The organism is Brevundimonas pondensis (assembly GCF_017487345.1).
GTDB classification, from domain to species: Bacteria; Pseudomonadota; Alphaproteobacteria; order Caulobacterales; family Caulobacteraceae; genus Brevundimonas; species Brevundimonas pondensis.
This window is the reverse complement of sequence record NZ_CP062006.1, coordinates 978,860-1,093,664: the sequence shown is the minus strand read 5'-3', so window position 1 is coordinate 1,093,664 and position 114,805 is coordinate 978,860. Positions and strand designations below refer to the sequence as shown.

At 67.7% G+C, this 114,805-nt stretch carries 100 protein-coding genes and 1 pseudogene (2 of these 101 cut by a window edge); 35 read left to right on the top strand and 66 right to left on the bottom strand.

Annotated features, from left to right (window positions below):
* From IFE19_RS05440 to IFE19_RS05375, 14 genes are all read right to left on the bottom strand, one after another.
* Positions 1-11, bottom strand: the 5' portion of a protein-coding gene (locus IFE19_RS05440; RefSeq protein ID WP_115616103.1) for a hypothetical protein. The gene continues 271 nt to the left of window position 1, outside the view; only the first 11 of its 282 coding nucleotides appear in the window; it begins with the start codon at positions 9-11; its stop codon lies beyond the left edge, outside the window.
* Entirely contained in the window at positions 8-508 is a 501-nt protein-coding gene (locus tag IFE19_RS05435) for a lytic transglycosylase domain-containing protein (RefSeq protein WP_225910422.1), read from the bottom strand. Before IFE19_RS05435 ends, IFE19_RS05440 begins: the two co-directional genes overlap by 4 nt.
* Before the next feature lie 92 nt (positions 509-600).
* Entirely contained in the window at positions 601-867 is a 267-nt protein-coding gene (locus IFE19_RS18075) for a S26 family signal peptidase (RefSeq protein WP_003164903.1), read from the bottom strand.
* 239 nt (positions 868-1,106) lie between these two features.
* Positions 1,107-2,267: a TrbI/VirB10 family protein gene (locus IFE19_RS05425; RefSeq protein ID WP_050796647.1), complete on the bottom strand. Its 1,161-nt coding sequence runs from the start codon at positions 2,265-2,267 to the stop codon at positions 1,107-1,109.
* Positions 2,264-3,142, bottom strand: coding sequence for a P-type conjugative transfer protein TrbG (gene trbG / locus IFE19_RS05420; protein ID WP_115616102.1), 879 nt, complete (start codon positions 3,140-3,142; stop codon positions 2,264-2,266). The genes IFE19_RS05425 and trbG overlap by 4 nt, the downstream gene beginning before the upstream one ends.
* Positions 3,121-3,804, bottom strand: a complete 684-nt coding sequence (gene trbF, locus IFE19_RS05415; RefSeq protein ID WP_050796649.1) for a conjugal transfer protein TrbF — start codon at positions 3,802-3,804, stop codon at positions 3,121-3,123. The genes trbG and trbF overlap by 22 nt, the downstream gene beginning before the upstream one ends.
* Before the next feature lie 2 nt (positions 3,805-3,806).
* The gene (trbL, locus tag IFE19_RS05410) at positions 3,807-5,180 is read right to left on the bottom strand and encodes a P-type conjugative transfer protein TrbL (protein ID WP_225910421.1); all 1,374 of its coding nucleotides are present in this window, start codon (positions 5,178-5,180) and stop codon (positions 3,807-3,809) included.
* Positions 5,181-5,184: 4 nt separating this feature from the next.
* On the bottom strand, positions 5,185-5,925 hold the full coding sequence (locus IFE19_RS05405; RefSeq protein ID WP_088491598.1) for a conjugal transfer protein TrbJ: 741 nt from the start codon (positions 5,923-5,925) through the stop codon (positions 5,185-5,187).
* Positions 5,876-8,299: a conjugal transfer protein TrbE gene (gene trbE, locus IFE19_RS05400; RefSeq protein ID WP_088491601.1), complete on the bottom strand. Its 2,424-nt coding sequence runs from the start codon at positions 8,297-8,299 to the stop codon at positions 5,876-5,878. The genes IFE19_RS05405 and trbE overlap by 50 nt, the downstream gene beginning before the upstream one ends.
* A gap of 1 nt (position 8,300) precedes the next feature.
* Positions 8,301-8,573, bottom strand: coding sequence for a VirB3 family type IV secretion system protein (locus tag IFE19_RS05395; protein WP_003164909.1), 273 nt, complete (start codon positions 8,571-8,573; stop codon positions 8,301-8,303).
* Entirely contained in the window at positions 8,573-8,893 is a 321-nt protein-coding gene (locus tag IFE19_RS05390) for a TrbC/VirB2 family protein (protein ID WP_040345376.1), read from the bottom strand. The genes IFE19_RS05395 and IFE19_RS05390 overlap by 1 nt, the downstream gene beginning before the upstream one ends.
* Before the next feature lie 405 nt (positions 8,894-9,298).
* On the bottom strand, positions 9,299-10,258 hold the full coding sequence (trbB, locus tag IFE19_RS05385; protein WP_050796653.1) for a P-type conjugative transfer ATPase TrbB: 960 nt from the start codon (positions 10,256-10,258) through the stop codon (positions 9,299-9,301).
* Positions 10,248-10,688: a hypothetical protein gene (locus IFE19_RS05380; protein ID WP_115616101.1), complete on the bottom strand. Its 441-nt coding sequence runs from the start codon at positions 10,686-10,688 to the stop codon at positions 10,248-10,250. Before IFE19_RS05380 ends, trbB begins: the two co-directional genes overlap by 11 nt.
* Positions 10,681-11,661 (bottom strand): type IV secretory system conjugative DNA transfer family protein, encoded by a 981-nt coding sequence (locus IFE19_RS05375; protein WP_207826244.1) that lies wholly within the window; start codon positions 11,659-11,661, stop codon positions 10,681-10,683. Before IFE19_RS05375 ends, IFE19_RS05380 begins: the two co-directional genes overlap by 8 nt.
* Before the next feature lie 196 nt (positions 11,662-11,857).
* Between IFE19_RS05375 and IFE19_RS05370 the strand changes: the two genes are divergently transcribed.
* The gene (locus tag IFE19_RS05370; RefSeq protein WP_225910420.1) at positions 11,858-12,313 is read left to right on the top strand and encodes a thermonuclease family protein; all 456 of its coding nucleotides are present in this window, start codon (positions 11,858-11,860) and stop codon (positions 12,311-12,313) included.
* A 548-nt stretch (positions 12,314-12,861) separates the two neighbouring features.
* A complete protein-coding gene (locus tag IFE19_RS05365) occupies positions 12,862-14,139 on the top strand; it encodes an ATP-grasp domain-containing protein (protein ID WP_040345387.1) in 1,278 nt (425 codons plus the stop codon).
* Between the two features lie 288 nt (positions 14,140-14,427).
* Here the strand turns inward: IFE19_RS05365 and IFE19_RS05360 are convergent, their stop codons facing one another.
* From IFE19_RS05360 to IFE19_RS05350, 3 genes are all read right to left on the bottom strand, one after another.
* Complete coding sequence (locus IFE19_RS05360) at positions 14,428-14,928, bottom strand: pyridoxamine 5'-phosphate oxidase family protein (RefSeq protein WP_003164943.1); 501 nt, start codon at positions 14,926-14,928, stop codon at positions 14,428-14,430.
* Between the two features lie 82 nt (positions 14,929-15,010).
* The gene (locus IFE19_RS05355) at positions 15,011-15,466 is read right to left on the bottom strand and encodes a DUF305 domain-containing protein (protein WP_198935240.1); all 456 of its coding nucleotides are present in this window, start codon (positions 15,464-15,466) and stop codon (positions 15,011-15,013) included.
* 450 nt (positions 15,467-15,916) lie between these two features.
* Positions 15,917-17,077, bottom strand: a complete 1,161-nt coding sequence (locus IFE19_RS05350) for an acetate/propionate family kinase (protein WP_088491595.1) — start codon at positions 17,075-17,077, stop codon at positions 15,917-15,919.
* 155 nt (positions 17,078-17,232) lie between these two features.
* Here IFE19_RS05350 and IFE19_RS05345 point away from each other — a divergent pair, with 155 nt between their 5' ends.
* From IFE19_RS05345 to IFE19_RS05330, 4 genes are all read left to right on the top strand, one after another.
* Positions 17,233-17,472: a DUF2933 domain-containing protein gene (locus IFE19_RS05345; RefSeq protein WP_050796666.1), complete on the top strand. Its 240-nt coding sequence runs from the start codon at positions 17,233-17,235 to the stop codon at positions 17,470-17,472.
* Positions 17,473-17,474: 2 nt separating this feature from the next.
* On the top strand, positions 17,475-18,110 hold the full coding sequence (locus tag IFE19_RS05340; RefSeq protein WP_207826242.1) for a methyltransferase family protein: 636 nt from the start codon (positions 17,475-17,477) through the stop codon (positions 18,108-18,110).
* Between the two features lie 55 nt (positions 18,111-18,165).
* Positions 18,166-20,541 carry a heavy metal translocating P-type ATPase gene (locus IFE19_RS05335; RefSeq protein ID WP_003164947.1) on the top strand — a complete coding sequence of 792 codons (2,376 nt, stop codon included), beginning with the start codon at positions 18,166-18,168 and terminating at the stop codon, positions 20,539-20,541.
* A gap of 295 nt (positions 20,542-20,836) precedes the next feature.
* Positions 20,837-21,862, top strand: a complete 1,026-nt coding sequence (locus IFE19_RS05330; protein WP_232623946.1) for a type II glyceraldehyde-3-phosphate dehydrogenase — start codon at positions 20,837-20,839, stop codon at positions 21,860-21,862.
* Between the two features lie 148 nt (positions 21,863-22,010).
* Here the strand turns inward: IFE19_RS05330 and IFE19_RS05325 are convergent, their stop codons facing one another.
* Positions 22,011-22,286: a metal-sensitive transcriptional regulator gene (locus tag IFE19_RS05325; protein WP_003164950.1), complete on the bottom strand. Its 276-nt coding sequence runs from the start codon at positions 22,284-22,286 to the stop codon at positions 22,011-22,013.
* Positions 22,287-22,387: 101 nt separating this feature from the next.
* Between IFE19_RS05325 and IFE19_RS05320 the strand changes: the two genes are divergently transcribed.
* Positions 22,388-24,754, top strand: a complete 2,367-nt coding sequence (locus IFE19_RS05320; protein ID WP_040345397.1) for a heavy metal translocating P-type ATPase — start codon at positions 22,388-22,390, stop codon at positions 24,752-24,754.
* Here the strand turns inward: IFE19_RS05320 and IFE19_RS05315 are convergent.
* The 5 genes from IFE19_RS05315 to ppsA all read right to left on the bottom strand — a co-directional run bounded on the left by IFE19_RS05315 (position 24,735) and on the right by ppsA (position 32,945).
* Positions 24,735-25,247 (bottom strand): SRPBCC family protein, encoded by a 513-nt coding sequence (locus tag IFE19_RS05315; protein WP_225910419.1) that lies wholly within the window; start codon positions 25,245-25,247, stop codon positions 24,735-24,737. The two genes, IFE19_RS05320 and IFE19_RS05315, sit on opposite strands and share 20 nt — an antisense overlap.
* Complete coding sequence (locus IFE19_RS05310; protein ID WP_207826240.1) at positions 25,244-26,287, bottom strand: hydroxyacid dehydrogenase; 1,044 nt, start codon at positions 26,285-26,287, stop codon at positions 25,244-25,246. The genes IFE19_RS05315 and IFE19_RS05310 overlap by 4 nt, the downstream gene beginning before the upstream one ends.
* Before the next feature lie 11 nt (positions 26,288-26,298).
* The gene (locus tag IFE19_RS05305) at positions 26,299-27,201 is read right to left on the bottom strand and encodes a universal stress protein (RefSeq protein WP_207826237.1); all 903 of its coding nucleotides are present in this window, start codon (positions 27,199-27,201) and stop codon (positions 26,299-26,301) included.
* On the bottom strand, positions 27,198-30,128 hold the full coding sequence (locus tag IFE19_RS05300; RefSeq protein WP_207826235.1) for a beta-phosphoglucomutase family hydrolase: 2,931 nt from the start codon (positions 30,126-30,128) through the stop codon (positions 27,198-27,200). Before IFE19_RS05300 ends, IFE19_RS05305 begins: the two co-directional genes overlap by 4 nt.
* Positions 30,129-30,533: 405 nt before the next feature.
* A complete protein-coding gene (gene ppsA / locus IFE19_RS05295; RefSeq protein WP_207826233.1) occupies positions 30,534-32,945 on the bottom strand; it encodes a phosphoenolpyruvate synthase in 2,412 nt (803 codons plus the stop codon).
* 417 nt (positions 32,946-33,362) lie between these two features.
* Here ppsA and IFE19_RS05290 point away from each other — a divergent pair, with 417 nt between their 5' ends.
* Positions 33,363-34,061, top strand: coding sequence for an RNA polymerase sigma factor (locus IFE19_RS05290; protein ID WP_076222515.1), 699 nt, complete (start codon positions 33,363-33,365; stop codon positions 34,059-34,061).
* On the opposite strand, the gene IFE19_RS05285 is transcribed toward IFE19_RS05290, so the two are convergent.
* Genes IFE19_RS05285 through IFE19_RS05275 form a run of 3 tightly spaced genes read right to left on the bottom strand, consistent with a single transcriptional unit; the run spans position 34,019 to position 39,224 of the window.
* The gene (locus IFE19_RS05285; protein WP_225910418.1) at positions 34,019-35,536 is read right to left on the bottom strand and encodes a thymidine phosphorylase family protein; all 1,518 of its coding nucleotides are present in this window, start codon (positions 35,534-35,536) and stop codon (positions 34,019-34,021) included. The two genes, IFE19_RS05290 and IFE19_RS05285, sit on opposite strands and share 43 nt — an antisense overlap.
* Before the next feature lie 2 nt (positions 35,537-35,538).
* Positions 35,539-36,897 (bottom strand): MBL fold metallo-hydrolase RNA specificity domain-containing protein, encoded by a 1,359-nt coding sequence (locus tag IFE19_RS05280; protein ID WP_207826229.1) that lies wholly within the window; start codon positions 36,895-36,897, stop codon positions 35,539-35,541.
* Complete coding sequence (locus IFE19_RS05275) at positions 36,894-39,224, bottom strand: phosphoketolase family protein (protein ID WP_225910417.1); 2,331 nt, start codon at positions 39,222-39,224, stop codon at positions 36,894-36,896. Before IFE19_RS05275 ends, IFE19_RS05280 begins: the two co-directional genes overlap by 4 nt.
* A gap of 407 nt (positions 39,225-39,631) precedes the next feature.
* On the opposite strand from IFE19_RS05275, the gene IFE19_RS05270 reads away from it, so the two are divergent.
* Positions 39,632-40,627 (top strand): ribose-phosphate pyrophosphokinase, encoded by a 996-nt coding sequence (locus IFE19_RS05270; protein WP_178828376.1) that lies wholly within the window; start codon positions 39,632-39,634, stop codon positions 40,625-40,627.
* A 68-nt stretch (positions 40,628-40,695) separates the two neighbouring features.
* On the opposite strand, the gene IFE19_RS17555 is transcribed toward IFE19_RS05270, so the two are convergent.
* The 3 genes from IFE19_RS17555 to IFE19_RS05255 form a co-directional block, all read right to left on the bottom strand.
* Entirely contained in the window at positions 40,696-41,970 is a 1,275-nt protein-coding gene (locus IFE19_RS17555; RefSeq protein ID WP_178828378.1) for a copper resistance protein B, read from the bottom strand.
* Positions 41,967-43,751 (bottom strand): copper resistance system multicopper oxidase, encoded by a 1,785-nt coding sequence (locus tag IFE19_RS05260; RefSeq protein ID WP_178828427.1) that lies wholly within the window; start codon positions 43,749-43,751, stop codon positions 41,967-41,969. The genes IFE19_RS17555 and IFE19_RS05260 overlap by 4 nt, the downstream gene beginning before the upstream one ends.
* A 244-nt stretch (positions 43,752-43,995) precedes the next feature.
* Complete coding sequence (locus IFE19_RS05255) at positions 43,996-44,442, bottom strand: DUF305 domain-containing protein (RefSeq protein WP_207826225.1); 447 nt, start codon at positions 44,440-44,442, stop codon at positions 43,996-43,998.
* A 190-nt stretch (positions 44,443-44,632) separates the two neighbouring features.
* Here IFE19_RS05255 and IFE19_RS05250 point away from each other — a divergent pair, with 190 nt between their 5' ends.
* The 4 genes from IFE19_RS05250 to IFE19_RS05235 all read left to right on the top strand — a co-directional run bounded on the left by IFE19_RS05250 (position 44,633) and on the right by IFE19_RS05235 (position 49,953).
* Positions 44,633-44,824, top strand: coding sequence for a heavy-metal-associated domain-containing protein (locus IFE19_RS05250; protein WP_225910416.1), 192 nt, complete (start codon positions 44,633-44,635; stop codon positions 44,822-44,824).
* A 2-nt stretch (positions 44,825-44,826) separates the two neighbouring features.
* Entirely contained in the window at positions 44,827-45,312 is a 486-nt protein-coding gene (locus IFE19_RS05245; protein ID WP_178828382.1) for a DUF411 domain-containing protein, read from the top strand.
* A 731-nt stretch (positions 45,313-46,043) separates the two neighbouring features.
* The gene (locus IFE19_RS05240) at positions 46,044-49,031 is read left to right on the top strand and encodes a TonB-dependent receptor domain-containing protein (protein WP_178828386.1); all 2,988 of its coding nucleotides are present in this window, start codon (positions 46,044-46,046) and stop codon (positions 49,029-49,031) included.
* Between the two features lie 115 nt (positions 49,032-49,146).
* Entirely contained in the window at positions 49,147-49,953 is an 807-nt protein-coding gene (locus IFE19_RS05235; protein WP_225910415.1) for a DUF4198 domain-containing protein, read from the top strand.
* 538 nt (positions 49,954-50,491) lie between these two features.
* On the opposite strand, the gene IFE19_RS05230 is transcribed toward IFE19_RS05235, so the two are convergent.
* From IFE19_RS05230 to IFE19_RS05175, 12 genes are all read right to left on the bottom strand, one after another.
* Positions 50,492-50,866: a copper-binding protein gene (locus tag IFE19_RS05230; RefSeq protein WP_207826221.1), complete on the bottom strand. Its 375-nt coding sequence runs from the start codon at positions 50,864-50,866 to the stop codon at positions 50,492-50,494.
* Entirely contained in the window at positions 50,863-54,012 is a 3,150-nt protein-coding gene (locus tag IFE19_RS05225; protein WP_207826219.1) for an efflux RND transporter permease subunit, read from the bottom strand. Before IFE19_RS05225 ends, IFE19_RS05230 begins: the two co-directional genes overlap by 4 nt.
* Entirely contained in the window at positions 54,009-55,295 is a 1,287-nt protein-coding gene (locus IFE19_RS05220) for an efflux RND transporter periplasmic adaptor subunit (RefSeq protein WP_178828392.1), read from the bottom strand. Before IFE19_RS05220 ends, IFE19_RS05225 begins: the two co-directional genes overlap by 4 nt.
* Positions 55,292-56,548, bottom strand: coding sequence for a TolC family protein (locus tag IFE19_RS05215; RefSeq protein ID WP_178828394.1), 1,257 nt, complete (start codon positions 56,546-56,548; stop codon positions 55,292-55,294). Before IFE19_RS05215 ends, IFE19_RS05220 begins: the two co-directional genes overlap by 4 nt.
* Positions 56,549-56,666: 118 nt before the next feature.
* Positions 56,667-57,032, bottom strand: a complete 366-nt coding sequence (locus IFE19_RS05210) for a hypothetical protein (RefSeq protein ID WP_178828396.1) — start codon at positions 57,030-57,032, stop codon at positions 56,667-56,669.
* Positions 57,033-57,139: 107 nt separating this feature from the next.
* Positions 57,140-57,535: a copper resistance protein CopC gene (locus IFE19_RS05205; protein WP_178828398.1), complete on the bottom strand. Its 396-nt coding sequence runs from the start codon at positions 57,533-57,535 to the stop codon at positions 57,140-57,142.
* 25 nt (positions 57,536-57,560) lie between these two features.
* The gene (locus tag IFE19_RS05200; RefSeq protein WP_207826217.1) at positions 57,561-57,938 is read right to left on the bottom strand and encodes a hypothetical protein; all 378 of its coding nucleotides are present in this window, start codon (positions 57,936-57,938) and stop codon (positions 57,561-57,563) included.
* A gap of 13 nt (positions 57,939-57,951) precedes the next feature.
* The gene (locus IFE19_RS05195) at positions 57,952-59,475 is read right to left on the bottom strand and encodes a copper resistance protein B (RefSeq protein ID WP_225910414.1); all 1,524 of its coding nucleotides are present in this window, start codon (positions 59,473-59,475) and stop codon (positions 57,952-57,954) included.
* The gene (locus IFE19_RS05190) at positions 59,472-61,304 is read right to left on the bottom strand and encodes a copper resistance system multicopper oxidase (protein ID WP_178828402.1); all 1,833 of its coding nucleotides are present in this window, start codon (positions 61,302-61,304) and stop codon (positions 59,472-59,474) included. The genes IFE19_RS05195 and IFE19_RS05190 overlap by 4 nt, the downstream gene beginning before the upstream one ends.
* Positions 61,305-61,443: 139 nt before the next feature.
* Positions 61,444-62,001 (bottom strand): RNA polymerase sigma factor, encoded by a 558-nt coding sequence (locus IFE19_RS05185; protein ID WP_003169544.1) that lies wholly within the window; start codon positions 61,999-62,001, stop codon positions 61,444-61,446.
* Between the two features lie 5 nt (positions 62,002-62,006).
* Positions 62,007-62,447: a periplasmic heavy metal sensor gene (locus IFE19_RS05180; RefSeq protein WP_178828404.1), complete on the bottom strand. Its 441-nt coding sequence runs from the start codon at positions 62,445-62,447 to the stop codon at positions 62,007-62,009.
* A complete protein-coding gene (locus IFE19_RS05175; protein WP_003169542.1) occupies positions 62,447-62,716 on the bottom strand; it encodes a hypothetical protein in 270 nt (89 codons plus the stop codon). The genes IFE19_RS05180 and IFE19_RS05175 overlap by 1 nt, the downstream gene beginning before the upstream one ends.
* Positions 62,717-62,961: 245 nt before the next feature.
* Here IFE19_RS05175 and IFE19_RS05170 point away from each other — a divergent pair, with 245 nt between their 5' ends.
* The 3 genes from IFE19_RS05170 (at position 62,962) to petA (ending at position 65,358) form a co-directional block, all read left to right on the top strand.
* A complete protein-coding gene (locus IFE19_RS05170; protein WP_178828406.1) occupies positions 62,962-64,119 on the top strand; it encodes an acyltransferase family protein in 1,158 nt (385 codons plus the stop codon).
* Positions 64,116-64,616: a YybH family protein gene (locus tag IFE19_RS05165; protein WP_207826215.1), complete on the top strand. Its 501-nt coding sequence runs from the start codon at positions 64,116-64,118 to the stop codon at positions 64,614-64,616. Before IFE19_RS05170 ends, IFE19_RS05165 begins: the two co-directional genes overlap by 4 nt.
* A gap of 196 nt (positions 64,617-64,812) precedes the next feature.
* The gene (gene petA / locus IFE19_RS05160) at positions 64,813-65,358 is read left to right on the top strand and encodes a ubiquinol-cytochrome c reductase iron-sulfur subunit (protein WP_207826212.1); all 546 of its coding nucleotides are present in this window, start codon (positions 64,813-64,815) and stop codon (positions 65,356-65,358) included.
* A 91-nt stretch (positions 65,359-65,449) separates the two neighbouring features.
* Here the strand turns inward: petA and copD are convergent, their stop codons facing one another.
* The 3 genes from copD to IFE19_RS05145 form a co-directional block, all read right to left on the bottom strand.
* A complete protein-coding gene (gene copD / locus IFE19_RS05155) occupies positions 65,450-66,379 on the bottom strand; it encodes a copper homeostasis membrane protein CopD (protein WP_178828408.1) in 930 nt (309 codons plus the stop codon).
* A gap of 3 nt (positions 66,380-66,382) precedes the next feature.
* Positions 66,383-66,745 (bottom strand): copper homeostasis periplasmic binding protein CopC, encoded by a 363-nt coding sequence (gene copC / locus IFE19_RS05150; protein WP_370523723.1) that lies wholly within the window; start codon positions 66,743-66,745, stop codon positions 66,383-66,385.
* Positions 66,746-66,843: 98 nt separating this feature from the next.
* Complete coding sequence (locus IFE19_RS05145; protein WP_178828412.1) at positions 66,844-69,189, bottom strand: heavy metal translocating P-type ATPase; 2,346 nt, start codon at positions 69,187-69,189, stop codon at positions 66,844-66,846.
* A 382-nt stretch (positions 69,190-69,571) separates the two neighbouring features.
* Between IFE19_RS05145 and cueR the strand changes: the two are divergent.
* Positions 69,572-69,969: pseudogene (gene cueR / locus IFE19_RS05140) on the top strand (Cu(I)-responsive transcriptional regulator).
* Positions 69,970-70,241: 272 nt separating this feature from the next.
* Here the strand turns inward: cueR and IFE19_RS05135 are convergent.
* Positions 70,242-70,619, bottom strand: coding sequence for a hypothetical protein (locus IFE19_RS05135; RefSeq protein WP_207826210.1), 378 nt, complete (start codon positions 70,617-70,619; stop codon positions 70,242-70,244).
* Here IFE19_RS05135 and IFE19_RS05130 point away from each other — a divergent pair.
* The 4 genes from IFE19_RS05130 to IFE19_RS05115 all read left to right on the top strand — a co-directional run bounded on the left by IFE19_RS05130 (position 70,618) and on the right by IFE19_RS05115 (position 73,542).
* Positions 70,618-70,824, top strand: a complete 207-nt coding sequence (locus IFE19_RS05130) for a hypothetical protein (RefSeq protein WP_207826208.1) — start codon at positions 70,618-70,620, stop codon at positions 70,822-70,824. The genes IFE19_RS05135 and IFE19_RS05130 overlap by 2 nt on opposite strands.
* Before the next feature lie 178 nt (positions 70,825-71,002).
* Complete coding sequence (locus IFE19_RS05125; protein ID WP_178828414.1) at positions 71,003-71,278, top strand: metal/formaldehyde-sensitive transcriptional repressor; 276 nt, start codon at positions 71,003-71,005, stop codon at positions 71,276-71,278.
* A gap of 9 nt (positions 71,279-71,287) precedes the next feature.
* Entirely contained in the window at positions 71,288-72,250 is a 963-nt protein-coding gene (dmeF, locus tag IFE19_RS05120; RefSeq protein WP_207826207.1) for a CDF family Co(II)/Ni(II) efflux transporter DmeF, read from the top strand.
* A gap of 194 nt (positions 72,251-72,444) precedes the next feature.
* Positions 72,445-73,542, top strand: a complete 1,098-nt coding sequence (locus tag IFE19_RS05115; protein ID WP_207826198.1) for a methyltransferase domain-containing protein — start codon at positions 72,445-72,447, stop codon at positions 73,540-73,542.
* A gap of 41 nt (positions 73,543-73,583) precedes the next feature.
* On the opposite strand, the gene IFE19_RS05110 is transcribed toward IFE19_RS05115, so the two are convergent.
* Together IFE19_RS05110 and IFE19_RS05105 are read right to left on the bottom strand one after the other, a co-directional pair.
* Positions 73,584-74,009: a MerC family mercury resistance protein gene (locus IFE19_RS05110; RefSeq protein ID WP_207826197.1), complete on the bottom strand. Its 426-nt coding sequence runs from the start codon at positions 74,007-74,009 to the stop codon at positions 73,584-73,586.
* Positions 74,010-74,016: 7 nt separating this feature from the next.
* On the bottom strand, positions 74,017-76,071 hold the full coding sequence (locus IFE19_RS05105) for a TonB-dependent receptor (protein WP_207826196.1): 2,055 nt from the start codon (positions 76,069-76,071) through the stop codon (positions 74,017-74,019).
* 176 nt (positions 76,072-76,247) lie between these two features.
* On the opposite strand from IFE19_RS05105, the gene IFE19_RS05100 reads away from it, so the two are divergent.
* From IFE19_RS05100 to IFE19_RS05070, 7 genes are all read left to right on the top strand, one after another.
* On the top strand, positions 76,248-77,375 hold the full coding sequence (locus IFE19_RS05100; protein ID WP_207826195.1) for a PepSY-associated TM helix domain-containing protein: 1,128 nt from the start codon (positions 76,248-76,250) through the stop codon (positions 77,373-77,375).
* A gap of 93 nt (positions 77,376-77,468) precedes the next feature.
* Positions 77,469-77,894: a hypothetical protein gene (locus tag IFE19_RS05095; protein ID WP_207826193.1), complete on the top strand. Its 426-nt coding sequence runs from the start codon at positions 77,469-77,471 to the stop codon at positions 77,892-77,894.
* Positions 77,895-77,954: 60 nt separating this feature from the next.
* Complete coding sequence (locus IFE19_RS05090; RefSeq protein WP_046652900.1) at positions 77,955-79,253, top strand: TolC family protein; 1,299 nt, start codon at positions 77,955-77,957, stop codon at positions 79,251-79,253.
* Entirely contained in the window at positions 79,250-80,512 is a 1,263-nt protein-coding gene (locus IFE19_RS05085) for an efflux RND transporter periplasmic adaptor subunit (protein ID WP_046652901.1), read from the top strand. The genes IFE19_RS05090 and IFE19_RS05085 overlap by 4 nt, the downstream gene beginning before the upstream one ends.
* A 14-nt stretch (positions 80,513-80,526) precedes the next feature.
* Complete coding sequence (locus IFE19_RS05080; RefSeq protein ID WP_178826551.1) at positions 80,527-83,730, top strand: efflux RND transporter permease subunit; 3,204 nt, start codon at positions 80,527-80,529, stop codon at positions 83,728-83,730.
* Between the two features lie 77 nt (positions 83,731-83,807).
* Positions 83,808-84,539, top strand: coding sequence for a HupE/UreJ family protein (locus IFE19_RS05075; protein WP_003164980.1), 732 nt, complete (start codon positions 83,808-83,810; stop codon positions 84,537-84,539).
* Positions 84,540-84,554: 15 nt separating this feature from the next.
* Positions 84,555-85,202 carry a hypothetical protein gene (locus IFE19_RS05070; protein WP_003164981.1) on the top strand — a complete coding sequence of 216 codons (648 nt, stop codon included), beginning with the start codon at positions 84,555-84,557 and terminating at the stop codon, positions 85,200-85,202.
* Positions 85,203-85,663: 461 nt separating this feature from the next.
* Here the strand turns inward: IFE19_RS05070 and IFE19_RS05065 are convergent, their stop codons facing one another.
* Positions 85,664-86,107: a MerR family transcriptional regulator gene (locus tag IFE19_RS05065; protein ID WP_003164983.1), complete on the bottom strand. Its 444-nt coding sequence runs from the start codon at positions 86,105-86,107 to the stop codon at positions 85,664-85,666.
* A gap of 74 nt (positions 86,108-86,181) precedes the next feature.
* Here IFE19_RS05065 and IFE19_RS05060 point away from each other — a divergent pair, with 74 nt between their 5' ends.
* The 3 genes from IFE19_RS05060 (at position 86,182) to merA (ending at position 88,529) form a co-directional block, all read left to right on the top strand.
* Positions 86,182-86,592 carry a mercuric transporter MerT family protein gene (locus IFE19_RS05060; protein ID WP_003164984.1) on the top strand — a complete coding sequence of 137 codons (411 nt, stop codon included), beginning with the start codon at positions 86,182-86,184 and terminating at the stop codon, positions 86,590-86,592.
* Between the two features lie 19 nt (positions 86,593-86,611).
* Positions 86,612-86,914: a heavy-metal-associated domain-containing protein gene (locus IFE19_RS05055; protein WP_223850727.1), complete on the top strand. Its 303-nt coding sequence runs from the start codon at positions 86,612-86,614 to the stop codon at positions 86,912-86,914.
* A gap of 238 nt (positions 86,915-87,152) precedes the next feature.
* Positions 87,153-88,529 (top strand): mercury(II) reductase, encoded by a 1,377-nt coding sequence (gene merA, locus IFE19_RS05050; RefSeq protein WP_280523757.1) that lies wholly within the window; start codon positions 87,153-87,155, stop codon positions 88,527-88,529.
* A gap of 54 nt (positions 88,530-88,583) precedes the next feature.
* Here the strand turns inward: merA and IFE19_RS05045 are convergent, their stop codons facing one another.
* The 6 genes from IFE19_RS05045 to IFE19_RS05020 all read right to left on the bottom strand — a co-directional run bounded on the left by IFE19_RS05045 (position 88,584) and on the right by IFE19_RS05020 (position 96,385).
* A complete protein-coding gene (locus IFE19_RS05045) occupies positions 88,584-89,810 on the bottom strand; it encodes an NAD(P)/FAD-dependent oxidoreductase (RefSeq protein WP_178826553.1) in 1,227 nt (408 codons plus the stop codon).
* A gap of 159 nt (positions 89,811-89,969) precedes the next feature.
* The gene (gene hutC, locus IFE19_RS05040) at positions 89,970-90,695 is read right to left on the bottom strand and encodes a histidine utilization repressor (RefSeq protein WP_035285203.1); all 726 of its coding nucleotides are present in this window, start codon (positions 90,693-90,695) and stop codon (positions 89,970-89,972) included.
* 111 nt (positions 90,696-90,806) lie between these two features.
* Positions 90,807-91,526, bottom strand: a complete 720-nt coding sequence (locus IFE19_RS05035; RefSeq protein ID WP_178826555.1) for a PepSY domain-containing protein — start codon at positions 91,524-91,526, stop codon at positions 90,807-90,809.
* 10 nt (positions 91,527-91,536) lie between these two features.
* Positions 91,537-92,247 (bottom strand): PepSY domain-containing protein, encoded by a 711-nt coding sequence (locus IFE19_RS05030; RefSeq protein ID WP_178826557.1) that lies wholly within the window; start codon positions 92,245-92,247, stop codon positions 91,537-91,539.
* 81 nt (positions 92,248-92,328) lie between these two features.
* Positions 92,329-94,956: a TonB-dependent receptor gene (locus IFE19_RS05025; RefSeq protein ID WP_225910413.1), complete on the bottom strand. Its 2,628-nt coding sequence runs from the start codon at positions 94,954-94,956 to the stop codon at positions 92,329-92,331.
* Positions 94,957-95,476: 520 nt separating this feature from the next.
* On the bottom strand, positions 95,477-96,385 hold the full coding sequence (locus tag IFE19_RS05020) for a cation diffusion facilitator family transporter (protein ID WP_178826559.1): 909 nt from the start codon (positions 96,383-96,385) through the stop codon (positions 95,477-95,479).
* Positions 96,386-96,718: 333 nt separating this feature from the next.
* Here IFE19_RS05020 and IFE19_RS05015 point away from each other — a divergent pair, with 333 nt between their 5' ends.
* Complete coding sequence (locus IFE19_RS05015) at positions 96,719-97,528, top strand: universal stress protein (protein ID WP_178826561.1); 810 nt, start codon at positions 96,719-96,721, stop codon at positions 97,526-97,528.
* A 118-nt stretch (positions 97,529-97,646) separates the two neighbouring features.
* Here the strand turns inward: IFE19_RS05015 and IFE19_RS05010 are convergent, their stop codons facing one another.
* From IFE19_RS05010 to IFE19_RS04965, 10 genes are all read right to left on the bottom strand, one after another.
* A complete protein-coding gene (locus tag IFE19_RS05010) occupies positions 97,647-97,952 on the bottom strand; it encodes a hypothetical protein (RefSeq protein WP_207826192.1) in 306 nt (101 codons plus the stop codon).
* A 115-nt stretch (positions 97,953-98,067) separates the two neighbouring features.
* The gene (locus tag IFE19_RS05005; protein WP_225910412.1) at positions 98,068-98,484 is read right to left on the bottom strand and encodes a DUF305 domain-containing protein; all 417 of its coding nucleotides are present in this window, start codon (positions 98,482-98,484) and stop codon (positions 98,068-98,070) included.
* Positions 98,485-98,507: 23 nt separating this feature from the next.
* Complete coding sequence (locus IFE19_RS05000) at positions 98,508-101,054, bottom strand: heavy metal translocating P-type ATPase (protein WP_207826191.1); 2,547 nt, start codon at positions 101,052-101,054, stop codon at positions 98,508-98,510.
* A 145-nt stretch (positions 101,055-101,199) separates the two neighbouring features.
* Entirely contained in the window at positions 101,200-101,982 is a 783-nt protein-coding gene (locus tag IFE19_RS04995) for a methyltransferase family protein (protein ID WP_225910411.1), read from the bottom strand.
* The gene (locus tag IFE19_RS04990) at positions 101,885-102,487 is read right to left on the bottom strand and encodes a cation transporter (protein ID WP_178826570.1); all 603 of its coding nucleotides are present in this window, start codon (positions 102,485-102,487) and stop codon (positions 101,885-101,887) included. Before IFE19_RS04990 ends, IFE19_RS04995 begins: the two co-directional genes overlap by 98 nt.
* Complete coding sequence (locus tag IFE19_RS04985) at positions 102,484-105,705, bottom strand: efflux RND transporter permease subunit (RefSeq protein WP_178826572.1); 3,222 nt, start codon at positions 105,703-105,705, stop codon at positions 102,484-102,486. The genes IFE19_RS04990 and IFE19_RS04985 overlap by 4 nt, the downstream gene beginning before the upstream one ends.
* A 12-nt stretch (positions 105,706-105,717) precedes the next feature.
* On the bottom strand, positions 105,718-106,899 hold the full coding sequence (locus tag IFE19_RS04980; RefSeq protein ID WP_225910410.1) for an efflux RND transporter periplasmic adaptor subunit: 1,182 nt from the start codon (positions 106,897-106,899) through the stop codon (positions 105,718-105,720).
* Positions 106,896-108,149, bottom strand: a complete 1,254-nt coding sequence (locus IFE19_RS04975; RefSeq protein WP_178826574.1) for a TolC family protein — start codon at positions 108,147-108,149, stop codon at positions 106,896-106,898. Before IFE19_RS04975 ends, IFE19_RS04980 begins: the two co-directional genes overlap by 4 nt.
* Before the next feature lie 53 nt (positions 108,150-108,202).
* Complete coding sequence (locus tag IFE19_RS04970) at positions 108,203-108,559, bottom strand: hypothetical protein (RefSeq protein WP_207826189.1); 357 nt, start codon at positions 108,557-108,559, stop codon at positions 108,203-108,205.
* A 111-nt stretch (positions 108,560-108,670) separates the two neighbouring features.
* Positions 108,671-110,818: a heavy metal translocating P-type ATPase gene (locus IFE19_RS04965; RefSeq protein WP_225910409.1), complete on the bottom strand. Its 2,148-nt coding sequence runs from the start codon at positions 110,816-110,818 to the stop codon at positions 108,671-108,673.
* A 69-nt stretch (positions 110,819-110,887) separates the two neighbouring features.
* Here IFE19_RS04965 and IFE19_RS04960 point away from each other — a divergent pair, with 69 nt between their 5' ends.
* Positions 110,888-111,310 carry a MerR family transcriptional regulator gene (locus IFE19_RS04960; protein ID WP_178826578.1) on the top strand — a complete coding sequence of 141 codons (423 nt, stop codon included), beginning with the start codon at positions 110,888-110,890 and terminating at the stop codon, positions 111,308-111,310.
* A 61-nt stretch (positions 111,311-111,371) separates the two neighbouring features.
* Here IFE19_RS04960 and IFE19_RS04955 read toward each other — a convergent pair whose 3' ends face one another.
* Positions 111,372-111,722, bottom strand: coding sequence for a DUF3147 family protein (locus IFE19_RS04955; protein ID WP_076222542.1), 351 nt, complete (start codon positions 111,720-111,722; stop codon positions 111,372-111,374).
* A gap of 122 nt (positions 111,723-111,844) precedes the next feature.
* Positions 111,845-112,777, bottom strand: coding sequence for a HEPN domain-containing protein (locus IFE19_RS04950; RefSeq protein WP_076222544.1), 933 nt, complete (start codon positions 112,775-112,777; stop codon positions 111,845-111,847).
* A 372-nt stretch (positions 112,778-113,149) separates the two neighbouring features.
* On the opposite strand from IFE19_RS04950, the gene IFE19_RS17550 reads away from it, so the two are divergent.
* Together IFE19_RS17550 and IFE19_RS04940 are read left to right on the top strand one after the other, a co-directional pair.
* Entirely contained in the window at positions 113,150-113,743 is a 594-nt protein-coding gene (locus IFE19_RS17550; protein WP_225910408.1) for a helix-turn-helix transcriptional regulator, read from the top strand.
* Positions 113,736-114,805: the 5' portion of a HipA domain-containing protein gene (locus tag IFE19_RS04940; RefSeq protein ID WP_076222546.1), read on the top strand. The gene runs 250 nt beyond the window's last position; the window shows 1,070 of its 1,320 coding nt (coding positions 1-1,070); it begins with the start codon at positions 113,736-113,738; the stop codon falls past the right edge of the window. Before IFE19_RS17550 ends, IFE19_RS04940 begins: the two co-directional genes overlap by 8 nt.

Here is a 114,805-nt window from a genome sequence, read left to right as displayed (position 1 = left end):
TCAGGGATCATGGCGCGCCCTCCCGCCGGCACTGGCGTGAGTTCGTGACGACCCGGCCGGCGCTCAAGGCGAGATAGCATTCAATAACAGATTCAACGTACTGTTCGGTCTCCCTTATGCGAGGGACGCGCCCGAGGGAGGCTACTCTGGCCGGCCCGGCGTTAAACGCAGCCAGAGCCAGCCTGACGTCCTGAAAACGCCTGAGCTGGCGCGCCAGGTAGTCCGCGCCGCCGCGCAGGTTCTCAACCGGGTCGAAGCGATCCTCGACGCCGAGGTCCCGCGCTGTCCCCGGCATGAGTTGCGTCAGGCCCGCCGCTCCGGCCGGGGAGACAGCGTTCGGCCGATAGGCGCTTTCTGTCAAAACGAGAGCGTGGAGCAGCTTGGCGTCCAGTCCATGGCGGGCCGCCGCCGCCGCGATCGCCTCGCGATAGGGCGGATCCAGATCGGGAATGCGGACGATCTCCTCATCGACCGTCTCAAGGATCACGACGGTCGGCGCGCCGAACATGTCGCCCCCCGCCGCACGCCAGTCCACGCTTTGCGCCTGTACGACGCCAGCGGTCCCGGCCAGCGCGAATGAAAGGGTCAGTGCGCCCAGCCTCACCATGTCGCCACCGCCGTGAAGACGCCCCTGAGTTCGCGGCGATTCACCGGGCCGAAATAGCGGCTGTCGAAACTCTCTGCAGCCTCCCCCAGCAGGAAGACCTCATCCGCCTCAAGCCGACGGCACCCTGCCCATGCCGACAGGACAGCCCCGCGCCTGTCCTGCCCAAGCACCCTCGCCTCGCCTGCCGGGGTGAACACCCGCTCGCCCTCCCGGCAGACCACGTCGCCGTCCACGGCCGCCACCCGTTTGAGCAGGAGCATGTCGGGCGGAGCGCCCAAGCTCGCCAGGTAGGCCCGTGCGCTGTCAGGCTGAACGGAGGCCGCCGTCGCGCCTCGCTGGACGTTTTCGCCGGGACGCCGGACGTAGAGCCCTCGCGGAAGGCTCCGGGTCTCATTGATAAGGACGAGTGTCGGCAGCGCTCTGGCGGCCGCCGGGAGGCCCGGGACGGCCGTCACCGCAACCAGGACAGCCGCCCAGCCGCGGGGCGTGAAGGTCCGGATCATCTGTAAGGCTCCAGGATCAGGTCGCGGGTGATCATCACCTGGACGCGCTCGCCCGCCTGCACGCGCACCACGGGCCGCACCTCCAGTTCCCGGTCGATCAGGCGGCCGCCGACCCGCGCCCCTTCGATCGCCGCGGCGTCGCCGGCATCCCCGAGGAAGGAGCCCCCGCCACGAACGCCCTCGTCGCGCGCCATCTGTCCCAGGGTGGTGACGGCCCCGGCGAACAGGGTCCCGATCACCAGGGCGCCGAGACGCCGGTCGACCCGCCCCTGCACCCCGACGGCGCCGCGCGCGTCCACGCCCGGCTCGGCCTCCAGCACCAGGCTCTTGCCATTGGGCAGGATCAGCCGCTCCCACACGATGAAGGCGCGCCGGTCGCCATAGGCGCTATCGCCTTCATGCCGCCCGATGAGCCGGGAGCCCTGGGGCGCCAGCAGGTGCCGGCCGGCCACTGTGTCGTAAAGGTTCTGGGTCATGGCGGCGATCACCGGCCCCGGCCGCGAGGTATCCACCCCCGTCAGCAAGACCGCCGGCATGAGGGTCCCGGCCTTCAGTTCGAAGGGCGAGATAGGGGCCGTCAGGCCGTGCCGGTTGTAGACGTCGCTCCCGGGCGCCCGCCCTAAATCTCCGGTGCGCGTCGAGACCGGCTGCAATGCCGCGGCGACGGGCGCAGGACGATCCGCACCGGCCGTTTCGAACATCAGGCCCGAGCGGACGGCCAGGTCCCGCGCATCGGGCCCAGCGCCCCGGCCCTGCGTCGGCGCGTTGTAGCCGCCCGCTACGGGTTCCCTCCGATCGCGCCCACGGACATGGGTCGCCACCGGCTCGGCGGCTGCTTCACCTCTCGGAGGCGGCAGACGGTCATATGTGGCCGGCTGGTCCGTCACCTGCTCGGCCGGTCGCACAGCGCGCCGGACATCGTCGTCGCGGCCTCCCGCCACGCGGGCGCGGGACGCCTCGCGCAGCTCCGGCTGCACCACGAAGGCCCAGGTCAGGGCCCCGGCGAGCACCAGGCCGGCGCTCCCGATGACCAGCTTCACCATCGACGACCGCAGCCGGACCACGGCCGGACGCGGCGCGCGGCCGTCGAGTTCCAGCGCCGGGCTCTTGGGAGCGGCTGCGGACTGGCCGACTCCGGGAGGCTGGACATCGTTCATGGCCGCGCCTCCCCGAGACGCCGAATTCGCACGATCTGCGGTCGGCGCTCCCCGATCCGCAGTTCGGCGCGATCGAACAGCCGGTCCGCGATGAAGAGGCCGCCAGACTGCCTGTAATTCACGTACTGGGCCTGTCCGTCCGGGGCGATGACGAACAGGGCCGGCGCCTCCCCGGCCTCCAGGCCCGGCCCGAAGGCGATGAAGGTGCGGCGTCCGTCGTCGAACACGGCCGTCGGCGTCCAGGCGATTCTTCGCCCCTCGATCGCGTAGCGAGCGTTCAGCGGCCCCTCGGGTCTCACCGGTCCAACTTCCGGCATGGGCGCAGGCTCGATCGGATCAGACGCAACGACCGCCGGCGGCGTGTCCCAGGCGATCGCCGGATTGAAGGCCTCGGGCGCCCCGCTCTTCAGCGCGATCAGATAGACGCGCCGGTCGGTCGTCAGGATCAAATTGGTCTCCAGCCCGCGCTGCAGCGGCTTCAGCAGGACATGGGTTCGCCGGCCAACCCCATCGCCGGAACTCGCCTCTCCCACCTGCCAGCGGACCGTGTCTCCGGCCGCCTTGGCGACCAGGGTCTCGCCTTCCGCCAGGGTGAGGGTGGTGACCCGCAGCGGCGAGGTCCAGACCTCGTAGACCCGTCCGGGCGACCAGGCGAAGACCTGGATCCCGCCCTCGAACCGGTCGGAACGCGAGGCCGCGCGCGCCTCGACATTGGCGTCGGCTATGGCGCGTCGGCCTCTTCGCACGGTCGGCCCGGGCGCCGCCTCGACATAGGGCCGCGCTGTCTCCGCCACAGGTTCGACCGGGTCCGGCAGGGGCGACCAGGCGGCGAGCAGTCCCGCGCCGAGCGGGATCATGAAGCGTCGGGGGTCCATGACACGTCCTCAATTTTCAATCCGAGAGGGTTCTTCATCAGCTCCGCCTCATTGCGCGGGGCCTGGACGCCGGTGGTGATCAGGGCCCGCCATCGTTCGCTCCCGGCCGACTGGCCGTTGATGAACCGGGTCTCGCGCCACTGCAGGTCGAAAGTCCGGCCCGATCGCCGCACGACGTTGAGGACCTCGACGTTGACGGCCTCGCGCCCGACCTCGGCGAAGGGGTCGCGAGTCTGGGCCCAGGCGTTGAGGAAGGACGCCGCCTTCGGCGTCAGCAGGTCGTAGGCCCGCAGCCAGTTCTGGCGAAGCACGATGGGATCAATGCTCTTGGAGCGCACGTCGCGGATCCATCCGGCCAGGGCGTGGCCGACCTGGGCGTCGTTCGGCTCGTAGCGTCCGCCGATGGCCGTGATCCTCTGGGTCTCGCCCCAGTCGGACACCTCCACCACAAAGGGTTTGACCACGGCCCGGTCGGCCTGGACCCACCAGCCGGCGCCGAGGAAGACGGCCAGGGCGAGGTTGGCGACGGCCATCCTGCGCCAGTTGCGGGCGTGGGCCAGGGACAGCCCCATGCGGTCGTCCCAGACCTGGCCGGCCCTCTGGTAGGGCGTGGCCTCGGGCGCCGAGGTCAAGGCCCGGCGCGGGCGGAAGAAGGGATGCATGGTCAGGGCTCCTCAGTCCGGAGATTGGGGGTAAGCACGCCGCTGGTTTCACTGGAGGGCGCCAGGCCGCGACCGGCGTTGGCGACGAAAAAGGCCTGGAGCGCCCGGGACCGCCCGCTCGCCCCTCGCGGCGCGCGGCGCTCCCCGTTCTGGACGGCCCGGTGGAAGTCCCGCCGCGCCGTCTCGGTCTCACGGGCGCGCCGCGATCCGGACGAGCCCGAAGGCGCCGTATCGGTCTCGGCGACGCCGCCGGAAGGCCCCTCCCCGCCTCGCGTCCCGGATGTCGCCGATCCCGCCCGCGCCCCGGCGTTTCGGCCTGACGGGCCGGCGCCGCCCGGTCCACGCGATGCGCCCGGGGCGCCCGGGACGCCTCCGGACGGACCAGGCGTGGATGAAGGACCCGGCCCTCCCGGCCCTCGACCGCCGCCGCTTCCCGCGCCGGCCGCTGCCCGCGACGGTCCCGCCAGACGGGCTGCGCCGCCTCCGGCCATGGCGCCAGCGCCGGCGAGGGCCGCCCCGGCCAGCAAGCCTGCGCCGCCGACCGCCAGTCCGCCGGCCATGGCGGCGCCCGCGCCCAGAGCCGGACCGCCGGTCACCAGGGCGGAGGCGAGGCTGGGAATGAAGATGGCCAGCATGGCCAGGAGGATGGAGGCCACCAGGATGCTGAGGGCCTCGTAGATGTCGGGGTTGGCCGAGGGCTGGAGCTGGTCGAAGACGGTGCGGGCGCCGGAGACGACGATGGCGAGTGCCAGGACCTTGAGGCCCGAGGACACCACATAGCCGAGCGGCCTCTCGGCCAGGAAGGCGGTCCGGCTCCAGATGCCGAAGGGCAGGAGGACGAAGCCGCCGAGGGTGACGATCTTGAACTCGAGAAGGGCCACGATGATCTGCAGGGCCAGGACCGCGAAGGCCAGCATGATGCCGATCATGGCCACACCGAGGATCAGGGCGTCGGTCAGGTTGCCGACCACGTCGAGCGGATTGGCGACCGGAGCCGGCGTGTCGCCCAGGGCCTTCACGATGGCCCAGCCCTGGGCCAGGATGGCGCCGGGATTGAGAAAGTCCTCGCGGCTCAAGTCGCCCCCGCCGGCCGTCAGGCCCAGTTCGATGAAGCCGGCGTAGATGGTCTCGGACAGGGCCTGCCAGTCGTTGATCAGCCAGGCGAAGGCCCCGACCAGGAGGATCTTGCCGAAGCCGGCCGCGAGAATCTCGCGCTGCGGCGACAGGGCCCACTGGATGCCGGTCAGGGCGACGACCAGGACGATCAGCAGGCCGAAGACGTTGTTGACCGAGCCCTCCAGGGCGGCGAACCCGGCCGTGACCGTGTTCGAGAACACGGTCATCAATTCGTTGGGGGTCTCCATGCCGACGGCCATGGGCTCAGTCCCTTGCGCGGGAGAAGGGGTCGAAGGCCGCCGGCGGAGGGACGACCGCCTCGCGCGCCCAGGCCCGACGCCGCGCGGCGTCGCCGGCCGTCTGGTCCGCCGTCTGACGGGCGGCCTGTTCGGCCAGCAGCCGGGACTGGGCCAACACGATCGAGCGCATGGCCGCCAGATCCTCAGCCAGAACGGCGAGGATCTGGTTCGAGGACTGGACGGCGGCCGTCTGTCCCCCGGCGGACTGGCTGGCGGACAGGGCGCCGCTGAGTCGCCCCTCCCGCCCCTGCCCCAGCCGCTCCAGTTCCGCGGCGTGACGCGCGAGATCGAAGGCCGTGCGTCGGGCGTTGTCGCTGCGGCCCTCGCCCTGTCGGATCAAGGCCTGCAGGTCGGCGCTGTCGAGGTCGCCCGCGTAGAGGTCCTGAAACTGTTGTTCCAGGGCCGCCGCCGTCGCCCCCAGGCCTTCCACGCTCCGGGCCAGCGCCGCCATCTCCTGCAAGGCCCGGCTGTTCTGCGCCAGGTGGCTATAGGGCGAGGCCGCCAGACTGCGGGCCTCATTGGCGAGGCTCTCCAGCTGGCGCGCCGTCTGCAGCGCATTCTCCAGATGGTTTTTCGGATCGAATACCACCTGCTGGGCGCTGGCCGTCCCTGATCCCAGGACGACCAGAATCGCCGCGGCCGTTGCGGCCAGGCGCCTATTCCGCTGCAAGCGGCGGCGCGAAGGCGTCGAAGACATCGTCGACATGCTGCACTCCCTTGGCTTTGAGGAATTCACGGGCGAACCGCTCGGGGCCGCTCCGGGCGAGGACCCTGTCGATCAGGGTCTGGTCTTCGGGCGAGCCGGCGCCGCACAGGGCCAGGGCCACCCCGGTCAGGCGCAGATCGAACAGCCGCCTGCCGTGGGGTTGGCGCCAGTAGTAGGCCCGCTTGGGCGGCGCGAAGGCGATGAGCTCGAGCTGGCGCCGTGTCAGGCCGAAGGCCCGGTAGAGGTCGCCGGACGCCGGCTCCAGCGCCCGGGGATTGGGCAGGAAGACCTGGGTGGGGCAGCTCTCGATCAGGGTCGCGGCGATCGGCGAGGCCGCGACGTCGTCCAGGCTCTGGGTGGCGAAGACCACGCAGACCCGCTTCTTGCGCAGGGTTTTCAGCCATTCCCGGATCCGGGCGGCGAAGGCGCCCTCCCCCAGGAAAAGCCAGGCCTCATCCAGGACCAGCAGGGTCGGCCGCCCGTCGAAGCCGGCCTCGAGCTGATGAAACAGGGCCGACAGGGCCGGACCGACGACTGACGGCGTGGCCATCAGGGTCTCGAGTTCGAAGGTGTCGAAGCGGCTGGGCGCCAGATCACTGTCGGCGCCGTCCAGCAGGCTCCCATGCGGCCCTTTCAGCGTCAGCGGTTCAAGCGCCGTCGAGACGTCGCGGTTCTGCACGAGGGCGCAGAAGACCGTCAGGGTGCGCTGCGCGCGGGGCGCGGCCGCCAGGGCGTTCAGCGCCGACCAGATCTCCTCGCGCAGTTCGGGACGCGGCTCCACGCCCGCAAAGCGCAACGCCTCCCCGAGCCATTCCGCCGCCCAGGCCCGCTCGCCGGGGTCGTCGATCCCCGCCAGCGGCTGCAAGGCGACAGCGCCGCCGGGCTCCAGGGCGCGCCAGCACCCGCCTGCGGCCAGGGTCGCCGCCCGCGCAGACCGCCCCTTGTCGAAGAAGACCACCCGGGCGTCCGGATAGCGGAACCACTGCAGGGCCAGGAAGGACAGGAGGGCGCTCTTGCCCGCGCCCGTCGGCCCTACGACCATGGCGTGACCGACGTCGCCGACATGAAGGACCAGCCGGAACGGCGTGGAGCCGGTCGTGCGCGCCGTGGCCAGAGGCGGGCCGTCCAGGGCGCCGTCGCCCGCCGGCCCGGCCCAGACGGCCGAGACCGGCAGGAGGTCGGCGAGGTTGAGCGTAGAGACCAGGGGCCGCCGCACGTCGGCGTAGGGCTCGCCCGGCAGGGATCCAAGCCAGGCCTCCACGGCGTTCAGGTCCTCGACCCGGGCGATGAGCCCCTGGGCGTTGAGCACGCCCTCGATCGCCCGCGCCTTGGCCGCCGCTCCGGACGGGCTGGCGTCGAGCACGGTCACGGTCAGGGTCAGGTAGCCGAAGGCGCAGGCGTCCGCGCCGAGCGCCGCCAGGGCGCCGTCGCACTCCTCCGTCTTGGACACGGAGTCCGTATCGAGAAGCGGCGTCTCCTCCTTGGTGACCGCCTCGCGGAGCAGGACGCCGACGCCCTTGCGTTTGGCGAACCATCGCTTGCGCAGCTTGACGATCTCGAGCTCGGCCGCGGCCTTGTCGAGGGCGATCCAGCGCGCCGTCCAGCGATAGGCGAACGGCAGGGCGCCCAGCGCGTCCAGCAAGCCGGGCCGGGTGGCGGCGGGCAGGCCGCGCACGGACACCACCTTGAGCCAGTGGTCCCCCAGGCGGGGCGTCGCGCCGCCCGTCATCGCCGTGTCGGCCAGCCAGGCGTCGAGGAACATGGGCGGATTGGGCGGCTCGACCGTCATCGACCGGGTTGAAACCGTGTCATGGAGCCAGGTCAGCAGCTCTGCGTCATCGAGCCAGAAGATTTCAGGCAGGGCGTCGGACAGGAGGTCGAAGGTCGCCCCCGCCTCGCGCCGGAATCGCTCGAGGGCCTGGCGCCAGTCGGTCGCTCCGGCTGAGAGTCCGTCGAACATCCAGCGCTCCATGCGGCGGCTGTCGTCGGCCGGGGGCAGCCAGGTCAGGGCCAGACGATAGTCGGTCTCGAAGGCCGGATCGGCCTCCTCGAACCGCCGGCGGCGTTCGGCGTCGACCAGCCAGGCCGCGTCGATGTCGAAATCGCTCTCCGGATAGGGCGCCGCCGGTCGTCGGCGCGCCTCGACATGCAGGCACCAGCCTGTGCCCAGTCGGCGCAGGGCGTTGTTGAGCCGGGCGCGCACCGCCATCAACTCCTCCTCGGTCGAGGACTCCAGGTCCGGACCGCGAAAGCGGAAGGCCGTCATGAAGGAGCCGTCCTTGTTCAGCGCCACGCCGGGCGCGACCAGGGCGGCCCAGGGCAGGTGATCGGCCAGACTGGCCGGACGCCGGCGATGTTCGTCGAGGAAGCGCATCTCAGGCGTCCAGGTGGCCGGGCAGCGCCAGATGCCGCCGCAGGACATCGAAGAAGCGGGCGTCCGACCGCGCGGCCCAGAGGCCGACCGCATGGGCGCAGGCCCACCACAGCAGACCCAGCCACCAGATGCGAAGCGCCAGGCCCAAGACGAGGGCGATGGTGCCCATGGCGATGGCGTATTCCCGCGGCATGCCGGCCATCAGCACCGGCGTGGCCAGGGCCTGGGCCACCGGCAGGGTCCAGCCCTCGGGATGATCGCTTGCACCCGCCATCACGCGACCTCCACGCCGCCGGCGAAGCCGAAGAAGTCGAGGAAGAAGGTCGAGGCGGCGAAGGCGATGCAGAGGCCGAACATGATGCCCAGGCCGCGCCTCAGGTTCGACCCGCTTTCGCTCATGGCCACGGCGACGCCGAAGATCACCACCGCCACCACGGCGACCGCCTGGACGACGGGCCCGGTGATGGACTGCACCACCTGCTGCAGCGGCCCCTCCCAGGGCATGCCCGATCCACCCGCGAGGGCCGGTCCGGCCGCCATCAGGGCGCAGGTCATCGCAGCGCCGCCGAGGCGACGTGAAAGAAGTCCGCTCATGGTTTTGCTTCCTGGTTCAGGACGTTTCAGCGCGTCCCGACTCATTGCAAGCAAACTTATCCACACCCTGTCAACAATATTTATTCAATGTTTTCCACAACTTGCAAGCAAGTCCTGAGCAAGTCATCCACAAGTCGCACGACACCGCCGCTCATGCCGGAAAAAGCCGAGACCATTCATGAGGGTTAGGGCCGCCAGGACTTGCCACGACTTGCGACGCCCCAGCCTGATCCCGCCGGCAGGACGCCCGACGACCACACAGGAGACAGGCGTCGACGAACCTCGTCCCGAGAAATCAGAGCCCATTTGATCGATGCGGCATGCCTTCGTCCGCGTGTCCGAGGCCCGGCGGCACGCCGCGCATGGGCGCCAGGAGCCAGAGGCTTGCGTGTGACGAAACGGGGCTCAGGCCAGACGGTCGATGCAATAGGCGCCGTCGTCCTCGCCATGGACCCCGAGCACGCCGGTCACCCGCCGCCCCGTCTTCGTCCGGCTGATATGGACGATGCGATCGACAGACTGGCCGATGAGGCGCCGGGGCATGCGCACAGCCACCTCGCCGATCAGGTCCTCAAGCCGGCGCAGAACGTCCTCGGCGGAATTGGCGTGCAGGGTGGACAGCCCGCCCGGGTGGCCGGTGTTCCAGCTCTTGAGGGTTTCCAGCGCGGCCGCCCCGTCGCGCATCTCGCCTATGACGATGCGGTCGGGTCGCATGCGCAGGGCGTCCCTCACCAGATCCGCCACGCCGATCGCCGCCGGAGACCGGCGCGTCAGCACGGCGACCAGGTCCCAGGCGGCGCACTGCAGTTCGGCGGTATCCTCGATCAGGAAGACGCGGTCTCCGGCAAAGGCCGGCTCCGCCAGGATGGCGTTGGCCAGGGTGGTCTTGCCGGACCCGGTACCGCCCGAGATCAGGATGTTCTGTCGCCCCGTCGCGGCGGCGCGGAGCGCCTGCGCCTGGGCGGCGCTCATGACCCCGTCGCGCACATAGTCGTCGAGCGTCCAGATCACTGCTGGACGTTTCCGGATCGAGAAGGCGGGCGCGGACGACACCGGCGGCAGGACGGCCTGGAATCGCTCTCCACCGCCGGGAAGTACGCCTGACAGCCTCGGCTGGGCCCGCCCTGTCGTCTCGCCCCCGAAATCGGCGACGAGGCGGATGGCGCGCTCGCGGTCCTCCGCCGCCAGCCTCACCCCCGTATCGACGCGTCCTTCTCCCGCCCGGTCCAGGATCAGACGCCCGTCGGGATTGGCCATCACCTCGACCACAAGGGGATCCGCGAGCGCCGCCAGAATGGGTTCGCCGAGCGCATGCCGGAGCGCCTCAAGTCGACGCTCGCCGGTCGCCGCCGGCTCAGACGTCACGGTCCACGCCCCGGCCCATGGCCGCGGTCGCCCTGGTCCGCATCCGGCCGGCGACGATGCGAGCGGCCGTGTCGTTCAGCATCCGGTCGACCCGGCGATCGACCGAGGCCTGGACAGTCGGATCATCATCCGGCTCTGCGTCCGGCAGCCGCTGAAAGAAGGCCCGGGCCATCTCGACCAGGAGCTCCTGCACGATCTGCATGTCGCGGGCGGTGGATCGCATATGGTCGCGAAAGGCCCGCTCCAGCGCCTCCAGGCGGTCCTCCGCGTCGCCGCGAGCGGCGGTCTGCAGCCCCCGGGCGATCGCGCGACCGGCCGCCTGGCTCAGCGCCATGCGGCCCGCACGCGCCTCGCGATTCAGGCCTGTCACCACCTTGGGGTCGCTGAGATAGACCTGGACGCGGCAGGTTCCTCCGGACTGCCTAGCCATCCCGCCCTCCCTGCATATGGTCGAGCACCGCCTTCTGGGCCGCGAGCCCTCTGAACATCTCGTTGTAGGCCTCGGCCATCTGGGCGGCGGCCTTGCGATCATCCATGGCCGCCGCGGCCTCCTTGAACAGGGGCAGGACAGCGCTCGCATCCTCTCCGAAACCGCGCCGGCCCGACCAGGGATGCGGAGGCGCCCCGGGCGTATCCAGCCGCGCCGCCTGATCCGGCGCCGCAGCCAGCGCCCGCGAGCGAAAGGGCTGCACCGCGTCGTAGCGCAGCTTGCGCGCGCGAAGGGGCCGGACGCCGGCGGCGAAGACGATCTGCTCCTCGTCCGGCAGTCCGCGCACCTCGCCCGGCTCAAGGAGGGGTCGTTCTGTCTGCGACCGCGACACCGAGCTCCGACCGGCGCCGAAGCCCGCCGGGCCGCTCCGCCCTGTCCGGGTCTCGAGAACGACGCCGGTCATTTTCGACACCTTGTCCTGGGTCAGGGGGTCAAGGGCGGCGAAGGCGGTGTAGACGGCGCAGTTGTCGAGGATGGTGTTGTTGGGGCCGTCAGCGCGCCCTTCGTCCTTCATCAGGATGTTGCGGCGGTCGAGGTAGAGGACGCGAAACTGCTCGCGAGGCGCATGGGCCATATCTGCGCGGAGATAGGTCGTCAGGGCGGTCCATGACGACAGGACCGGTCGATGGCAGGCCTCCGCCCTCGCCATGGCCACCGCCAGCGCCCGGATCCGTAGGAGATCGGCGACCGCGGCCGTCGCGAGGCCGGCACGAAGCAGGGCGGCTTCATCAGCCGCGGCGACGTCGGCCAGCCCTCCGAAGTCCGCGATCAGATCGGCGGCGGCGGCCCGGCTGGCGGCTGGAGACTGGGTTCGCGAAAGGATCGCCGCCAGAAGGTCAAGGTCGCCGTCCTCCACGGTCGAGGCTGGCGCAGGGGCGAATTCACGGATGTTCGACGCGGGTCGGGACGACATGGCGTCCTCCTGTTTGGCGCTCCCGATCGGAGCGCTCCCAGCCGCCCTTCCTTTTCCTTCACCGGGATACCCGGCTCACGGCCCGTTCACCCATTGGCCCTAGCCTGTCTCGATGAGCTCGAAACCATCCCGTTCAACCGGCTCTTGCAAGCCATACCGGCGCAACAGTCGCTTCCTCTCCATGACGGCGACCCTCATGGCTGTCGCCTTCATCGCCGCCCTGAACTGGCCTGCGGCGGACGCCGTTGGTCACGCGTCGCCGCCCGCCACGGCCGATGCAGACGCGCTTCCATCGTCGCCGTCGGAGACGGGTTTCCGATGCAATGTGGCCTATGTGAACGACGGCGACACCCTGCGCTGCAAGGACGGTACAAAGATCAGACTCCACGCCGTGGCGGCGCGGGAGGCCGACGAAACCTGTTCGCCGGGCCATCCTTGCCCGACCGCCAGCGCCGCTTCCGCTACAGCGGAACTGAACCGGCTTGTCGCGGGCAAGACCCTTCGCTGCGAGCAGACCGGCCGAAGCTACGACCGCATCACCGCCATCTGCTGGTCGCCGTCGGGCGAAGAGATCAATTGCGCCATGATCACGAGCGGCACGACCCTGGTCTGGGAGACATTTGACCGGCGCAAGCCGCTTTGCGGGCGCTGACATTGACGACAGCAGAAGTCACCGGGAAAGCCTTCGCGGAGAAGGTGCTCCAAGTCGACGACGCGACAGCCTGTGCGTGGCCTCACCGCCCACCCGGCCGCCTGGATCGAGGAGCGCCATTCTGATTCCGACCCCGCCGAACTGGACCGTTCCACCGGCCGCGCCGACCCCGACAGCGTGATCCGCCTCATCGCCTGCCGCCGGCTCCACTGCGGCGCAGTCCGGAGCCGAAAGGGCCTGGTCATCATCCATGACCGGGCTATCGCCTCATGCAGGCTCAACGGACGCCGCGCCGGCGCCCTTCTCCACGGCCGGGCGCCGAGAAGGCGGGATTTATCGCCGGAATCTTCGGTCGTCCGGCGGGCCTTCGCCCGCAGCGACGTATCGAACCCGGGACGGCGCGGGGCCGAAACGATCCCGCCGTCGCGCACCGGCGCTCCAGAAGTCGAACGCACGCGGATTGCTTCGCAAGACGAAGCCGTCGCACAATCCGGTACGCGGCCGCTGGGACCTGACACCCTCGATCCCGGCCCGATCAAAGGAACACCATGGCGACAACCGACGATACCCGTGACGGCTCCTTCGACGCGGTGCTTAACAGGGATTGTTTCTGCATCACGCTGGACCGGACCCGTCTGAGCTCGGCGATCCGTCAGCAGGCCGGGGAGCCGGACCTTGTCTCGGCGCTGCTTGCGGATCGACCGAACCTGTTCTCCGGCGGGCCTGTGTTCCTGTCCGCCCAGGACATCGAGGCCATGCTGGTCGTCGTGGCCGCCATCGAGGCTGCGGCCAGGACCCCGGCCTATCAGGAGGCGGTACTGGGTTGGGGCCCGGCCATCGCTCGCCGGGACTTCGGCCCGCGCGGGGTCTTCATGGGCTATGATTTTCATCTGGGCGACGGCGGTCCAAAACTCATCGAGGTGAATACCAACGCCGGAGGAGCATTCCTGAATGCGTTTCTTGCTCACGCCCAGGGCGAATGCTGTCGCGAGGCCCAGGACGCCATGCGCGCGCGGGTGATGGGAGACTTCGAAGCCCTCGTCTGGCGGATGTTCCTGAACGAATGGGCGTTGCAGGGTCGCTCGGGTCAACCGCGGACAATCGCCATCGTCGATGACCGCCCGAAGGATCAGTATCTGTTCCCGGAGTTCCTGTTGGCGCAGCGGTTTTTCGAACAGCGCGGCGTTACGGCGTGGGTCGCCGATCCCTCCGAACTCCATTTCTCCCAGGGGCGACTGGAGCATGAAGGCGAGATTGTGGATCTCGTCTACAATCGCCTCGTCGACTTCTCCCTCGGTGCTGACGGGCACGAAGCCCTGCGTGACGCCTATCAGAACGGAGCCGTCGTTCTGACGCCCAGTCCGCGCAACCACGCTCTGTTCGCCGACAAGCGGAACCTGAGCCTGCTGTCAGACCCGGACATGGTCGCCGGTTGGGGACTTGCTCCGGATCATCAGAGAGGTCTTTCGGCGATCCCGAAAACCACCCTGGTGACTGCCGAGAACGCAGAGAGGCTGTGGACGACGCGCAACCGATATTTCTTCAAGCCGGCCGGCGGCCATGGTGGCAAGGCCGTCTACCGCGGCGACAAGATCACCCGGCGCGTATGGGCGGAAATTCAGCTCGGCGGCTATATCGCCCAGGAATTCGCGAAGCCCAGCGAACGTCGGATCAGGGTCGACGGCGAGATCCGTTCGCTGAAGCTCGATGTCCGTCTCTATGTCTACGACGGCGACCCGCTACTGGCGGCCGCCCGAGTCTATCAGGGCCAGACGACAAACTTCCGAACTCCGGGCGGGGGCTTTGCACCGGTTTTTGTCGTCTAGGCCCGGCGGGCGCGGGATCAGAAATCCCGGTCAATAGGCCTCACGGAGGTTGGTGTGGCGGCCGTCACGCCGAACGACACCAGCCCCGTGACGGCGCCGATCAGAACGCTCCCGGCCGTGTGGCCCGAAGCGTTCTGATCGCGCCATGGATCGGCATCAGGCCAGTCGTGCTCATAGGGGCCCAATCGCCCTGAAGACGCGACGGAGCCACCGCGCCAGCCCGGGCCACTCGATCCGGGCCACGGCAGATCCCATCTCTGGGCGACGGACGACAGTATGATCCCATGCCTATGAGGATGAAGGCGGGTTGTCCTGGCGACTGCGTGGCGCCTGATCGTCACGCAGGTCGATCAGTTCCGTCTGACCGAAGGTTCTGCTGTAGTCCAGGACCGAGACGATGGTCGGGCGCAGGCGAACCACCACCACCCCCTCCAGCACCGCCGCCGGCGCAGGACGCCCTGGTCTCGGAAATTTCCTTAAGACCAGATCAGCCACTCTCAACAGCTCCCCGGGGTCCGTAACACGCTCCGCCCTTGCCGCGAGCGAGATCGCCTGGATGTCTTTAGAAGTCTCGTGATCGGGCGTGACGGTCGCGGACACCCGGGAGTCACGGGCGATGTTTCCAATCTTCTGCGAGTGGGGCGCCGTCCCGAAATAGATGTCGAGCTCATCGTTGACGAAACTCACAACCGTTGCATGCGGCCAACCGTCTTCACGCACCGTCGCCACGGTCAGGGTGTCGGCGCGGCCGAGAATGGAGAGGATCAGCTGCCTCTGCTCAAGTTCCAACCCAAATCCTCCAGCCTGGCAGGGAGCACGGACGGCGACGGACAGAGCATGATCAGGCCCCGCCGTGCCGCCCTCGTTACAATCAGCCGGGATGACGCTCAAGCCAGGATTCGAGCTCTGCGATTTCTCTCGTCTGCGCGTCGATGACCGCCTGAGCCATGCGACGGACCTCAACGTCTGTCGCATCACTTCCAAGCAGAGCCTGCGCCATAGCGACAGCCCCTCTATGGTGGGCGATCATCTTCCTCGCCCAGGTCCGCTGGGTGTTCACATCGGTCGCCATCATCATGGCGCGGTGCATGCTCATCTCGGCCTCAGAAAAGGGTGTCCGAGCCATGTTCATTCCCGGCGGCATCTGCATGCCGCCCATCATGCCGGAGCCCTGGGCCGCATGCGGCGCCTGCATGCCGCCCATAGGTCGATCCGGGGGCGCCGTACCTGAGGCAGGCGCGCTGGCGCACCCGGCGGCGGCGAGCAGGGAAAGTGTTGACAGGGCGATGGCCGTCCGCCTGACGGGCCGTTGGGCGAAGTTGGTCATGGACGTGAATCCTCTGGATCAAGCCATCTGCCAACGGGATGTCCGCGACATGACGGCTGCGGCCGTGCTTGACCCTGATCTGAACGAACGTCGGCATCCTTGGTTCAGTTCACCAGGCGAAGTACGCCCTGACCGGTGCAGCGGCGCTGGTCAGGGATCCGGCGCAAACCGAGGCTGAGCAAGACGCCGATCCCGGTCGCTACGGAAGCTCGTTCCAGACCCGCGCCGCACCGTCTTCCGGCGCCTGCGATGGATCACCTAGCGACGTCACGGGATTCTCCCGGGGTTTCGGTGGACGCAGCGCTTCCGGGTCGCAGTCCCCGGCGACGCAGGCGCCGCCGGCCGCCTCCCGCGGCCCTGGTCGGGTCATCGCCGGCCTCCTTACAAGAGCCCACCGGTCCCCGTCGCAGCGGCCGGTGAACGCCGTCCGCGCCCCCTGCCCCCGGCGCTTCATTCCGCCAGATCAAGCAGCGCCGCCGTCTGGCGCGCGATCACAACCTCCTCGTCTGTCGGTATCATCCAGACCGCCACGGCGCTGTCGGCCGCATTCAGACGGCCGGCGCCGCGCTCGTTCGCGGCGGCGTCGAGCCTGACCCCGAGCCAGCCGAGGCGCGCGCAGATCTCGGCTCGGATCCGCGGCGCGTTCTCGCCGACACCCGCCGTGAAGACCAGGCCGTCCAGCCCTCCGAGGCTGGCCGCCAGCGCCGCCATCTCGCGCGCGGCGCGATGGACGTAAAGATCCAGAGCCTCGCGCGCCGCCGGTTCGCGGCTCTCGAGCAGGTCGCGCATGTCGCCGCTGAGGCCAGAGACGCCGAGCAGTCCCGACTGGCGATAGAGCAGATCGGTCAGGCCGTCGGCGTCCAGTCCCCCCTCGCGCAACAGATAGAGCACCGCGCCCGCGTCCAGACTGCCGCAGCGCGTGGCCATGACCAGACCGTCGAGCGGCGTGGCGCCCATGGTGGTGTCAATGCTGCGCCCGTCGCGGAGGGCGCACAGACTGGCTCCCCCGCCGAGGTGGGCCGCGACCACACGGCCGGCGGCCGTGGGAGGGTCGAGCGCCGCCAGACGTCCGGCGAGATACTCATAGGACAGGCCGTGAAACCCGTAGCGGCGAAGACCCCGCGCCTCCCAGACCCTCGGCAGAGCGAAACGGTCAACCACGGGATCATGGCCCGCGTGGAAGGCGGTGTCGAAGCACAGGACCTGCGGCAGCCCCGGCCGCGCGGCGCGAAGGGCGGACGCCCCCGCCAGCGACTGGGACTGGTGCAGGGGGGCGAGCGGCGCGAGCGCCGCCACGGCCGCGAGGACCGCCTCCGTGACAAGCGTCGCCGCGCAGAAACGCGGCCCGCCATGAACCACCCGATGGCCCACGGCGGCGATCGGTCCGGGCAGGCGCATCTCAAGCCACCCGAGGAGGTCCGGCGCCGAAGTCCGAGGCCAGGGCTCGTCTGAAAGAACCGCCCCGGCCGGGTCATAACTCAGCAGTCGGGGCGCCTCGCCGTGCATTTCGATCCGGCCGCGCAGACAGGGCGCCAGTCCGCCCGGCCCCTGATCGAAAACGCCGAACTTGCAGGTCGAGGACCCGCTGTTGAGAGCAAGAATGAACGGCATGCCCGACTGCACTCCCCACCTGACCGCGACCCAGCTGTCCACGTCTGACGCTGACGACGGGCGGCTCTTACGATCGTCGACGCCACGCGTCCGTAATGTTTGGCCGGGTGGGGCGTCAGACGACGGGATGGTGTTCAGCACGGAAGGCGCCTCGCATGACCTCCAAATCCCCGGCCGCCGGCCGGGTCTTCAGGCTTCTGACCCTGGGCGCCTTCGCGGCGGGGCTGGCCTATCTGCTGATCGGCGAGCACCGGGTTCACCTGCTCGGCTGGGCGCCGTTCCTGCTGTTGCTGCTCTGTCCCCTGCTGCACATGACCATGCATGGCGGCCATGGCGGGGGGCACGGCCCCGACCACCCGGGCGACCGCGCCCGTCCCCCAGCTCCGGAGGCCTGATCATGGCGGAACCGCAAACGTACGGGCTCTGGTCGCTGGTGGCCCTCAACTCCATCCTGTTCATCTTTTTCGCCTTCACCTTCTTCAAGCCGAAGACGGCGAGGGACTGGCGCGCCTTCGGCGCCTTCAGCGCCTTCCTGATCGCCTTCTTCACCGAGATGTACGGTTTCCCGCTGACGATCTTTCTGTTGGCCGGTTGGTTACAGAGCCGCTTTCCCGGCGTGGACTGGTGGTCCCATGACGCCGGACACCTGCTTGAGATGATGTTCGGCTGGCGAGCGCACCCGCACTTCGGGCCCTTCCATATTCTCAGCTTGGTTCTCGTTGGCGGCGGGTTCTGGCTCCTCTCCGCGGCATGGCCGGTGCTCTATAGCGCGCAACGAGAAGGCCGGCTGGCGACGACCGGTCCCTACCGGTCAATCCGCCAGCCGCAGTATGCCGGTTTCGTGCTGATCATGATCGGCTTTTTGCTTCAATGGCCGACGCTGCTCACCCTGGCGATGTTCCCGGCGCTGGTCATCCTGTACTGGCGCCTCGCCATGGCGGTGGAGCGAGAGACCGCCGCCCGCTTCGGCCCGGCCTGGAGCGCTTACCGGCAGGCTACGCCCGCGTTCGTTCCCCGCCTACGCCCCCTGTAGGGCGCGGAATCCCACCGACCTCAAGACTGAACTGCTTTCGACTGGAATTTCCTTCATGCATACTACTACCGTCGATGTTTCCGGTTTCAGCACGCCGCTGGATTCACTGGTGATCGAGAAGCACCTGCGGGGCCTGAAGGGCGTGCTGGAAGCCGCCGCCAACTTCGGCTCGGCGACCGCGACGATCCGATATGACGAAGCCCTGGTCAGCCAGGTCGAACTGGAACAGGCGGTGCGGGATTGCGGCTTCCACTGCCGCGGCGAGGTCGTGCCGCGTCACATCTGCGTCCCGCATGAGGAGGTCGTGGACGCCCGGTCGCACCTCCAGCATCCCGCAGCTCCGGCGGCCGCCCATGAGGGCCACGCGCCCTCTGCTCATCCTGCCCAAGCCGGCGCCGACGACATGGCCGAGATGGGGCACGGCCCCGGCATGGACATGCAGGCCATGGCCCGGGACATGCGCAACCGCTTCCTCTTCGCCGTCGCCTTCACCCTCCCGATCTTCCTGCTCGCCCCGATGGGCATGGACTTCATGCGAGTGGAGCCGCCGTTCGGCCTGCCGCTGAAGCCCCTGCTGTTCGTCCTGGCCAGCGCCGCCATCCTCTATCCGGGCTGGCCCTTCTACATCGCCGCCGTCCGGGCCCTGCGACGCGGTGTGCTCAACATGGCGGTGCTGGTCCTGCTCAGCGTCGGCACCGGCTACCTGTTCAGCGTCGGCGCCACCTTCTTCTACGACGCGCCCGACTTCTACGAAGCCTCGGCCCTGCTGCTGGTCTTCATCCTGATGGGCCACTGGCTGGAGATGCGGGCGCGGGCCGGCGCCTCGGACGCCATCCGCAGGCTGATGGACCTGGCGCCGCCCACCGCCCGGGTGCTGCGCGACGGCGTCGAGGTCGAGGTCGCGACCTCCGCCGTGCTGGTGGGCGACCGGGTGGTCGTCCGGCCGGGCGGCCGCATCCCCGTGGACGGCGTGATCGAGGACGGCGGCTCCGAGGTCGACGAATCCATGCTGACCGGAGAATCCCTGCCCGTGACCAAGGGCGCCGGGGATTCCGTGACCGGCGGCGCGATCAACAAGACCGGCGCCTTCCGTTATCGGGCGACGCGGGTAGGCGCCGACACCGCCCTGGCGCAGATTGTCAAGCTGGTGCAGGAGGCGCAGAACTCCAAGGCCCCGGCCCAGTTGCTCGCGGACCGCGCCTCCCAGTGGCTTGTGCTGGCCGCTGTCGTCATCGGCCTGCTCACCTTCGGCGTCTGGTTCTGGGCCCTGGGCCAGACCCTGCTGTTCGCCCTGACCCTGACCATCACCGTCTTCGTCATCGCCTGCCCCGACGCTCTTGGCCTGGCCACGCCCATGGCGATCATGGTGGGCACGGGGCTGGGGGCGCGCCACGGCGTGCTGATCAAGAACGCCGCCGCTCTCGAGCATGCCGTCAAGCTGGACGTCATCGTCTTCGACAAGACCGGCACCCTGACCCTGGGCGCGCCGAAAGTGGTCCAGGTCACCCCCGCCGCCGGAGTGGACGAGACCGACCTGCTGACCACGGCCGCGGCCCTGGAGCGAGGATCCGAACACCACATCGCCAAGGCCGTGCTGGAGCGGACGAAGGACCTCCCCGAACTGGCCGCTGCCGGCTTCGAATCCTTCGGGGGCAAGGGACTTCGGGCGACCGTGGCCGGGCGGACCGTCCTCTCCGGCAACCGCATGCTCATGGCCGACAACGGCGTCGAGCTCGGGGAGCTGGCGACGGAATCCGAACGGCTGCAGGGCGCCGGCCGCACCGTAGTCCATATCGCCCGCGACGGGCGGGTCATCGGTCTGATCGCCGTGGCCGACGCCGTCCGCCCCACCGCGGCGGCGACCATCCGGCGACTGCAGGCCCTGGGCGTCAAGGTGGCCATGATGACCGGCGACAACCTCGGCACCGCACGGCGTATCGCCGGTGAACTGGGGATCGACATCGTGCTGGCGGAGGTCCTGCCCGGCGACAAGGCGCTCAAGGTGAAGGAACTCCAGGCCGCGGGCCACAGGGTCGGCATGGTTGGCGACGGGGTCAACGACGCCCCGGCCCTGACCCAGGCCGACGTCGGCTTCGCCATCGGCGCCGGCACCGACGTCGCCATAGAGAGCGCCGACGTGGTGCTGATGCGCAGCGACCCCGCCGACGTGGTCAAGGCCATCGAGCTGTCGCGCGCCACCCTGCGCAAGATGCATCAGAACCTGTGGTGGGCGGTCGGCTACAATCTCATCGCCTTTCCCCTGGCCGCGGGAGTCCTCTATCCCTTCACCCTCAGCCCCGAGATCGCCGCCCTGTCGATGTCCGGCAGTTCGGTGCTGGTGGCGGTCAACGCCCTGATGCTCAAGCGTCTGCGGCTGGGCGCCGGCATGGACGTCCAGCCGCCGTCGCGGTCAGCCGTAACGCAGGCGTAGCGTCGCCCCCTGCGGCATGGTCCGCCCGGCGCCGCAGGCCTGTCGTTCGCCTATGCAGACGAGGGGTCCTCCGCCGCTCCGGGATACGCAAGCGGTCCGGCGGCGTGCGATAAGGTCGCCGCCTCGCCTGTAATCCCGCGGCGGGGGCTGCGTCTTCTTAAGGAGAACACACGCGCGCAGCGAGGGGTCGCCGTCCTCCTGCGCCGATGGGCTGGCCAGAGCCCATGCCCAACGGACGAGGACAGCGATCATGGTTCACTCGGATATTATCCGCGTCGGGGTCAATGGATACGGCGTGATCGGCAAGCGCGTGGCCGCCGCCGTCAGACAGCAGGACGACATGATCCTCGTGGGCGTCGCCGACGTCAGCGCCGACTGGCGCCTGCGTCTTGCGGCCCGGATGGGTTTCTCCCTCTACGGCGCCGCCCCCGGGGCCGCCCTGGCGATGCAACGGGCCGGTCTCCCTGTGGCGGGCGATCTGGACGACCTGATCGCGTCGGTCGATGTCATGGTGGACTGCACGCCCAAGGGGATCGGCGCCGCCAACGCGGAGGTCTACCGGCGCAAGGACAAGCCCTTCATCGTCCAGGGCGGCGAGAAGCACGAAGTCGCCGGTCACTCCTTCGTGGCCGAGTCGAGCTACGCAGGCGCGCTCGGACGGCCGGCGACCAGGGTTGTCTCGTGCAACACCACGTCGATCGTGCGCACTCTCACCGCGCTCAAACAGGCGGGATTGCTGCGCCGGGCGCGGGGGACGCTGCTGCGGCGGGCCACCGATCCCTGGGAGAGCGACCGGGGCGGCATCATGAACACGCTGGCGCCCGAGCCCCAGATTCCGAGCCACCAGGGCCCCGATGCGCAGAGCGTCGATCCCGACCTGGATGTCGTGACCATGGCGGTCAAGGTCCCCGAGACGATCGCTCATCTGCATTACTGGTCGGTGCAGATGACCCGTGCGGCGGACAAGGCGGAGGTGGTCGCGGCCTTCCTCGCCTCCTCGCGCATCGCGGCGATCCGGATGGATGACGGCTTGACGGCGCTCAACAGCGTCAAGGAACTGATGGCCGACCTCGGCCGCCCGCATGACAATCTCTATGAAGTGGCGCTCTGGACCGACATGCTCCGCGTCCAGGGCGACGAGCTCTTCTACGCCTACATGGTCGACAACCAGGCCATCGTCATTCCCGAGACCATCGACGCCATCCGGGCCCTCTCCGGCCGGATCGCCGCGCCGGCCGTGTCGATCGCCAGGACCGACTCCAGCCTCGGCATCGGCGCTCTCGACCGGTTGGGTCCGCCGGACCAGGTCGGGGACTCATAAGCTCCGAGCCGGCGCAGCGGCCAGGGCGATGAGAATAGAGGAGCGAATATCCGGATCTCCAGATGGAGAAGGTCGCACCAGCAATGACCCGCGCGCCCGCGGACATTACGCACGACACGGCAAGGTCCGGCCCGACGTCTTTCCGCGGCTAGGTCAGGGCCCGATCCAGCACAGCCATGAGTTCGGCGGCCTTGGCCCGCCGCTCCGCCTCGTTCCCATCCACCAGCGCGCCGGTCACACAGTGATCCAGGTGGTCCTTGAGGATTTCGGTTTCCACCCGCCGAAGCGCCGCGCGTACGGCCTGCAGCTGGGTGAGGACGTCGATGCAGTAGCGGTCCTCGTCGACCATGCGGGCGATGCCCCGCACCTGCCCTTCGATGCGGCTGAGGCGGTTGAGCAGCTTCGGCTTGTCGTTATGGTCCAAGAGCGTCCTCCCTTGCCCGCGCGAGCATACCCCCTCGGGGTATTGGAAAATATACCGCGAGGGGTATATCAGATTACCACACGCTGTGGAGTTCTCCGGCCATGTCGAACGCCCCTTCCCACCCCGATCACCACCACGCCCACGCTTCTCACGCGGGCCATGGCGAGCCCCCTCCCGCCGGCAAGGTCCTCGACCCGGTCTGCGGCATGACCGTGGATCCGGAGACGACCGCGCACCGCGCCGAGTTCGACGGCAAGCCCTTCTTCTTCTGCTCGGCCGGCTGCCGGACCAAGTTCGTCGCCGAGCCGGCCCGCTATCTCGACGGCGGCAAGACCGAGGCGCCCGTAGCGCCGGCCGGGACCGTCTACACCTGCCCCATGCACCCGGAGATCCGCCAGGTCGGGCCGGGCTCCTGCCCGATCTGCGGCATGGCGCTCGAACCCGAACTGGTCACCGCCGCCAGCGCCCCGAACCCGGAGCTCACGGACTTCACGCGCCGGTTCTGGATCGGGCTGGCGCTGTCCGTTCCGGTGTTGGCCCTGGAGATGGGCGGCCACCTCACCGGGCTGATGATGAGCATGAGCGGCCAGACCTCGGCCTGGATCCAGTTCGCGCTCGCCACCCCGGTCGTGCTCTGGTCCGGCTGGCCCTTCTTCGAACGCGGCGCCAGGTCGCTGGTCACCCGCCATCTGAACATGTTCACCCTGATCGCCATGGGCGTCGGCGTGGCCTGGATCTACAGCGTCGTGGCGACCGTCGCGCCCCATCTGTTCCCGCCCGCCTTCCGCCGCGCCGACGGCAGCGTGCCGATCTATTTCGAGGCCGCGGCCGTCATCACTGTGCTGGTGCTGCTGGGCCAGGTCCTGGAACTGCGCGCGCGTGAGCAGACGTCCGGGGCCATCAGGGCCCTGCTGGACCTTGCGCCCAAGACCGCGCGTCGGGTCCGCGCCGACCGGACCGACGAGGAGGTCGGGCTCGACCAGATCCTGGTGGGCGACAACCTGCGCGTCCGCCCCGGCGAGAAGGTCCCGGTCGACGGCGAACTCGTCGAGGGCCGGGTGGCGATCGACGAGTCCATGGTCACAGGCGAGTCCATGCCGGTGACCAAGGAGCCCGGCGACAAGGTGATCGGGGGCGCCATCAACAAGACCGGCTCCTTCGTCATGCGGGCCGAGAAGGTCGGCGCCGACACCCTGCTCTCCCAGATCGTGCAGATGGTCGCCCAGGCCCAGCGGAGCCGGGCCCCCATCCAGCGCATGGCCGACCTGGTCTCCGGCTGGTTCGTGCCCGCGGTGATCCTGGTGGCGGCGATCGCGTTTGCGGTCTGGGCGAGCGTCGGACCGGAGCCGCGCTTCGCCTTCGCCCTGGTCGCGGCGGTATCGGTGCTGATCATCGCCTGCCCCTGCGCGCTGGGCCTCGCCACGCCGCTGTCGATCATGGTCGGCGTGGGCCGCGGCGCCCAGGCCGGGGTGCTGATCAAGAACGCCGAGGCGCTGGAGCGTTTCGAGAAGATCGACACCATCGTCATCGACAAGACCGGCACCCTGACCGAGGGCCGTCCGGCCGTGATCGCCATACACCCGGCGGCCGGCTTCAAGGAGGCCGAACTGCTACGGCTGGCCGCCAGCCTGGAGCGCGGCAGCGAGCATCCCCTGGCCGACGCCATCCTGCGCGCCGCGACCGAACGCAAGCTCGCCCTCGTCGAGCCGATGGACTTCGATTCTCCGGTCGGCAAGGGGGTCCTGGGCCGGATCGACGGCCGCCGCGTGAGCCTGGGCTCGGGCAAGTTCATGGCCGAGCAGGGCGTCGACACCTCCACCCTGGACGCGGAAGCCGAGAGCCTTCGCGCCGACGGCGCCACGGCTATCTTCGCGGCGGTCGACGGCGCCCTGGCCGGCGTCTTCGCCATCGCCGATCCGATCAAGGCCACCACGCTTCGGGCCGTTCAGGCCCTGCAGGCCGAAGGCGTGCGGCTGGTGATGATGACCGGCGACAACCGCACCACGGCGCTGGCCGTCGCCCGCCAGCTCGGGATCACCGAGGTCGAGGCCGAGGTGCTGCCGCAGGACAAGGCCGCTGTCGTCCAGCGGCTGCGGGCCGAGGGGCGCAAGGTCGCGATGGCCGGAGACGGGGTGAACGACGCCCCTGCCCTGGCCGCCGCCGAGGTAGGCGTCGCCATGGGCGCCGGATCCGACGTCGCCATCGAAAGCGCCGGGGTCACCCTGCTGAAGGGCGACCTGCAGGGGCTGGTCAAGGCGCGGCGGCTGTCGCACGCGGTGATGAGCAATATCCGCCAGAACCTGTTCTTCGCCTTCGCCTACAACGTGGCGGGCGTGCCGATCGCGGCCGGGCTGCTCTATCCGGTGTTCGGATGGCTGCTGTCGCCCGCCATCGCCGCCGGCGCCATGGCCCTGTCCAGCGTCAGCGTGGTGACCAATGCGCTCAGGCTCAGGGGCGTCCGGCTCTAGCCGGCGCTCGCGGACACCGGGCCGAAGGCGCGGCGGGCGTCACCCGCCATGCGTTCCACGACCAACGGGCGTAGGCGTCCGCCAGCCCCGGGACGAGGCGCCCGGGGCCGCGGGGCGCAGGGTCGTAGTCGATCCAGACCCGCAAGCCGGCCCCGCCACGGATCGGCGTGGTCTCGGAGCCCATCTCGTAGTCGCCGATGATGATCAGCCGCGGCCGGCCCACGGTGCGCCAGACCTTGCGCCGCGGCGGCGCGCGCTCGGTCACCACCTCGTCGACGAAGAGCCCGAGACCGAACGCCCGGCCGCCCATCCGGATGTGCGAGCCGACCACCTGCCCCCGGCCCGCGTCGAAGTCATAGGTCATCCGCCCCCCGCCCATCATCATCGACGGGCGGGCCATGTGCGCGGCCAGGCGGGTCTGGTCGTCGAGATGGGCGAACAGTCGATCCGGGGTCGCGGCGACCTGGACGGAGGCCTGCCTGTGGCGGGTCATGGACGGGTCTCCGCGACATCCCCCGCCGCCCCGGACGGGACCACCAGGTTCCGGGGCTCGCCCCGGGCGAAGGCTTCGATGTTGTCGAGCGTCGTGCCGACGATCCGCCCCAGGGCCTCGGCCGTGTCATAGGCGATGTGAGGCGTGACCACGACATTGGGCAGGCGCAGGAGCGTGTTGGCGGCCACCAGGGCGCGCAGGCGTTCGGCCGGCAGCGGCGTGTCCATGCGGAAGATCTCCGCCTCTTCGCGCAGGAGCGGCTCCTCGGAGAGGACGTCCAGCCCCGCCCCGGCCAGACGTCCGCTGCTCAGGGCGCGCACCAGGGCCGCGGCGTTCACCACCCCGCCGCGCGCCGTGTTGATCAGCACGCAGCCCGGCTTCATCACCGCGAACTGGGCGTCCGAGATCAGGTCGCGGGTCTGCGGCCCGCCCGGCGCGTGCAGGCTCACCACGTCGGCCCGGCGCAACAGGTCGTCCAGGGGCACATAGTCGAAGCCCAGCTCGGCGGCCGCGGCGGGATCAGGGTGCGGGTCGGCCGCCAGCGCCGTCATGCCGAAGCCGCGGGCGATGCGGATCACCCGCCGGCCGATGCGTCCGGCCCCAACCACGCCCAGGGTGCGGCCCTCGAGGTCGAAACCCCGCAGCCCCTCGACGTGGAAATCCCCCCGACGCGTCCTGTCGGCGGCCTCGACGACATGCCGCGAGACCGCGAGCAGCAGGGCGAAGGCGTGCTCGGCCACCGTCGGGTCGCCATAGTCCGGCACATTGCAGACCGCCACCCCGCGCGCGCGGCAGGCCTCAAGATCGATATGGTCGAAACCGGTGGAGCGCGTGGCGACCAGCCGCAACCGGGGCAGCGCCGCGATCACCGCCGCCGAGACCTCCGAGCCGACGAAGGGGCTCATCACCTCGGCTTCAACATAGTCCGGCGCGGTCTGCGGCGTCAGGCGCCCCGCGGTGCAGCGCACCCGGTGCCCCGGCTCCAGCCGCAGGCAGGCCTGGTGTTCCCACTCCGCCGCTTCGAATACCGCCACATCCATCCTGCCTGCTCCTATTGCGCCGCCGGCGCGGCGCGTGGCGCGCCGGCCGCCCCAGAGTTCCGGGGGCTGTTTGACCCGCCGCCCGCTCGGACGCGCACCACCATCGCGGGACAGGCCGCTTCACGCACGACAGCCTTGAGGGTCTCGGCGCGCTCGGGCGCCCAAATCCCCTTCCAGGTCAGGATGATGAGGTCGACGGATTCTTCACGCGCCACTCGCAGGATTTCTGACGCCGGAGAGCCGCGAGCGAGCAGCAGCCGGACGCGCAGGTCGGAGAGCGGGCATATGCAGGCGAGCCGTTCCATGAATTCGACCGCCCACGCCGGCCACTCGTGCTGGGGCTGATCCAGGTAGAAGGGCGACGTCAGCGAGCCCCGCGCCTGGGGACTGGCGGGGCCTGGCGCGGCGACCAGGAGCACCAGGAGGTCGGCGTCCGCGCGGCGCGCGAGCTCTACGCCGGGTTTCACCGCATCGCTGGCGGCCGAGGTCCCCTCGTGCGGGAGCAGAACCTTTCTCAGCCGCCAGTCCTGCAGCGGTTGCGCGGGGTTGACCAGGATCACCGGGCAGGATGCCCCGCGCAGCACGGAAAGAGCAGTCCCGCCTACCTTCCCGGCCGGGCTGCCCGGCGCGGTGTGGGTGCAAAGCACGATAAGACGGGCGTGAAGATCGCCAGCCGCAGCGAGGATCGCGGCGGCGGGTTCGCCGCTGCGAGTCTCGAGACTGGCGCCGCGCAGGTCCTCGGCGGCAAGCCCGAGCCGAGGCGCGATCTCCGCCGCAGCAGACGCCTGCTCGGCGACATGCAGGATGCGGACGGCCGCGTGCTCCAGACCCGAGAACACCTTGGCCACGGATAGCGCCGGGAGGGCGTCGGCCATCCCGTCCAATGGAACGAGGATCACGGGCTGATCGCTCACGGCGCAATTCCTGGCGCGGCTCCAATGCGCGCGCGGTCGTCCGGAAGCTTGAGCTCGTGATCCTTGCCGCGCCACTTGAAACGCAACGACACTCCTCGCCATTGCGGCGGCAGGTTCGGCTGATGCTCGGGCCCTTCCTCGGTGAACCGCAGGCCGGCGAAGCCGAACACCGCAGCCTGCCAGAGGCCCCCGAGGGCCGCCGCATGCACCCCGGCCGCGGCATTGCCCATGTTGTCCCCCAGGTCGATATCGCTCGCCTGTCGAAAGTAGCGCTCCGCGAGCCTCACGTCCCCGAGCCGCGCCGCGACCGCCGCATGGATCGCCGGACTGAGGGAGCTGCCGTGCGCGCAGCGCGGCTCGTAATAGCGGAAGTTGGCCTCCCGGACCTCCGGCGGGAAACGGTCCCACAGCAGATGCAGCAGCATCACGACATCCGGCTGCTTGATCGTCTTCGATTGGCGGATTCGCTCGCGACCGAGCAGCACGTCGATCGGCGCGTTGCGCGGCTCAAAGGCGGCGAGATCGATCTCCTCCAGTCCAAAGTAGCCCTGGAACTGCTCAAAGAGCCCGGTGCGCACGTCGAACCCCGTGTAAAGCTCCCGCGCCGCCGCACTCCAGGCAAGGGGCTCGGCCGCATCCATCGCCAGCGATTCCGAGAGCACACGCCACCGCTCTGGCCAGCGCTCGACCAGAAGCCGCGCCACGGCGTTCCCGGTCTCGAGATTCCACTGCGCCATGCCATTGGTGTAGGCGTCGTCGTCGACCGTCTCATGATACTCGTCCGGGCCCACCACGCCGCGGATGTGACGTAGGCCATCGCTTTCAAGCTTCGCGCGGCCGGCCCAGAAGCGGGCGGTCTCGAGGAGGATTTCGGCGCCGACGTCGAGCAGAAAACCTTCGTCCCTGGTCGCGCGCCAATAGGTCCAGACGCCGTAAGCGACGTCGGCGCTGATGTGCTGCTCCTGGTCGGCGAGCAGGATCGGGATGACCTCCCCATTCGGCGCGACAACGAAGGGCGGCGTCACGTCCTGACCGGTGTCTGCGGATTCCCAGGCATAGAAGGCGCCGCGCTCCCCATGGTGCGCGGCCTTGTCCCGAGCCGCCGGAAGCGTCCGATGGCGGTAGGTCAGAAGGGCCCTGGCCGCTTCCGGCCATGTCAGCACGTAGAACGGCAGCATGAAGATCTCGGTGTCCCAGAACACATGGCCTCCGTAGGCGGCGCCGGTGAGCGCCCGGGCGCCGATCGAGACGCGGTCATCGTCGGGGTCCACGGCGCTGAGCAGGTGATAGACCGCGAAGCGCAGCGCGCGCTGCGCGGCCGGGTCACCGTCGATGCCTATGTCGCTCGCCTCCCACCTGACCCTCCAGGCCTCCCGGTGGGCGGTGATCAGGGCCGACAAGCCTGTGTTGATCGCGCGGCCGGCCCGGCTGCGTGCGGCGACCTCCGGCTGATCCTGTTCCCTTGAGGTGCAGACGGCGACCACCCTGTCGAGTCGGTAGGTCTTCCCGAGTGCGAGCTCCAACACCATCGGCGGCCTGGGCGGGCGCCCAGACGCGGCGCTGCGGTCGCCGATCTCGCCGATCGCGCTTGCGGCGGCCAGCGCAATGACGCCGCCGTCGCCAAGTCGGCGCGTCGCCATCTCATCGAGAGGAACGTCCAGGCTTGCGGTCGCGCTGTAGTTCTCGGGCGCCACCGCAACCGACTGGATCAGGAGGCGCCGGTCGGCCTGGGAGGCAAGACGCAGCCCCCGCAGTCGGGTGATCCGACCGGCGGCGTCCTCGTGTCGCCACTCGCGCCAGAGAATCCCCTGCCGCATGTCGAGCATCCGGCGGTGCCTGAGGGTCCTGCCCGTATCCAGTCGGAGAGGCCGGCCCTCGATGGTCATGGAGAGCTTCGCCCAATCCGGCAGGATGGCAAGGCCGGGCGTCGCTCCCGGCTGCGCATCGAAGGCTCCGGCTACGAAAGTGGCGGGCGAGGACATCCCGCTTCCTTCCGCCAGCGACCCCCTGGAACCGAGATGGCCGTTTCCGATCGCGAAGATGGATTCCAGTTCGTGCTCCCGCGTGAGCGTGAAGCCTTCCTCCACGAGCAACCACTCGGGCGCGGCGCTGGGGGCCGCCGGCAGGCCCATGGGTGCGGCCGGCGCCGCCGGGACGATCCGCAGCTCCCCCAGATCCCGCACGACGAGCGAGGCGCCGTGCTGGCGCAGGACGGCGGCCTGCCCGGCTCGATCGACGCCGACGACGAGGCCGTAGCCCGCGGCCCGGATCGCCTCCACGCCGGCGATCGCATCCTCCACCCCGATGGCGCGCTTGGCGTCGACGCCGAGGAGCCGGGCGGCGTACACGAAGGTGTCCGGCGCGGGCTTGCCGTTCAGCCCCTGGCGCTCCGCTTCGACACCGTCGACACATGCGTCGAACAGGTCCGCGAGCCCCGCCGCCTCGATCACGGCCGCGGCGTTCTTGCTGGATGTGACCGCCGCGGTCTTCAGGCCTGCCTCGCGCAGCCTGCGGATGAGTTCGAGGGAGCTTTCGAACACCTCGACGCCGGATCGGCCCAGGGCCTGGCGGAACATCTGGTTCTTGCGTGCGCCGAGACCGAATACCGTTTCACGGTCGGCGCGATCATCCGGCTGGCCCTCCGGCAAGGTTACCCCGCGCGACGCCAGAAAGCTGCGAATCCCTTCGTGGCGCGGCTTGCCGTCGACATAGGTGCGGTAGTCGCGCTCCACGTCGAAGGGCCGGAACGCCTCTCCCTTCGTTTCGGCCCGGCGCCGGAGGAAGGCGTCGAACAACTTGCGCCAGGTGGCCGCATGGAGTGTCGCAGTCCGGGTGACGACGCCGTCCAGATCGAACATGGCGGCGTCGAACGCGCGCGTGTCCAGGACAAGGCCCTGGTCGACTGTGATACCGGCCGGCTCACTCATGTCGCTGAGTTATCAACTGCAGGACCCGCCCGCGCCAATGGATCAACGTTACGCCGGTCGTGTCGGTTCCCGGTTTCCCTATGCGGGGACCGGCGCCATTTTCCAACGGCCTCGCCACTGGCGTCGCAAGAGATACCGGTCGACGGTGAACGGGGGTGCGCCATTGACGCCCCCTTGATGGAAGCCTGAAGCTCGCCCCTCGGACCAGTCCAGAAGGTCGATGACGGCCTCGCCGTCGCGTCGCTAAGGCGCTGGCGCAAGCAGCGATGCGCCCTCCGCGTCCCATGCCTCGACCCCGGGAATCGACAGATCCCTGGCTCAGTCTCGCGCGAAGGACGAGCCGAGGATCAGCCGGCGCGAACGTGCTGGGCTATGGACGTACCCGCCCGCCGTCTCAGCCGGTCGTCAAGGTATGCGGCGGGGAGTCCTGTGTGCGGTCTCCTCAGCCGCCGCTACGGCCGCTTTCACGGCCACGAAGCTGTCTGGATTGACCGAGATCGAGGCAATGCCCCGCTGGACGAGGAACGGGGCGAACTCGGGGTGGTTGCTGGGCGCTTCTCCACAGAGCCCGACCTTCACGCCCGCATCATGCGCCGAGACGATGACCTGATCGATCATCCATTCGACGGCCGGATCCTGCTCGTTGAAGAGCTCCGCGAGCTCACCCGAGTCACGGTCGACGCCCAGCGTCAGCTGGGTGAGATCGTTGCTGCCGATCGAGAAGCCGTCGAACAGTTCGGCGAACTGACGGGCCAGGATGACGTTCGAAGGGATCTCGCACATCACATAGACCTGGAGCCCTTCCTCTCCCCGGACCAAACCGTTCTCGGCCAGCACCTCCAGAACCCGACGCGCCTCATCGACCGTCCGGCAAAACGGGATCATCACGATGACGTTGCGCAGGCCCAGGTCCTCGCGCAGGCGGCGGATCGCCCGGCATTCCAGGGCGAAGCCTTCGCGGTAGCGCGGCGAGTAATAACGAGAGGCGCCGCGGAACCCCAGCATGGGGTTCTCCTCCTTCGGCTCGAAGCCGGCGCCGCCGATCAGATTGCTGTATTCGTTGGTCTTGAAGTCGCTCATGCGGATGATGACCGGCTTCGGGTGGAAGGCCGCGGCGATGCGGGAAAGACCCCGTGAGAGCCGTTCCACGAAATATTCCGTCCGATCGACATAGCCGGCCGTCAGCGCCTCGATAGCGGCCCGCGCCTCCGGATCCTCGACCGCCTCGAAGCGGACGAGCGCCATCGGGTGGATTTTCACATGGTTGCTCACCACGAACTCCATGCGCGCGAGGCCTACCCCATCAGCCGGCAAGCGCCACCAGCGGAAGGCCGCAGCAGGGTTGGCGAGGTTGAGCATGATCTGGGTCGTGGTCTCGGGCGCCGCGCTTGCGTCGAGTTCCCGCGTCTCGAATTGCGCGCGGCCCTCGTAGACGAAGCCCTCGTCGCCCTCAGCACAGGAGACGGTGACCTCCTGCCCCGCCTGGAGGTCCCGAGTGGCCGTCTCCGTCCCGACGATGGCGGGCAGTCCGAGTTCTCGGCTGACGATGGCGGCGTGGGACGTGCGGCCGCCGTGGTCCGTCACAATGGCTGCCGCCCGCTTCATGATCGGCACCCAGTCGGGGTCGGTGGCGGTGGTCACCAGGATCGCCCCGTCAACGAACCGGTCGATGTCGCGGGGGCTGTCGATCCGGCAGACCTGGCCGGCCACCACGGCGTCTCCGATGGCGAGGCCGGTCACCAGCAGGGCGCCCTTGGAGTTGATCCTGAAGCTGCGCAGCGCGCCAGAGCCGAGGCGGGACTGCACGGTTTCGGGCCGCGCCTGGACGATGAAGATCTCGCCGCTCTCGCCGTCCTTCGCCCACTCCATGTCCATCGGGCAGCCGTAGTGGGCCTCGATGGCGACAGCCCAGCGCGACAGCGCGAGCACTTCCGTGTCCGCGAGGACGAAGGCGGAGCGCTCGGCAGGCGTGGTGGGGATATTGCGCGTGGGATGCTCCCCGTCTTGCGCATAGATCATCTTCTGCGCCTTGCCGCCGAGGCGCTTCTCCAGGATCGGAACCGTCCCGGGCTGGTCGAGCAACGGCTTGAAGACCTGGTGTTCGTCGGGGTCGACGGCGCCCTGGACGACGTTCTCGCCCAAGCCCCAGGCGCCGTTGATCAGCACGACCTTGTCGAAGCCAGTCTCCGTGTCGATCGAAAACATCACCCCCGCCCCCGCCAGGTCCGAGCGGACCATCTGCTGAACGCCGATTGAAAGGGCGACCCTCAGATGGTCGAAGCCCTTGGTCTGTCGATAGCTGATGGCGCGATCCGTGAAGAGCGAGGCGTAGCACCGTCGGCACGCCTCCAGCAGCGCGGCCTCGCCGCGGATGTTGAGGAAGCTCTCCTGCTGGCCGGCGAAGCTGGCGTCGGGAAGGTCCTCGGCGGTGGCGCTGGAGCGGACCGCGACATCCGCATCAGGCCTGCCGATGCGAGCGCAAAGATCGCGGTAGGCGGCGCGAATGGCCTCGGCGCTCTCTTCCGGCCACGGCGCCGCCAGGAGGGCCGCGCGGAGCCGCGCGCCAGTGTCGGGAAGCGACGTCTTTCCCATGGTCCAATCGCTGATGGCGGCCGCGATCACGGGGCACGGGCTGCTCGCGTCGAGGAAGCGCCAATAGGCCTCGGCTGTGGTCGCAAAGCCGGGCGGCACGCGCACGCCCCGGCCACCCAGATTGCGGACCATCTCCCCAAGGGAAGCGTTCTTGCCGCCCACCTGGGCGACCGAGGTTCGATCGACGCTCTCGAACCCCAGGATCAGGGGGGCGGGCTTGCTCATGGTGTCAATCTCGACAAGCGGGGCGGCCGCCGATCGACGACGACGCCGCCGCGGGCGGGCAAGATGATTCGATTGACGCGGAAGCCTCTCGCTCCTTACGCCAACGCGACGATGGCTTCGGTAATGCCGCCGAAGACGACGCGTCCTTGAAGTCAATCGGAGAGATCGGCGCGAACCTCCTGGTCCCGAGGCGTCGTTCGTAGCGGGCTCCGACGGAGCGACGTTCCACTTTTCTGTCGCACAACTGCTGGACCGCGACTGATCGAGATCTGGCGATGCAGATGTCTATACGCATCGCGGCGCTCCATCCCTCAACAAAACCGGGATGGAGGGGAATCTTTTTAAATACTTGATTCAGCGCAAATCTTGGCGTTGCCTACCGAATGATCCTCGCTGACTTCACGCAGGGGAACGATCATGAGCTCACAGCGCCTCATCGCCGCATCGTGTCCGGGGACACCGGCCTCAGCCCTCCGGCTGGTCGCCGCCGCGCCGCCGGCGGCTGAAACTCGCCGGCTCGTCGAGCGCCGTCTGCGCGACGATCGCCCTGCGCATTTGCGCTACCTCGTCAAACGACTGCGCTCGCCCGACGACGCCGAGGACGTCCTGCAGGAATTCGCACTCAAGGTGACGCTGGCGGCGGGCCGGCTCACCGACCCGGGCAAGGTGGACGCCTGGCTCGGGATCGCGCTTCGCAACGCCCTGTTCGATCGTTACCGCCGCAACGCTGCCCGGGCCCGGTTGACGGACGCCCTGGACGCCGAGCCCCGATACGATGAGGCGGACGGACCGGACGATGACATCCAACGCCCGCTGCACTGTCTCGAGCGGGCCCTCGCCGATCTCCCGCCGCAGACCGCTAGCCTGCTGCGCAAGGCCGAACTGGAAGAGATTCCGTTGGCGACGATCGCCGCCGAGATGCGACTGACCGCCAACAACGTCGGCGTGCGGGTGCACCGGGGCCGCGCCGCGCTGCGGCGGCGGATGCTGGCGAACTGTCAGAGCTGCCCGGAGCCCTGCGCCCTGTCAGCAGCGGCCACCGCCCGCTCGGCTCTGGCGGGGCCTCTGGAGCTTCAGGCTTCAATCTCGATCAGGTCGGCGTGCGACGCCGCATAGTCGAGGGCGTAATCCAGTTCACCCCGGGTTTCCGCGTGGACGGTGGCCAGAGCATCGCCGGCCGCCACCTCCGCGCCGAGCCGGACGTGCATCTCCAGGCCGGCGGCCTTCTGCTGAGGCGCGCCAGCCAGCTTGGCCAGGGTCGAAATCTGGCGGTTGTTGACCAGGATCACACGTCCTGATCGCGTCGCCCGGATCACGGCGCGCCGCTCGGAAGTCGGAGGAATCCGCATCCCGCCCTGGGCTTCGCATATCCGCTGAAACTTCACCCAGGCGCGACCATCGGCGATCACCGCCTCGGCGGCGCGCGCCCCCTGCCCCGCAGCGGCCTGGCCGGCCAGCTCGAGCGCCGCGCCTGCCAAGAGGCACGCACGGACCCGCAGGTCTCCGGGGGCCCCGGGCCGATTTTGCAGCACGGCCAGGATGTCATGCGCCTCCAGCGCCGGCCCGATGCCGACGCCCACGGGCTGCGCGCCGTCCGTCTGCAGGCATCGTGCGCTTAGCCCGAAATGGCTCGCAACGGTCGTCAGTCGCGTCGCCAGCTTGTCGGCCGCCTCTTGCGATCGCACCTTGGCGGTCGGCCCGACAGGAATATCCATCACCACATGGGTCGCTCCTGCCGCGATCTTCTTGGACAACACCGATGCGATGAGCTGCCCCTCCGTATCAACGTCGAGAACCCGTTCGACGCGGATGAAGATGTCATCCACCGGACTCAGCCTGACCGCCCCGCCCCAGACGACACAGCCGCCTTCCGCCTCGACCACCCGCCGCATGGCGGGCACATCGAGGTCGACCGGGGCCAGGGTCTCCATGGTGTCGGCGGTTCCGGCCGGCGAGGTGATGGCGCGCGACGAGGTCTTTGGCATGACCAGGCCGCTGGCGGCGAGGATGGCCACCACGATCGGCGTGGTCCGGTTGCCCGGCAGGCCGCCGATGCAGTGCTTGTCCATGACGACGTCCGACGGCCAGCTCAGGCGGTCGCCGACGTCCACCATGGCGCGGGTGAGCGCCACGAGCTCGGCGTCGTCGAGCGGAAGCACCGAGGTGGCGGTCAGAAAGGCCGCGAGATGGATGGGCGTGTAGCGTCCAGCCGCCACATCTTGGATGATCCCCTGGATCGCGCTCTTGTCCAGCCGCGATCCATAGATCCGGCGACGAACGCTGGACATGGACTCGATGGCCGGAGCGTGGCGCACCGCGACGGGATCGCCCGGCGCCACCTCCAGAAGTCGCCAGGCCCCTTCAGAGAGCGCCGCCTCGTCGAGGCCGAGGACGTCACCGTCCATCTGGTACAGGGTGGCGTAGACTTCCCGGCCTCCGGCCGAGAGCAGCACCTGGGAGCGGGACGACAGGCCCTCCGAGCGGCAGACGGGGCAGTCACGCCGCATCAGAACGATGGATTCGTGCTGGGCGTGAAGGCCGAAGCGACGCGCCTTCAGGGAGGGAACAGCGGCGTGGGTAGCGTCGGACACGGTCACAGTTCGTGGCGCTCCATCATTTGGGGAATGACGCAGTCCCATCCGAAGCGATCCCGGATGCGAACCCGCAACGCGTCTGAAGCATGCGGTTCGCCGTGAACGATGAAGGTCTTGCGCGGCGGACGCTTCAGTCCCGACAGCCAGCGCAGGATTTCCTCGGCGTCGGCGTGGGCGGAGAGCATCGGCAGGTTCGCGACCTCGGCATTTATAGGCACCCACTGGCCGTGAATCTTCACCTCCTGGGCCCCCATGATCATCGAACGCCCGCGGGTTCCGGCCGCCTGGAAACCCGAAAACAGGATGGTGTTGCGCCGGTCCGGGCCGAACGCCTTGATGTGGTGGAGCACCCGCCCCCCGGTGGCCATCCCGCTCGCCGACAGGATCACCTTGGCCATGGGGCTGGCGGTGATCTCCTTGGACGCCTCCACATCGCGCACATAGGTGGCGACGGCGCAGATGGCGTCGCACACCTCCGCCGGCATGCGGTGGTCTTCCAGGTGCGCGTGCAGAAGGTCGGTGGCGTTGATCGCCATCGGACTGTCCAGGTAGATGGGCGTCAGGCCGATCCGCCCGGCCTGCTTCAGTCGCCAGATGTGGTAAAGGAGCGACTGGGCCCGGCCGACGGCGAAGGCGGGGATAACCACGGTCCCGCCGCGCGCGATGGTTCGTTCTATGACCTCGCCCAGGGCTTCCGTGGGGTCCCGGGGATCATGGCGCCGATCACCATAGGTCGATTCCACGACCACATAGTCGGCCTCCTCCCCCGGCTCGGGATCGACCATGGTGGCGTCGCCATAACGGCCGAGATCACCGGAGAAGAGTATCTTCGTTCCGTTCCAGGTCACCTCGGCGGTAGCCGCCCCGAGGATGTGCCCCGCGCGGCGAAGGGTCAGTCTGGCGCCGCCCGGCAGCTCTACGGACTTATGGAACGGGGTCGAGACGAAGCGCTCCATCGCGCGTCCGGCGTCGTGCACGCCATAGAGCGGCAAGGCCGGCTTGTGCTTGCCGTAACCGTAACGGTTTGTCTGCTCGGCGTCCTTCTCCTGGATATGGCCGCTGTCGCGCAGGATGATCTCCGCCACATCCCGGGTGGCGGCGCTGGCCAGGATGGGCCCGCGGAATCCATCCTTGACCAGTTTCGGCAGGTAGCCGGAGTGGTCCAGGTGGGCGTGGGTCAGGATCACCGCGTCAATGCTCGAGGGCTTGACCGGGAGCGGGGCCCAGTTCTGCTCGCGCAGGGTCTTGAGGCCCTGGAACAGGCCGCAGTCGATCAGGATGCGGCGACCGTCGGCCTCGAGCAGGTGTTTTGATCCGGTGACGGCGCCGGCGCCGCCGAGACTGGTGAGACTGATCACAATGGAGATCCTTCCGGGGGTGAGACTTGCAGGATGCGGGGGTGGGCCTCGCCGTGGACGGCGGCCATCTCCCCTGGCGTCAGCACGCCGCCGGCGTCGCCGAGCAGATCCGCGCAGGCGACCGCGGCGTGGGCCCAGGTGCACCGGTTGGCGAACAGCATGCCGGGCGTGTCCAGGGTTCCCCCGCGACTGAGATAGCCCAGCGCCCGGGTCCGGCGGGGGCCGCCGTCGAGGCGCCGCAACAGCCCGAGCATCGGCTCGGGCCGCGTATGGGTGAGGATGAGGCGCGGCAGGCGCTCGGGGAAGATCTCCTCGAGTTCGGCGGTCGACGCCGTATGCCGCGCCTCGATTTCATCGCGCGGCGCCCGGAACCGTCCGGGCTCCAGCAGGGCCGTGACGCAGGTTCTGCGCCCGGTTCGCTCCAGTCGCGCGGCGGCGGCGATGGCCTCACGGGCCTGATAGGCGCCGATAGCCACGATCTGAATATCGGCCGCAGCGAGATCGCCGTGGATGACCGCGGCGCCACGCGCCCACAGGGCTTCGGCGGCGACGGGGTCGACAAGGCCAGGCACGATCCGCTTCGGAACGACAAGACAGGCGACCTCCCCTCGGCCGCCGTAGACGCCCCTGAGCGCCGCCACGGCGCTGTTGGCGTCGATCGGAAACAGAACCCGGGCGGTGTCGGACATCTCCCCTAGCAGGGATTCGGCCAGGGTGGGGTCCTGGTGGGACTGTTCATTCTTGCCGTTCTCCCAGGTATGGGAAGTGGCCAGGAGCGGCACGCTGAACCATTGCGGCGGCGCGTCGATCTCCCGCTGTCGCCGCGCGAAGATGATCTCCTGGCGCAGGAGACCCAGCATCTTCACGGCGAAGGCCTCATAGCTGACGATCAGGCTGAGGCCGCCCTTGTTGCCCAGGGCCGCGCCTGCCACCGCCTCCTCGTTCAGGGCCGTGATGACCGCGCCGTCCACCGCCTCCGGCAGTCCCCGCTCGGGGCGGTTCACCCGGTGACGCAGCCGTTCGAGGGTCCGTCCCATTCCGTTGCTGCGCAGTTCGTCCGGATTGCCGAGCCGGACCCGCAGCCCCGGATTGGCGTCGATGAACGGCACGAACCATTCGTCGATCGCCTGCATCGGCGACTGCGGTCCGGCCGCCCAGGACGGGACCGGACGGGTCGGATCCGCCGGAGCTCGCCGGGCGGCCGGATGGCCGCTCTCGAGGGGACGGCGCTGCAGGTCGTGGGTCGCCAGAGCGCCGAGCGCGGCCTCGAGCTCCCCCGGGGGCACGAAGAGGGCGGCCGCCGCCGCATTGAAGGCGGCGCGCGCCGCCTCGTCCGTGCGCGGATTCCCCTCCAGCGGCAGATTGTGCGCCCGGTTGGTCCCGGCCCCGGGAAACCCGAAACCCTTGACGGTGCGGGCGATCACATAGGGCAGGCGTGCGGGATAGTGGCGCTCCGGATCGGCGGTGAAACGCTTCAGTCGCTCCTCCGCTTCCAGGATGGCCCATGCCACGGCGGCCGGGTCGCGGCCGTCGATCGGGATCGGATCGAATCCGTTCAGACGCAGATGGCGATCAAGCCAGCACTCGCCGCCGTCCTGGGCGATCTCGGTGCGTTCCTCGATGCGGCGGCCATTGAGGATCATGATGGGGGTGACGAGGCCGCTGTCCTCCGCTCGCCACCAGCGCGGCGACCAATCAGAGCCCCGCTGTTCCTCGAAGGCGCCGTCGCTCAGAAAGGCGACGAGGCCCTCCCCGCGTAGCGGCATGTGGACATATTCGAGTTCGGCGAAGCCGAGGTAGCCGCCCTCGGAGACCGCACCCGCCGTTTCCGGGCCGGAATGACTGCCGAGGGGAACCCCCGGGCGGCCATCGGGGCCGATGGCGTAGCTGTAGAAGTCGGACGCCAGTTGGGACAGGTTGGCCTCGGACCGATCGTATCGACCCTTCTGTCCCGGCGAAACGTCCCCGGTCAGAGCGTTGACCGCCTCCACGGCCGCGACGCAGTGGCCCTGGCCCATGATCCAGGAACGCGTTCCCCCAGACAGCGAATTGGCGAGCAGATAGCCGACGAAGGCGGGCGCCATGTTCAGCGAGCCGCCGGTGTGCCCCTCCGGAGACGACTTGAAGGCCTCGGCCGGCAAGGCGGCGCCCGACAGGTCAACCCGGCGTGCATAGGTCATGTGGGCCACCACCCACATGGCGGCGCTGGCCAGCCGGTCGGCCGCGGCCAGCATGCGATACACCGACTCCTCGTCGGGCCACGCGCCGCGCCGCACGAGGCGCTCGGTCGCCGCGGCCAGTCGCTCGACGGTCTCCGGGCTTCGCACAAACGCTCCGTAGCCGCCCCGCCATGTTTCCGCCCAGCGCATCGAATCCTCGCCTTCCGCAAGCGTTCCGGTCCTGATCCGGTCGCGCGTATGACGCCACTCGCCCGGAAAGCTTACGGCCCGGCCGATGATCGCGTCGGCTTGCCTGCGATCTGCCGGAGCGACATAGTGATTACCCCGCCCAACAAAAACGGATGATGAGATGTGCCTGTCGGCGCGAGCGTCACCTTACCTGATCCGGGCGATCTACCGGAAGTCGGCCGCGATGCGGGCGTCCTGCTGAGGCAGAAGCGAGGGCGTTTCATGCGATCCGCAGCTCCGCTCGGCCGCACCATCCGCGATGGTCGTCTTCCAGGGGGCGAATTCCACAAACGAGCAACAACCTTCGAACGACAGGGAAACACGGCATGCGACTGATAATTCCGCTACCCGGCAACGAAGTATTCGCGCGCCAGCTAGCCGAAGCCGGCGGGTGGGAGATGGGCGAGATCGAGACCCGGCGCTTTCCCGACGGCGAGAGCTATGTCCGCATCCTTTCCGACGTCGCGGACAAGATGGTCTGCCTCGTCTGCACGCTCGCGCGGCCCGATGACGGTTTCCTCCGCCTCGTCTTCGCCGCGGACGCCGCCCGCGCGCTCGGCGCGCGCGAAGTGACGCTGATCGCGCCCTACCTTTCCTATATGCGCCAGGACCGACGCTTCCAGGCTGGCGAGGCCATATCCTCCAAGACATTCGCGCGGCTTGTTTCCTCGACCTTCGATCGCCTCGTGACAGTCGATCCGCACCTGCACAGGTATCCAGCGCTGTCCGCGCTCTACACGATCGCCGCTCAGACGCTGCACGCCGCGCCTCTCCTTGCAGACTGGATCGCCGCAGAGGTCGGTGAGCCCTTGATCATCGGGCCAGACGAGGAGAGCGAGCAGTGGGTGTCTGAGATCGCCAGGCGCATCGGTGCCCCTTATGCGGTGCTGCGCAAGGTTCGGCACGGCGACCGCAACGTCGATGTCGAGGTTCCTGACCTCTCGCAATGGAGGGCCCGATATCCGGTCCTCGTCGACGATATCGCCTCGTCAGGGCACACCCTGATTGAAGCCGCTCGAAAACTGCCGCTTCAGGGCTTCCCGCGACCGGTCTGCGCGGTTGTCCACGGCGTGTTCGCTGAGGATTCCCATGAGCAACTGAAGGGGCTCACCGACCGGATCGTCTCAAGCGATTCCATTCCACACGACAGCAACGCCATAGGGCTTGCGCCGCTGATCGCTGCGGCGATCGCCGCTGAAGGCGCTCAGGAGGGCATCATTCGGCGCCGTCGCCCACCCGAACCCCTTGATGAAGTGGAGCGGGCGGGCGTCGACTCATTTCCGGCCAGCGACCCGCCGCCCTGGACGGGCGGCGTCGACTGACGGTCGTTCATCGGAGGCGGCGTCGCGCCGACGACGATCCTGGAACCGCCGTCGGCTTTTCGGTGCGATCAGAACCAGGCCTTGATCCCGACGACCAGGCGGAAATCTTCGGGATCCTCGCCGCGCGCCTTGGCGTAATCGGCGGTGTCGCCCAGCGACCGGCTCCACTCGACCCCGACGTAGGGCGCGAACTCCTTGCGGATTTCGTAGCGCAGGCGAAGACCCGCCGTGACGGACGTCAGGCCCGAACCGATCTCCAGCTCGGGGATGTCGCTGGCCGAAAGGGCCACTTCGACCGCCGGCTGCAGGATCCACTTCTGGGTGATGCGCTGGTCGTATTCGGCCTCCACGCGGGCGGTCAGATCGCCCTCGGTCGACAGGAAGGCGGCGGCCCCCATCTCGAACCAGTAGGGGGCCACGCCCTGGACGCCGACGGTAAGGTGGGTGGTGTCCTCGCCGTCGGGGCGGAAGTCCTGACGCACGCCCGCCTGAACGTCCCAGAAGGGGGCGACGGCGCGGCTGTAGAGGGCCTGGACCTCGGCCTCGTGCAACCGGCCGCCGAACTCGCCCTCGCCCTCGGTCTTCCACCAGAAGCGGTTGATGTCGCCGCCGGTCCAGCCCTGGGCGTTCCAGCTGTAGGTTTCCTCGCCGTCGCCGAAGCTGGCCTCGATGGAGTCGATCAACACGGCGGTCGAGCGGATGTCGCCGTTCTCGACCAGCAGTTGCTTGCGCGACGCCGCCATGACGACCGGGTCGAACAACAGGTCCGCCGCATGGGCGGGCGCGGCGCGAGCCGCAGCCGGCGGCGGCGTCTCGACCATCCGCCCCCCGACAGCGTCCACGCTGGTCGGGATGTTGGGCGCGCCGCCCGCCATGGCCGACATGTCGTGCCCGGCGTGGGGGTCTGCTGCCGGCGGAACCGCGCTCATGTCGTGGCCCGCATGAGGATCGGAGACGCCGGGCTGAGCCGGAGATGTCTGCATGGCGCTCATGTCGTGACCCGCATGAGGATCGGCAGCGGGCGCCGTGGCCGGAGCCGTCTGCATCCCGCTCATATCATGGCCAGCGTGCGGGTCGGCTGCAGCCGCCGGGGCGGAGCTCATGTCGTGACCCGCATGAGGGTCGGCGGCGGGCGCCTGAGCCGAGGCCGGCGGCGTGGCGCGTCTGGGGGCGGCGGCACGCGGCTTGGGCTTGGACGCAGGAGTCGGGCGAGCTTGCGGCGGACGGGCGGGTGCAGCTTGGGCGCCGTGGCCCGCATGTCCCCCATGGCTCTGGGCGACGGCGGCGCCGGCGGCCAGCATCAGGGGCAGGACCGCGACAGCGGCGAACAGGGCGCGGCTCATCGGGCGGCTCCTTCCAGCGGACGAACCGTGACGACGTTGAACATCCCTGCATGCATGTGCATCAGCAGGTGACAGTGGAAGGCCCAGTCGCCCGGCGCATTGGCGGTCAGGTCGAAGGTGACCTTGCCCCCCGGCGCCACATTGACCGTGTGCTTCAGCGGCTGATAGCCGTCGTGACCGTTGACCAGCTCGAAGAAGTGGCCGTGCAGGTGGATCGGGTGGGCCATCATGGTGTCGTTGACCAGGGTGACGCGGACCCGCTCGTTCAGCTCGAAGCGGATCGGCTCGACCAGCTCCGAGAACTTGCGCCCGTCAAAGCCCCACATGAACCGTTCCATATTGCCGGTCAGATGGATTTCCATCGAACGCGACGGCGCGCGGGTGTCCGTATTCGGCGTCAGCGAGCGCAGGTCGGTATAGACCAGCACCCGGTGATCGACGTCCTGAAGGCCTTGCGGCCGCTCGCCCAGACGGTTGGCGGGCGCGGGCGCGATGGCGTCCACCCCGACGCCGACCGCCATGTCGGCGGGAGCGTTGTTGGGGTCGCGCATGCTCATGGCGCCGTGGTCCATCGGCGCGGCGGCTGCGGCCCCGGCGGCAGCGCCCCCCGCGGCTCCGTGCGCCGAATGATCCATCCCGGCCATCGAGCCGTGATCCATGCCCCCCATGCCCATATCGGCCATGGTCAGGTTCGGCACCTTGCGCAGCGGCGGCACCTCGGCCGTCATGCCCAGACGCGGGGCCAGGGTCGCACGGCCCATGCCCGAACGGTCGATGGCTTCGGACACGATGGTGTAGGCCCGGTCCTCGGTCGGGCGAACGATGACGTCATAGGTCTCGGCGACCGAGATCTGGAATTCGTCCACCTCGACCGGGCGGACGTGCTCGCCGTCGGCCTGCACCACGGTCATGGCCAGACCCGGAATGCGGACGTTGAAGATCGACATGGCCGAGGCGTTGATGACGCGCAGGCGCACCCGCTCGCCGGGCCGGAACAGGCCGGTCCAGTTCTCTTCGGGTCCGTGGCCGTTGACCAGATAGGTATAGGTCGTGCCGTTGACGTCGAGGATGTCGCGCGGGTCCATGCGCATCCCGCCCCACATCCGGCGCTCGGCCAGACTCATGCCGTCCGATCCGTCCAGCAGGCCCGCCAGGGTGGTCTTCTGCATGTTGAAGTAGCCGGGGCTCTTCTTCAGCTTGGCCAGGATTTCGTGCGGATGCATGAAGCTCCAGTCCGACAGGACCAGAACATGCTCGCGGTCATAGCCGACCGGATCGACGCCCGCCGGGTCGATGACGATGGGGCCGTAGTGGCCCATGGCCTCCTGCAGGCCCGAATGGCTGTGATACCAGTATGTGCCCGACTGCTTCAGCGGGAACTCATAGACAAAGGTCTCGCGCGGCTTGATGCCGGGGAAGCTGACGCCCGGCACGCCGTCCATCTGGAAGGGCAGCAACAGGCCGTGCCAGTGGATCGAGGTGTCCTCGTCCAGGGTATTGGTCACCGACAGGCGCACGTTCTGGCCCTCACGCATCCGCAGCAGGGGCGCAGGCAGCAGGCCGTTGATCATGAAGGCGTGGCCCGTGCGCCCGCCGACGGTGAAGCTGGCGTCTCCAACGGTCAGGTCGATGTTGGGTCCCGTCAGCGTCGGCAGATCGGCGCGCAGTCCCGGGGAACCCGTCTGGGCCCAGGCCGGCATCAGGCCGGAGAGGCCCAGTAGTCCGCCGCTAACGGCTGCGCCCCGCAACAGGGACCTGCGATCGAGAGCCATGCTCGACATATGATGGATCATCCTTCCTTGAACGCACTTCACGACCGACGACTTCGGCGTGAGCTTCACAGGGTATTACGCACCCGCACGCTCCATCCCTTGCGACAGGTCGCCACACAAGCGCTTGCGAAGTTCGCTTCAGAAGAATTCAAGGGGGTCATATGTGGAGACGCCGGAGCACCCAGGCCCCAAACCCTTGCGGCGGCCCGCGTCAGGAGCGTTGCTGTCCCTTCTCGACGACGAACGCAGCCGCCTAGAGGCGCTTCAGGATCGCCTGCATCTGAGCGATCTCATCGTCCTGGGCCCGGATGATCCGATCGCACAGGGCGATAATCTCCGGATCGCGGATCGAGGCCTGCTCGCACATCAGAATCGCGCCGGAATGATGCGGGATCATGGACCGGAGGAACTCCTTGTCGCCCACCCCCGCCTGGGTCCGCATGCCGACAAAGGCGAGGACGAACGCCGCCGCGGCGCCGCCGACGATCGCCAGATTCAGCTTTCGCGAGGGGTACATGGACCGCATGAACCAGAGCATGAGGATCGCCATGGGGGTGACCATCATGAGCGTCATGTAGACGTTGTTGAGGTTGAGGTAGAAATGATCCAGCGTGGCGATCATTGTATACATGACGAGATACATGACGATGAAATCGAGAACCAGCTCGATCCCGAACGACCGGTATTGACCCTTGTTCACGTCGCGTCTCCTACGTCCAGATTCGATTTCCCTGCACACGCAGCGCGTCAGGTCCCCCAGCTAACCCATACTAAAAATCATGGTTCCAGCCGTTGACCTTCCCATAAGGGTAAGGATTAGAACCGGCAGGCGTTCATTTTTGAAAGGTTCGCCCATGTCCGCCCATGTTCCCGGGACTTCCGATCTACAGGTGCTCCACATTCCCAAGATGCGCTGCGGCGGCTGCGCCGCCGGCGTCGAGAAGGCCATCCACGCCGTGGACGCCTCCGCCGCCGTCAAGGCCGACATCGAGGCCCGCCGCGTCGAGGTGACGACTGCCGCCGACCGTCAAACCCTGCTGACCGCGCTGGACGCCGCCGGCTATCCGGCCGAGGCCGCCTGACCATGAACAAGCTCAAGCTTTCCGCCCTCGCCGCCGGCGTCGCCATCCTCGGCGGCGCGGGCTTCCTGCTGAACGGCCTGCCGACCGTGGCCCATGCCTCGGACATGACCGTCTACAAGAGCGATTCCTGCGGCTGCTGCGGCGGCTGGGTCGAGCATATGCGCAAGGCCGGCTATACGATCCGCGTCGTCCCCACTGACGACCTGGCGCCGGTGAAAGCCCGCCTGGGCGTGCCGGAAGCCCTCTGGAGCTGCCATACGGCCGTCGTCGACGGCAAGGTGATCGAGGGCCACGTCCCCGCCGCCGCCGTCAACGCCTTCCTGAAATCGCCCGGTGCCTCGCGCGGCATCGGCGTCGGCGGCATGCCGACCGGCTCGCCCGGCATGGAAGCCCCCGGCTACGCCCCCGAACGCTATGACGTCATGCGCTTCGACGCGGGCCAGCCCGCCCGCTTCATGACCTTCGAAGGCGCGACGCCCGTCCGCTAGCCCCCCTGCTCCGCTATGACAGATGGCCCCGCCGGCTAGCCGGCGGGGCCTTTTCGTATCTCCCATCGCGGACCAGACCATCGCCTGCGGCGCCCTCTCCAGGGGGAGCCTTTAGGGTTAGATGCAATTGAGCCATCGACCTCGACCAGGTGAAAGACGCGCTTGATCGCCCGCTCAACCGGAATGTCCGGCCTACTCAGGCCGGATCGCAGTCACTTCGGGTTCGCGACCGCGCACAGTCCCATCAAACTGGATGCCCTCGCCGACCTCGCGGATTTCGCCTTCGCCCGGCATCGTTTCGGTTGGTCGCGTGTAGCCAGAACGCGCCATAGGTAGATCTTCGTGGTCGGCGACGACCAGTAGGACGAAGCCCGAGCAGTAACAGCCGTCCAGGTCGTGGCCCCAGTCGCTTCGCGCATATGACCCGTAAAGAAGGACCTTGAGGATTCTACCCTTCTCCAGGGCTCTGCGCGGCATGTTGAAATCGCATCGTCGAACGTCTCCCGGATCACCTCGACCAGCACCTCCAGCAAGCATTCGGGCCGGAAACCGTCACGCGAAAGGGCGCGGCCACTTGCGTTCCAGCACTCGAGGGAACCACGGCTTTCGCACGGGCAGATCTCGCGCGGCCTGTAAAAAAATCGTGTCGGCGCCGAGGGGGGAGCTCGCCGCGCTGCGTAAGTCGAAATAGGGGGCCGCATTTCGGCCAAAAAATTAGCGGGAAAAAGCCTTTGGCCAACATCTCTTTCAGAAGCCAGCTCGTCACGTCTTCAGTCCTTTCGGGCCTGGTGATCGCCGCCGCCACATTGCCGGCCTTGCCTGCCGCCGCCCAGATCCAAACTCCGGCCGCTCCTCAATCGTCAGACGCTGCCGTTGAAATAGACACAATCGTCGTCACCGGCTCTCGTATCGCGCGCCAAGACTACAGCGCCAACAGCCCGATCGTGACCATGACCCAGGAAGACTTTAAGGCGACGGGGTCGGTCAATATCGAAAGTCTGATCAACGATCTTCCGCAGTTCACCGCTCTGGGCAACGCCGCGTCGAACAGTCCGAACCTGGCCGGCCAGGCGAACGTCCAGCTCCGCGGACTGGGCTCGACCCGCACCTTGGTGCTGCTGAATGGCCGCCGCATAGTTCCGTCCAACGCTTCGTCCGTCGTCGATCTCAATCTGCTGCCGACGCCGCTCATCTCCAGTATCGAGACGATTACTGGCGGCGCCTCTTCGACCTATGGATCGGACGCCGTCGGCGGCGTGCTCAACTTCCTGCTCGATGGAAACTTCGAAGGCCTGCAGTTCGACGCCCAGTATGGATCCTCGGACCGGGGCGACGCCTCGACCGAAGCGGTCAGCCTGACCCTGGGCGGCGACATCGCCGATGGCCGCGGACATGCGGTGTTGTCGGCCAGCTATTCAAACCGCGCCTCCGTCCTCAACGCCAGTCGCGCCTTTTCGCTGATCGGGGGCTTTGCCGGCACGTCGCCCTTAGGCTCGACCGTGTTCGACGCCACCAACCTGCCGACGGCCGCCGCTGTCAACGCCGCCGTCCCCGGCGCCGCCCGGGGCGACACTTTCGGCTTCAACAACAATGGGACCCTGTTCACCTATCGGGGCGCGCGCGACTACGTCAGCCCAGGCGGCGTCGATTACGAAGGCTTCCGCACGCCCGGTCCGCTCCAGCAGACGGACTTCGCCTACAGCACCGTCGACCGCAATTACATGATCATCCCGCAGAAGCGGTACAATGTGTATGCGGCGGCGGACTACGAGATCAACTCTGCGGTGGAGCTATACGCCGACTTCCTGTTCTCCCAGTACGAAGCCGGCAATCAGTTGGCCTCCAACCCGGCCACCGGACCGACCACCGGGTTCCGCATTCCATCGACCAACCCGTTCATTCCCGCCGAGCTGCGCAGCGTCCTGGACTCCCGCCCGAACCCGGCCGGAAGCTTCCGCCTCGACAAGCGCTTCAACGAACTCGGCCCGCGACGCCAGTCCGAGGACTACAACGTCTATCAGATCAACACGGGCATACGCGGTGACCTCGTCGGCCTCCGCGACTGGACCTACGACGCCTATGTTTCCTATGGCCGAGTGAACAACGGCACCGTCTACACCGGCTACCTCGCTCGCTCGGCGCTGCAGCGGCTCCTGGACGCCCCCGACGGCGGGGCGTCGATCTGCGCCGGCGGTTTCAATCCCTTCGGCGTCAACCCAATGAGCGCGGCCTGCATCGCCTATGTCGGCCGGGTGGCCAAAAATGTGACCACGAACGACCAGAGCGTCGCTGAACTGAACCTGCAAGGCGGCCTGTTCACCCTGCCCGCCGGCGAGGTCCGCGCGGCCGTCGGCGCAGCCTACCGCGAGCAGAACTACAACTTTTCGCCCGATAACCTGCTGCTCAGCACATTCACCCTCAACGGCGTCACCGGGCCTGAGCTGGCCGGCAACTCCGGCCAGCCGCTATCGGGGTCGGATCAAGTGTCGGAGCTCTACGGCGAGGTCCTGATCCCGTTGCTTAGCAATCTGCCGTTTGTGCGCAGTCTGGAGACAAATCTCGGCTACCGCGTCTCGGACTACGAAACGATCGGAAGGGTCGGATCCTACAAGGCCGATCTCAGCTGGGAAGCGCTCAACGGGCTACGCTTCCGCGGCGGCGTTCAGCGCGCGGTCCGCGCGCCCTCTATCGGCGAGCTGTTCGCAGCGCAGAATCTGAGCTTCCCGTCGATCGGGGTGCCGGTTTCCTCGACCGGCGCGCGCCAGTTCTCCGGGGATCCCTGCGATATTCGCGGCGCGTATCGCACGCCGGGCGCGGCAAACGCCAATGCGGTGCGAACCCTGTGCCTGGCGCAGAATGTCCCGACTCAGGTGATCGATTCCTACACCTTCTCCAACTCTCAGGTCTCTGGGGTCACCGGGGGCAACCCGATGCTGGAGGAGGAGACCGCAGATTCCTTCACCGTGGGCGCCACCTGGCAGTCGCCGTTTGCGGCCCCGTGGCTCAGCCGGGTGTCCGGATCTATCGACTACTACGATATCACGATCGAGAAGGTGGTCGGCACGGTATCGACGACTGAACAACTGCGTCGCTGCTACAATCAGGACGGCGCGTCCAATCCGACCTACGATCCGAACAACATCTTCTGCCGCATGTTCAGCCGAGATCCGAACTCGGGACAGATCACCAATACCTTCGAGACCAACGCCAACCTCGGCACGCTGGAGACCAAGGGCATCGACTTCCAAGTCGATTGGCGAATCGACCTGGTCGATCTCGGCGCGCCGGATTGGGGAAGCCTGGCCCTGAACGTCACCGGCACGAAGCTCCTGAAATGGGAGCGGCAGGACATTCCGGGCGGCGCCTTCACGGATCGCAAAGGCACGATCTCAAACAGCTTCGGCCTGACCCTACCCGAGTGGAAGGTCCTTTCCACGCTGAACTGGAGTCAGGACCCGTGGAACGTCGGCCTGCGGTGGCGCTACCAAGGATCAGTCGAGAATTTCAACAACCGAAGCCAGGTTGTCGACGCCATCCACTACATCGACCTCAATGCCGGTTTCAAAGTGAACGAGGTCGTCTCGCTGCGGGCTGGCGTCAACAATCTGACAGACGAACAACCACCGGTCTATGCACCCGCGATCGCCGCCAACACCGATCCCTCGAGCTACGACCTGATCGGTCGCCGATATTACCTCGGACTGACCGCGCGCTTCTAGGTCCGCTGAAGGCGCCCCCTCGCCGCTGCAAGGCTAAGGGGGCGCCAGGACACTCAAACGATATCGGCCGGCGCAGACACCGGCGAAACAACAGATCAAGAGAAGAATACACGACATGAGAACGAATCTGATGGTGGCTATGGTCTCGGGCCTGAGCCTGTTCGCCGGGGCGGCCGCCGCCCACGACTTCTTCCTGGCGCCGGAGCGTTTCGTCGGGCCGATGGGACACCCGCTCATTGTCCACGCAACCTCGTCGTCGGACTTCCCTGCCCTCAACGTGGGTTCGCCCCGCAGCCGCGTCGCCGAGGTCCGGGCGGTGGTCGATGGTCGTCCGGCGGCCGTAACCGTCGGGGCCCAAGCCAAGTCCCTGCGCCTGGCGGTGTCCAGTGACGCCCAGGGGATGGCGACCGTGACGCTTCTGACGATCTGGGGCGAATCCACCTGGCGGCCTGACCAGGTCGACACCTATCTGGAGGAGCACCCCTTCAAGGCCGAGGATGTAGCGACAGTGCGCCGACTGCTGCCTGAAGGCGCGCCGCTTGAAGTGAGATCGCGCCGGCTGGCCAAGACGCTCGTCTGCTTCCAGACCTGCACCCCGACGGCGGGGGGAGCGACGGGGCTAGAGGTCGAGTTTCTCCCCGAGTTCGTGGCTGGCCAGAATAGTCCTGCGACCTTCCAACTGGTCAGAAATGGGCATCCAATACCGGCGCAACCCGTCACGATCAGGTTTGGACAGGACGAAAGGCGCGCGGTTCAAACCGACGCAGAGGGCCGGCTACGGATTCCGGACGGCGTAACCGGTCCTGTCATGTTGGTCGCCGCGACGCTGGATGCACCGACGGAGAGGGGTGGACGCTTCGTCACCAACAACGCGTCTTTGACCTTCGAGGCTGCAGTGGGTCGTGACGAAAGCGGCCGTTGACCCTGCGCCTTCAAAAGGGCCGAGCGCGAGTCAAAGATGGCGAAAACTGAAACCGTCCCGCGCCAAATATCTCGGCGCGAGCGACCTGCGTGTTTCGAAGCCGAGTGTCCGATACAGTAGGGGAAGGTGAAAACGACGTGCGATCGTGTCGTCACGAGTAGGTCCAGCATCATTGCTCCCTGCCTATGGGCTCGTTTCATGACGCCGAAACTCAAGCTCCTTTCGCAACTATGTGGTTCCGCGAAAAGGCCGCGCGCCCCCAGAGGGCGCGCGGCGAGTTTTCAGCCTTTTCGGCTCCTGTTCGGCGCCTCGCGCGGCATGGAGGCGCCCGGCTACGCCCCCGAACCTACGGCGTCATGCGCTTCGGCAGCGGCGCCCCCGCCCCTTTCATGACCTTCGAAGGCGCGAACCCGGTTCGTCGCTAACAAGGCAAAGGCCCCGCCGATTGTGCGGCGGAGCCTCTCTTTATGCCTGGTCGGGACGCAGAACGGCCTCGACATCGGCCTGCGCCGATCCCCGCCTCGTCGGGATGATCGGCCTATTCGGGCCGGATCGCGGTCACTTCGGATTCGCGACCGCGCACGGTCACGTCGAACTGGACGCGCTCGCCGACCTTGGCCTTCTCCATCACGGCCGGGGCCGCCTTGAAGCTCATGGTCATGGCGGGCCAGTCGACGCCCGGGATCGGACCGTGATCGATCGTGACCGAGCCCGTCGTCGCATCGACCTTGGTGATCACGCCCGTTCCGACGCCCGACTTGACGGTTTCGGCCGGCGCCATGGGCGTGGCGGCCATGTCGCCGGCGGTCGCCGGAGCGGCGGCCGGCACCTCGACCGGCGCGGGTTCCGTTTTCTGGTTGCAGGCTGCGAGGCTGACGGCCAGGCCGGCCGAGAGAATGAGGGCGTGTTTCATTTGGGTTCTCCAGGGTTGAACGTGGGGGATGGAAGCTTTCGACGGCGAAGCAGGAGGTATCCGGCCGGGATCACCAGCATGGACAGCAGGGGCGCGGTCAGCATGCCGCCGATGACCGGCGCGGCGATGCGGCTCATGATTTCCGATCCGGCGCCGTGACCGATCAGGATCGGCAACAGGCCGGCGATGATGACGGCGACCGTCATGGCCTTGGGTCTCACCCGAAGCAAGGCTCCCTCCCGGACCGCCGCCTCCACCTGATTGCGATCGGGGCTCGGCCCCCGATCCCTCAGCGCCTGCTTGAGGTAGATCAGCATGACCACGCCGAACTCGGCAGAAAGGCCGGCCAGGGCGATGAAGCCGACGCCGGTCGCCACCGACTGGTGATAGCCCAGCAGGTAGAGCATCCAGATTCCGCCGGTCAGGGCGAAGGGCAAGGAGGCCATGATCAGCAGCGCCTCGTCGAAACGACCGAAGGTCAGATACAGCAGGATGAAGATGATCACGAGCGTGGCAGGGGCCACGATCTTGAGGCGGTTCGCCGCCCGCTCCAGATATTCGTACTGTCCCGAATAGGCGATTGTGACACCCGGGTTCAGACGCACGTCCCGGGCCACAGCTCTTTTCAGATCGGCGACGACGGAGGCCAGGTCGCGCCCCCGCACATCGACATAGACCCAGGTCGAGGGGCGGCCGTTCTCGGACTTCAGCATGGGCGGTCCGTCGGCGATCTCGAGTTTCGCCACTGTGCCCAGGGTGATCTGCTGGCCTGACGGCGTCAGGATCGGCAGCGCTCTCAGTTGCTCGAGATCGTCGCGCAGTTCGCGCGGGTAGCGCACATTGATCGGATAGCGGGCCAGGCCTTCGACCGTCTGGCCGATCGTCTCGCCGCCGATGGCGCCGGACACGATCGACTGAACGTCGGCGATGTTCAGCCCGTATCGGCCCGCCGCCTGCCGATCGATGTCGACATCGACATAGCGCCCGCCGGTCAGACGCTCGGCCAGGGCCGAAGTCACCCCCGGCACGGTCTGGGCGACCTTCGCCACCTCGCCGCCGATACGGTCGATCTCGGCAAGGTCGGCCCCGGAGACCTTGACCCCGATCGGGCTCTTGATCCCGGTCGCCAGCATGTCGATGCGGTTGCGGATCGGAGACACCCAGAGATTGGCCAGGCCCGGCGCCCGCACCACGCGGTCCAGCTCCTCGACCAGTTTCTCCGGCGTCATGCCCGGCCGCCACTGATCGCGCGGCTTGAACTGGATCGTGGTCTCGAACATCTCCAGCGGCGCAGCATCAGTCGCCGTCTCGGCCCGCCCCGCCTTGCCGAACACGGTCGCGACCTCGGGCACGGAACGGATCATCCGGTCCGTCTGCTGCAAAAGTTCGGCGGCCTTGGCGGTCGACAGGCCCGGCAGGGCCGAGGGCATATACAGCAGGTCGCCCTCGTCCATGGGGGGCATGAACTCCCCGCCCAGCTGGCTCAGGGGCCAGGCGGTGGTGGCGAAGGCCAGGGCCGCGATGGCCAGGGTGGTCCTCGGCCGCTTCAGAACCCAGTCCAGCGGATGACGATAGGCGCGCGTCAGTCCGCGATTGATCGGATTGCTCTGCTCGGCGGGTATTCGCCCCCGGATCAGATAGCCCATCAGCACGGGAACCAGGGTGATCGACAGAATGGCGGCCGCCGCCATGGCGTAGCTCTTGGTGAAGGCCAGCGGCGCGAACAGCCGCCCCTCCTGCGCCTGCAGCGTAAAGACCGGCACGAAGGACAGGGTGATGATCACGAGGCTGAGGAACAGCGCCGGGCCGACCTCGGCCGCCGCCTCGGTGATGACGGTCCAGCGCGTCTCTCCGGCCAGCTTCTCGCCAGGATGATCCTGCTCCCATCGTTCGATATGTTTGTGGGCGTTCTCGATCATGACGATCGCCCCATCGACCATGGCCCCGATGGCGATGGCGATCCCGCCCAGCGACATGATGTTGGCGTTCACCCCCTGGGCATGCATCAGCAGAAAGGCCGCCAGCACCCCCAGCGGCAGGGTCAGGATGGCGACGAGCGCTGAACGCGCGTGCCACAGGAACAGGCCGCAGACGAGCGCGACGATGATGAACTCCTCGATCAGCTTGTGGCTGAGGTTGGAAACGGCGCGGTCGATCAGTTGCGACCGGTCGTAGGTCGTGACGACCTCCACGCCCGGAGGCAGGCCGGCCTTCAGGGTGTGGAGCTTGTCGCGCACGGCCTTGATGGTCGCCCGCGCGTTCTCGCCCGAGCGCAGCACCACCACCCCGCCGGCCACCTCGCCCTCGCCGTTCAGTTCGGCGATGCTACGCCGCATCTCCGGGCCGATCTGGATGGTCGCCACGTCGCCCAAGGTCACGGGCGCGCCGCCGGCCGCGGTGCGGATCGGTATGGCGCGGAAGTCGTCCAGATTGGTCAGATAGCCGTTGGCCCGGACCATATATTCGGCCTCGGCCAACTCCAGCACCGAGCCGCCCGTCTCTCCATTGGCGCGCTGGACGGCCTCGACCGCCTGCTGGTGCATGACGCCGTAAGCGGCCAGTTTGATCGGGTCCAGGACGACCTGATACTGCCGCACCATGCCGCCGATGGCCGCGACCTCGGCCACCCCCGGCACGGTCTTGAGCTCATAGCGCAGGAACCAGTCCTGCAGGCTGCGAAGCTGCGCCAGGTCGTGACGCCCGCTCCGGTCGACCAGGGCGTATTCATAGATCCAGCCCACGCCCGTGGCGTCGGGGCCGAGCGCGGGGCGGGCGCTGTCGGGAAGTCTGGACTGGACCTGGCTGAGGTATTCCAGCACCCGCGACCGGGCCCAGTAAAGGTCGGTGCCGTCCTCGAACAGGACATAGACATAGCTGTCGCCGAAGAAGGAATAGCCGCGCACGGTCCTGGCGCCCGGCACCGACAGCATGGTGGTCGCCAGGGGATAGGTGACCTGGTTCTCGACGATCTGCGGAGCCTGGCCGGGGTAGCTGGTGCGGATGATGACCTGGACGTCCGACAGGTCCGGCAAGGCGTCGACCGAGGTGTTCCTGACCGCCCAGAGCCCCGCGACCAGCAGGGCCAGCGCCGCCATCAGGACGAAGACCCGCCCCTTGACCGAGGCTCTGATGACGCCCGCGATCATCGGCCCGGCTCCATCTTCGCCGTCCCATTTGCCGGGAGCGCGGCGCCGTCGATGGGCCGCGCCTCCACGCCCGACAGGCTGGCCTCGGAATCGATCAGGAACTGGCCGGAGGCGATGACCCGCTCTCCGACGCTCAGACCCGCCAGGATTTCCGTCTGGCCGCCGCCCTCTCGCCCGACCCGGACCTGGGCCGGCTGATAGCGCCCCTCGGGCAAGGCCAGCATGACAATGTCGCGCTGACCGGTGCGAATGACCGCCTCGGTCGGCACCAGAAGCGCAGGCGTGGTCGCCCCGCCGAAAACCACCCGGCCGAACATGCCCGGCCGCAGACGCCCGCCCCGGTTCGCCAATTCGATACGGCCCGTAAGGGTGCGGCTGTCGCCCGACACCTCCGGCAGCAGGGCGGTCAGGCGACCGGTGAAGCGTTCGGACGGGAAGGCCGACAGGGTCGCCTCCACGGACTGTCCGACCCGCAGCTGTCCGGCGAGGGCTTCGGGGATGGCGGCGTTGAGCCAGACGGTCGACAGGCCGCTGACCTCGGCCAGGGAGGCGCCTTGCGTCACGCTCATGCCGGGCCGGACCGCCAGGGTGCGGATCGCCCCTGCGACGGGGCTGGCGATGGTGATCGTGTCGCGCGGCCGCCCGCTGCGTTCGACCGAGGCGATCAGGCCGTCGGACATCCCCATCAGGACCAGCCGGCGCCGCGCGGCCTGGATCAGGGCGGCGTCGCCGGTGCGCCGCACCGCCAGATATTCCGTCTGCGCCCCGCCCCAACTGGGGACCAGCAGATCGACCAGGGGCGCGCCCGCAGCGACCACATCGCCGGGCGCGCGATCATAGACCCGCTGTACGAAGCCGTCGGCTCGCGACTGCACGATCGCCACATCCCGCTGATTGTAGTCGATCACGGCCGTGGCGTTCAGGTCGCCGCCCAGGGTTCCCATCCGCGCCGTCGCGAACCGAACCCCCAGGTTCTGGGTCAAGGCCGGATCGATACGCACGCCGCTGGACGCTGCGCCAGCCCCGCCCTCGTCGGCGTACTTGGCGACCAGGGGCATGTCCATGAAGGGCGACGGGCCCGGCTTGTCGAACTTTCGATCCGGATACATCGGGTCATAGTAGTAGAGGACCTTGCGGCCTCCTGCCTCGTCTGCGGCAGGAGCCCCCTCGCCGCCGGGGCCGCTGGATCGCTGACCGATCACCACGCCGGTCCCGACGCCGATCCCCACCAGCACCAGAGCGCCCAGGGCGACGCCGAGACGATTATAGCTGAACCCGCTCATCGGCCGCTCCCATAGGTCAGGGTGATTTCGGCGGCGTGGCGCATCACCGCCGCCTCCTTGTCCAGCGCGTCCAGCCGGGCGTTGGCCACGGCGGTGAAGGCCTGGACGATTTCGGAGATCCCGATCCGACCCGCGGCATAGGCGGCGGTCTCCAGGTCGGACTGTTGCATGACGGCCGGCAGGACGATGTCGCGCGCCCGGGTCCACTGATCGTGGTCCATGGCGTGTTGGGCCAGATCGCGCTGCAGGTCCGCCTCCAGTTGGCGGCGCGTCCCCTCACGTTCGGCGCTGACCCGCCGCGCGTCGGCGGACCGCGCTGCGATCAAAGGCTCCTGACGTTGTCGCTGAAACAGCGGCAGGCGCACGCTGGCGCCCACCGAGACCATGTCGCCGAACGCGGGGTCGCGGCGCTGATAGCTGGCCTCGACCGACCAGTCCGGACGCCGTCCGGCCCGGGCCAGGTCGAGTTCGGCCTTAGCCCGCCGGTCTTCGGCCTCGTAAGCCTTCAGCATGGGCAGGTCCTCGAGGCCCATGCGCAAGGCCGACGGGTCCGGCGCATCTGACGGCGGCGCGCCGTCCGTTGTGGGGGCCGGATCGCCGGTCCAGCGGGTCAATGCGGCGCGCGCGGCCTCCCTCTCGGCGACCAGCCGGCTGCGCCGATCGTCCAACGCCGCCTTCAACTGGATCGGCGCCAGGGCCATGGCCGGACGATCCGCCCCCGACGCCACCCCGGACGGCGCGGCGTCCCAAAGCGGTTGAAGCGTCGCCAGGACCTCGTCCACGGCGGCCAGCTTGCGACCCGAATAATAGAGATCGATCCAGGCCAGGCCCGCCGCGATCCGCACCTCGCGCAGCGCCGTGGCGTTGTCGGCCACCGCCACGCCGATGGCGGCCTCGGCCAGGCCGCGCTCGGCGCGACGGCGCGCCCGGCTGGGCAGCTCCTGCTCGACGCCGACCCGCAGGGCGGTGAAGTCGTCTTCACCGAACCGCCCGGCCATGGGCCCGGTCACGGGAAAGCCGTCCAGTCCGAATTTGAGGCTTGGATCGGGCAGCCGCCCGGCCGCGACCACGGCCGCACGGGCTGCATCGACGCCAAGGGCGCTGGCGCGCAGATCAGGCGCGTCCGACGCCGCGCGGGCCATGGCGGCCTCGAACGTCAGGGGCTCGGCCCGGGCCGCCGCAGCCCCTGACAGGCTGGCGGCGGCGAGCGCAAGCACGGTCGCCCTGGCCGCCGGTTTGAAACGGGGGAGCATGAAATCTTCCTTCGGAACAGCAGGCGTCGGCCGTGAACGGCGCGACGCAGGGGGCATGGCTTTCCATGGGCGTGACAGGACCCGCCGTGGGGCGCGGCCGATCAAACCAAGGGGCGGTTCAGCCCTGCTGTTGCGGAGGAGAAAATAGCGGCGCCGGCCCGGCCCCTTCCCGCGTGATGTTCAAATTCACGAAGGCGATCAATAGCGGCGCGACGGGGGGCGGGATCAGGACCAGTGGCGGCAAGGGCGCGGCTACGGCGGCGCAGCCCATCTTGGCGACGCACTCCGGCGTCATGTCCTTGCAGCAGTCGCCGGGATTTCCGGTCGTGTCGCCGGCCATGTCCATGGTCTCGGCGCAGTCCATCGCCTCCGCCCCGACCCCGGCGTTGTGAAACAGCTGGATCGGCATGGCATGAGCCGTCGACTGGCCGAAAAATCCGGCCAGGGCAAAGACGAGCAGAACTGTGCGGAGAAGGTTCCACATCACACGGTCAGGTTACACGCTTAGAGCATCAACAAGTCAAGATCGCTCTGGAAGCTCCAGTCGGCCGGGCCATGACGGGCCCGAACCGACCGGAGCGAGGGAAGTTTCTAGTGGACCATGAAGCGGGCGACCCCGCTCATAGCGTGGCCGTCGGCGCCCTCGGCCGACCAGGCCAGAACGTGATTGCCCTTTCCAAGCGCAGGCAGGGAGACTGTCGCCTTCGTGCCTGCCGCGGCCTGGACCGGAACGGCCGCCGGACGACCGCCGTCCGTCGCCAGCGTCAGGGACTTCAAGGTCATCGCATGGGGAAAGGTGATGCTGAAGGCCGTGGGCGCGCTCGAGGACATGGAGCCGTCGGCCGGCGAGGTCACCACGCCGGCTGAAGCAGGCGCAGCCATAACCATCGCGCCATGACCCGCGTGGGGATCGGCGGCCTGGGCGGAAGCGGCGCCGGCGGAAACCAGCATGGCGGCGGCGATCGCGAAGGGAATGAAGTTACGCATCTTGGTTGTCTTCCTTAGTTCGGGCTTAATTCGGAGAGTGGTCCATGCCGGACATGTCCGGCATGGACGACATATCGTGGCCCGGCATGTCATGGCCCGGCATGGGCGCAGATTGGGGCTTGGTTTGCGATGGGCTCACGTTCGGGGTCTGGGACGGACGTCCGCGCTCACGCGCAGGCGTAGCCTTGACGGGTTCGGCCGCCTTCTGAACGGCGGGCGTGGCCTGCCCCGTCGGTGCGGTCGCGGAGGCGACCTCCGTGGGGGCGACGGCCGGGACCGTTGGGGTCGCGGCCGGCCCGGCGACCGAAATCGCTTCCTTGGGTTGGGGCTGTTCGGCCGCTGGCTGACAGGCCGCCAATAGGCCTGTAGCCGCCAGCGCCGCGGCGATTTGAATCTTCATCATCTTCTCCAAAAAACTAGAACCAGGCCCTGATGCCGACCACCACTCGGGTGTCTTCGGCGCTTCGCCCTCGCGCTTCGGCGAAATCGCGCGTGTCGCCAAAGCTCCTGGTCCATTCGACCCCGACATAGGGCGCGAATTCGCGATGGATCTCATATCGCAGACGGGCGCCGACCTGCAGGGTGGACAGGCCTGACCCGATCCCCAGCTCCGGGATGTCCTCCGCAGAGAGGCTCACCTCGGCGCGAGGCTGAAGGATCAGCTTCTGGGTGATCCTCTGATCATATTCGGCCTCGGCGCGCGCCGTCAGTTCGCCCTTGTTGGACAGGAAGGCTGCGGCGTCGACCTCAAACCAGTAGGGCGCCAGGCCCTGGACCCCGACGACAAGGTCAGTCCGGTCGCCCTCGGGCCGATAGGTCTGCCGCAGACCGGTCTGGAAGTCGAAATAGGGGGTGAAGGCGCGGCTGTAGAGCGCCTGGAGCTCAGCCTCTTCGAGCTCTCCGCCGAACTCGCCCTCGCCTTCCGACTTCCACCAGAAGCGATGAATGTCCCCGCCGTACCAGCCCTGGGCGTCCCAGGCATAGCCCTCCTCGCCGTCGACGGACGTCGCCTCCAACTGGTCGATCATCACCGCGCCCACGCGAATGTCGCCGTTTTCAGCCAGCAGCACCCTGCGCGCCGCCGCCATGTCCCCGGCGCTGAAGATCTGGTCCGCCACATGGGGAGGGCCGTCCAGCGCGCCGGCTGGAGGCGGCGTCTGAGGCGGGCGTCCCGGATTGTCCGCGCCTGTCGGAACGTCCGGCGGCATGGCCATTCCGGCCATGCCGGCCATGTCATGTCCCGCATGAGGATCCGTCTGCCCCGCTGGAGCCGACGCCATGGGCATGGTCGACATGTCATGTCCCGCGTGAGGGTCCGTCTGCCCCGCTGGAGCAGGCGCCATCGGCATCATGGACATGTCATGTCCCGCCTTCGCCGGCGCAGGGTGGGCCTGCCCCATGGTCGACATGTCATGACCGGCGTGAGGCTCCGCCTGCCCCGCTGGAGCGGGCGCCATGGGCATGGTCGACATGTCATGTCCCGCCGTCGGCGGCGCGGGCTGGGCCTGTCCCATGGTCGACATGTCGTGACTGGCGTGGGGATCCGTCTGCCCCGCTGGAGCGGGCGCCATCGGCATCATGGACATGTCATGTCCCGCCGTCGCCGGCGCGGGCTGGGCCCGCCCCATAGTCGACATGTCGTGACCGGCGTGAGGATCCGCCTGCCCCGCTGGAGCGGGCGCCATTGGCATGGTCGACATGTCGTGGCCGGCGCCTGCGGCGCGGGCGGGTACGGTTCCCGGAGGGCAGGCCGAGACAGGAGACTGGCTCATCCCCGCGCGCCCCGTCGTCGTCGCTGCTGAACCCGTTGCGACGCATCCCTGCGTCGGAGGGGAAGCTTGGCGCGTCGGCGAGGTTGCGCCGTGTCCGGCATGGGTCTGCGCCAGGGCGGGCGTGGCCGCCAGGATCAGAGGAACCAGAGCAACGGAGACCCGGATCATGACGCCGCTCCTTCCATCGGACGAATGGTGACGACGTTGAACATGCCGGCGTGCATGTGCATCAGCAGATGGCAATGGAAGGCCCAGTCTCCCGGGTTGTCGGCCGTGAGGTCGAAACTGAGCTTGCCGCCGGGCGCCACATTGACGGTGTGCTTCAGGGGCTGGTGCCCGTCCGGCCCGCCCGTGACGAGCTCGAAGAAGTGCCCGTGCAGATGGATGGGGTGGGCCATCATGGTGTCGTTCACCAGGGTCACCCGTACACGTTCATTCCGTTCAAAACGGATCGGTTCGACGAGTTCGCTGAATTTTCGGCCGTCGAAGCCCCACATGAACCGCTCCATATTGCCGGTCAGGTGGATCTCCATGGAGCGGCTGGGCGCGCGTCGGTCCTTGTTGGGCGTCAGCGACACGAGGTCGGTATAGACCAGCACCCGGTGGTCGACCTTCTCCAGACCCTGCGGCCTTTCGCCGAGCCGGTTCGCCGGCATCGGCGATATGGTCTGGACTCCCACGCCCACCGCCATGTTGGGCGGCGCATTGGCGGGATCGCGCATGTTCATGGCGCCCATGGATCCGTGATCCATCGCGGCCATGGCCTCGCCAGCCGGGGCGGCGGCGCCGTGGTCCATCCCGGGCATGGCGCCGTGATCCATTCCGGTCATCGGCGCGGCGCCCATCCCCTCCATTCCGCCCATGCCGCCCATATCCATGCCGCCCATGTCCATACCCATGTCCTTCATGGTCAGGGTCGGCACCTCGCGCAGCGGCGGAACCTCGGCCGTCATGCCCAGGCGCGGCGCCAGGGTCGCGCGCCCCATGCCCGAACGGTCAATGGCCTCGGAGACGATGGTGTAGGCGCGGTCCTCAAGCGGGCGGACGATGACGTCATAGGTCTCGGCCACCGAGATCTGGAACTCGTCGGTCTCGACCGGGCGGACATTCTCGCCGTCGGCCTGGACCACGGTCATGGCCAGACCCGGGATACGGACGTTGAAGATCGACATGGCCGAGGCGTTGATGACGCGCAGGCGCACCCGCTCGCCGGGCCGGAACAGGCCGGTCCAATTCTCCTGCGGGCCGTGGCCGTTGATCAGATAGGTATAGGTCGTGCCGTTGACGTCGAGGACGTCGCGGGGGTCCATCCGCATGGCTCCCCACATCCGGCGCTCGGAGAGGCTCATGCCGTCCGATCCGTCCAGCAGACCCGCCAGGGTCGTCCGGTGGCGATTGAAATAGCCCGGGCTCTTCTTCAGCTTGGCCAGGATTTCATGCGGATGCATGAAGCTCCAGTCCGACAGGACCAGGACGTGTTCACGGTCATAGCCGACCGGATCGACGCCCGCCGGATCGATGACGATGGGACCGTAGTGGCCCAAGGCCTCCTGCAAACCCGAATGGCTGTGATACCAGAAGGTCCCTGACTGACGGACCGGAAACTCATAGACGAAGGTTTCGCGCGGCTTGATGCCGGGGAAGCTGACGCCCGGCACGCCATCCATCTGGAACGGCAAGAGGATGCCGTGCCAATGTATCGACGTCTCCTCGTCCAACTGGTTCGACACCGCAAGGCGAACATTCTGTCCCTCGCGCAGGCGAAGCAGCGGCGCCGGGAGCTGACCGTTTATCGTTGTCGCGGCGGCCGTCCGGCCGTTCACGGTGAACGGCGACTGTCCGACCGTAAGATCAATGCTGGCCCCCGTGAGCGTCGGGTAATCCGCGCGCAAGCCGGGAGAGCCCGTCTGGGCCCAGGCCGGTAAAAGGCCCTGCAAGCTCAATACGCCGCCGCCGACAACAGCGCCGCGCAGCAGGCTTCGACGATCCAGCGTCATGGCATAGTCCTCACGGCCGGTCCGTTCGGGAAGCGAACCGGGCTCTCTAAAAGGGATACGCACGCGGGACCTCCCTTCCCTCGGAAGCCTGATGCAGCAAAATCCGTGACGCCTCTTGGGTTCCGAAGGGATAGGCCTATCAGGTTTCGAGGCGCAGCAGCTGCGACAGCTTCTGGCGCGCCCGCGCCACCCGCATCTCGACCGCCTTGACCGACAGCCCGAGGATTTCGGCGGCTTCGCCATGGGACCGCTCCTCAATGGCCGTCAGCAACAGCGGCTCTTTCAGCTTCGGCGGCAATGTGGCGATTGCGGCATGCAGACGCTGCGCCTGCTCGGCGGCTTCATAGCGGTCCTCCGTGCCGGCCACCTCGTCCGCCACGGCCAGGGCCTCCGAGGACTGGAGATCGGCGCCGCCCATGAACAACCGGCGGATGTTGCGGCGACGGCTCCAGTCCCGGCATTTGTTGATGGCGATGGTCCGCAGCCAGGCCTCGAAGGATCGTTCCGGATCATAGCGGCGGATGGCCAGCCAGGCCGCGGCATAGGCTTCCTGCACCAGATCATAGGTTTCATCGGCGTCGCCGACGTAGCGGCGGACGAACCGATAGAGACCCGTCTTGGTTTCTCCCACGAGGGTTTCGAACGCCACGACGTCGCCGTGGGCCGCTTTCGTCTGCAGGGCTTGGCGGTCCGGCACGGATGCTATTGCGTGTCGGCGGTGAGCGCCTTGACAACGCTCCGGTCGAAGCGTTGAGCCTGAGCCTCGTTCATCACCGTCCGCATCTCGAAGATATGGGCGATGGTCGCCTGCTGCAGGGCCCCCATGGCGTCGTGGAAATGATCCACGGCCGGCTGGACCGTCCTGCTGTCGCCGTTGCTGACCCTGATGGCTTCGGCCAACTCGCGATTGGCCGCCTGGACGCGACCTTCCATCTGCACGCGCTGCCCGGCGAACCGGGTTTCGATCCCCTCGATCTTGGCCAGCTGCTGCGGCGACAGATCAAGATCCTCGTGGACGATCGCGTGCAGGGAGGGCGGGGCCTGCTTGTTGAGCACCCAGCTGGCGCCGGCCCATGCGCCCACGCCGCTCGCCGCCGCAGCCAGCGCGACCGTCACGGCGATGGATTTCCAGGCGATCGCCATCAACCCGCTTCCAGCCGCACCAGGGGCGATGTCGCCGCCACCGAGAAGATCGCCATCTCCGAGACGCTCGGCCGCGCGAATGTCGCCCCGAGACCGCCGTTGGCGACCCCGATCACCAGAGCCAGGGCCACTGCGGCCAGGCGAATCCGTTCGGTCGCCCGCTGGGCCTGGATCGCCTTCACGCGGCTCCAGACGTCCTCCTCGAGCCGATCGAGCGACACGCCGTCGCCGGGCGCGGAGCGCGCGAGCCAAATTCCGAGATCATCCATGATCGGTGCCTTTCGACGTTCTTACTGGGGATACGCATGACCCTGCGCTCATCCCTCACCTCGGGATCGAGCCGCTGCCTCACTGTGGCGCATTTTGAGGGGCGCAAGCCAGACCGTGCGTAGGAGAATTATAGCGGGTCTTCGCCGGGAGGGGCGAAAGCATGGTCATTGAAAGACTGGATACGGCCGTCATCGGCGGGTTCATGGCCGCCTCTCTATTCATCTCGTCACGCGCGCTCTGACCGATGGCGGCGCTCATTCCCTCATCTGGAAAGCATCCGTTTCCGGACGCCATCGCCCCGCTGACCAGCGTCCGGTTCTTCCTGGCGCTCGGCGTGGTCCTGTTCCACTACCAGTTGACCTGGACCCTCCCGCCCGAGGCCTCGGGCCTGTTGAATCGCGCGCGCCTGGGCGTCGACGTCTTCTTCATCCTCTCGGGCTTCATCCTGACCCACGTCTATCTGCAGGGCGACGCCGCACCCGATTTCCGGCGTTTCATCGTCGCGCGGTTCGCGCGCATCTACCCGGCCCACCTGTTCATCCTTCTGGCGATGCTGATCCTGGTGGCGGGAGCGGGCCTCGTCGGGGTCGCCCTGGAGGCGGGACGCTTCAACCTCCCCCACTTCCTGATGACGCTCTTTCTTGTCCAGGCCTGGTTTCCCTATCAGGACGCTGAGTGGAACGGCCCCTCCTGGTCCCTCTCGGCCGAATGGTTCGCCTATCTGATCTTTCCAGCCTACGCCTGGATCGCGCTGAGGCTGAGACGCCGTCCCTGGCTCATCATCGGCCTGGCCGTCCTCCTGTTTGTCGTTCTGGACGCGGTCTACCGGGCCGTCTTCGGCCCCGTCCTGCCCCGCGCCGAGGGCAGCATGGGCATCCTGCGCATCCTGCCGGAATTCCTCTACGGGATCGGCCTCTACTATCTCGGCCAGGGGTTTCGGGTTTCGCCGAGAGCCTCCCTCGCCCTGGCGGCGGGCTCCACAGGCCTGCTCCTGTTCGCCATGCAATATCCGCTCGACGATCGCCTCATCGTCCTGCTTGCGGGTCCCTTTCTCCTGGCGCTCGCCCTGCTCGCCAAGTCCGGCGCCCGGACCTTCCTGTCCGCCCCGGCCTGGCTGTTCGCGGGCGAAGCCTCCTTCGCCCTCTACATGGTCCACATCCCGGTTCTGATGGTCTGGCGAAACCTGGCTGAGAAGCTCCTCGGCCTGCCCTCCGACTACCGGATGGGCCTCTGGGAGCTCGCCCTGCTCCTGGCCCTATCGCTCGCCGTCGCGGCCTTCGTCCATGTGGCCGTGGAGCGGCCCGGTCGGCGCATCCTTCGTCGGCTTCTCGCCCGACGTCACCCCACGCCCCGGCCCGAGCCGGGACGTTTCGTTCAAAGCGACCAAGGAGAATCCCTTTGACCTATAGATCCATGATCATCGCCGTCGCCGCCCTCGCCGCTCCGGCGATGATCGCGGCGCCCGCGCTGGCGCAATCGACGCCCGCGCTGGCGCAGTCAACGGCTGAGGCCAAGGCCGTCGCCGTGCTGGACGGATACCGCGGCGCGCTCGAGGCGCTCAGCGCTTCGCGTGCAGAAACCTTCTTCTGGCCGGACGCCCAGGTCTTCGAGCAGGGCGGGGTCGAGGGATCCATCTCCCAGTACCTGTCCCACCACCTCGCTCCGGAACTCGAGGAATTCTCCAGCTTCACCTTTCAGGATCACGTGACGAAGGCGACGGTCGTCGGCGACATCGCCTATGCGACCGAGACCTATCGTTTCCGGATCGCGTTCAAGACGGCCGGCCGGGCTCCGGTTGAACGTCGCGGCGTCGCCACGAGCGTCCTGAGACTGCGTGACGGCGAATGGCGCATCGTCAGCTATCACTCCTCGACCCGGGCCCCGCGACCGGCGTCCTGACGACGTCCAAACCGCGCCCCAGACTGGCGCATCCCTGTTCCCAGCCTCGCCTTCAGAGCGGGGCTGGGAACAGCCTCGGCCAGCCCGACGTTGACCCCGAAGGATCAGATCCGTCGCGCTCTTGAAGGATGGGTTCGGCCGCTGGTCGAGACGCCCGTCAGGGGCCTGCGAAGGATCCATTTCGAGAGGAACTCGAATGCCCTCGCCAGACAAGACGGAATCCCCGACCTCCATCGCCGATCCCGACCGTCGGGACTTCATCCACGTCGCCGCAGGCGCCATGGCCGTCGGACCCGTGGGCATGGCCCTCTGGCCCCTGATCAACTCCATGAACCCGGCGGCCGACACCCTGGCCCTCTCGTCGGTCGAGGTCGACTACGGCAAGGTCCAGCTCGGCCAGCAGATCGTGGTCAAATGGCGCGGAAAGCCGGTCTTCATCCGCCACCGCACCCCCAAGGAAATCGCCGAGGCGGTCGCCGACGACGACGCGCCCCTGCGCGACCCGGCCACGGACGCCAGCCGCCACAAACCGGGAAAGGCCGAATGGCTGATCCTGATCGGCGTCTGCACCCATCTGGGGTGTATTCCGACCTTCGGAACGGGCGACTACGGCGGCTGGTTCTGCCCGTGCCACGGCTCCCACTACGACACAGCCGGCCGCATCCGGAAGGGCCCGGCGCCCAAGAACCTCTACCTGCTGGACTACGCCTTCCTGAACGAGACCCGGGTCAGGCTCGGCTAGGAAAGACCCTCCCCCGCGCTGACGACGCAAGGGAGGGCTTCATCGCACCGGGGCGTCCGAAGCGACGCTGGCCGCGTCGAACGCCATGGCCTCACATCATCATCATGGCGGCGGGCGGCGCGAGCGTCCCCATCACCGCCACCAGCCCCAGAAGGAGAACCGCCAGGGCCGTCTCCAGCAAGAGACTGCGTCGCAGGGCCCTGATCGCCGACGGCTTCTGGCTCTCATCCTCCAGAGAACGATGAAGACAGGGCGTCAGGACAAAGCGATTTGACGCGGCCAGGGCCAGCATGCCCACGAAGACCGTCAGTTTCGCGCTCAGCAGAAGGCCATAGGGCGTCGTCAGCAAGGCGCCCAGCCGATCGGGACCGACCAGGAACCAGGTGTTCACCAGACCCGTCGCGACCAGGAGGCCGACCGCTAGCGTGCCCATGCCGGCGAAGCCGTGCAGAGCGTCGTGGGTCAGTCGATCCCGCTCCGGATCTCCATGAGGAATGGCCAGGAACAGGCCCAAGGCGGCGAGCGCGCCCAGCCACATGGCTGCAGCAGCCGCGTGAATGATGTCCGCCCCGAGATGAACGAAGCCCGGGACGCCCTCGGTTGCGGCGCCGTGGCCGGTCCAGGCCAGACTGGCGCAAACCATCAGACCCAGAACCGTGAGGTCGATCCAGGTCGCCCGGCCAGGTCGGAGAACTAGAAGCAGCACGCCGGCCAGGGCTGCGACCAGCGCTCTCGCCACAAAGGCGCGACCGATCTCCATGTCGAACGCCATATAGGCCAGAGACGCCGGTTTCAGCGCCTCCGCCATCGACCCCGCCATGACGGCCGTCTGCAGGACCAGAGCCGCAAGCGAGGCCGCCGCGGTCACCGCCGCTGCAATCAGCAGCGTCTTTCGCGGCCATCTTTCGACGGCCGCGTCCGACGTGGGCATCCTGAAGGCGAAGAACAGGGGCACGCCCAGCAGGAGCATGGCGCCCACATACTGGGCCAGCCTCAGAAGGACGACCGCGAACTCCAGCATGGCTCAGCGCACGATAAAGGTCGTGGAGCCCGTCATGCGGTGACCGTCGGGCGAGGCCACGCGCCAGTTGACCGTATAGGCGCCGGCCGCCAGAGCGGTTCGAGGCGCCCCGCTGAGGGTCTTGCCGTCCTTGGAGACCCGGGCCTGAACCGGAATGACGGTTCCCTGGGCGTTGGCGAGGTCAAATCCCGAGAAGGCCGGAGCCATGCGCTCGCTGAAGGTGAGGCTGATGGTGCGCGGCGCCGACACCGTGGCGCCGGTCGCCGGCGTGGCGCTGACAAGGCGGGCGTGGGCGTCGGCCTGGCCCGCGAACAGGGACAGCGCGGCGGCCGCGCCGGCCAGGGTTGCGATCTTGAAACGGTTCACGTGTTTCTCCTTGAGGAAACGCCCCTCTCTCATAGATACGCAAGCCTGCGGTCTTCCCCTCAAGACCGGCGGCGCCCGGCGCTTTCGCCGGCTGCCCCCTAAAGCCTGACCGCCCGCAGACGCAGCGCATTGGCGATGACGCTGACCGAGGACAGCGCCATGGCGAGGGCCGCCAGCGCCGGCGACAGCATCAGGCCGAAAACCGGATAGAGGACGCCGGCCGCCACAGGGATCCCCAGGGTGTTGTAGCCGAAGGCGAACACCAGATTCTGACGGATGTTGCCCATGACGGCCCGGGACAGATGCCGCGCCCGGACGATGCCCTGGAGATCGCCGCCCAGCAGGGTGACGCCCGCGCTCTCGATGGCCACGTCTGAACCGGCGCCCATGGCGACGCCGACGTCGGCGGCGGCCAGGGCCGGCGCATCATTGACGCCGTCTCCGGCCATGGCGACGACGCGCCCCTCGGCCCTGAGCTGCTGGACGACGGAAGCCTTGTCCTGCGGCAGCACCTCGGCCCGGACATCGTCGATGCCCAACCTCCGCGCCACGGCTTCAGCCGTCGTGCGATTGTCGCCTGTCATCATCACCAGCCTAAGGCCAGCGGCCTTCAGGTCGCGGATGGCGTCGGCGGTCGTGGCCTTCACCGGATCGGCGATGCCGAGAACGCCGGCCACAGCGCCGTCAATGGCCACGAAGATGGCCGTAGCGCCCTCCTCCCGCAAAACCTCTGCCGCCGCCTCGAGGGGGGCGACATCGATCCCGGCCTCCCTCAGGAAGCGGGCATTGCCCAGGAACAGACGACGGCGGTCGACCAGGCCGGTGACGCCGCGCCCGACCGGGCTGTCGAACTCCGCAGCCTCGGAAAGCGTCAGGCCGCGATCGGCGGCGGCGCGCACGACGGCGTCGGCCAGGGGGTGTTCGCTGCCCCGCTCCAGGCTGGCGGACAGGCGAAGAAGCTCGACTTCGTCAAAGCCCTCGGCCGGTCGGATCGCCGTGACCGACGGTCGTCCCTCGGTCAGGGTGCCGGTCTTGTCGAGCACCAGGGTGTCCACCTTCTCGAACCGCTCCAGCGCCTCGGCGTTCTTGATGAGGACGCCGGCGCGCGCGCCACGCCCCACCCCCACCATGATCGAGATCGGCGTGGCGAGGCCCAGCGCACAGGGACAGGCGATGATGAGAACCGTCACCGATGCGACCAGGGCGTAGGACAGGCGCGGGTCGGGTCCGATCACGCCCCAGACCGCGGCGGCGACCACGGCGATGCCGATGACGGCCGGCACGAACCAGCTGGACACCAGGTCGGCCAGGCGCTGGATGGGCGCGCGGCTGCGCTGGGCCTGGGCCACCATCTGGACGATCTGGGCCAGAAGGGTGTCGGCGCCGACCTTGTCCGCGCGCATGAGGAAGGAGCCCGTCTTGTTCAACGAACCGGCGATGACCCTGGCCCCGGCCTCCTTGGTCACCGGCATGGATTCCCCGGTCACGAGGGATTCGTCGATGGCCACGCGCCCTTCGAGGATCTCGCCGTCGACCGGGATTTTTTCGCCCGGTCGAACGCGCAGCCGATCCCCGACCGCCACGAGGTCAAGCGTCACATCCTCGTCGGCGCCGTCGTCGCGAACACGACGGGCCGTCTTCGGCGTCAGGTCGAGCAAGGCCCGGATCGCGCCGGAGGTCTGTTCTCGCGCGCGCAACTCCAGGACCTGGCCGACCAGGACGAGCACGGTGATCACCGCCGCCGCTTCGAAATAGACGGGCGCGCTGCCGTCCATGCGCAGCATGGCCGAGGGAAACAGCCCCGGCGCCAGCACGGCGGCGACGCTGTAGATCCAGGCTGCGCCGACGCCGATGGCGATCAGGGTGAACATGTTGAGACGCCGGTTCAGGATAGACTTCCATCCCCGCTCGAAGAATGGCCAGCCGGCCCACAGGACCACAGGCGTCGCCAGCACGAACTGGATCCAGTTCGATGTCTGGCCCGAAACCCGGTCCGCGAGCCCGGTCAGGTGACCGCCCATCTCCAGCGCGACGACCGGCAGGGTCAGGACGGCGCCGACCCAGAGCCTGCGCGTGAAGTCCTTCAGTTCTTGATTGGGCGTAGCCTCGGCGGTGACCGTCTCGGGCTCCAGCGCCATGCCGCAGATCGGACAGGCGCCTGGTCCCACCTGACGCACCTCGGGATGCATGGGGCAGGTGTAGATCGTCCCGGGCGGCGCGGGCTTCGCCTCGGGCTTTTCGCCGAGGTATTGCCCCGGGTTCGCGACGAATTTCGTCCGACAACCCGCTGAACAGAAGACGTAGTCGTGGCCTTCGTGTTCTGCGCGATGCTGAGCGGAAGCTCGATCCACGGCCATGCCGCAGACCGGATCAATCGCCTTTTCGCCTTCATGCGGAGAGCCTTGGTGGGCATGGCTCTGGTGAGGGTCGTGGGCCGTCGGCATGGCGTCACTCCTGTCAGCGCCCGACCGGCCGAGATTCCTGAATGGTTCAAGACGCGCCGGAAGCGTATGCTGGATGGTCTATCAAGACCGATGATGCAGTCGGAAACAAGCCTTGCTTCTGAACCAATCGGAACGCCGCCGAAGACCAGATGAGCGGCGCAACATGGATGGTGGCGGATGATCGCTGCTGCATCGACAGTCCGGCCAGGATTCAGGCGGCGTGCGCCGCCGTGCAGCAGGCTGGAAAATGAAGTCCCGGGCGATCGCCGCGACCACCAGGTCATGGGCGCCCGGGTCATGACTGCGATGACCGGAGACCTTCCCAACCCGAAGCCAGAACGGGTCTTCCGACCATGAAGTCCCGCGCCACAGGAGTTTCAGCGTGAATATCGGCCAAGCCTCTCGCGCCACGGGCGTGTCCGCCAAGATGATCCGCTACTACGAATCCACAGGACTGATCCGGCCGGCGGAGCGCACCGGAGCAACTATCGCGCCTTCGGCGATCGCGACATCAACGAGCTCCGGTTCATCCGCCGCGCCCGCACGCTCGGTTTTTCAATCGAAGACATCGTCATCCTGCTCTCCCTGTGGCGCGACCGGACGCGGCCCAGCCGGGAGGTCAGGGCCGTCGCCGAGCAGCGCCTCGCCGGCCTTCATGCCCGCATCGCCGAAATGCAGGCCATGGCTGACACCCTGGAGACCCTGGCGCGTTGTTGCGCAGGCGATGAGCGGCCGGATTGCCCCATCCTCGCCGACCTAGCTGCGGCGCGTGAAAACTGACGACCCGAGACGCCTGACATAGGGGCGCCGCACGGAGAACGGCCATGACCTACCGTGACATCATCGTCGATGCGACGCCGAGGGACGATCTCGTCCAGACCCTGGAACAGGCGCGCGATCTGGCCGCGAAGTTCGACGCTCGGCTGACGGCCCTGTGTTTCGCCTGGCCCCGGAGGTCAGCACTGAGGACGGCCGTGGCGAGTTCGCCCCTGTCAGTCCTAGAAGACACGCGAAGAATGGACGCCGCCCTCGCGGGCGCCCACGAGGCCTTTCTACAGGTGTTTGGCTCCGGCTCGAACGCCCCCGCATGGCTTTCCGGCATGGCGGAGCCGGCCCCCCTGCTGCGCCATCACCTGCTCGCCGCAGACCTGCTCGTCACCTCGTCGCCCCCGCCGATCGACTGTGCGCTTCCTCACGCCGGCGAACTCGCCATCCACGGCGGCGGCCCCGTCCTGCGTCTTGGACGCAAGGACGCGGACCTCAGTCTCGCCAATGCGGTCATCGGCTGGAAAGACGCCCCCCAGGCCAGACGCGCCCTTCATGACGCCCTGCCCTTGCTCCGGCGCGCCCGGGCCGTGACCGTGGTCGGCGTCGGCGACGAGGTCGAACAGGATCGACTTGCAGACGTCGCCCGGCATCTCGAGCGGCATGCTGTGGCGGCCGCAGTCAGCCACGTCCCGGCGACAGCAGGAACAGCGGTCGCCGCAGACCTTCTCGCCGAAGCCCGCCGCCTTTGGCGCCGACCTGATCGTCACGGGGGCCTTTGGCCGCGGGCCCTTGGCGCAACGCCTATGGGGCGGAATGACCAGCGGCCTTCAGGACGACGCCCACCTGTCCTGGCTGCTGTCGCACTAGAACAGTCCCGTGTCCGGTGCTCCGCCCTTCAGAATGCGCCGATATTCGCCCATTTTGAGAAGACCGCAGCGCGACCGCACCTCCCCCTCGATGGGAGCCAGGAGGCCCGCCGACATTCTTTCGGACGCGCACTCCAGCGCTAGGCACGGCCCCTCAAGATACTATACAGGGGTATTCTATGGCGCACACATCAACCAACAAGAAGAAGCTCGTCGCCCGCGTGCGGCGGATCGCCGGTCAACTGGGCGCGATCGAACGGGCCATCGAAAGCGACACCGACTGTTCGCAAGTCCTTCAACAGGTCGCCGCGGCACGCGGCGCCATGGGCGGGCTGCTGGAAGAGCTGATCGAGGACCACCTGCGCCATCACGTCGCCCACCCCGAACTGAGCGACGCCGAACGTCAGAACGGCGCTGAAGAACTGATCGCCATCATCCGCCGCTATTCCAGGTAGTCCACGCCCATGACCCTGTTCGATACCGAACACCTGACCCACGACCACCACTTCCTGAGCCGCGCCCATGACGAGAACGCGCGTCGAACCCTGTGGGTCGTCGGCCTGACCGCAGTGATGATGGTCGGCGAAATCATCGCCGGCGTGATCTACGGCTCGATGGCCCTGCTGGCCGACGGCTTCCACATGGCCACCCATGCGGGCGCCCTGGCCGTGGCGGCGGCCGCCTACGCCTACGCCAAACGTCATTCCGCCAACCGGCGGTTCAGTTTCGGGACCGGCAAGGTCGGCGATCTGGCCGGTTTCGCCTCGGCGCTGGTCCTCGGCATCGTGGCGCTGGGCATCGCCGGCGAGTCCGTCGCCCGGCTGCTCGACCCCCGCTCCGTCGCCTTCGGACAGGCCGCCCTGGTCGCCATCCTCGGCCTGGGGGTCAATCTGGCGAGCGCCCTGCTGCTGGCGGGCGGCGGTCATCACCATGGCCATCATGGTCATGGTCATGGCCACCATCACCATGAGGATCACGACCATCATGGTGCCCGGGAGGGTCAGCCTCATGAAGGCGGACATCGCGACAACAATCTGCGCTCAGCCTATTTCCATGTCCTGGCTGACGCCCTGACGTCGGTTCTGGCGATCATCGCCCTGGTCGCCGGGCGCTACCTGGGCTGGGTATGGCTCGACCCCGTGATGGGGATCGTCGGCGCCATTGTCATCGCCCGCTGGTCATGGAGCCTGATGCGCGACACGGCGGCCGTTCTGCTCGATACGACCGACCGCCACATCGAGGCCGAAGTGCGCGAATGCGTCGAGGGACCGGGCGACGTCCGCATCACCGATCTGCACGTCTGGCGCATCGGTCCAGAGGCCCATGCCGCCATCGTCAGCGTGACCGGCGGCGTCGACGGCGACACGGTTCGCGCCCGGCTCAGGCCGGTTCATGAACTCGGGCATCTGACCGTGGAATGCCGCTGAGGCGTCACCGCAGCCTACGGCCGAAGCCATCCCCGCCGAGCCAAACGAAGCGCATGCCTATCGTCATCGGCTGACCGGCAACAAATCGGCGTTCACCGCGCTTATGTGGAGGATGCGGCGACTTCCAGGGAGGTCGCCGCAAGTCCTCAGTGGCCGCGCGCTGCCGGAAAGGCGACCGGCAAAGGAGCCGGGCCATGCATTCGCCCCCGAATTCCAGGAACGACGTGCGGTCATCTGCGACCTCCGCAGAGGCTCTGAGCCCTATCCTCTCGCGCGTCCCGGCCGGCCAGACGTCCATCTGGCGATGCCCGCGTTGCCATGGAGCGCTCGCCTGCAGCAAGGCGACCCTCGATTGCAGGAGGTGCGGCCATGCCTATGGCCAGGTCGACGGCATCCCCGACCTGCGCGTACCGGGGGAAAGCTGGATCGATTTCGAAGAGGACCTGGCGACCGCTCGCGAGGTCGCGGCCCTGGACCTTCCGCTGGAGGATCTGGTTCGCGCGGTCTACGCTCGCCGTTCCGGGTGGGATGAAGACCTGATCGGGATGAGAACGCGTCAGGTCCTGGCGGCGCCCGAACGCCTCCATGGGGATATCTCGGGCTGGCTGGCCGAGGCCACCTCCCAGGATGTCTGGCTCGATCTGGGCTGCGGCCCGGGGATGCTCCTGGCGGCCGCTGCGGACATGAAGCGGCCCGGCTCCGGCATTGGCGTCGACGTCTCGATGACCTGGCTGGTTGTGGCCAGGCGCCTGATTCTGGCGCACGGAGGGAGGCCGATCCTGGCCGCCGGCCTTGGAGAGGCCCTGCCCCTGGCCGACGGAGCCCTATCGGGCGTCGTCTCGCTCGACGTGATCGAGCATGTCGATCGCCCCGACGCCTATCTTCGCGAGATCGACCGCGTGACCCGGCCGGGCGGACGCCTGGCGCTGAGCACGCCCAACCGCTTCAGCCTGGCGCCGGAACCCCATGTGATGGTGTGGGGCGTCGGCCTTCTGCCGCATCGCTACCAGGCTCGCTATGTCGCCTGGCGGAGCGGCAAATCCTATGTCTCCACCTGTCTCATGAGCAGCATCGGGCCTCGCCGGATATTGAAACGCTGCACGAACTTCGCAGCCAGGATCATCATCCCGCCCGTCCCGGAAGATGAGATCAGACGCTTTTCCCCCACCAAGGCCAGACTCGCCCGCCTCTACAACAGCCTTTCGGGCGAAGTGGCGTTGCGCGCGGTCTTCTTGCTGATCGGCCCCTTCTTCAGGATCACCGGCGTCAAGGAGACAAGCCTGCCCGCCTGAGGCCGCCGGATCAGCCGGATCGACAGAAGGGGTCGAGGCGTTCAGCAGGCGCCGCAAGGCGAGGCGAAACGACGTCGCCAGTTGAGTCCGTGAGCGGCGATCAGGATCAGTCCCCCGAAGACGGTGACGAGCGTCCCCCAGGCGGCCGAGGGCGTTTCCGTTGCGCCCGCAAAAAGCAGGACCACGCCGAGCGTCGCCAGCCCGATCACGATCCTGGAAAGGCCGCGCCGCTCCCGGAGCAGGGTCCAGCCGGACAGGGCTGCGGCGGCGAAGGCCAGGGCCCAGTGCGCCCATGCCGTCTGCACCCAGGCGCCCGCCAGGGACAGGGCGCCGGCGGCGACGGACAGGACCAGGCAATGGACCAGGCACAGGCTGGACAGGAGAATGGACAGGGCGTCGCCCGTCCGTCCTCCGGCGCGCCCGCCGATCCCTGGCCTTGCGGCCCCCTGTTCCACCGTCGCCGTCATCTTCGGCCTAGAACCGGTAGGCCACGCCGAGGCGCAGATTACGGCCCGGCAGGGGCGCGATGTCCTTGAGGAAGGAGACGTGCTCGCGCGCCTCCTCGTTGGTCAGGTTCCGGGCCTCGGCGAAGACCGTCACATTGCGGTCCGCCAACGGCCTCCAGGCCCCCGAGAGATTCAGCAGGGTATAGCCGTCCGTCGGCATTTCCCCCTCGGCCACCTCGTCCTGCAGGCCGACCCGGCGCACCTCGACGGCGGCGTCGAACGGCTTTGACGTCCACGCCAGGCGGGCGGTCGCCGAATAGGGCGGGATCCGCGCCGCCGGTCCCAGGTCGGTGTCGGCCTTGACGTAGTCGGCGGCGCCTTCCAGCGACAGCTTGCGCGCGCCGCTCTCCCACAGGGCGTAGGCGCCTTCGGCCTCGAAACCATAGAAGTCCGCCCCGGTCTGGACGAACTGATAGATCGGGAAGAGCTCGCCCTCGGCGTCGAAACTCTCGCCCGTGGGCCGCTCGTCGATGAAGCCGTCGTATTTGGATCCGTACAGGTGGAGGTCCCCGCTGAAGCGGCCCTTGTCGTAGTGGGCCGTGGCCTCCAGGGTCGTCACCTTCTCGGAGTCCAGGTCGACATCCCCGGCCTCATAGGCGGCCGTGGCGACGTGCAGGCCGTTCGCGAACAGCTCGACCTCGCTGGGCGCCCGCTCGTTACGCGCCAGGCTCAGGCCGAGGAAGAGGCCCGGAGCCGGGCGCAGGAAGACCGCGCCGGACGCCGACCAGTTGTCAAACCGGCGCTCCACCTGATCCGCGGTTCCCAGCGGCGTGGCCGCCAGGGTGCGTCGATCGAACCGCAGACCGCCTTCGAAGCCGAGGCCGCCGCGGTCAAGGCGCTGGACGGTGTAGACGCCCGTCTCCTCGATATCGACCGAGGGGATATAGGCCTCGGCGCCGACCGCTTCGAAGGTGCGTGACAGGCCCTGGACGCCGACCGCACCGTTCCAGCCGTTCCGTTCGCGCTGGACCAGGTCAATCCGCACTTCCTGGCCGTCCGAGTTGAACACCGTGCCCGGCTCGCCCGGTCCTTCGAACTCGGTATGGGTGTATTCGGCATGGCCGTAGGCGCCGCGGATCGCTTTGAAAGGCCCCGCCTCGAACCGGTATTCGCCGCGCACGTCCTCGCGCGTCTGGTCGAGGTCTATGAAGACATCGGGTTCGGCGACGGTGCCGTATTCGCTCTGCGTGTCCTTGTAGGAGACGCCGATGAAGCCCTTGGAGCCGATGTAGGAGCCGCCGACGCCCCAGGTCGTCAGATCGGTATAGCTGTTGGCCTGGGTCCCGCCCGGTCCGCGCTCGACGCCTTCGGCTTCGGCCAGGCGGCGAGAGATCGCAGGCGACGGGATGTCATAGTCGTCGGTCTTGCGCCGCACGCCGTCGATGTTGAAGGCGAAGGGGCCCGCGCCGATGGTGACGCGGCCGAAGAGGCTGCGTCCGTCGTCGACGCTGGAGGCCTGGGTGGAGACCACGCCCGAAAGGCCGCCTTCCGGCAGTTCCGTCGGAACCCGGTCGTCGATGATGTTGACCACCCCGCCGATGGCGGAGCCGCCATAGACCAGGGTCGCCGGCCCGCGGATGATCTCGACCCGGCTGGCCTCGGCCGGATCCGTCGCCACGGCGTGGTCGGGCGAGATGGAACTGGCGTCGATCAGGCCGATGCCATTGCTCAGAACCTGGACCCGCGGACCGGACAGGCCGCGAATGACCGGGCGACTGGCGCCGGGCGCGAAGCTGGTCGACCGCAGGCCGGGCCGCCCGGCCAGAAGATCTCCCAGGGACGAGGCCGGCGCAACGGCCAGGGCCTCTTCGTCCAGCACGTCGGTGGCGATCACGGTGGCGCGGTGGCTGACGCCATAGGGCGCCGCCGTGACGATCACGTCCGCCACCTCGACGACCTCCTCCGGCGCCTTCTGGGCCTGGGCCTGGCTCTGGGCGGCGGCGGCCCCGGCCAGGCAGCTCCAGGCGGCGGCCGTCAGGAGGAGAAGACGCGGCGACCGGACGGGGGAAAGCGATACAGACATGGGGAACCTCGGACGGCGAAGACCGCGCCGCAACCTGTTATGAGATAACATCACGACCCGTCAAGACGCCTCGACCTTCGCCCTCCTTCCGGGCCGCCCGTCGACCATTCCGTTGCGACGGACTTGCGACTGAAAATCAGCCTGCTAAGGACGAAAGCGCCCATCGTGAGCCCATCATGACCGCATCCCTTTCCAGCCGACTGCGTCGCCTCTGGCTGGACGTCCATCTCTGGATCGGCGTGGGGCTGTTGATCGCCATCATTCCGCTCTCGACCTCCGGCGCCATCCTGGTCTGGAAAGACGGGCTGGAGCGCCTCACTCACCCCGAACGCTATGCGGTCAGCGGTCCGGACGTCAGGCAGGCGCCGTCGATCTATGTCCAGGCCGCCGAGACCGCCTTCAAGGGCCAGGCCGACTTCACCCAGCTTCGCCTGCCGGAGAAGGCGGGAGACCCGGTCGTGGTGGTGGCTCGGCTGAAGGAAGAAGACGCATCCGGCGGCCGACTGCGCAATCTCAACGTCTGGATTGATCCCCCAACCGGCAAGGTTCTCGGTCTGGCCGACGTCTCTCGCGCCTTACCCCAATGGCTGCACCGACTGCACGGGTCTCTCTTCATTCCGAAAGTCGGCCCCAAGTTCGTCGGCGGGCTGGGCTGGGCCATGTTCGTCAGTTGCGCCACCGGCCTGTGGTTATGGTGGCCGCGAAACGGCGCCGTGCTGAAGGCCCTGCGCTGGCGCCGCGGTCCGTCCATGCTGTTCAACCTGCACCACATGATCGGTTTCTGGATCTGCCTGCCGCTGGCCGTCCTGTCCCTGACCCGTGTCTACATATCCTTCCCCCAGACCAGCCGCGCCCTGTTCGGGGTCCACCAAGCCGAAGCCGGATCCTCCGCGCCGCAGGGCGACCGCTTCGCCCCGCCGATCCCCCATCCCAGTCTTGAGATCGACGCCGTGCTCCGAAGCGCCCAAGCCTCGACGGCGGGGGCCCGGATCATCAGCATCAGCGCGCCGATCATAGGAAATGAGCCCTCCTGGCGCATTCAGATCGCCCCGCCGGGACAACCAGCTCCCACAACCCTGCAGATCGTCGACGCCTCCGGCCAGATCAAGCCTGGCCAAGGTCCGACGGGCGGTGGTGATCCCCTCTCCCGCTGGATGCGCAACATCCACGACGGCGGCGACACCGGCCTGATCTGGCAGACCATCATCGTCCTGGGCGGCGTCTCCCCGGTGATCCTGTCGATCACGGGCCTGATCATGTGGCTTCGTCGGCGGGCCATGGCCCGCCGACGGGCCGAAGCGTGACGATGGCCGCGCCGCCCTCCGCCCCAGCGACCATCAGTCCGTTGCGCGGGATACGATTTTCCCCTAACGGAATTTGATCTGGGAATTTTCAACTTGCCGCGACTGATCCGCCTCCTTTGCATCTATCTCGGCGTGACCATCATGGTCGCGGTGCAGATGCATGGGGTGCTCAACAACCAGCACCGCGTCCAACACGGCACACAGTTCCCCGGCGTGTCCTATGAGGCCATGGCGGACGTGGCCCACGACCACGATCATCACCCCGATCAGGTCCAGGCCGGTGAAACGCCGGGAAGCGACGCGTCTCTCGACGCCGCCGATAATGGCCAGGACGCCCCCTATAATCATCACCACAACGGCGGCGGCGATATCCACCTCGCCTTGACCAGCCCGGCGCATCCCGCCGGATCCGGCCTCATGGCCGCCGTCGACCTGGGGCCTTCGCCTCACGCCCTGCCGCCCGGCCTCACCGGCGACGGCCCTTCACGCCCTCCAAGACACGCGCGCCTGATCGCCTGATCCTGCGCGGCCGCTCGGCCGCGCGCGCCCCTGTTCTGGAGACTATCCTTGAGACATCCCATGTCCGGCCCCGCCGGATCGTGGGCGCGTCGTGCGGCCGTTTCGGCCCTCGCGCTCACACTCGCGGCGGCCTGGCCGCCCGTCGAGGCGCTCGCCCAGGCGACGCCCGCGACCGCCCCTGCCCGCCCCCTTCCTCTGGAAGAGGCCCTACGCCGCGCCGTCGGGGCCGATCCCGCCCTGGCCGGAACCGCCGCTCGCACAGAGGCGGCGCAAGCCGGCGTGCGGCAGGCTGACGCTCGCCCGAACCCTGTCGTCGGCCTGATGGTCGAGAACCTCCCCACGTTCGGCGGAGGAGACATTCTCGGCCGAACCGAGACGACCCTCTCCTATGAGCAGCGCCTGGAGAGAGGCGGAGACCGTTCCGCCCGGGTGACGCTGGCGCGCGGAGAAACCGGTCTCGTCGCCGCCCAGGCCCGCGTGGCCCAATTGGACCGGCTTGAACGGGTCCAGCGCAACTGGTCCGAAGTCCTGACGGCCGAAGCCCAGCTGGAGATCGCCCGCGAACGGCTCGTCCTGGCCGAGCGCTTCCAGACGGAAGTGCAACGCCGGGTGAAAGCTGCGCGTGACCCGCTGTTCGCCGGAGCCCGCGCCGAAGCCGAACTGGCCCAGGCCCAGATCGACTTCGACCAGGCCGAGATCACGGTGCGCATGGCCCGCATCACCCTGGCCAAGTTCTGGGACGGCGGCGCAGATTTCGTCATCGGCGCCGCCGCGTTCGAGGACGTCAGCGCCGCCCGCGTCGCGGCGGGCGCGCCCGCCCAGGCCGATCTGGACGTCTTCGCGGCCCAGCGTTCCATCGCCGAGGGCCGCGCCCGCGTCGAGGAGGCGCGCGCTGTTCCCGACCCCACGGTCAGCGTCGGCGTCCGGCACATCTGGGACAGCGAGGTCGCCCTCGTCGTCGGCGGATCGATCCCCCTGCAGCGTTATGATCGAAACCAGGGCGCCATCGACCGCGCGCGCGCCGAAGGCCATGCCGCTCAGGCGGACATGAACGCCTTGCGCATCGACCGCGAACGCGAGATCGCCCGCCTGCAGGTCCAACTGCTGGCGCGGGCGAACGAAGCCCGACGCATCGCCGAGGAAACCCTGCCGCAAGCGCAACGCGCCGTGACCCTGGTCCGGGACGGCTTCGCGCGCGGCGGCTTCACCTACAACGACGTCATGAGCGCCCACACGGCCCTGTTGCAGACCCGGGCGCGCCGCGTGACGGCGCTTCAGGCCTTCCATCTTGATCGCGCCCGCCTTGACCGGCTGACCGGCGCCCATGCCGATCTGATCGGCCCGGAGATCCAACCATGATCCGCTCCATCTCCGCCCGCCTTCTCGGCGGGGCGGCCATGGCCGCCTGCGCCCTGGCCCTCTCCAGCTGCGGCGAGCGCGCCAAGCCGGCCGAGGGCGGCGAGGCCGAAGCGGCCGCCGCCGCCGACTATGAACGCGGCCCCCACAACGGCCGCCTGCTGCGCGACGGCGACTTCTCGCTCGAGATCACCATCTATGAGGAAGGTCCCGAGCCCCTGTTCCGCCTCTACCCCTACCTCAAGGACAAGCCCCTCGATCCCGCCCTTGTGTCGGCCGACATCGCGCTCACCCGCCTGGGCCCCAAGGTCGACCGTTTCCAGTTCACCCCGGAAAAGGACTATCTCGCCAGCCCCGGCGTCGTGTTCGAGCCCCACTCCTTCGACGTGGCCGTGAACGCGACCCAGGCCGCCAAGCGCTCGACCTGGACCTATCAGTCCTATGAAGGCCGCACGGTCATCACCCCGACGGCCGCCCAGGCCGGCGGGGTCACGACCCAGACGGCCGGCCCCGCCGTCCTCGGGGAAAGCCTGCCGCTCAGCGGGCGCGTCGAGATCACGCCGGAAGGCCAGAGCGAGGTCCACGCCCGCTACCCCGGTCGGGTCGTGGCCATGAACGTCCAGCTCGGCCAACGCGTCACGCGCGGCCAGGTCCTGGCGCGCGTGGAATCCAGCGAAAGCCTGCAGACCTACGCCGTCACGGCGCCGATCTCCGGCGTCATCCTGGCCAAGAACGCCAACCCCGGCGCCATCACCGGCAACGGCGCGCCCATGCTGGTCATCGGCGATCCGACCCGGCTTCACGCCGAGTTCTTCCTCTATCCGCGCGACGCCGAACGCGTGCGTGTCGGCCAGAGGGTGGAGGTGACGAGCCTGGCCGGCGAACACCGGGCCAGCGGCGTGATCGAAGCCATCCTGCCGTCGGATGACGTCCTGAGCCAGACCCTGGTCGCCCATGTCGAGCTGCCCTATCAGAACGGCGTCTGGCGTCCGGGTCTGGGCGTCCAGGGATCGGTCCAGGTCGGCGAAGGCGAGGCGCCGCTCGCGGTGCGGACCAAAGCCCTCCAGCCCTTCCGTGACTTCACCGTCGTCTACGCCAGGGTCGGAAACACCTATGAGGTGAGGATGCTCGAACTGGGCCGCCGCACCGACGAATGGACCGAGGTCCTCGGCGGCCTGGAGCCCGGGACCGAATATGTCGTCGACGGCGCCTTCCTCATTCGCGCGGACATCGAAAAGTCCGGCGCGAGCCATGACCACTAGGGGGCGCGCGCATCATGCTTGATCGCATCATCGCCCTGTCGATCCGCTTCCGATGGCTCGTCATGGGGCTGGTCCTCACGGCCTGCGTCGTCGGCGTCTGGAGTTTCCAGCGCCTGCCGATCGACGCCACCCCCGACATCACCAACGTCCAGATCCAGATCAATACGGAGGCGCCGGGCTATTCCCCGCTGGAAGCCGAACAACGCATCACCTTCCCCGTCGAGACGGCCGTCGCCGGCGTGCCGGGACTGCAATACACCCGCTCGGTCTCGCGCTACGGCCTGAGCCAGGTGACCGTCATCTTCGACGACGGCACCGACATCTATTTCGCTCGCCAGCTGGTGAACGAACGGCTGCAAGGCGCGCTCGGCCAGCTTCCGCCGGGGATCACACCGGAGCTGGGTCCCATCGCCACGGGGCTGGGCGAGATCTTCATGTATACGGTCGAAGCCGAGCCCGGCACCCGGAGGCCCGACGGCCAGCCCTATTCGACCGAGGACCTGCGCACCCTGCAGGATTGGGTCATCCGGCCCCAGCTTCGCAACACCCGTGGGGTCACCGAGGTCAACACCATCGGCGGCTATGAGCGGCAGTACCACGTCACCCCGCGACCAGAGCGGTTGTCCGCCTATGGCGTGACCATGGCCGAGATCGTCGAGGCGCTGGAGAAGAACAACGCCAACGTCGGCGCGGGCTATGTCGAACGCTACGGCGAACAGTATCTGATCCGGGTGCCGGGCCAGGCGACCAGCCGCGAGGATCTCGGCGCCGTGGTCATCGCTACGCGCGGCGGCGTGCCGATCCGCGTCGCCGACGTCGCGGACGTCGACATGGGCGAGGAGCTACGGACGGGGGCCGCGACCGAGAACGGCAAGGAGACGGTGCTGGCCACCGTCCTGATGCTGGCGGGCGAGAACAGCCGCGTCGTGGCCCAGGCCGCCGCGGCCAGCCTGGAGGAAGCCGCCAAGGCCCTGCCCAAGGGGGTGAAGGCGTCGCCGGTCTATGACCGGACCGACCTCGTCGAGCGGGCCGTCAAGACGGTCGAGAAGAACCTGGTCGAAGGCGCCCTGCTCGTCATCGTCGTCCTCTTCCTCCTGCTCGGAAACATCCGCGCCGCCCTGATCACGGCGGCGGTCATCCCCATCACCATGCTGATGACGATCACGGGCATGGTGCGCACCGGCACCTCGGGCAATCTGATGAGCCTGGGGGCGCTGGACTTCGGCCTGATCGTCGACGGCGCCGTCATCATCGTCGAGAACTGCCTGCGTCGCTTTGGTGAGGCCCAGCATCGTCTGGGGCGCATCCTGACCCGAGAGGAAAGGTTCGAACTGGCGGGCTCCGCCTCCAGCGAAGTGATCCGCCCCTCCCTGTTCGGGGTGATGATCATCACCCTCGTCTATGTGCCGATCTTCGCCCTGACCGGGGTCGAGGGCAAAACCTTCCATCCGATGGCCATCACCGTGGTCATCGCCCTGACGGCGGCCCTGCTGCTGTCCCTGACCTTTGTTCCCGCCGCCGTCGCCATGTTCGTCACGGGCAAGGTGGAGGAGAAGGACAGCTTCCTCATGCGCTGGGCGCGGATCGGCTATCAGCCCGCGCTCGACTTCGCCCTCAGGAGCCGCAGGCTGATGGTGGGGCTGGCCGTAGTCCTCGTCGTCATCGCCGGCTTCGGCGCTTCAAGAATGGGCTCGGAGTTCGTGCCCAATCTCGACGAAGGCGACATCGCCATGCACGCCCTGCGCATTCCGGGCACCAGCCTGACCCAGGCCGTCCAGATGCAGACCGCGCTGGAGGCCCGTCTGGCGAAATTCCCCGAGGTCGAGCGGGTCGTGGCCAAGATCGGCACCGCCGAAGTCGCCACCGATCCCGTTCCGCCGTCGGTCGCCGACACTTTCATCATGCTGAAGGACCGCAGGGACTGGCCTGATCCCCGCAAGTCGCGCGGGGACCTGGTCGCGGAGATGGAAGCCGCCGTCAGCGAGATTCCCGGCAGCAAATACGAGTTCACCCAGCCCATCCAGATGCGGTTCAACGAACTGCTGTCCGGCGTTCGCGCCGACGTCGCCGTCAAGATCTATGGCGACGATCTGGACGAACTCCTGCGGCTGGGCGCCGAGGTCGAGGCCGTCGTCGCTTCAGTCGAGGGATCGGCCGATCCCCAGACCGAGCAGATCACCGGCCTGCCGGTGCTGCAGATCACGCCTGATCGCACCGCCATGGCGCGCCTGGGCCTGAGCCTCGACGACGTCCAGTCGGTCATCTCGACCTCCATGGGCGGCACGACCGCGGGCCAGATCTTCGAGGGCGACCGTCGCTTCGACGTGGTGGTCCGCCTGCCGGAAGACCTGCGCTCGGACGTCAACGCCATCGGCCGCCTGCAGATTCCCCTGCCGGCCGCCGAGGGCCAGGCGCGCCGGTTCATTCCCCTGAGCGAGGTCGCCGTGATCGAACTCGTCAAGGGGCCGAACCAGATCAGCCGCGAAAACGGCAAGCGCCGCATCGTGGTGACAGCCAATGTCCGCGACCGCGATCTGGGCTCCTTCGTCGGCGAGGTGCAGAAGCGGATCGAAGCCGACGTGGTCGTCCCTGCCGGCTACTGGGTCACCTACGGCGGTACGTTCGAACAGCTGATCTCGGCGGCCAAACGGCTCCAACTGGTGGTGCCGGCGGTGCTGCTGCTGATCTTCGGCCTGCTGTTCGCCCTGTTCCGTTCGGTCAAGGACAGCGCCATCGTCTTCTCCGGCGTGCCCCTGGCGCTCACCGGCGGGGTCGCGGCCCTGATGCTCAGAGGCCTGCCGCTGTCGATCTCCGCCGGCGTCGGCTTCATCGCCCTCTCGGGGGTGGCGGTGCTGAACGGGGTGGTCATGGTCACCTTCATCCGCAGCCTGATCGCCGAGGGCAAACCCCTGGGCGAGGCCCTTCGCGAAGGCGCCCTGACCCGGCTGCGGCCGGTGCTGATGACCGCCCTGGTCGCCAGCCTCGGCTTCGTGCCCATGGCGCTCAACGTCGGGGCCGGCGCCGAGGTCCAGCGCCCGCTGGCCACGGTCGTGATCGGGGGGATCATCTCCTCAACCCTGCTCACCCTGCTCGTGCTGCCAGCCCTCTACAGCCTGGTGCACGGGCGATCGAAGCCTGACGGGACCACGGGCGCTGCACCCGGCGGCCTGGCCCGCTTCGATCCCCGGCGCTTCCTGCCTTTCAGCCGCCGGCCCTGAGGGCGTCCGGGCGGCGCGGCTTCGGCCGCGCCGCCCCCTTCCTCCCGCACACTCGATTTCCGCCCAAGAGGATTCACATGACAATCGCGTCCCGCCACGACCCCTGGTCCTGGCTGAAATCCCCAGCGACGGCGCTTCTGGCCGTCCTCATCTTCTTCATCATCGACGGCGCCGCCGCCCAGGCGCTCGCCCACGGCGTGGCCGAGGGCGACAAGGGCTATATCCAGGAAACCTCCGGGATCGTCTTCTGGCCGTTCGTCTATCTCGGCGCCAAGCACATGGTGACCGGGTACGACCACCTGCTGTTCCTGTTCGGGGTGATCTTCTTCCTCTACCGGCTGAAAGACATCAGCATCTACGTGACCATGTTCGCCATCGGTCACTCCACGACCCTGCTGCTCGGCGTGCTGACCAACATCAGCGTCTCCAGCTACCTGGTGGATGCGATCATCGGCCTGTCGGTCGTCTACAAGGCGCTCGACAACCTGGGCGCCTTCCAGCGCTGGTTCGGCTTCCAGCCCAACACCAAGGTCGCCACCCTGGTGTTCGGCCTGTTCCACGGCTTCGGCCTGGCCACCAAGCTGCAGGACTTCCAGCTGTCCCCCGACGGCCTGTTGGTCAATCTCGTCGCCTTCAACATCGGCGTGGAGATCGGCCAGCTTCTGGCGCTCGGCGCCATCCTCATCGTCATGGGTTTCTGGCGCCGCAGCGAGAGCTTTTTCAAACACGCCTATCTCGCCAACGTCGTCCTCATGACCCTCGGCTTCATTCTGACGGGCTACCAGCTCGTCGGCTATTTCGTCGCCTGACCGGAGACCTGAACCATGTACAACGCTGACAAACCCCGCCTGTCCGACCTGCCCACCACGGGTCAGTTGCTCCGCTCGACCGGCATCGCCGCCGTCGTCGCCGCCGGCCTGCTCGTCACTGTCGTCCTGCCGTCCGAGTACGGCGTCGATCCGACCCGGGTGGGAACGGTCTTCGGCCTGACCGAGATGGGCCGGATCAAGGTCTCCCTGGCTGCGGAAGCCAAGGCGGACGAGGCGATGGACGCCGCTGCAGCCGCGGCTCCGATCGAGGCGAGTCCAGCGCCCGTCGTCGTCGCTGCGGTCGCCCAATCCGCGGCCGCCAGCCCGGCGCCCGACGCCGCCTCCGGCCAGCGCACCGATGAAACCATACTGACCCTGGCGCCCGACCAGGGCGCCGAAATCAAACTGGTCATGACGGAGGGCGCCAAGGCCCGCTTCACCTGGACGAGCAGCGGCGGACGCCTGAACTTCGACACCCACGCGGATCGCCCCGGCGTCTCCTACCACGGCTACGGCAAGGGCTCGTCCCAGAGCGAAACCGGCGAACTGACGGCGGCCTTCACCGGCAGTCACGGCTGGTTCTGGCGCAATCGCACGGGCGCACCCGTGACAGTCACCCTCAAGACCGAAGGTGCCTACACCGAAGTGAAACGCGTCGTCTGATCCACAGGGGGTTCACGCCTTCGTCGTCGGCCGGCGGTTCCGCCGCCGGTCAATGACAGAGACAGGAGAGCGAGCGGCCTCACCGCCTGGACCACGGCCAGCGCCTGTGTCGCTCGTCGATCACATAGGGATCGGCATGCGTAGTCTCATCCGTCCCCTTGTCCTGCACGTGATCCTGCAGGTGCGGATCGCCCCGCCCGCCGCAGCAGCCAGGCTGATCGCCAGCAGTCCGCGCAGACACGGCGCCAGGGCGAAGAGACCAACGCCGTCGGTCAACCGCCGGAGGAAGGGGCGCGCGCGTCTGGCTGAGGGCCGGCAAGGTGGCGCTGACGACAAACAGGCCGATATGACGAAGCCGACCGAGGTCGCCGAGGTTGTTGTAGCTCCTGAAGGCCAGAAGGACGGCCACCACCCACACCCTATGACGGCGTAGAAATCATCGACTTAAATTTCGCAACCCATCAAACGGGGTGCACCGCTTCGGTGTCGAACAGCGCCTCGATGATGGGGCAGTCCGGCGTCGAGCCTTCGGCGCAACGGGCCACCATGTCGGAAAGAACCCGCTCCATCGCCCGCAAGCTGACGATCTTGGAGCGCACATCAGTCAGGTGCACGGCGGCCACTTCGCGGACCTCGGTACAGGGTCGATCCCGCTGTTCCGCCAAGTCCAGCAGGGCTCGAACCTCATTCAGCGTGAAACCGAGATCACGAGCCCGCCGAACGAAGTTTAACCGAAGGAGGTGCCCCCCGCCGTAGAGGCGGTGCCCCCCGTCGCTGCGAGCCGGCGCAGGGATCAAGCCGATCCGCTCATAGTAGCGGACGGTCTCGATGTTGACGCCGGTTCGGCGCGACAGCACGCCGATCGCGAACTGCGGCGTCGTGTCACGCAGGGCGAATTTGTCCATCGAAGATAAAGCCCTTGTATCTGTAGTCGCTACAGACCCTATCTTGCCTTCATCACCAAGAGAAGGAGTGGGCAATGGCCGCCTCGGACGGCATCGAGAACCCCAACGGAAACGCCGCGGCCCCAGCCGACAAGTCGTCCAGCCGTGCGTGGCTGGCGGTTGCAGGCCTTGCTGCCGCGATCGGCGCGTCGTCCTGCTGTGTTCTGCCGCTGGTGTTGTTCGCGCTCGGCGTCAGCGGGGCCTGGATCGGCAACGTCACGGTCCTCGCGCCCTATCAACCCTATTTCATCGTTGCGGCGGTGGCTTTCCTGGGTGTCGGATTCTTCCGCGTCTATCGTCGTCCTCGCACCGCCTGCGCCGAAGGCGAGACCTGCGCTCGACCGGGCTCCACCCGCCTTGTCAAGATCGCGCTTTGGGCGGCGTCCGTGCTCGTCGCCATCGCCGTCGCATTTCCCTATGTTGCGCCGCTGCTACTCGGCGCGTGAGTTCCTGGAGATCAAGGCCATGACCCTTTCCATCCGCGCCGCCCTTGCAGTTGCAGCGGCGCTTTTCACTGCCGAAACGGCGCAGGCGGCCGAACGCACGGTGACGCTGGATGTCACCAATGTGTCCTGTGTGACGTGCGCCCCTATCGTTCGACGCGCTATCTCGCGGGTTCCGGGCGTTACGGCTGTATCCGTGAACCCTGGCGACGCCGGACGGGCCGTGGCGACCGTGACCTACGACGACGTGCGAGTGACGCCGACAGTCCTGGCTCAGGCCTCGACCAACGCCGGCTATCCCGCGCGTGTTCGGGCCAGCCACTAGCGGAACCAGGTTTCGCTAGTGGGCGTCATCGGCACGAACATCGGCGGCGCCATGCAGTTCTACTTCCTGACGAGCCCACCCGTTCCGGCCTTCCCTGCCGTCGCGCCGTAGCGGGCCGCCAGGCCTGTCCGGTTGCAGGCCGCCCGCCCAACGGCGGACACAAGATTTGAAAGCACCGAGCAGTATGAGTGACTGTCGCCCTCTCTCCCGGAACGCCGCAGAGACCTATGATCTGGTCGTGATCGGCGCTGGCTCAGCCGGCTTCTCCGCCGCCATTACGGCAGCCGAAGAGGGAGCGCGGGTAGCGCTCGTCGGCGCCGGAACGATTGGCGGGACCTGCGTGAACATAGGCTGCGTGCCGTCGAAAGCGTTGATCCGCGCGGTGGAGCCCCTGCACCAGGCGCGGGCCGCAAGCCGTTTCGACGGCGTGAGAGCCACTGCTGAAATCAGCGCCTGGTCCGAGGTGATCCGCCAGAAGGACCAACTGGTGAACGCTCTGCGTCAGGCCAAATACGAAGATGTCCTGCAAGGCTACGACGCCATCGCCTACCACGAAGGCGCAGCCAGGCTCGTCTTGGGCGGCGTGGAGGTCGGCGATGTCCGGCTCACCACCGACAAGGTGATCATCGCGACGGGATCGCGACCGGCGATTCCGGCGATCGCTGGGATCGACACTGTCCCCTATCTGACCAGCACGACCGCGCTCGAACTGGAGGCGCTGCCGCAGTCCTTGCTGGTGATCGGTGGTGGATACATAGGCGCGGAATTGGCTCAGATGTTCAGCCGGGCCGGCGTGCAGGTCACGCTCGTGTGCCGGTCACGTCTGTTGCCGGAAGGTGAACCCGAGATCAGCGAGGCGCTGCAACGCTACCTCTCAGACGAGGGCGTCACCGTGGTTGTCGGGGCGACCTACGAGGCTATCGCCCATTCGGAAACGGACGTGTCGCTCACCCTTACGCAGGGCGACAGCCGGAGGGTGCTCACCGCCGAGCGCGTGCTCATGACGACAGGCCGGATCGCCAACTCGGACGGCCTGGGTCTTGCCGAGTCGGGGGTCAGCGTCTCCGAAAACGGAGGAATCGTCGTGGACGACCGGATGCGCACGACCCGCCCCGGCGTCTACGCCGTCGGTGACGTCACCGGGCGTGACCAGTTCGTCTATATGGCGGCCTACGGTGCCAGGCTCGCTGCTCGAAACGCGCTCAACGGCGACAGTCTGTCCTACGACAACAGCGCCATGCCGGCGGTCGTGTTCACCGATCCCCAGGTGGCGACGGTCGGGCTCACGGAAGCCGCCGCACGGGCGGCCGGGCATGATGTCCAAACCTCGATGATCACCCTGGATCACGTCCCGCGCGCGCTCGCGGCCAGAGACACGCGCGGGCTCATCAAGCTGGTGGCGGATCGCGGCACGCGGCGGCTCCTCGGCGCGCACATTCTTGCTCCGGAAGGGGCCGACAGCATCCAGACCGCAGCGGTGGCCATCAAGTGCGGAATGACGGTGGAGCAGTTGGGCGACACGATCTTCCCCTATCTCACGACCGTCGAGGGCCTGAAACTGGCGGCGCTGACGTTCAACAAGGACGTCGCCAAACTCTCTTGCTGCGCCGGTTGAGGGCCAAGACGCGATGCTTCCCGCTGCGACGGCTATCGGCTGCTGCGCGCCGGATCAGACGCTCTTCATCGAAACAGAGGGGTCCGCCAGCAGGACCGGATCCACTGGCGTCGCCTTGCCGATCAGCAGCCGTCCGCCCATGAAATCGGCCGGGGCGTTGACCGCTTCGACGCAAACGATGCGGTCGCCATTCAGGTGGAAGACGGCGAAAGCGCCGCTGGCCGGATCGCCACGCACCACCTGATGGTCGGCGTCAAACGGAAGGCCGGCGATCTGAAGCTTGACGTCATACTGGTCCGACCAGAACCAGGGCACTTCGGCCGCCGGGGGCGCTCGGCCGACGATGGCGGCGGCGGCCTGCTTGGCCTGTTCCAGGGAGTTCGGAACGCTTTCCAGCCGATGCATCCGCCCGCCGTGGACCGGGATGGGCCGATGGGTGACGTCGCCGATGGCGTAGATTGAGGGATCCGCCGTGCGGGCGTTCTCATCCACGACCACGCCGTTCTCACAAGGCAGACCCGCCGTTCGCGCCAGGGCTTCGCGCGCCAGGGCGCCGACGCCGACCAGAACCGCGTCCGCAGCGATCAGGGTTCCGTCCGCCAGCCGGACGCCTTCGGGGCGAACGCCGCCGCCCTCAAAGCCCGACACCTCGGCGCCGGTCAGAATCTCGACGCCGCGCGCCCGGTGATAGTCGGTGAAGAAGGCGGACAGGGTTTCCGACGCCACGCGCGCCAGCACCCGGTCCATGCGCTCGATCACCACCGCCTCGGCGCCGAGGGCGCGGGCCGAGGCTGCCGCCTCCAGTCCGACATAGCCGCCGCCGACCACGGCCAGACGCTTGCCGGGGGCGAGCGCAGATTTCAGTCGTTCGGCGTCGTTCAGCGTGCGCAGTTCCATGAGGTCGGGGCGGTCGGCTCCGGGGATGGCCAGCTTGCGCGCCATCGAGCCCGTGGCCAGGATCAGCACGTCGTAGGCTTCGACCACGCCGTCAGCGAAGGTCACCGCCTTGGCTCCCGCGTCGATGGCGGTCGCGGTGACGCCGGTGCGCAGGTCGATCTGCTGCTCGGCGTAGAAGCTCTCGGGGCGCAGCAGCAGGTCCTCCAGACCCGCCTCCCCCTTCAGCCAGGCCTTGGACAAGGGCGGTCGCTGATAGGGCGCCGCCGCCTCCTCGCCCGCCAGGACGATCTCGCCCGCAAAGCCATACTGCCTCAGCAGCGCCGCCGCCGAGCCCCCCGCGTGTCCCGCGCCGATAATCAGAACCCTGGTCGAGTTTGCAGACATTGAGCCCCTGCTTCCTGATTCCACATTTTCGTCAGAAGCGACGTCCGTCGCAGCGAATTTTGTAAATGGCGCAGGGCTCCGCCTCGCGCCGTCCGTCCGCCAGGGCCGCCATCTCCTGGAACAAGAGGCCCAGGGCTCGGTCGAGCCCGGGTCGGCGTCCTAGTCCGAAGCCTCTGCAGGGTCCGAGGGCGCGAACCGCGCTCCGAGATCATAGGCTTCCCCTGGAAAGGTCAGTCGAACGAAGGTGATGCGCTCCGCTCGCCGCCACGTCCGGCGTTCGAGGGAAAGGCAGGCCGCAGCAGGATCGATCCCTAGGGTCAGCGCGGTTGCGCGGGACACGTTCACGGCTCGGATTCTGTGCTCGGCTTCCGTCCAGGGAACGCGCTCCAGCAGCCATGTGCCGGGCGGACCCTGGGTAAAATCGGCGTCCCGGGCCTGGGGCACGGAGGCCAGGCTGATCAACCGTTCCTCGAGCGCGAAAGGACGACCGCTGCTGCGGTGGAGGCAGCGCAACTCGATCACCTCGCCGGATGCGGCGAGTGCAAGTTCTTCCGCGTCCCGCTTGTGCGCGGCCCGGACCTTCCGGGACAGGAGTTCGAAATCATAGGGTTCGCCGCGATTGAGAATCTCGGCCTGTATGTCCGGGATATCCAGCACGAAGGAATGTATCCGCGGCCGCGCCACAAAGGACCCGAAGCGTCGACGGCGTATGATCATGCCCCGTTCCGCCAGCGGCGCGAGGGCCTTGTTCACGGTCATGCGCGAACAACCATACTCCTCCATCAGCTCATGCTCGAAGGGGATGCGGAACCCGGGCGACCATTCGCCCGACAGGATGCGGTCGGCGATGTCGGAGCGGATGCGTCGGTGGAGCGTGAGATCCATGGAGTCGTTCCTCCCCGTCATGTCCGTTAATCGGGCCAAGCTTCAGCTTGGCCCGCATTGGCCGCCAATCCAACAGGAAGGCGCCGGGGCGCAGAACGCCCCGGCGCAGTCTCAACGGCGGCGCTGCAGCCATTCGATCCCGTCATGGATATAGGCGAAATCCTGGCGTCGGAAGGCGCTGAACAACATGATGAAACCGCTCAGGGCCAACCACAGACACCCGGTGGCGATGATGATGATCAGCGGATGGTTGAAACTCTGGCGATCCGTGTAGTCCATGATGTGGATCATCCAGAAGAAGTCCCAGAGCCGCCAGGTGTTGGTCTTGGCGCCCGCGACCTCGCCGGTGACGGCGTTCAGGATCAGGGTCGTCTTCTCCTTGTCCGCGAACTCGACCCGCCAGGCCGGAAGCGCGAAATCTCGCGTCTCCAGCGTCGGCTTCTCGACCAGAGCCACGGAGGTCACCGGCGCTGTGCCGTTGAAGGCTGCGACGGCCAGCGTCTTGGCGCGGGCGTCGTCGATGACGATGCGGCGACCGTCCACGGGGTCGACCAGTTGGACGCCGCTGGGCGTCGTGGCGGCGTAAACCCAGGCGTCTTGCAAGGGACGCAGCTCGATCCGGGAAATCGGCTGGCCCACCGCCTGGGCGACCTGAGCCAGCGACAGCACCCCAGCGGGCGTGGGCGACGGCGTAGAGTGGACGATGGAATCTTCACCAGCCACCTTGCGGTGATCGATCAGCGCCATGGCGGCGCCGCTGATGGCCCAGAGCAGAAATTGAAGACCCAGGACCAGGCCGAACCATTTGTGCAGTCTACGGATTAGAAACATCTGATGATCCTCACGCTGCGGCTTTGCGCACGCGGCGCTTGCGACGGAAGCTGTAGAGCAGGAGCCAGGCCCCGGTGAGGGAGGTCACCACCATCATCCAGGTCGCGACCTTGAGCAGGATGTTGTTGACGTTGTCGCGGGTCTCATAGTCCATGATGTGGAACATCCAGACGAAGTCGAACGTGCGCCACAGGTCATGACGCTTGGCCACGAGTTCGCCGGTCTGGGGCGAGATATAGAGGGTGGGCCGCCACAGGCCTTCGAACTGCACCCGCCAGATCGGCGCTGGACGCCCCCTGATCTCGCCGGGGATTTCGTACAGCAGCTCCATTTCGCGGACACCGCCATCCCCTGCGTAGATCTGCTCGGCGCGCCGCCGTGCGCCGGCTTCGTCGATCAGGGGCAGCTTCTCACCGGACCGGGCGTCGAACAGGGACCGGCCGCTCGTCTGGCTGACGATATAGACAGGCTGTCCCAGCTGCTGGTCGAGACGCAGGCTTTGAGCGCCGCCGGCAGTCTTGAGAATGACCGCAGGATCGACCAGGCCGCCCATGGAAATCGGTTCGGCGACGGGTGTCCGCACCAGATGATCGCCATGGATAATGTCGATATGGACGGCGGTCATGTAGAGGCCGCTCACGACCCAGAAGAGGGCCTGAACGCCGATGATCAGCGCAAGCCACTTGTGGGCTTTTCGCGCTACGGAAGGCCAGCGCACCATTTGATACTCACTGTTTGGGGGACGTTGAAACACCAGGCGGGAGCCATGGGGGGGCCGCCCGGTGTTTCTGGAAGTGGCAGGTTAGTTGAACTGATAGGTCAGGCGGACGTAGCCGCGACGGCCAAGCAGGTCGTAGGTCATGGTGTCGGTATTGCCGTCGGTCCAGCTCTGGATGAACGGCGCCTTCTTGTCGAAGAGGTTGTCGATGCCGAAGGCGATGTCAGCCTTCTCACCCAGGCGATAGGCGAACTGGGCGTTGTGGTAGAAGAGGTTCGGCGTCTCATAGCCGATGTCGCCCGGCGCGGCGTTGAAGTCCGTGGCCTTGCCGATCAGTTGCACCGAATAGGTCGCCGTCCAGCGATCATCGACAACCGAGGCGCTGACGTTCGATCGCCAGTGGGGATAGCCGCCGTTGCCGCCGCCGATATGGCCGTCGAAGATGATCGGATCGGCGCCCAGGAAAGGCGTCACGACATATTCGCCGAGATAGGTGGTGTTCCAGTCGAGGCTGGCGCGGCGGTCGCCGAGATCAAAGGCGTAGCGCGCCCCGATGTCGACGCCCTTCATGGTTTCCAGGCCGGCGTTGGTCGGCTGGGCCGAGAGGAAGTTCACTTCGCCGGTCAGGGGACTGCGGGTGAAGTTGTTCGGGCCGCAGAAGGGGTGGTTCATGCCCGGCGAGGCGTAGCAGATGGCCAGCTTGGTGGACCCCGGGATGGACCGGATCGCGTCTTCGATCTTGATGTCGAAATAGTCGACGGTCAGGGACAGGCCTTTGACCTGCTCGGGTTGCCAGACCAGACCCAGGGTGAGGGTCTCGGCCGTTTCGGGCGAGAGTTTCTGATTGCCGCCGACCGTGGTCAGGACCGTGTTGCCGAGTTGCACATAGTTAGCCGGCACGCCGGAAGCCTGGCAGTTGGCGATCAGCGTCGCGTTTCCGCTGGTGCTGTAGCGGCTGCACGGATCAGTCGTCGTCAGATTGCCCTCTGCAACGCCGCCGAACAGTTCGGGAACGCTTGGAATCCGGAAGCCGGTGCCGAAGGTGGCCCGCAGGCGAAGACTGTCGACGACGCTCCAGTTCAGGCCCAGCTTGTAGGTGGTGTTGCCGCCGAACAGGTCATAGTCCGAATAGCGGACGGCCGCGTCGAGCTCGAGCCTTTGGATGAACGGCAGGTCGGACAGGAGCGGCGCCGACAGTTCGACATAGGCTTCCTTGGCCTTGGTCGAGCCGGCGATGGGGTCCTGCTGGTTGGTGTTGGCGATACCCAGAACGGTGAGGGCGTCAGGATCGCGCCAGCCCTTTTCCTCGCGGTAGACGAGACCCGCCGCGGCGGCGAGCGGTCCGGACGGGAGCTGGAGCACCGTGCCGGTGACGTCGAGCGTGACGCTGCGCTGCTCATTCCCCCCGGTGTCGCGCGAGGTGAAGAGGATATAGTCGAGCACCTCCTTGCTGAGGTCTCCGGCGCCCAGATAGTCACCGCAGGGGATGGCCGCGCCCGCCGCGTTGCTGCAGACGGCGGTGTTCAGGGTTTCGCCGACCCGTTGAAGGTTGGCGATATTGGTCATCCCGTCGACGCCGGTGTTGCGTCCCCAGTTGACGGCGGCTTCCCAGGTCCAGTCGCCGGCGATGGCGCCCCGGGCGCCGCCGACGAACCGATAGGTGTCGGTTTCCTGGAAGAAGTGACGCGGCCCCGGTTCGGCGAGACGCCGTGCAATGAGGGTGATGTCCTGACCCGTCGGGTTGGTCGGATGGGACGCCGCGATCTTCAGGTTCCGCAGGGCCCCTGGCGCTGCGAGCTGGTTGCTTTCCCTGTGGGTGAAGAAGACTTCGCCGAACAGGCTGACGGTGTCGGTCAGCTGGTAGTCGGCCAGGATGGCCGTGCTGAGGCGCTCGATCGGCGACACGGCGTTGAGGAAGGGGTTGCCGTTATAGTTATGCTTGGCGGCGTTGTAGGGTTCGAAGAAGTCCCCGTCGCCGCCCGGGATCTGGTTGAAGTTGATCTGCTGGCCGTTGGGAAGCACGGCCCGGCCCCCGAGCGTCGTGGCGCTCGCGACGCAGGCCAGCTTTCCGTTGATCTCGCCCAGCCCGCAGGGAGCGCGGCTCGCCAGGTTGACGGCTTCCGTCTTCTGATAGGTCAGGGCGGCGGTGACCCCGCCGCGGTCGCCGCGCATGCCCCACAACAGGTCGAAGGAGAGGTCCTGGCCGTCACCTTCGTCCGTGACGCCATACTTGCTTGAGAGCTTGAGGCCCTCGAAATCGTTGATGGTGACGATGTTGACCACGCCCGCGACGGCGTCGGCGCCGTAGATGGCGGAGGCGCCGTCCTTCAGCACGTCCATTCGGCCGATAATGGCGGTCGGGATCATGTTCAGATCCGGAGCGCTGTTGGCGCCCGTGCCGCCGTTGACGATCCGCCGACCGTTGATCAGCGTCAGGGTCCGGTTGATGCCGAGGCCTCGCAGATTGACCTGCGCCGTGCCGTAGCCGTTGCCGGTCCAATAGGAGTTGGTCTGATTGCCGGCAGCCCCTGCGGACGACGGCAGTCGCTGCAGCAGCGCCTCCACGTTCGTGATCCCCGTACGCTCGATATCCTCGCCTGTGACGACCGTGGCGGGACCGACCCCGCTGATGTCCTGGCGCTTGATCCGGCTGCCCGTGACGACGATTTCGCCGACGTTGGTCGTCTCGGCTTCCTGCGCGAATGCGGGCATTCCGCACATGGTGGCGGAGATTACCGCACCTGCGAACAAGAGCCTCTTTTTCATGCGGTTCATGGTCATTCCCCTCGCGTTTCGGCCCAGACGAACCGGTCCTGCATCGCCACGTTCCGGTTGGGCGTCAGGGGAGTCAAGTCATGTATATACATATGAATGCCGCCAAACCGTCATGTTTCATGCCCGCATTCGACAGATGTGCGCAAAAAGATGACGCATTCCACTCAAAATAGACACAGAATCGTCACCTCGTTGGTGAGGGTGGGTTGGACGTGACTATTTTCCAACGCGCCAAATGATGACGCATGAACTCATTGTGCGTCGCACAAATCCAAAGATGACGCCGGAAGATCCAATACGCATTTCCGTACCGGAACCCTCAAAATATTTCAGGAGCGCGAGATTATTCTGGAAGGCTGGCGACTCGGGCCGTCGACGTCGCAGCGCTCGGGTCGGTCATTGCCCCGCGTCCTGAACGAGGGTCCGCAAGGTCGGAGATGTACGGACCGGTTCAACCCTATGGATGAGCGATACGCCCGTGACCCAAGGCCTCCCCCTCCCCGGCCGGCCCGGATTCGATCTGGACGGCGGCGTGATCGATGCCATGGACGTCGTTCATCTGCGCCAGAACCGCACGACGAACCCGCTCAGCGTCCCAGCCTTCGGCAAGAACCAGGTGAACGGAGCCGTTCACATCATCGCTGCTGACGCCCCAAAGGTGCAGGTCATGGACCTCGGCCACCCCCGGCACGGCGGCGATCGTCGCTCGCACAGCCTCCAAGGACAGGTCCTTGGGCACGCCTTCCAGCAGGATATGGGTGGTGTTCTTCAAGAGCATCCAGGTGCGCGGCAGCACCCACAGACCGATGCCGATCGCGACCACCGGATCAATCCAGGCCCAGCCCGTCAACATGATGAGGACGGCCCCGCCGATCACCCCGACGGAACCCAGCATGTCGGCCCAGACCTCGAGATAGGCCCCCTTCACATTCAGGCTGGCGTTCGCACCGGAGGCCAGCAGCCGCATCGACACCAGGTTCACGACCAGGCCCAGGGAAGCCACGACCAGCATCCCGACGGAGCCGACGGGTTCGGGCGCGAAAAGGCGCAGAACGCCTTCATAGAGGACGTAGCCCGCCACCAGAAACAACAGGACGGCGTTGAAGGCGGCGGCGAGGATTTCGAACCGACGATAGCCGAAGGTCCGCACGGAGTCTGCCGGCCGCTCGCCAATCTTGATCGCCGCCAGCGCGATCGCCAGCGCAGCCACATCGGTGAACATATGGGCGGCGTCCGATAGCAGGGCCAAACTCTTGAACACCACGGCCCCGACGACTTCGGCGATCAGAAAGGTCGTCGTCAGGACGAGCGCCCACATCAGGCGTTTGCTGCTGGCCCCTGCCCCATGAGCATGTCCTTCGGCCATAGCGGTCTGCTCCTGGTCAGGGCTTCCAAGCTTCGCCCTCAAATGATCATTGGCGAACACGCCTCGCCTCGCAACAATCATGATCCTGCGGGCTTCTATCCTCATGGACCTCGCCCCTATCGAAGACACGTCAAACGCACAGCTGAACCGACGTCCCGATCGTCAGGGAACAGACGCTGCGGAGTCGTTGGAACAGAGACAGGGATGCCTTGATGATCCAGCCCCTGGATGTGTGATCTGGATCAACGCAACGGCGCCGCCAATGAGCAAGCTAGACGGACATGCTCGACGCCCTGCGCCGCCGGCATGCAAGGACTGGAAAGGAGAACATCCATGACCTACCGCGACATCATCGTCGATGCTACGCCAAGGGACGGTCTCGTCCAGACCCTGGAGCGTGCGCGCGACCTGGCCGCAGGGTTCGACGCCCGACTGAAGGCGGTGTGTTTCGCCTGGCCCCGGACGTCGGTGCTCAGGACGGCTCTGGCGAGCAACCCCCTGTCGGTCCTGGAAGAGACCCGAAGAATGGACGCCGCCCTCGCCGGCGCCCACGACGCCTTCCTCCAGGTGTTCGGCTCCGGCTCGAAAACCGCCGATTGGCTTTCCGGCATGGGGGAGCCCGGTCCCCCCTTGCGCGATCATCTGCTCACCGCCGATCTGCTCGTCACCTCGTCGGCGCCGCCGATGGCCTGTGCGCTTCCCAACGCCGGAGAGCTCGCCCTGCACGGCGGCGGCCCCGTTCTCCGTCTTGGAGCGGCGGCCGCAAGCGGCGATCTCTCGAATGCGGTCATCGGCTGGAAGGACGCGCCCCAGGCGAGACGCGCCCTGCATGATGCTCTGCCGCTGCTCCGGCGGGCTCAGACCGTCACCGTGGTCGGGGTCGGCGACGAGGTCGAACAAGGCCAGCTCGAAGACGTCGCCGCTCATCTGAAGCGGCACGATGCGCCGGCCGCCGTCCGCCATATACCGGCGACCGCGGGATCCACGGGCGCCGCGGACCTCCTCGCCGAAGCCCACCGTCTCGGCGCCGACCTGATCGTAACGGGGGCCTTCGGTCGCGGTCCCCTGGCGCAGCGCATGTGGGGCGGCATGACGAGCGGTCTTCAGGACGACGCCGAACTATCGTGGCTGATGTCGCATTAGGTCCACCCATGCGCTCCACTCGCCTGGGAAACGCCGCCTTCCGTCTGCGACGGGAAACAGATCGCCTGGCGTTTCCGTGGGTCGGTTAAAGACCCTAGCCGAACGATCGGCATGAATCCTAGGGCCTCGCGGTTCCCGCCGCCGTCGGGACACTATGCTCATGAGTCCGTAGCTGGATCTCTCCGCGACCGGCATAGAAGCAAATTGTTCCCACGATCCCGAGCAGGCCAATGCAGGCCGTCGAAATCAGGGCGACGCGGTCTCGCCGCCCCACGATCAGACAGCCGATCGCCGCCATGCCCATGAAGGCGCCGTACCCGAGGTGCAGCGGAACCTTGTAGGCGCCGAGCAGGATGACGGCCACGCATAACATGATGGCGGCCGTGATGAGGCTGACGACCGCAGCCGCCAGGATCTCGAGCACCGGCCGAGGCTTCTCGAGGCGTTTGAAACCGGGACGGCGGTTCCGCTTCCCGTAACGCCCCTCGCGCCAGCGCTGGCCGCGTTAGCGGCCCTTGAAACGGTTCTTCGCCATGGCCTCAGGACCGGGCGGCCGGCGCCGCCCCTCTCTCGCGTCGCACCAGCAGCAGCCTGATCCGCAGGATCTGGGCTTCCTGGTTGCGGATCGTCTCCTCGGCGAACCCGCGTACCTCCGGGTCGTCGCCGTATTCCAGGGCGATGCGCGCCATTGCGGCCGCGCCCTCGTGACGGGCGATCAATCCCCGCAGGAAGTCCTCATCGGCGTCGCCGGTGTAGTCGATGTCCAGGCTCTGGGACATCCGGACGCTCGCCTCGCGATAGGAGCGCGTGGAGGCACTGTCGGAGGGCGCGTCGGCATGGCCCGCATGGTTATCGATCGAGCGGCCGTCCACCGCAGGCCGGGTGTCGACCTGGGTCCGCGACGGCAGCGAAAACAGGCCGAATGCAAAGGCCGAAAGGGCGAGAAACAGGGCCACGACCGACGCCCACCTCATCCGTTTCATGAGGACTTCCCCTGAAGCACGGGAGAGCCTGCGACGTCCCCGAGGTTTTCATCCCGTTTCAACACCGATATCGGGTCACGATAGCCGAGAAGACGCAAGGCGTTGATCACCACCAGCAATGTCGAGCCTTCATGCAAGGCGACCGCCGGACCTATGCCCAGGCCGAGAACTGTGGCCGGCACCAGGAAGGCGACGACGCCCAGGCTGACGACCAGGTTCTGGAGAATGATCCTGCGGGTTCGCCGACTGAGCCCGATCGTGAAAGGCAGGTGCGAGAGATCGTCGGCCATCAGAGCCACGTCGGCGGTCTCGAGGGCCACGTCGGAGCCGGCGGCCCCCATGGCGATGCCCACAGTCGCCGTCGCCATGGCGGGGGCGTCGTTCACGCCGTCGCCGACCATGGCGACCTTGGCTTCGGCGCGCAGACGTTTGATGGCGTCGACCTTGTCCTCCGGCATGAGGTCGCCCCATGCCTCGGTCAGACCGATCTGTCCGGCGATCGCCTGAGCCGCCCTCTGGTGATCACCCGAAATCATGATCATGCGCTGGACGCCCAGGGACCTCAGCGCCGTGATCGCCGACCGTGCGGCGGCTCGGGGCGTGTCGAGGAGGCCGATCACGCCGAGGTCCCGCGCGCCTCGGCGCACCACCATCAAGGTTCGCCCTTGCAGGCGCAGTTGCGTGACGACCATGGCCGCTTCATCGCTCAGCCCCGCGACGCCGTCGGCGCCGAACATCTCCGGCTTGCCGATCCAGATCGTGTCGCCTCCGAGCTGAGCCGTTACGCCTTTTCCGGTCAGGCTCTTCAGGTCAGACGCAGCCGCGATCGTCGCCTCCCCCAGGCGCTCCCCTCCGTCCCTCGCGATGGCTTCCGCCAACGGGTGGTCGCTCAGGCGTTCCACGGCGACTGCGGTGGCCAGGAGATCGCTTTCATGCGTTCCGCGCACGGGAATAATGTCAGTGATGCGTGGGCGGCCTTCGGTCAGAGTGCCGGTCTTGTCAAAGGCGATGGCGTTGAGCGAGCCGAGGTTCTCAAGCGGCGCGCCGCCCTTGATCAAAACGCCGGCCCGGGCCGCACGTGCAACCCCGGACAAGACGGCGCTCGGCGTGGCGATGGCCAGCGCGCACGGGCTAGCGGCGACCAGCACCGCCATGGCCCGATAGAAGCTGTCGCGGAACGGCTCGTCGACCACAACCCAGGCGAACAGCAGGACAAAAGCGAAGGCGAGCACCAGGGGCACGAATACCCGCTCGAAACGGTCCGTGAAGCGTTGGGTCGGCGATTTCTGGGTTTCCGCCTCGGTGACCATGCGGACCACCTTGGCAAGGGTGGTGTCGCTGGACTTGCGGGTCGTCTCGATCTCGATGGCGCCGGCGCCGTTGATGGTGCCTGCGAAGACGATGGACGCCGATCCGATCTGGGCGGTCTGGGCGCGTGCAGAAGCCAGGTCTGCGACCGGCTGCTTGTCGACCGGCATGCTCTCGCCGGTCACCGGCGCCTGGTTGATGCTGGTCGTGCCGACCACCACGAAGCCGTCGGCCGGCAAGCGTTCATTGGGCCGGACCACCACGGTGTCGCCCACCTGGAGTTCTTCGACCGGCAGTTCGACGACCTGATCGCCTCGGCGCACGCGGGCGGTGCGGGGCGCCAGGTCGGCAAGCGCCTCGATGGCGCGCTTGGCCCGCCCCATGGCGTAGTGCTCCAGGGCGTGACCGATGCTGAACAGGAACAGAAGCAGCGCGCCCTCGGCCCAGGCGCCGAGCGCCGCCGCGCCTGCGGCGGCGACAAGCATGAGGGTGTCGATCTCGAAGCGCTTGCGGCGAAGGTTCTCGAACGCCTCGCGAACGGTGAAGAAGCCGCCGAACCCGTAGGCGGCGATGAACAGACCGAGAGGCATCCACGCCGGGACGCCGGCCGCCAGCTTCTCTATGGCGAAACCCAGCCCCAGCAGACCGCCGCAAGCCAGGGCGAAGATCAACTCCGTATTGGGCCCAAGCAAGCCGCCGTGGGCATGGTCATGCTTCTCGCCCTCCATATGGGCGTGCTCATGGGAGCCTTCCTCCCTGGAGGGATGCGCCGGCGCCGAGGTTTCCGACGGCGTATCCGTAGCCCGCAGACCCTGGGACTGAATGAAGCGATCGATTTCCGACCAGCTCGCCAGCCCCCGATCGAACTCCAGATGGAAGGCGCCGGACACATCCACCGCCGCCTCGACAATCCCGTCCTGCTCCGCAAGAGCGTCTTGAACGGTTCGGGCGTGGCGTGCATGGCGCAGCCCCGTCAACCAGCCGCTGACATGCCCGAAGCGCTCGCTGATCTCCACACCCGCCTTGAGAGCCGCCTGACGCACCTGCTGCAGGGTCACCAGGTCGGGGTCGTAATGAATGCAGAGGACAGGGACACCGTCCCTATCGGCAAGATGAGCCTCGAACACGCCCTGCCTTTCGCGCAGGGACGTGATCAGGCGATCGACGCAGGCGTCAGAGCCCCCTGGCACGTCGGGCAAAAGGCGGGCAAGCGTCAGTCTTATGGTCCTGGTCATCGGCGAGCTCCAGGCGTCGAGAACAATAGGTGATCAAGCGGCGATCGATGGCCATTCGCCCTGCCCGTCGTGCAGTTCGCCCTAGCGAAAGCCGTTGCGTGAAAGTCCGTCCGGTTTCGTTTGATCACCTCGCTTCTCCCCGGTCTCACGGCAGTTGCAGAATGGCGTCGAACCAGCCGAGATGCTGCAGGCGTTCGAGCGCCTCAAACAGCGGAAGCGCCAGAAGAAAGACCAGCCCGTCGCGCACCGTCCGAACAAAAAAGGCCGGACGGATGAGCACCTCCGCCTCATCCCGCCAAAGCGCGGGGTTGGGCAGAAAACGGGGGGTCCGCGCGCAATAGGCTTGATAGGGCGCGCCAAAGGCCTCGGTCAGATAGCCTTCCTCGCGGGCGACCACGATCCGGAACACGAGCCAGCAGATGAGGGTGAACACGAAGGCGACGCTGAGGCTGCCGGACAGGGCCCCTACGCCGAATGCGCCGATGAAGCTGAAGACATAGAGGGGATTTCGACAGATTGAATAGGGTCCGGCGGCGACGATCTCCTGCTTCTTGCGCCCGCCGATGTAGAGAGAGCACCAGCTGCGGCCGATGATGCAGGCCATGATGGCGACGAGGCCGAGGTGTTCGACCGGGTGTTCAAGCGCCGGCACGGCCGTCACGAGCGTCGTCCACGCCAGGAGCGCGAGAAGACAGGCGGCGATGAAGAGCTTCCGCCATCGCTGCACGGATTGAATGTCGATCATTGATCCAAAATCCTCTTCTGGAGCGGGCGCTGTCGCCCGTTCGATCCAGGGGGAAGCGATAAGCCGCAGGGCGGGTTGGGCAGCGTCATTCGCGCGGCTCCCCGTTCGTTCCGGACCGGCCGGCTTCGCCCAGAATGTCGATTCCGCCCTTCGCAGCGATGGCGGCGACGAGGACGCCGACAAGCAGGTCCGGCCAGGCCTGTCCGAGCCACATGACCAGAAGGCCGGCGATGAGAATGCCCCCGTTCGAGGCAAAATCATTGAAGCTGAAGGTCTCGGCCGCCTTCATGTTCACGTCGCCGCTGGCCTGGCGACGGATCATCTGCAGACAGATGAGGTTGACCACCGCCGCCACGACCGCAAGACCGATCATGATGGGACCCATCGGTTCGGTTCCGGTCAGGAACCGACGCCCGGCGTCGATGAGAACGCCGCCTGCGAAGACGAGAAGCATGACGCCGGAAAGGCCCGCCGCCCCCCTCTTCCATGACTCCGCGCGGCCGATCGCCAGAAAGCTGATCAGATAGACTGCGGCGTCGGAGGCGTTGTCCACGGCATTGGCCAACAGAGCGCTGGAATCGGCGGCCCAGCCGCCGATTCCGAGCCCTGCCGACAGGCCGGCGTTGAGACCAAGAACCGTCAGCAGCGTACGACGCTGCTGACGGTCGTCCTGATTGCGAGCAATCAATCCTCGATCCCCTCCGATTTCCGATGCTTGACCGCCTTGGCGGCGAAAGTCGGCAGAACCAGCAGCGTCAGGGCTGTCGCCGTCAGCAGACCGCCGATGACCACAGTGGCCAGCGGCTTCTGCACCTCGGCCCCCGCCCCGTGCGCCAGCGCCATGGGAATGAAGCCGACGATGGCCACCAGGGCCGTGGTCAGCACCGCTCGCAGGCGACTGGACGCCCCTTCGATGGCGGCCGCGACAGGCTCAAGTCCGGCCTGCAGCCGCTCCCGGATCGCCTGCATCAGCACCAGTCCGTTCAGGGTCGCAACGCCCGACACGGCGATGAAGCCAACCGCCGCCGACACCGAGAAGGGCATCCCCCTGAGCAACAGCGCCAGCGCCCCGCCGACCAGGGCCAGAGGCACGCAGGCAAAGACCAGGCCGGCCTCCGCAAACGATCCCAGCGCCATGAACAGCAGGACGCCGATCAGGATGAAGACGATCGGGATCACCAGACCCAGGCGCTGTTCGGCCCGTTTCAGGTTCTCGAACTGTCCACCCCAGTCGAGGCGATAGCCGACCGGAAGGGCGATGTCGGCCACCGCCGCCTGGGCGTCGGTCACGAAGCCGCCGAGATCGCGACCGCGCACATTGGCCTGGACCACCATGCGTCGGCTGCCGTTCTCACGGCTGATCTGGTTCGGTCCTTCAGCCGTCTCGATACGCGCGACCGACGACAGGGGCACGATCACCCCCGTGCTCGAGACGATGGGCAGGGCGGCGAGGGTCGCCGGATCGTTTCGCGCGTCATCCGGCAGACGCACGACGACATCGAAGCGACGGTCGCCCTCGAAGATACGACCCGCCTCGGCGCCCCCGACGGCGGCCGAGACCGCCTCCGAGACGTCGGCCGCCGACAGCCCGTAGTTGGCCGCCGCGAACCGATCGACGCTGATGGTCAGGGTCGGCAGGCCGGACGCCTGCTCCACCCGCACGTCGGCCGCGCCGGGCGTGGCCCGCAGCTTGGCGGCCACCGCATCAGCCGTCTTCTGCAAGGTGTCGAAATCGTCGCCATAGACCATGACCGCGAGGTCGGTGCGGACGCCCGAGATCAGTTCGTTGAAGCGTAGTTCGATCGGCTGGCTGAACTCGAAGCTGTTGCCGATCTGCTGGCTGGCGACATCTTCAATCCGGGCGATCAGGTCTTCCTTCGACAGCTTGGGATTCGGCCAGTCCTTGCGATCCTTGAGGATGATGACCGCGTCCGAGATGTTGGCGGGCATGGGGTCGACAGCGGCCTCGGCCGTGCCCGTCCTGGAGAACATGGTCTCCACCTCGGGCTGAGCCTTGATGGCGCGTTCAAGGGCCATCTGCATGGCCAGGGATTGCTCCAAAGAGGCGGAAGGCACGCGCAGCGACTGCATGGCGATATCGCCCTCGTCCAGGGTCGGGATGAACTCCCGGCCCAGGCTCATGAAGGAGACGGCCCCCACGCCCAGCATCGCCAGGGCGGCGATCAGGACCACCTTGGGACGAGCGACGGCCGCGCCGATGGCCGGCTGGATCCACCGACGAGCAAATCGCAGGATGCGGGTCTCATGCTCCTCGGCCTTGCCGTCCGGTCCCAGATGGACGGTCTTGGGATCCCTCACCAGGAGAGCCGTCATCGCCGGCACGAAGGTGAAGGAGAAGATGAAGGCGCCGACCAGGGCCAGCATGACCGTCGCCCCCATGGGCACGAAGGTCTTGCCCTCCACCCCTTCCAGCATCAGCAGCGGCGTGAAGACCAGGAGGATGATCAGCTGGCCGAAGGCGGCCGGTTTGACCATCTGGCGCGCCGCCTGCATGGCCACGCCGAGACGTTCGTGACGGGTCAGCATCCGCCCCAGTTCGCCCCGCCGCTGGGTCAGCATCAGCAGGGTGTTTTCGATCACCACCACGCCGCCGTCGACCATCAGGCCGAAGTCGAGCGCGCCCAGGCTCATCAGGTTTCCGCTGATGCCGAACCGGTTCATGCCAATGACGGCGAACAGGAAAGACAGCGGGATCATCAGGGCCGTGATCGCCGCCGCCCGGAAGTTTCCGAGCAGCAGGAACAGGACGACGATGACGAACAGGGCGCCTTCGATCAGGTTGCGCGCCACGGTCGAAATGGTCGAGTTGACCAGATCGCTGCGGTTCAGCACCGGCGCGGCGACCACGCTGGGCGGCAAGGTGGCCGCCACCTGTTCCAGCCGCTCGGCCGCGGCCTGAGCCACGGTTCGGCTGTTCTCGCCGGCCAGCATCAGGGCGGTGCCCAGCACCGCCTCATGCCCGTCGCGGCTGGCCCCGCCGAGGCGCGGCGCCTGGCCGATCTCGACCGTCGCCACATCGGCGACACGAACCACCAGACCGCCGCGATTGACGACCGGCGCCTGGGCCAGGTCCTCGACCGTCGTGGCCAGGGCGTCGGTGCGGACCACCAGGGCCTCGCCTGCCCGCTGGACATAGCCGGCGCCCGCCTGGGTGTTGGCCCGGTCCAGCGCCTGCACCAGATCATTCATGCCCAGGCCGTAGCGGGTCAGGGCGGCGGCGTCAGGCCGGACGGCATATTCCTTTACATAGCCGCCGTTGACGTCGACCCCGGCCAGGCCGGGCGCCGTGCGCATCTGCGGGGCGATGATCCAGTCCTGAACCGTGCGCAGATAGGTGGCGCGCTGCTGCGGCGTGGTCAGCCGCTCGCCTTCCGGCGTCAGATAGGATCCGTCGGCCTGCCAGCCGGGCTTGCCGTTGGCGACCGTGGTCTTGGGGCTGAAGGGGACATAGTCGACCGTCCACATCAGCACCTCGCCCAGGCCGGTCGTGATGGCCGACAGATTGGGCTCGACGCCTTCGGGCAGCTTCTCCGACGCCTGCCGCATCCGCTCGGCCACCTGCTGGCGGGCGAAATAGATGTCGGTCTGGTCGGTGAAGACGACGGTGATCTGGCTGAAGCCGTTGCGGGACAGGGAGCGGGTGCTCTGCAGTCCCGGAATGCCGGCCATGGCCGTCTCAAGCGGATAGGTGACCTGGCGTTCGATCTGCTCGGGCGCCAGCGCCGGGGCGACGGTCGTGATCTGGACCTGTCGATTGGTGATGTCGGGAACGGCGTCGATCGGCAGTTTGGTCAGTTCGAACAGGCCAAGCGCGGCGACGAGCGCCACGGCCAGGACGACGAACCAGCGAAAACGGACGGACGCTTCGATAAGAGCTTTAAACATATTCCGTCGCTCCTAGTGGCCGTGCTCGGCTTCGCCCTTGGCGAGCTCCGCCTTGAGCAGGAAGGCCTTGGCCCCGGCGATGCGTTCGGCGCCGGTCAGGCCCCGCACGATCTCCGTCCGGCCGCCGGCCTGGCGGCCGACCATGACCGGAACGGCGCGGAAGCCGCCTTCAACCTGGACGAAGACGACAGTACCGCCATCGACCGTCTGGACGGCCTCGGTAGGAACGGTCACGCCGTCGGCTTCGCCGCCCGTCACCAGGGCGCCGCTGACCGGCGAACCGGCCGGCGGCAAGGCTCCGCCGGCCGGCCGGGCGCGAATGACCGTCGCACCGCTCTCGCCGGCGCCGCCCGCGGCTACGCCCGTGACGATCGCATCGAATTCACCGGCAGGACCTTGAACACGCAACGACGATCCCGCCCGAACCTGGGCGGCCAGGGCCGGCGGCGCATTGAACACCAGTTCCACACGCGCCGGGTTGGTGACCTCGGCGACCACGCCGCCCTGAGGCGCGAACCCGCCCGGACCGACCAGAACCGAAGTCACCACGCCCGAGATCGGGCTGGAGACGCTGATCCGCCCCGAGGCATTGGGCCCGCCTGCAGCAGAGGCGCGGGCGCGCGCGGCCCGGGCCGCGGCGTCGGCGCTGAGCGATTGGGCGCGCGAGGTTTCGACCTCCTGGCGCGCCACCACGCCCTGGGACGCCAGGCTGTCGTTCCTCTGATAGGCGCGCCGCGCCGCGTCAGCCGCCGCAGCGGCGGCGTCGGCGTCGGCGCGGAAGGTGGCGGCGTCGCCGCTGACCAGCACCGCCAGGGCCTGGCCGGCGCGTACCGACTGGCCCGGCGCCACCAGAACCCGCTCGACCCGGCCGCCCACTGAAGCGGCCACGGCGGCGCGCGCATCGATCATGGGTTCAACACGGCCGGCAAGGCGGGTCTCCCCGCCTCCACCGCGCCCGACCGCCATAACAGTGATGCCTGAAGCTTCGATCTGCGCAGGGGTCAGGTTGATAACGCCCTCCTCCGCTTCGCCCGCGGCTTCGCCTTCATGGCCGGCTTCTGCGGGCGCCTCAACCGCCGGCGAGGGCGCAGGCCCGTCGCGGGTCATGAGGAAGGCCGCGCCGCCGATGACGATGACCGCAACGGCGGCGCCGGCCATCAGCCAGGTCTTTCTGGTCTTGATCAGGGTGTTCACAGGGCGGCTCCAAACGGGATGCGGCCTTGCAGGCGCGCGAGGTCGATTTCCGCACGGACGCGCGCGAGGCGGGCGTCAACGGCGGCGGTGCGGGCGGAGATCAGGGCGGCGCGGGATGCGCGCAGTTCAAGCTGGGAGATGCGTCCGGCTTCGAAACCCAGCCGAGAAAGGCGATAGGCCTCCTCGGCCGAGGTCACGCCGGCGTCCGTCGCTCCCACGCGACTGACGGAGGCGTTGAGGCGCGCCAGAGCCGCGCTTCGATCGGCGGCTTCTTCGAGGCGAGCGCCGTCGAGACGGGCTTCCGCCGCCCGGAACTCAGCCTGGGCCGCCTGGATATTGCCCCGATTTCGATCGAACAGCGGCAGGGGCATGCTGACGCCGAACGTCAATGCGGTGGCGTCTTCGGCTTCGTAGCGCCTCACCCCGACCGAAGCGCTGACGTTGGGACGAGCATTGATCCGCTCCACCCGGATACGCCGTTCGGCCGTGTCGCGCTCCGCTTCCGCCACGCGCACGACGGGCGAAATCGATCCGGAGGGCTCCGACGCCGATGGCGTGCGATCCAGAACGCCTGCGTCGATGGAGGTGACGGCCGTCGGCAACATCGCCGTCGCCGTCAACCGCGCGAAAGCGGCCTCGCGTTCAGCGCCGGCCTCGTCTTGCGAAGCACGCGCCGAGGCCGCCTCGGTTTCCGCCTGAATGCCGCGCAACAGGGGTTCTCGCCCCTCTTCCACCAGCAACAGGGCGGCGCGAGCGTCGGCCAGGGTGATGGTCAAGGCCTCCTTGGCCAGTTGAAATCGACGATCAGCCGCCTCGGCCTCGGCGTAAACCAGCGCCAGCCGACCCGCAGCGTCTACGCCGGCGAGATCGCGGCGAAGAGCGGCTGCGCCGGCTTCCCCGCGCGCGACCTCCACCCTGGCGCTGCGACGCCCCCAGAGTTCAAGGTCCTGGGTCACAGCCAGGCTGGTCTCGGCATTGCTGTAGCCGTCATAGGGACCGCTCCCCAGGACGCCGTCGACGCTCAGGCCGAGTTGAGGATTGGGGCGCACGCGCGCCTGACGAACGCGCGCCTCGGCGGCGTCGAGCAAGGCGCCGGCCTCGACGTTGACCGGCGTCTGGCCGATGCGTCCGAGCAGGGTTTCATAGCTTGGCGCAGGATCAGCCCAGGCAGGTGCAGCGGCCGCTGTCGCTACGGCGACCACGGCGCAGCCGGCCGCCAGGAGCGGCGACCGACGATGTGAGGAAGACATGGTTCATTTCCCAGATTTCTGACGGATGGGCGCACGAAGGCGCGGCATTCGAGTCAGACTCTGGGTGGGCGGTCCGGGCCGGCCGGCGTTCGGGACGCCATCTGGTCGCACTTCGGCGCCTTGGGGCCGCCAGTCTTGTCCAGCTTGGCCGGAACAGCGATCGACAAAGGCTGTATGCCGGTTGAGCCGTGGTGACAGTGACCATGGGCGCAGCCGCCGTGTTTTAGGTCGCCGCCCTTGCCCTGTTCCTGGTTCTGCTCGGGCGAGGCCGAAAAGGATGAGGCCGCGGCATCAGCCTGGGCTTCCGGCGCGCAGGTCGCCGCCTCCGCGGCCGGCAGGAAACCGAACACGACGATGATGAGCGCAAGAAGCGCCCCCGCCAGAAGTGTCCTGTTCGACCATTCAAACATGATCACTTCCTAGCACAACGCAGGCGAGCGGCAAACGAGAACGAGGCATCAAACGCCGCAAGCCCAGCCTTGTTTCAGGACCGATCGTCGACGGACGTGAAACGTCGCGGGTCACCTCGGCTTCCATCGCAGCAAACGCATGGCGTTGGCGGTCACCAGCACGGTCGCCCCGGTATCGGCGAGGATAGCCGGCCACAGACCGGTGACGCCGATCAAGGTCGTGACCAGGAAGACGGCCTTCAGGCCCAGGGAGATGGTGATGTTCTGACGGATGTTGCCCATCACCCCGTTCGACAGGACGATCATGTCGGGAATGTCCTGGACCCGACCGTGCAGCACCGCCGCGTCAGCCGTCTCAAGAGCCACGTCGGCGCCGCCGCCCATGGCGATGCCGATGTCGGCGGCGGCGAGTGCTGGCGCGTCATTGATGCCGTCGCCGACCTTGGCGACGACAAGACCTTGGGCCTGGAGTTCCTTGACGATCCTCTGCTTGTCCTGCGGCAGCAGTTCCGCGCGCGCTTCGACGCCGAGGCCGCTGGCGACCGCCTCGGCGGTGCGCTGGTTGTCCCCCGTCAGCATGACAGAGCGAACCCCCATGGCCTTCAGACGAGCCAAGCCCGCCGCTGCGTCGGACCGCGCCTCGTCCCTTATGGCCAGGAAGCCCACGACCCGGCCGTCGATCACGACGACCGAAACGGTCTTGCCCTGCGCATTGAAGCGCGCGACCGCCTCATCCTGAGACGCAGAGAGCAAAGTCCGCCGCGCGGCGGCCTGAGGCGAGCCCAGGAAGACCTCTTCGCCCCCCACGGTCCCTTCCACGCCCTCCCCCGCGATCGCCCGGGCCGCCGAAGCGGGCAGGATGGACACGCCCTCGGCCTTGGCGCGATTGAGTATGGCCACGGCCAGGGGGTGGCTCGATCCGGTTTCCAGCGCCGCCGCCAGCGCGAGCATCTCGGCTTCCGGACGTGCGCCGGCCACGATGTCGGTCACCAGCGGCTTGCCGGACGTCAGCGTTCCCGTCTTGTCGAAGGCGACGGCGGTGATCTTGCCGAGGGTTTCGAGCACGGCCCCGCCCTTCATCAGCAGCCCCCGCCGTGCGCCGGCGGACAAACCTGCAGCGATGGCCGCCGGCGTCGAGATCACCAGGGAACAGGGACAGCCGATCAGCAGGATCGCCAGGCCCTTGTAAATCCATTCGCCCCACCCTGCCCCGAACACGAGCGGCGGCACGGTCGCGACCAGGGCGCCGACGACGAGAACCAGGGGCGTATAGATCTTCGAGAAGCGGTCGATGAAACGCTCGGTCGGCGACTTGGATTCCTGCGCCTCCTCCACCAGACGCACGACCCGCGCAATGGTGTTGTCGGCGGCGGCCGCGGTGACCCTGACGCGCAGGACGCCGCCTACATTGATGGTCCCGGCGTAGACAGGGTCGCCGACCATTTTCCGCTTGGGAACGCTCTCCCCCGTCACCGGGGCTTCATCGATTTCGCCTTCGCCTTCAACGATGTCCCCATCCGCCGGTACGCGGTCGCCGGGCCTCACCAGGATGACAACGCCGACCGCCAGGCCTTCAGCCGGAACTTCGCTGACCTGACCATTGACCTCGACAAGGGCGGTCTTGGGGACCAGGTCGGTCAACCCCTGGATGCTCTTGCGAGCACGGCCTGCAGCGACGCCCTCCAGCATTTCACCGACCAGGAAGAGAAGGACGACGACCGCCGCCTCTTCCTGAGCCCCGATGAACACGGCCCCGACCGCAGCGATCGTCATCAGCATCTCGATCGAGAACGGCGACCCGAACCGGGCGGCGGTGATCGCACGCCAGCCGACCGGGACAAGACCGACCGCCAGGGCGACCAGAAAGGCCTCGCGTTCGACGGCGGGGAACAGGTAGCCCAAGACATAGGCTGCGATCAGGGCGACGCCGCAGGCCGCCGTCAGCTTGGCCTTTCGGGTCCACCACCACGGCCCCTTCGCCGCAGGCGGGTTGTCGGCGGGAGAGACGATCTCCGATCCCGTCGTCGAGGTCGGCGGAGCGAGCGTCTCGACGCCGTAACCCAGATTGCGGACCTGTCGCATCGCATCGTCCCCAGCGAAATCGGGGCCGCGCTGAATCTTCAGGACGCCGGAGGAGACCGCCACCGCAACATCGATGACGCCCGGAAGTTTGCGCACCGCCGTATCGACCTTGGAGCCGCAGCTTGAGCAATCCATGCCGGTCACGCGATATCGGGTTTCCAGGGTTTCCGCCGCCACGAGCGTGCTCCTTGTTTCAAACTCCAGCCGACGCTACTTCCTCTAGCGACTAGAGGAGCAAGCGGTAAAATGAACCAGGGCGTGACGATCGGCCAGGCGTCGAAGGAATGCGGGATCAAGGCGCCGACGATCCGCTACTATGAACAGATCCAGCTCCTGCCTTCGCCCCCCCGCACGGAAGGCAACCGGCGCCTCTATGACGACGGCGATCTGCGTCGTCTGCGGTTCATTCGACACGCGCGTGAACTCGGTTTCGAGATCGAACCGATCCGCGAGCTTCTGGCGCTGGCCGGTGATCCGAGCCGCCCCTGCCACTCGGCTGACACCATCGCCCGGTCCCACCTCGCCGATATCGACCACAAGATCGCGCGCCTCACCGCCTTGAGAGCCGAGGTCGCCCGCATGACGCAATGCGTCCAGGATACATCTTCAAAATGCCGGGTCATCGAGGCCCTCGGCGACCATGGCAACTGCCTGCACGACAGACACTAGGATCCTGAGGACGGGCCTGCTCCCGACCGAGCCGACCTCGAATCCGCCCCTGCCTTTCGCCCTACAACTGAAGCCCGAAGCGCGACGCGACCAAGGTCATCACCACGTAGAGAACGATGGTCAGGGCGCATCCAGCCGCCAACGCGATCCAGAATGACACTCCCTGCCGCAGGAGGGCCGGGATCAGAAGGAACATCGGCAGCGACGGCAGGACATACCAGAAGGTCGCTTCGGCGTGAGCCGCCATGTTCCCGGCGTCCGGTCTGTCCCGCCATAGCCAGATCATGCCTAGAACTGAAACAAGCGGCAGGGAGGCCACCAGGGCGCCGAACCCGGGATAGCGCTTGGCCAGCGTCGAGACAGCGGCGATCAGAAGGCCCGAGATCGTGGCTTTGAGGACGAAATACAACATGAGGCGACCCTGCGCCTCAGCGGCCAAGGTTCGCAATGGGGTCGGTCACCGGCGTATCCAGAACTGAGCGCCCGGACAGGCGGAGAAGGTCACCGTCGCCCGCTCGCGCCATGGAGATGAGGTCAGGCCCCGGCCTCCGCGTCCCGCGCGAGCTCCGCGATCCGCTCATTGCTGGCTGCGGCGACCAGGTTTCGGAGCCGGACCACGGATTCGAACTGGAGCGCCAAGTCCTCAGCATTGACGTCGTACTCGTCGGAATAGCGCGCTTCGACATAGGCGCGCTTCAGAAGCTCAAAGCGCCGTCTGTCGGCACGCTCCTCCCTCGGCCAAGCGCCGGTCAGTCGCTTGTCGGTGTCCTCAGCCAACGACCGGAGGAACTTGATGTTGTGGGAGCGCGGAAAGTAGAAGGTGTGAACCAGCAGGAAGCAGACGTAGGCACGTTCAACCGCCTGATGGAGTGAAAATGCAGCATCCCTTCTCCACCCGAGATCGGATTCATTCGCCAGTTGCCCCTTGGCGGTCTCCAGGGACCTGTCGACGCTCCCAATCCACTTTGCGAAATGCCGCTGGGCGGCGTCGCATGCTTCCATGGCCGTCATCGGCTTCGGCTGAGCGAATGGATGTCCCGGCAACTCATACAGCACCACGCCGTCGCGCAGGATGTCGGTCCAGAAATACTCGCCCCGGGTCAGGGCCTGGTTCACCTCGGCCATGGTGTGGACGATGATGTTGACCGTCCGCCCCACGGCGGGGTCGCGCAGGATCTTGTCCTCGGCGACGTACCAATAGTCGGCGATGTCGGTCAGCTTTTCGTGGCTGACGATCACCAGCAGATCGAAGTCGGACAGGTAGCCGTTGTCGGGTTCGTCGACCCAGTCGGTGCGGGCGTAGGAGCCAAACAGGATGATCTTCAGCACCCGGCCGTCGCGCCGCCAAGACTGGGTGCCCCCGCCCCCGCTCTTTATTGCGGCGTCGAACTCGGTCAGCAGGGTCGTACGAACGCGCTCCAGCTCGCGCTGCTGTTTGGCCGGCAGATGGTCGAGATCAGCCCGCATGGAACTGCCCGTCCTGCGATCGGAGCGTCGTCGGATCGATCATGCCTGCCAGGTTCGTTCGCATCCGCGCCTCAAATCACTTCTGCAAAAGCCTACCTCGCCGCCACGCCAAGCGCCACAATGAGGGAGGGTGTCCGCCGGGCTGTTAAGAACACGAGAGCTCGCGCGCCGACGCCTTTAGCTTTCGCCTGGACATAGCGACGGCCATCCGAGCGGACAGGCTACTGTCACCGGAACGGCGTCCCTAGGCAAGCAAAACACTCCCATCAGCTTCGCGTCACACTCAGGAGCAAGATGTGATCCCGATCGGGATCATGCCTTTGCATTCCGACGCCCCACGCTCTATATGTGTTCCCGTACGGGAATTTGACCATGAGCAAGACCAGACCGCCCCAGCTCCCCGTCGGCCTCGCCGCCGCCTCAACGGAGGCGCGCTCGCGAGTGGGCGGCCTGTCCAGCCCCGGAAAATTAGGCAAGACCTCGCGCCTTGTTCGATACCCCACCCAGTCGAACGCGCTCAGAGCCCTGCTGGACGACACCGGCGCCCGCGAGATGAGGATCACCTTCAAAGCTCGGGCGGGGCAAATGCTCAAGCCAGGCGTTTCTCGCGTGGAAAAGCCCTCCCCTTCGGAAAGGTCAAAGCCATCAGCCGGCGCCGTTGCGCTGATCCTGAGCGCCCTGAAGTCGTCCGGACTGGAAAGCCCACCCGCGGGCGGCGCCGCCCGGCCGCTGCCGCCCCGGATCGAACCCATACCGCTGCTTGACGGCGCCGCCCTCGGGAACCTCGTTCGCACAAAGCGCCTGGCGCTCAAGCTCACCCAGCAGCAGTTGGCTGAACACGCTGGCGTCGGTCGCCGGTTCGTCAGCGAACTGGAAGCCGGAAAGCCCACGATCGAACTCGGCAAGGCGCTGGCCGCCTGTCAGGCGCTCGGCCTCACGCTGACAGCGCAGGACTCTCATGGCTGAAGACGTCCTCGCCGTCTGGATGGACGGCTTTCCCACCCCGGCGGGGCGGCTCGCAAGAACCGCACATGGCGACACGGCCTTCCTCTATGACGCCGACTATGTCGCCGCCGGCGGCGCCCCCCTGTCTCTCTCCCTGCCGGTCGAGGACGAAGCATTCGGCGACGTGGAGACACGCGCCTTTTTCGCCAACCTGCTGCCGGAAAATACGCAGCTGCAGCGGATCATGGAGCGCGAAGCGCTGGCCCGCGACGATGTAGTAGGCCTCCTGAAGCATCTGGGCGTGGATTGCGCCGGCAGCGTCTCCTGCCTCCCGCTGGATATGCCGCCGATCAAGAGTCCCGGCGTCCTCGCCGAGGACTATGAACCCCTCGACGACAGCTCCCTGCTGAAGATCGTCAAATCGCTACGCGACGAGCGGCGGCTTCCAACGGAGGTCACAGACCCGTCTCCGGTCGCCGGCGTGCAAAGCAAGGTCGCCGTCACCCTCCTGCCCAATGGCGCCTTCGCCCTGCCCAGATACGGGTCGCGCGTGCCCACGACCCATATCCTGAAGGTGCCGGCGCGCCGCGACGCGCGGGACGCACGTTATGAAGAGGCCGCCGCCATTCTGGCCTCGGCCGCTGGCCTGGATGTCTCCGTGCCTACCGCGATCCGGATCGGCGATGTCGACGCCTTGCTGATCGAGAGGTTCGACCGCCACGTCGCCGACGGGGTCGTCACCCGAATCCATCAGGAGGATTTCGCCCAGGCGCTAGGCCTGCCTTCAGAGCTCAAGTACCAGAGACGGGGTCAACCCGGCCGCTGGTTCGACGTCAGCGCCGCCATCTCGGTCCTGGACCAGACGCGCGACCCCGCCGCCAGCCGCCTCGCCTTCCTCAGAACCACCATCTTCAATCTCTGCATCGGCAATACGGACAATCACGCCAAGAACCACGCCATCCTTTACGATGCGCCTGGCGCCCCTCGCTTCGCCCCCCTCTATGACCTTCTGCCCATTCGGCTAAGCCGGCACTTCACCCATGAGCTGGCTTTCCAGATTGGCGCGGCGAAGCATTTCGACGA

Bases quoted from the DNA above. Each gene is read 5' to 3' on its own strand.
- IFE19_RS05435 (WP_225910422.1), bottom strand. From the start codon at position 508: ATGTTCGGCGCGCCGACCGTCGTGATCCTTGAGACGGTCGATGAGGAG.
- IFE19_RS18075 (WP_003164903.1), bottom strand. From the start codon at position 867: ATGCTCCTGCTCAAACGGGTGGCGGCCGTGGACGGCGACGTGGTCTGC.
- IFE19_RS05425 (WP_050796647.1), bottom strand. From the start codon at position 2,267: ATGAACGATGTCCAGCCTCCCGGAGTCGGCCAGTCCGCAGCCGCTCCC.
- trbG (WP_115616102.1), bottom strand. From the start codon at position 3,142: ATGGACCCCCGACGCTTCATGATCCCGCTCGGCGCGGGACTGCTCGCC.
- trbF (WP_050796649.1), bottom strand. From the start codon at position 3,804: ATGCATCCCTTCTTCCGCCCGCGCCGGGCCTTGACCTCGGCGCCCGAG.
- trbL (WP_225910421.1), bottom strand. From the start codon at position 5,180: ATGGCCGTCGGCATGGAGACCCCCAACGAATTGATGACCGTGTTCTCG.
- IFE19_RS05405 (WP_088491598.1), bottom strand. From the start codon at position 5,925: ATGTCGACGATGTCTTCGACGCCTTCGCGCCGCCGCTTGCAGCGGAAT.
- trbE (WP_088491601.1), bottom strand. From the start codon at position 8,299: ATGCGCTTCCTCGACGAACATCGCCGGCGTCCGGCCAGTCTGGCCGAT.
- IFE19_RS05395 (WP_003164909.1), bottom strand. From the start codon at position 8,573: ATGGCGGGTGCAAGCGATCATCCCGAGGGCTGGACCCTGCCGGTGGCC.
- IFE19_RS05390 (WP_040345376.1), bottom strand. From the start codon at position 8,893: ATGAGCGGACTTCTTTCACGTCGCCTCGGCGGCGCTGCGATGACCTGC.
- IFE19_RS05380 (WP_115616101.1), bottom strand. From the start codon at position 10,688: ATGGCTAGGCAGTCCGGAGGAACCTGCCGCGTCCAGGTCTATCTCAGC.
- IFE19_RS05375 (WP_207826244.1), bottom strand. From the start codon at position 11,661: ATGTCGTCCCGACCCGCGTCGAACATCCGTGAATTCGCCCCTGCGCCA.
- IFE19_RS05370 (WP_225910420.1), top strand. From the start codon at position 11,858: ATGGCTGTCGCCTTCATCGCCGCCCTGAACTGGCCTGCGGCGGACGCC.
- IFE19_RS05365 (WP_040345387.1), top strand. From the start codon at position 12,862: ATGGCGACAACCGACGATACCCGTGACGGCTCCTTCGACGCGGTGCTT.
- IFE19_RS05355 (WP_198935240.1), bottom strand. From the start codon at position 15,466: ATGACCAACTTCGCCCAACGGCCCGTCAGGCGGACGGCCATCGCCCTG.
- IFE19_RS05350 (WP_088491595.1), bottom strand. From the start codon at position 17,077: ATGCCGTTCATTCTTGCTCTCAACAGCGGGTCCTCGACCTGCAAGTTC.
- IFE19_RS05345 (WP_050796666.1), top strand. From the start codon at position 17,233: ATGACCTCCAAATCCCCGGCCGCCGGCCGGGTCTTCAGGCTTCTGACC.
- IFE19_RS05340 (WP_207826242.1), top strand. From the start codon at position 17,475: ATGGCGGAACCGCAAACGTACGGGCTCTGGTCGCTGGTGGCCCTCAAC.
- IFE19_RS05335 (WP_003164947.1), top strand. From the start codon at position 18,166: ATGCATACTACTACCGTCGATGTTTCCGGTTTCAGCACGCCGCTGGAT.
- IFE19_RS05320 (WP_040345397.1), top strand. From the start codon at position 22,388: ATGTCGAACGCCCCTTCCCACCCCGATCACCACCACGCCCACGCTTCT.
- IFE19_RS05315 (WP_225910419.1), bottom strand. From the start codon at position 25,247: ATGACCCGCCACAGGCAGGCCTCCGTCCAGGTCGCCGCGACCCCGGAT.
- IFE19_RS05310 (WP_207826240.1), bottom strand. From the start codon at position 26,287: ATGGATGTGGCGGTATTCGAAGCGGCGGAGTGGGAACACCAGGCCTGC.
- IFE19_RS05300 (WP_207826235.1), bottom strand. From the start codon at position 30,128: ATGAGTGAGCCGGCCGGTATCACAGTCGACCAGGGCCTTGTCCTGGAC.
- ppsA (WP_207826233.1), bottom strand. From the start codon at position 32,945: ATGAGCAAGCCCGCCCCCCTGATCCTGGGGTTCGAGAGCGTCGATCGA.
- IFE19_RS05290 (WP_076222515.1), top strand. From the start codon at position 33,363: ATGAGCTCACAGCGCCTCATCGCCGCATCGTGTCCGGGGACACCGGCC.
- IFE19_RS05270 (WP_178828376.1), top strand. From the start codon at position 39,632: ATGCGACTGATAATTCCGCTACCCGGCAACGAAGTATTCGCGCGCCAG.
- IFE19_RS17555 (WP_178828378.1), bottom strand. From the start codon at position 41,970: ATGAGCCGCGCCCTGTTCGCCGCTGTCGCGGTCCTGCCCCTGATGCTG.
- IFE19_RS05260 (WP_178828427.1), bottom strand. From the start codon at position 43,751: ATGTCGAGCATGGCTCTCGATCGCAGGTCCCTGTTGCGGGGCGCAGCC.
- IFE19_RS05245 (WP_178828382.1), top strand. From the start codon at position 44,827: ATGAACAAGCTCAAGCTTTCCGCCCTCGCCGCCGGCGTCGCCATCCTC.
- IFE19_RS05235 (WP_225910415.1), top strand. From the start codon at position 49,147: ATGAGAACGAATCTGATGGTGGCTATGGTCTCGGGCCTGAGCCTGTTC.
- IFE19_RS05230 (WP_207826221.1), bottom strand. From the start codon at position 50,866: ATGAAACACGCCCTCATTCTCTCGGCCGGCCTGGCCGTCAGCCTCGCA.
- IFE19_RS05225 (WP_207826219.1), bottom strand. From the start codon at position 54,012: ATGATCGCGGGCGTCATCAGAGCCTCGGTCAAGGGGCGGGTCTTCGTC.
- IFE19_RS05220 (WP_178828392.1), bottom strand. From the start codon at position 55,295: ATGAGCGGGTTCAGCTATAATCGTCTCGGCGTCGCCCTGGGCGCTCTG.
- IFE19_RS05215 (WP_178828394.1), bottom strand. From the start codon at position 56,548: ATGCTCCCCCGTTTCAAACCGGCGGCCAGGGCGACCGTGCTTGCGCTC.
- IFE19_RS05210 (WP_178828396.1), bottom strand. From the start codon at position 57,032: ATGTGGAACCTTCTCCGCACAGTTCTGCTCGTCTTTGCCCTGGCCGGA.
- IFE19_RS05205 (WP_178828398.1), bottom strand. From the start codon at position 57,535: ATGCGTAACTTCATTCCCTTCGCGATCGCCGCCGCCATGCTGGTTTCC.
- IFE19_RS05200 (WP_207826217.1), bottom strand. From the start codon at position 57,938: ATGATGAAGATTCAAATCGCCGCGGCGCTGGCGGCTACAGGCCTATTG.
- IFE19_RS05195 (WP_225910414.1), bottom strand. From the start codon at position 59,475: ATGATCCGGGTCTCCGTTGCTCTGGTTCCTCTGATCCTGGCGGCCACG.
- IFE19_RS05190 (WP_178828402.1), bottom strand. From the start codon at position 61,304: ATGACGCTGGATCGTCGAAGCCTGCTGCGCGGCGCTGTTGTCGGCGGC.
- IFE19_RS05180 (WP_178828404.1), bottom strand. From the start codon at position 62,447: ATGGCGATCGCCTGGAAATCCATCGCCGTGACGGTCGCGCTGGCTGCG.
- IFE19_RS05175 (WP_003169542.1), bottom strand. From the start codon at position 62,716: ATGGATGATCTCGGAATTTGGCTCGCGCGCTCCGCGCCCGGCGACGGC.
- IFE19_RS05170 (WP_178828406.1), top strand. From the start codon at position 62,962: ATGGCGGCGCTCATTCCCTCATCTGGAAAGCATCCGTTTCCGGACGCC.
- petA (WP_207826212.1), top strand. From the start codon at position 64,813: ATGCCCTCGCCAGACAAGACGGAATCCCCGACCTCCATCGCCGATCCC.
- copD (WP_178828408.1), bottom strand. From the start codon at position 66,379: ATGCTGGAGTTCGCGGTCGTCCTTCTGAGGCTGGCCCAGTATGTGGGC.
- IFE19_RS05145 (WP_178828412.1), bottom strand. From the start codon at position 69,189: ATGCCGACGGCCCACGACCCTCACCAGAGCCATGCCCACCAAGGCTCT.
- IFE19_RS05130 (WP_207826208.1), top strand. From the start codon at position 70,618: ATGCTGTGGCGGCCGCAGTCAGCCACGTCCCGGCGACAGCAGGAACAG.
- IFE19_RS05135 (WP_207826210.1), bottom strand. From the start codon at position 70,619: ATGCCGCTCGAGATGCCGGGCGACGTCTGCAAGTCGATCCTGTTCGAC.
- IFE19_RS05125 (WP_178828414.1), top strand. From the start codon at position 71,003: ATGGCGCACACATCAACCAACAAGAAGAAGCTCGTCGCCCGCGTGCGG.
- dmeF (WP_207826207.1), top strand. From the start codon at position 71,288: ATGACCCTGTTCGATACCGAACACCTGACCCACGACCACCACTTCCTG.
- IFE19_RS05115 (WP_207826198.1), top strand. From the start codon at position 72,445: ATGCATTCGCCCCCGAATTCCAGGAACGACGTGCGGTCATCTGCGACC.
- IFE19_RS05110 (WP_207826197.1), bottom strand. From the start codon at position 74,009: ATGACGGCGACGGTGGAACAGGGGGCCGCAAGGCCAGGGATCGGCGGG.
- IFE19_RS05105 (WP_207826196.1), bottom strand. From the start codon at position 76,071: ATGTCTGTATCGCTTTCCCCCGTCCGGTCGCCGCGTCTTCTCCTCCTG.
- IFE19_RS05100 (WP_207826195.1), top strand. From the start codon at position 76,248: ATGACCGCATCCCTTTCCAGCCGACTGCGTCGCCTCTGGCTGGACGTC.
- IFE19_RS05090 (WP_046652900.1), top strand. From the start codon at position 77,955: ATGTCCGGCCCCGCCGGATCGTGGGCGCGTCGTGCGGCCGTTTCGGCC.
- IFE19_RS05085 (WP_046652901.1), top strand. From the start codon at position 79,250: ATGATCCGCTCCATCTCCGCCCGCCTTCTCGGCGGGGCGGCCATGGCC.
- IFE19_RS05080 (WP_178826551.1), top strand. From the start codon at position 80,527: ATGCTTGATCGCATCATCGCCCTGTCGATCCGCTTCCGATGGCTCGTC.
- IFE19_RS05075 (WP_003164980.1), top strand. From the start codon at position 83,808: ATGACAATCGCGTCCCGCCACGACCCCTGGTCCTGGCTGAAATCCCCA.
- IFE19_RS05070 (WP_003164981.1), top strand. From the start codon at position 84,555: ATGTACAACGCTGACAAACCCCGCCTGTCCGACCTGCCCACCACGGGT.
- IFE19_RS05065 (WP_003164983.1), bottom strand. From the start codon at position 86,107: ATGGACAAATTCGCCCTGCGTGACACGACGCCGCAGTTCGCGATCGGC.
- IFE19_RS05060 (WP_003164984.1), top strand. From the start codon at position 86,182: ATGGCCGCCTCGGACGGCATCGAGAACCCCAACGGAAACGCCGCGGCC.
- IFE19_RS05055 (WP_223850727.1), top strand. From the start codon at position 86,612: ATGACCCTTTCCATCCGCGCCGCCCTTGCAGTTGCAGCGGCGCTTTTC.
- IFE19_RS05045 (WP_178826553.1), bottom strand. From the start codon at position 89,810: ATGTCTGCAAACTCGACCAGGGTTCTGATTATCGGCGCGGGACACGCG.
- hutC (WP_035285203.1), bottom strand. From the start codon at position 90,695: ATGGATCTCACGCTCCACCGACGCATCCGCTCCGACATCGCCGACCGC.
- IFE19_RS05035 (WP_178826555.1), bottom strand. From the start codon at position 91,526: ATGTTTCTAATCCGTAGACTGCACAAATGGTTCGGCCTGGTCCTGGGT.
- IFE19_RS05030 (WP_178826557.1), bottom strand. From the start codon at position 92,247: ATGGTGCGCTGGCCTTCCGTAGCGCGAAAAGCCCACAAGTGGCTTGCG.
- IFE19_RS05025 (WP_225910413.1), bottom strand. From the start codon at position 94,956: ATGCCCGCATTCGCGCAGGAAGCCGAGACGACCAACGTCGGCGAAATC.
- IFE19_RS05020 (WP_178826559.1), bottom strand. From the start codon at position 96,385: ATGGCCGAAGGACATGCTCATGGGGCAGGGGCCAGCAGCAAACGCCTG.
- IFE19_RS05015 (WP_178826561.1), top strand. From the start codon at position 96,719: ATGACCTACCGCGACATCATCGTCGATGCTACGCCAAGGGACGGTCTC.
- IFE19_RS05000 (WP_207826191.1), bottom strand. From the start codon at position 101,054: ATGACCAGGACCATAAGACTGACGCTTGCCCGCCTTTTGCCCGACGTG.
- IFE19_RS04985 (WP_178826572.1), bottom strand. From the start codon at position 105,705: ATGTTTAAAGCTCTTATCGAAGCGTCCGTCCGTTTTCGCTGGTTCGTC.
- IFE19_RS04975 (WP_178826574.1), bottom strand. From the start codon at position 108,149: ATGTCTTCCTCACATCGTCGGTCGCCGCTCCTGGCGGCCGGCTGCGCC.
- IFE19_RS04970 (WP_207826189.1), bottom strand. From the start codon at position 108,559: ATGTTTGAATGGTCGAACAGGACACTTCTGGCGGGGGCGCTTCTTGCG.
- IFE19_RS04960 (WP_178826578.1), top strand. From the start codon at position 110,888: ATGAACCAGGGCGTGACGATCGGCCAGGCGTCGAAGGAATGCGGGATC.
- IFE19_RS04955 (WP_076222542.1), bottom strand. From the start codon at position 111,722: ATGTTGTATTTCGTCCTCAAAGCCACGATCTCGGGCCTTCTGATCGCC.
- IFE19_RS04950 (WP_076222544.1), bottom strand. From the start codon at position 112,777: ATGCGGGCTGATCTCGACCATCTGCCGGCCAAACAGCAGCGCGAGCTG.
- IFE19_RS17550 (WP_225910408.1), top strand. From the start codon at position 113,150: ATGAGCAAGACCAGACCGCCCCAGCTCCCCGTCGGCCTCGCCGCCGCC.